Origin of the sequence: Pseudoduganella albidiflava (assembly GCF_004322755.1) — a bacterium.
Taxonomy (GTDB): Bacteria; Pseudomonadota; Gammaproteobacteria; order Burkholderiales; family Burkholderiaceae_D; genus Rugamonas; species Rugamonas albidiflava.
This window is the reverse complement of record NZ_CP036401.1, coordinates 969,141-1,084,483: the sequence shown is the minus strand read 5'-3', so window position 1 is coordinate 1,084,483 and position 115,343 is coordinate 969,141. Positions and strand designations below refer to the sequence as shown.

At 64.4% G+C, this 115,343-nt stretch carries 101 protein-coding genes, 1 tRNA gene and 1 pseudogene (2 of these 103 cut by a window edge); 66 read left to right on the top strand and 37 right to left on the bottom strand.

The window, feature by feature from the left end; translation table 11 throughout:
* The 10 genes from EYF70_RS04620 to EYF70_RS04575 form a co-directional block, all read left to right on the top strand.
* Positions 1-55: the final stretch of a flagellin N-terminal helical domain-containing protein gene (locus EYF70_RS04620; RefSeq protein ID WP_131144354.1), read on the top strand. Its footprint begins 1,385 nt before the window's first position; only the last 55 of its 1,440 coding nucleotides appear in the window; its start codon lies beyond the left edge, outside the window; the stop codon is at positions 53-55.
* A gap of 360 nt (positions 56-415) precedes the next feature.
* Positions 416-1,855 carry a flagellin N-terminal helical domain-containing protein gene (locus EYF70_RS04615; protein ID WP_131144353.1) on the top strand — a complete coding sequence of 480 codons (1,440 nt, stop codon included), beginning with the start codon at positions 416-418 and terminating at the stop codon, positions 1,853-1,855.
* Between the two features lie 383 nt (positions 1,856-2,238).
* On the top strand, positions 2,239-3,678 hold the full coding sequence (locus EYF70_RS04610) for a flagellin N-terminal helical domain-containing protein (RefSeq protein ID WP_131144352.1): 1,440 nt from the start codon (positions 2,239-2,241) through the stop codon (positions 3,676-3,678).
* Positions 3,679-3,785: 107 nt separating this feature from the next.
* On the top strand, positions 3,786-4,175 hold the full coding sequence (locus EYF70_RS04605) for a flagellar protein FlaG (protein WP_131144351.1): 390 nt from the start codon (positions 3,786-3,788) through the stop codon (positions 4,173-4,175).
* 181 nt (positions 4,176-4,356) lie between these two features.
* Positions 4,357-6,999: a flagellar filament capping protein FliD gene (gene fliD, locus EYF70_RS04600; protein WP_229420703.1), complete on the top strand. Its 2,643-nt coding sequence runs from the start codon at positions 4,357-4,359 to the stop codon at positions 6,997-6,999.
* 26 nt (positions 7,000-7,025) lie between these two features.
* The gene (gene fliS / locus EYF70_RS04595) at positions 7,026-7,466 is read left to right on the top strand and encodes a flagellar export chaperone FliS (RefSeq protein WP_131144350.1); all 441 of its coding nucleotides are present in this window, start codon (positions 7,026-7,028) and stop codon (positions 7,464-7,466) included.
* 23 nt (positions 7,467-7,489) lie between these two features.
* Positions 7,490-7,822 carry a flagellar protein FliT gene (locus EYF70_RS04590; RefSeq protein WP_229420702.1) on the top strand — a complete coding sequence of 111 codons (333 nt, stop codon included), beginning with the start codon at positions 7,490-7,492 and terminating at the stop codon, positions 7,820-7,822.
* 44 nt (positions 7,823-7,866) lie between these two features.
* A complete protein-coding gene (gene fliK / locus EYF70_RS04585) occupies positions 7,867-9,168 on the top strand; it encodes a flagellar hook-length control protein FliK (RefSeq protein ID WP_131144349.1) in 1,302 nt (433 codons plus the stop codon).
* A complete protein-coding gene (locus EYF70_RS04580; RefSeq protein WP_131144348.1) occupies positions 9,158-9,514 on the top strand; it encodes an EscU/YscU/HrcU family type III secretion system export apparatus switch protein in 357 nt (118 codons plus the stop codon). Before fliK ends, EYF70_RS04580 begins: the two co-directional genes overlap by 11 nt.
* On the top strand, positions 9,514-10,272 hold the full coding sequence (locus EYF70_RS04575; RefSeq protein ID WP_131144347.1) for a flagellar brake protein: 759 nt from the start codon (positions 9,514-9,516) through the stop codon (positions 10,270-10,272). Before EYF70_RS04580 ends, EYF70_RS04575 begins: the two co-directional genes overlap by 1 nt.
* A 164-nt stretch (positions 10,273-10,436) precedes the next feature.
* On the opposite strand, the gene fliE is transcribed toward EYF70_RS04575, so the two are convergent.
* A complete protein-coding gene (gene fliE / locus EYF70_RS04570; protein WP_131144346.1) occupies positions 10,437-10,778 on the bottom strand; it encodes a flagellar hook-basal body complex protein FliE in 342 nt (113 codons plus the stop codon).
* A gap of 257 nt (positions 10,779-11,035) precedes the next feature.
* Between fliE and fliF the strand changes: the two genes are divergently transcribed.
* From fliF to EYF70_RS04490, 15 genes are all read left to right on the top strand, one after another.
* Positions 11,036-12,751, top strand: coding sequence for a flagellar basal-body MS-ring/collar protein FliF (gene fliF / locus EYF70_RS04565; RefSeq protein WP_131144345.1), 1,716 nt, complete (start codon positions 11,036-11,038; stop codon positions 12,749-12,751).
* A complete protein-coding gene (fliG, locus tag EYF70_RS04560) occupies positions 12,744-13,742 on the top strand; it encodes a flagellar motor switch protein FliG (protein ID WP_131144344.1) in 999 nt (332 codons plus the stop codon). Before fliF ends, fliG begins: the two co-directional genes overlap by 8 nt.
* 256 nt (positions 13,743-13,998) lie before the next feature.
* The gene (locus EYF70_RS04555) at positions 13,999-14,766 is read left to right on the top strand and encodes a flagellar assembly protein FliH (RefSeq protein WP_229420701.1); all 768 of its coding nucleotides are present in this window, start codon (positions 13,999-14,001) and stop codon (positions 14,764-14,766) included.
* Positions 14,767-16,176 carry a flagellar protein export ATPase FliI gene (gene fliI, locus EYF70_RS04550; protein ID WP_131144343.1) on the top strand — a complete coding sequence of 470 codons (1,410 nt, stop codon included), beginning with the start codon at positions 14,767-14,769 and terminating at the stop codon, positions 16,174-16,176.
* Between the two features lie 34 nt (positions 16,177-16,210).
* Positions 16,211-16,651: a flagellar export protein FliJ gene (fliJ, locus tag EYF70_RS04545; RefSeq protein ID WP_131144342.1), complete on the top strand. Its 441-nt coding sequence runs from the start codon at positions 16,211-16,213 to the stop codon at positions 16,649-16,651.
* Between the two features lie 79 nt (positions 16,652-16,730).
* A complete protein-coding gene (locus EYF70_RS04535; RefSeq protein ID WP_165497573.1) occupies positions 16,731-18,053 on the top strand; it encodes a flagellar hook-length control protein FliK in 1,323 nt (440 codons plus the stop codon).
* Positions 18,054-18,223: 170 nt separating this feature from the next.
* Complete coding sequence (gene fliL, locus EYF70_RS04530) at positions 18,224-18,745, top strand: flagellar basal body-associated protein FliL (RefSeq protein ID WP_131144339.1); 522 nt, start codon at positions 18,224-18,226, stop codon at positions 18,743-18,745.
* Positions 18,746-18,800: 55 nt separating this feature from the next.
* Positions 18,801-19,784, top strand: a complete 984-nt coding sequence (gene fliM, locus EYF70_RS04525; protein WP_131144338.1) for a flagellar motor switch protein FliM — start codon at positions 18,801-18,803, stop codon at positions 19,782-19,784.
* A gap of 113 nt (positions 19,785-19,897) precedes the next feature.
* On the top strand, positions 19,898-20,314 hold the full coding sequence (gene fliN / locus EYF70_RS04520; RefSeq protein ID WP_131144337.1) for a flagellar motor switch protein FliN: 417 nt from the start codon (positions 19,898-19,900) through the stop codon (positions 20,312-20,314).
* Positions 20,311-20,949, top strand: coding sequence for a flagellar biosynthetic protein FliO (gene fliO / locus EYF70_RS04515; RefSeq protein ID WP_131144336.1), 639 nt, complete (start codon positions 20,311-20,313; stop codon positions 20,947-20,949). Before fliN ends, fliO begins: the two co-directional genes overlap by 4 nt.
* A complete protein-coding gene (gene fliP / locus EYF70_RS04510) occupies positions 20,939-21,706 on the top strand; it encodes a flagellar type III secretion system pore protein FliP (protein ID WP_131144335.1) in 768 nt (255 codons plus the stop codon). Before fliO ends, fliP begins: the two co-directional genes overlap by 11 nt.
* A 21-nt stretch (positions 21,707-21,727) precedes the next feature.
* The gene (gene fliQ, locus EYF70_RS04505) at positions 21,728-21,997 is read left to right on the top strand and encodes a flagellar biosynthesis protein FliQ (protein ID WP_131144334.1); all 270 of its coding nucleotides are present in this window, start codon (positions 21,728-21,730) and stop codon (positions 21,995-21,997) included.
* Between the two features lie 28 nt (positions 21,998-22,025).
* Positions 22,026-22,850, top strand: a complete 825-nt coding sequence (gene fliR, locus EYF70_RS04500; RefSeq protein WP_131144333.1) for a flagellar biosynthetic protein FliR — start codon at positions 22,026-22,028, stop codon at positions 22,848-22,850.
* Between the two features lie 130 nt (positions 22,851-22,980).
* Positions 22,981-24,350 (top strand): IS3 family transposase gene (locus EYF70_RS04495; protein WP_131144256.1). Its coding sequence is split into 2 segments (ribosomal slippage): positions 22,981-23,452 and positions 23,452-24,350, totalling 1,371 coding nucleotides; the frame shifts between segments, so codons are not numbered across the junction.
* A gap of 290 nt (positions 24,351-24,640) precedes the next feature.
* Positions 24,641-25,291, top strand: a complete 651-nt coding sequence (locus EYF70_RS04490; protein ID WP_229420700.1) for a transposase — start codon at positions 24,641-24,643, stop codon at positions 25,289-25,291.
* A 132-nt stretch (positions 25,292-25,423) separates the two neighbouring features.
* Here the strand turns inward: EYF70_RS04490 and flgL are convergent, their stop codons facing one another.
* The 11 genes from flgL to flgB form a co-directional block, all read right to left on the bottom strand.
* Entirely contained in the window at positions 25,424-26,662 is a 1,239-nt protein-coding gene (flgL, locus tag EYF70_RS04485; RefSeq protein WP_131144332.1) for a flagellar hook-associated protein FlgL, read from the bottom strand.
* A gap of 14 nt (positions 26,663-26,676) precedes the next feature.
* Positions 26,677-28,557, bottom strand: coding sequence for a flagellar hook-associated protein FlgK (gene flgK, locus EYF70_RS04480; protein ID WP_131144331.1), 1,881 nt, complete (start codon positions 28,555-28,557; stop codon positions 26,677-26,679).
* 151 nt (positions 28,558-28,708) lie between these two features.
* Complete coding sequence (gene flgJ, locus EYF70_RS04475) at positions 28,709-29,641, bottom strand: flagellar assembly peptidoglycan hydrolase FlgJ (RefSeq protein WP_131144330.1); 933 nt, start codon at positions 29,639-29,641, stop codon at positions 28,709-28,711.
* 11 nt (positions 29,642-29,652) lie between these two features.
* A complete protein-coding gene (locus EYF70_RS04470; RefSeq protein ID WP_131144329.1) occupies positions 29,653-30,759 on the bottom strand; it encodes a flagellar basal body P-ring protein FlgI in 1,107 nt (368 codons plus the stop codon).
* A 14-nt stretch (positions 30,760-30,773) separates the two neighbouring features.
* On the bottom strand, positions 30,774-31,436 hold the full coding sequence (locus tag EYF70_RS04465) for a flagellar basal body L-ring protein FlgH (protein WP_131144328.1): 663 nt from the start codon (positions 31,434-31,436) through the stop codon (positions 30,774-30,776).
* 118 nt (positions 31,437-31,554) lie between these two features.
* Positions 31,555-32,337 (bottom strand): flagellar basal-body rod protein FlgG, encoded by a 783-nt coding sequence (gene flgG, locus EYF70_RS04460; protein ID WP_131144327.1) that lies wholly within the window; start codon positions 32,335-32,337, stop codon positions 31,555-31,557.
* Positions 32,338-32,396: 59 nt separating this feature from the next.
* Positions 32,397-33,143 (bottom strand): flagellar basal-body rod protein FlgF, encoded by a 747-nt coding sequence (gene flgF, locus EYF70_RS04455; protein ID WP_131144326.1) that lies wholly within the window; start codon positions 33,141-33,143, stop codon positions 32,397-32,399.
* A 204-nt stretch (positions 33,144-33,347) separates the two neighbouring features.
* Positions 33,348-34,880 carry a flagellar hook protein FlgE gene (locus EYF70_RS04450; protein ID WP_131144325.1) on the bottom strand — a complete coding sequence of 511 codons (1,533 nt, stop codon included), beginning with the start codon at positions 34,878-34,880 and terminating at the stop codon, positions 33,348-33,350.
* Positions 34,881-34,954: 74 nt separating this feature from the next.
* Positions 34,955-35,638 carry a flagellar hook assembly protein FlgD gene (locus EYF70_RS04445; RefSeq protein WP_131144324.1) on the bottom strand — a complete coding sequence of 228 codons (684 nt, stop codon included), beginning with the start codon at positions 35,636-35,638 and terminating at the stop codon, positions 34,955-34,957.
* A gap of 14 nt (positions 35,639-35,652) precedes the next feature.
* Positions 35,653-36,057: a flagellar basal body rod protein FlgC gene (gene flgC / locus EYF70_RS04440; RefSeq protein ID WP_131144323.1), complete on the bottom strand. Its 405-nt coding sequence runs from the start codon at positions 36,055-36,057 to the stop codon at positions 35,653-35,655.
* Between the two features lie 24 nt (positions 36,058-36,081).
* On the bottom strand, positions 36,082-36,498 hold the full coding sequence (flgB, locus tag EYF70_RS04435; RefSeq protein ID WP_131144322.1) for a flagellar basal body rod protein FlgB: 417 nt from the start codon (positions 36,496-36,498) through the stop codon (positions 36,082-36,084).
* A gap of 149 nt (positions 36,499-36,647) precedes the next feature.
* On the opposite strand from flgB, the gene flgA reads away from it, so the two are divergent.
* The 3 genes from flgA (at position 36,648) to EYF70_RS04420 (ending at position 38,236) form a co-directional block, all read left to right on the top strand.
* Positions 36,648-37,337, top strand: a complete 690-nt coding sequence (gene flgA, locus EYF70_RS04430; RefSeq protein ID WP_131144321.1) for a flagellar basal body P-ring formation chaperone FlgA — start codon at positions 36,648-36,650, stop codon at positions 37,335-37,337.
* 106 nt (positions 37,338-37,443) lie between these two features.
* Positions 37,444-37,749, top strand: coding sequence for a flagellar biosynthesis anti-sigma factor FlgM (gene flgM / locus EYF70_RS04425; RefSeq protein WP_131144320.1), 306 nt, complete (start codon positions 37,444-37,446; stop codon positions 37,747-37,749).
* 19 nt (positions 37,750-37,768) lie between these two features.
* A complete protein-coding gene (locus tag EYF70_RS04420; RefSeq protein WP_131144319.1) occupies positions 37,769-38,236 on the top strand; it encodes a flagella synthesis protein FlgN in 468 nt (155 codons plus the stop codon).
* A gap of 284 nt (positions 38,237-38,520) precedes the next feature.
* Here the strand turns inward: EYF70_RS04420 and motD are convergent, their stop codons facing one another.
* From motD to flhB, 7 genes are all read right to left on the bottom strand, one after another.
* The gene (gene motD, locus EYF70_RS04415; RefSeq protein WP_131144318.1) at positions 38,521-39,315 is read right to left on the bottom strand and encodes a flagellar motor protein MotD; all 795 of its coding nucleotides are present in this window, start codon (positions 39,313-39,315) and stop codon (positions 38,521-38,523) included.
* A 13-nt stretch (positions 39,316-39,328) separates the two neighbouring features.
* Positions 39,329-40,075 (bottom strand): flagellar motor protein, encoded by a 747-nt coding sequence (locus EYF70_RS04410; protein WP_131144317.1) that lies wholly within the window; start codon positions 40,073-40,075, stop codon positions 39,329-39,331.
* The gene (locus EYF70_RS04405) at positions 40,057-40,788 is read right to left on the bottom strand and encodes an RNA polymerase sigma factor FliA (RefSeq protein ID WP_131144316.1); all 732 of its coding nucleotides are present in this window, start codon (positions 40,786-40,788) and stop codon (positions 40,057-40,059) included. The genes EYF70_RS04410 and EYF70_RS04405 overlap by 19 nt, the downstream gene beginning before the upstream one ends.
* Before the next feature lie 16 nt (positions 40,789-40,804).
* A complete protein-coding gene (locus EYF70_RS04400; protein ID WP_229420699.1) occupies positions 40,805-41,683 on the bottom strand; it encodes a MinD/ParA family ATP-binding protein in 879 nt (292 codons plus the stop codon).
* 77 nt (positions 41,684-41,760) lie between these two features.
* Positions 41,761-43,224 (bottom strand): flagellar biosynthesis GTPase FlhF, encoded by a 1,464-nt coding sequence (flhF, locus tag EYF70_RS04395; protein WP_131144315.1) that lies wholly within the window; start codon positions 43,222-43,224, stop codon positions 41,761-41,763.
* Positions 43,225-43,500: 276 nt separating this feature from the next.
* The gene (flhA, locus tag EYF70_RS04390) at positions 43,501-45,660 is read right to left on the bottom strand and encodes a flagellar biosynthesis protein FlhA (protein WP_131144314.1); all 2,160 of its coding nucleotides are present in this window, start codon (positions 45,658-45,660) and stop codon (positions 43,501-43,503) included.
* 33 nt (positions 45,661-45,693) lie between these two features.
* A complete protein-coding gene (flhB, locus tag EYF70_RS04385) occupies positions 45,694-46,839 on the bottom strand; it encodes a flagellar biosynthesis protein FlhB (RefSeq protein ID WP_131144313.1) in 1,146 nt (381 codons plus the stop codon).
* A 724-nt stretch (positions 46,840-47,563) separates the two neighbouring features.
* Between flhB and EYF70_RS04380 the strand changes: the two genes are divergently transcribed.
* The 7 genes from EYF70_RS04380 to EYF70_RS04350 are packed head-to-tail and all read left to right on the top strand — an operon-like array spanning position 47,564 to position 58,612.
* Entirely contained in the window at positions 47,564-49,561 is a 1,998-nt protein-coding gene (locus EYF70_RS04380) for a glycosyltransferase family 2 protein (protein ID WP_165497572.1), read from the top strand.
* A 21-nt stretch (positions 49,562-49,582) separates the two neighbouring features.
* Positions 49,583-51,946, top strand: a complete 2,364-nt coding sequence (locus EYF70_RS04375) for a glycosyltransferase family 2 protein (protein WP_131144311.1) — start codon at positions 49,583-49,585, stop codon at positions 51,944-51,946.
* Positions 51,947-51,984: 38 nt separating this feature from the next.
* The gene (locus EYF70_RS04370) at positions 51,985-53,826 is read left to right on the top strand and encodes a glycosyltransferase family 4 protein (RefSeq protein ID WP_131144310.1); all 1,842 of its coding nucleotides are present in this window, start codon (positions 51,985-51,987) and stop codon (positions 53,824-53,826) included.
* Positions 53,813-54,754, top strand: coding sequence for a hypothetical protein (locus EYF70_RS04365; protein WP_131144309.1), 942 nt, complete (start codon positions 53,813-53,815; stop codon positions 54,752-54,754). The genes EYF70_RS04370 and EYF70_RS04365 overlap by 14 nt, the downstream gene beginning before the upstream one ends.
* Complete coding sequence (locus EYF70_RS04360) at positions 54,751-56,775, top strand: glycosyltransferase (protein ID WP_131144308.1); 2,025 nt, start codon at positions 54,751-54,753, stop codon at positions 56,773-56,775. Before EYF70_RS04365 ends, EYF70_RS04360 begins: the two co-directional genes overlap by 4 nt.
* Positions 56,772-57,809 carry a polysaccharide pyruvyl transferase family protein gene (locus EYF70_RS04355; RefSeq protein WP_131144307.1) on the top strand — a complete coding sequence of 346 codons (1,038 nt, stop codon included), beginning with the start codon at positions 56,772-56,774 and terminating at the stop codon, positions 57,807-57,809. Before EYF70_RS04360 ends, EYF70_RS04355 begins: the two co-directional genes overlap by 4 nt.
* 8 nt (positions 57,810-57,817) lie before the next feature.
* The gene (locus EYF70_RS04350; protein ID WP_131144306.1) at positions 57,818-58,612 is read left to right on the top strand and encodes a class I SAM-dependent methyltransferase; all 795 of its coding nucleotides are present in this window, start codon (positions 57,818-57,820) and stop codon (positions 58,610-58,612) included.
* Positions 58,613-58,633: 21 nt separating this feature from the next.
* Here EYF70_RS04350 and EYF70_RS04345 read toward each other — a convergent pair whose 3' ends face one another.
* Entirely contained in the window at positions 58,634-59,347 is a 714-nt protein-coding gene (locus EYF70_RS04345; RefSeq protein WP_131144305.1) for a pseudouridine synthase, read from the bottom strand.
* Positions 59,348-59,530: 183 nt separating this feature from the next.
* Here EYF70_RS04345 and EYF70_RS04340 point away from each other — a divergent pair, with 183 nt between their 5' ends.
* The gene (locus EYF70_RS04340) at positions 59,531-59,776 is read left to right on the top strand and encodes a hypothetical protein (RefSeq protein WP_131144304.1); all 246 of its coding nucleotides are present in this window, start codon (positions 59,531-59,533) and stop codon (positions 59,774-59,776) included.
* Between the two features lie 351 nt (positions 59,777-60,127).
* Here EYF70_RS04340 and EYF70_RS04335 read toward each other — a convergent pair whose 3' ends face one another.
* From EYF70_RS04335 to rluC, 4 genes are read right to left on the bottom strand one after another with little or no spacing between them, the layout of a single operon-like run.
* Positions 60,128-61,132, bottom strand: a complete 1,005-nt coding sequence (locus EYF70_RS04335; protein WP_131144303.1) for a S49 family peptidase — start codon at positions 61,130-61,132, stop codon at positions 60,128-60,130.
* The gene (locus EYF70_RS04330; protein ID WP_131144302.1) at positions 61,129-61,509 is read right to left on the bottom strand and encodes a Rieske (2Fe-2S) protein; all 381 of its coding nucleotides are present in this window, start codon (positions 61,507-61,509) and stop codon (positions 61,129-61,131) included. Before EYF70_RS04330 ends, EYF70_RS04335 begins: the two co-directional genes overlap by 4 nt.
* A gap of 22 nt (positions 61,510-61,531) precedes the next feature.
* Positions 61,532-62,194 carry an HAD-IIIA family hydrolase gene (locus tag EYF70_RS04325; RefSeq protein WP_131144301.1) on the bottom strand — a complete coding sequence of 221 codons (663 nt, stop codon included), beginning with the start codon at positions 62,192-62,194 and terminating at the stop codon, positions 61,532-61,534.
* A gap of 38 nt (positions 62,195-62,232) precedes the next feature.
* The gene (gene rluC / locus EYF70_RS04320; RefSeq protein WP_131148888.1) at positions 62,233-63,255 is read right to left on the bottom strand and encodes a 23S rRNA pseudouridine(955/2504/2580) synthase RluC; all 1,023 of its coding nucleotides are present in this window, start codon (positions 63,253-63,255) and stop codon (positions 62,233-62,235) included.
* Between the two features lie 591 nt (positions 63,256-63,846).
* Between rluC and EYF70_RS04315 the strand changes: the two genes are divergently transcribed.
* From EYF70_RS04315 to moeA, 4 genes are all read left to right on the top strand, one after another.
* Positions 63,847-67,266: an Rne/Rng family ribonuclease gene (locus EYF70_RS04315; RefSeq protein ID WP_131144300.1), complete on the top strand. Its 3,420-nt coding sequence runs from the start codon at positions 63,847-63,849 to the stop codon at positions 67,264-67,266.
* 47 nt (positions 67,267-67,313) lie between these two features.
* The gene (gene chrA, locus EYF70_RS04310) at positions 67,314-68,648 is read left to right on the top strand and encodes a chromate efflux transporter (protein WP_131144299.1); all 1,335 of its coding nucleotides are present in this window, start codon (positions 67,314-67,316) and stop codon (positions 68,646-68,648) included.
* A gap of 56 nt (positions 68,649-68,704) precedes the next feature.
* Complete coding sequence (moaA, locus tag EYF70_RS04305) at positions 68,705-69,817, top strand: GTP 3',8-cyclase MoaA (RefSeq protein ID WP_131144298.1); 1,113 nt, start codon at positions 68,705-68,707, stop codon at positions 69,815-69,817.
* A gap of 91 nt (positions 69,818-69,908) precedes the next feature.
* Positions 69,909-71,783 carry a molybdopterin molybdotransferase MoeA gene (gene moeA / locus EYF70_RS04300; RefSeq protein ID WP_260117425.1) on the top strand — a complete coding sequence of 625 codons (1,875 nt, stop codon included), beginning with the start codon at positions 69,909-69,911 and terminating at the stop codon, positions 71,781-71,783.
* 24 nt (positions 71,784-71,807) lie between these two features.
* Here moeA and EYF70_RS04295 read toward each other — a convergent pair whose 3' ends face one another.
* The 3 genes from EYF70_RS04295 to EYF70_RS04285 form a co-directional block, all read right to left on the bottom strand.
* Positions 71,808-73,367 carry an acyl CoA:acetate/3-ketoacid CoA transferase gene (locus EYF70_RS04295; protein ID WP_131144297.1) on the bottom strand — a complete coding sequence of 520 codons (1,560 nt, stop codon included), beginning with the start codon at positions 73,365-73,367 and terminating at the stop codon, positions 71,808-71,810.
* A gap of 519 nt (positions 73,368-73,886) precedes the next feature.
* Positions 73,887-75,146 carry a DNA recombination protein RmuC gene (locus tag EYF70_RS04290; protein WP_131144296.1) on the bottom strand — a complete coding sequence of 420 codons (1,260 nt, stop codon included), beginning with the start codon at positions 75,144-75,146 and terminating at the stop codon, positions 73,887-73,889.
* Between the two features lie 46 nt (positions 75,147-75,192).
* Entirely contained in the window at positions 75,193-75,525 is a 333-nt protein-coding gene (locus EYF70_RS04285) for a group II truncated hemoglobin (RefSeq protein ID WP_307722148.1), read from the bottom strand.
* A 236-nt stretch (positions 75,526-75,761) separates the two neighbouring features.
* Between EYF70_RS04285 and EYF70_RS04280 the strand changes: the two genes are divergently transcribed.
* Together EYF70_RS04280 and EYF70_RS04275 are read left to right on the top strand one after the other, a co-directional pair.
* Positions 75,762-77,036 (top strand): sensor histidine kinase, encoded by a 1,275-nt coding sequence (locus tag EYF70_RS04280; protein WP_131144294.1) that lies wholly within the window; start codon positions 75,762-75,764, stop codon positions 77,034-77,036.
* The gene (locus EYF70_RS04275) at positions 77,033-78,037 is read left to right on the top strand and encodes a response regulator (RefSeq protein ID WP_131144293.1); all 1,005 of its coding nucleotides are present in this window, start codon (positions 77,033-77,035) and stop codon (positions 78,035-78,037) included. Before EYF70_RS04280 ends, EYF70_RS04275 begins: the two co-directional genes overlap by 4 nt.
* Before the next feature lie 194 nt (positions 78,038-78,231).
* Here EYF70_RS04275 and EYF70_RS04270 read toward each other — a convergent pair whose 3' ends face one another.
* Both EYF70_RS04270 and EYF70_RS04265 read right to left on the bottom strand, forming a co-directional pair.
* Positions 78,232-80,763 (bottom strand): ABC transporter permease, encoded by a 2,532-nt coding sequence (locus tag EYF70_RS04270; protein WP_131144292.1) that lies wholly within the window; start codon positions 80,761-80,763, stop codon positions 78,232-78,234.
* Between the two features lie 89 nt (positions 80,764-80,852).
* Positions 80,853-81,866 (bottom strand): adenosine deaminase, encoded by a 1,014-nt coding sequence (locus EYF70_RS04265; RefSeq protein ID WP_174800386.1) that lies wholly within the window; start codon positions 81,864-81,866, stop codon positions 80,853-80,855.
* A 583-nt stretch (positions 81,867-82,449) separates the two neighbouring features.
* Between EYF70_RS04265 and EYF70_RS04260 the strand changes: the two genes are divergently transcribed.
* From EYF70_RS04260 to EYF70_RS04170, 19 genes and pseudogenes are all read left to right on the top strand, one after another.
* Positions 82,450-84,372, top strand: a complete 1,923-nt coding sequence (locus EYF70_RS04260; protein WP_131144290.1) for a PrkA family serine protein kinase — start codon at positions 82,450-82,452, stop codon at positions 84,370-84,372.
* A gap of 201 nt (positions 84,373-84,573) precedes the next feature.
* Positions 84,574-85,842, top strand: coding sequence for a YeaH/YhbH family protein (locus EYF70_RS04255; RefSeq protein ID WP_131144289.1), 1,269 nt, complete (start codon positions 84,574-84,576; stop codon positions 85,840-85,842).
* Entirely contained in the window at positions 85,842-87,383 is a 1,542-nt protein-coding gene (locus EYF70_RS04250) for a SpoVR family protein (protein WP_371861702.1), read from the top strand. The genes EYF70_RS04255 and EYF70_RS04250 overlap by 1 nt, the downstream gene beginning before the upstream one ends.
* Before the next feature lie 793 nt (positions 87,384-88,176).
* Positions 88,177-88,836, top strand: coding sequence for an energy transducer TonB (locus tag EYF70_RS04245; protein WP_131144287.1), 660 nt, complete (start codon positions 88,177-88,179; stop codon positions 88,834-88,836).
* 78 nt (positions 88,837-88,914) lie between these two features.
* Positions 88,915-89,853: a MotA/TolQ/ExbB proton channel family protein gene (locus EYF70_RS04240; RefSeq protein ID WP_131144286.1), complete on the top strand. Its 939-nt coding sequence runs from the start codon at positions 88,915-88,917 to the stop codon at positions 89,851-89,853.
* A 4-nt stretch (positions 89,854-89,857) separates the two neighbouring features.
* Complete coding sequence (locus tag EYF70_RS04235; protein ID WP_131144285.1) at positions 89,858-90,286, top strand: ExbD/TolR family protein; 429 nt, start codon at positions 89,858-89,860, stop codon at positions 90,284-90,286.
* Between the two features lie 65 nt (positions 90,287-90,351).
* The gene (locus tag EYF70_RS04230; protein WP_179966304.1) at positions 90,352-90,783 is read left to right on the top strand and encodes an ExbD/TolR family protein; all 432 of its coding nucleotides are present in this window, start codon (positions 90,352-90,354) and stop codon (positions 90,781-90,783) included.
* Between the two features lie 172 nt (positions 90,784-90,955).
* Positions 90,956-92,185, top strand: coding sequence for a tetratricopeptide repeat protein (locus tag EYF70_RS04225; RefSeq protein WP_229420698.1), 1,230 nt, complete (start codon positions 90,956-90,958; stop codon positions 92,183-92,185).
* 155 nt (positions 92,186-92,340) lie between these two features.
* Positions 92,341-93,312, top strand: coding sequence for a bifunctional riboflavin kinase/FAD synthetase (locus EYF70_RS04220; RefSeq protein ID WP_131144284.1), 972 nt, complete (start codon positions 92,341-92,343; stop codon positions 93,310-93,312).
* A 62-nt stretch (positions 93,313-93,374) separates the two neighbouring features.
* A pseudogene (ileS, locus tag EYF70_RS04215) lies at positions 93,375-96,256 on the top strand (isoleucine--tRNA ligase).
* 176 nt (positions 96,257-96,432) lie between these two features.
* Positions 96,433-96,942 carry a signal peptidase II gene (lspA, locus tag EYF70_RS04210; protein ID WP_131144283.1) on the top strand — a complete coding sequence of 170 codons (510 nt, stop codon included), beginning with the start codon at positions 96,433-96,435 and terminating at the stop codon, positions 96,940-96,942.
* 43 nt (positions 96,943-96,985) lie between these two features.
* The gene (coaBC, locus tag EYF70_RS04205; protein WP_131144282.1) at positions 96,986-98,215 is read left to right on the top strand and encodes a bifunctional phosphopantothenoylcysteine decarboxylase/phosphopantothenate--cysteine ligase CoaBC; all 1,230 of its coding nucleotides are present in this window, start codon (positions 96,986-96,988) and stop codon (positions 98,213-98,215) included.
* 1 nt (position 98,216) lies between these two features.
* Positions 98,217-98,666 carry a dUTP diphosphatase gene (gene dut / locus EYF70_RS04200; protein WP_131144281.1) on the top strand — a complete coding sequence of 150 codons (450 nt, stop codon included), beginning with the start codon at positions 98,217-98,219 and terminating at the stop codon, positions 98,664-98,666.
* A gap of 20 nt (positions 98,667-98,686) precedes the next feature.
* Positions 98,687-99,820, top strand: a complete 1,134-nt coding sequence (locus EYF70_RS04195) for a M48 family metallopeptidase (RefSeq protein WP_131144280.1) — start codon at positions 98,687-98,689, stop codon at positions 99,818-99,820.
* Complete coding sequence (locus tag EYF70_RS04190; protein WP_174800385.1) at positions 99,820-100,302, top strand: surface-adhesin E family protein; 483 nt, start codon at positions 99,820-99,822, stop codon at positions 100,300-100,302. Before EYF70_RS04195 ends, EYF70_RS04190 begins: the two co-directional genes overlap by 1 nt.
* 13 nt (positions 100,303-100,315) lie before the next feature.
* The gene (locus EYF70_RS04185; protein WP_131144279.1) at positions 100,316-101,350 is read left to right on the top strand and encodes an XdhC family protein; all 1,035 of its coding nucleotides are present in this window, start codon (positions 100,316-100,318) and stop codon (positions 101,348-101,350) included.
* Between the two features lie 89 nt (positions 101,351-101,439).
* A complete protein-coding gene (locus EYF70_RS04180) occupies positions 101,440-102,324 on the top strand; it encodes a DMT family transporter (RefSeq protein ID WP_131144278.1) in 885 nt (294 codons plus the stop codon).
* Positions 102,321-103,220, top strand: a complete 900-nt coding sequence (locus EYF70_RS04175) for a DNA-3-methyladenine glycosylase family protein (RefSeq protein WP_131144277.1) — start codon at positions 102,321-102,323, stop codon at positions 103,218-103,220. Before EYF70_RS04180 ends, EYF70_RS04175 begins: the two co-directional genes overlap by 4 nt.
* A gap of 84 nt (positions 103,221-103,304) precedes the next feature.
* Positions 103,305-104,324 (top strand): MerR family transcriptional regulator, encoded by a 1,020-nt coding sequence (locus tag EYF70_RS04170; RefSeq protein ID WP_131144276.1) that lies wholly within the window; start codon positions 103,305-103,307, stop codon positions 104,322-104,324.
* A gap of 50 nt (positions 104,325-104,374) precedes the next feature.
* Here EYF70_RS04170 and EYF70_RS04165 read toward each other — a convergent pair whose 3' ends face one another.
* Complete coding sequence (locus tag EYF70_RS04165; protein ID WP_131144275.1) at positions 104,375-105,019, bottom strand: hypothetical protein; 645 nt, start codon at positions 105,017-105,019, stop codon at positions 104,375-104,377.
* Positions 105,020-105,337: 318 nt separating this feature from the next.
* Positions 105,338-105,414: transfer RNA gene (locus tag EYF70_RS04160), tRNA-Met, on the bottom strand.
* Positions 105,415-105,587: 173 nt separating this feature from the next.
* On the opposite strand from EYF70_RS04160, the gene EYF70_RS04155 reads away from it, so the two are divergent.
* The 5 genes from EYF70_RS04155 (at position 105,588) to EYF70_RS04135 (ending at position 109,982) form a co-directional block, all read left to right on the top strand.
* The gene (locus tag EYF70_RS04155; protein ID WP_131144274.1) at positions 105,588-106,160 is read left to right on the top strand and encodes an NUDIX hydrolase; all 573 of its coding nucleotides are present in this window, start codon (positions 105,588-105,590) and stop codon (positions 106,158-106,160) included.
* The gene (gene aat / locus EYF70_RS04150; protein ID WP_131144273.1) at positions 106,157-106,885 is read left to right on the top strand and encodes a leucyl/phenylalanyl-tRNA--protein transferase; all 729 of its coding nucleotides are present in this window, start codon (positions 106,157-106,159) and stop codon (positions 106,883-106,885) included. The genes EYF70_RS04155 and aat overlap by 4 nt, the downstream gene beginning before the upstream one ends.
* 116 nt (positions 106,886-107,001) lie before the next feature.
* Complete coding sequence (locus tag EYF70_RS04145) at positions 107,002-107,739, top strand: arginyltransferase (RefSeq protein ID WP_131144272.1); 738 nt, start codon at positions 107,002-107,004, stop codon at positions 107,737-107,739.
* 102 nt (positions 107,740-107,841) lie between these two features.
* Positions 107,842-108,888 (top strand): quinone-dependent dihydroorotate dehydrogenase, encoded by a 1,047-nt coding sequence (locus tag EYF70_RS04140; RefSeq protein ID WP_131144271.1) that lies wholly within the window; start codon positions 107,842-107,844, stop codon positions 108,886-108,888.
* Between the two features lie 47 nt (positions 108,889-108,935).
* Complete coding sequence (locus EYF70_RS04135) at positions 108,936-109,982, top strand: aldo/keto reductase (protein ID WP_131144270.1); 1,047 nt, start codon at positions 108,936-108,938, stop codon at positions 109,980-109,982.
* A gap of 178 nt (positions 109,983-110,160) precedes the next feature.
* Here EYF70_RS04135 and EYF70_RS04130 read toward each other — a convergent pair whose 3' ends face one another.
* From EYF70_RS04130 to EYF70_RS04105, 6 genes are all read right to left on the bottom strand, one after another.
* Positions 110,161-111,093: a CysB family HTH-type transcriptional regulator gene (locus tag EYF70_RS04130; protein ID WP_131144269.1), complete on the bottom strand. Its 933-nt coding sequence runs from the start codon at positions 111,091-111,093 to the stop codon at positions 110,161-110,163.
* A complete protein-coding gene (locus tag EYF70_RS04125; RefSeq protein WP_131144268.1) occupies positions 111,090-112,163 on the bottom strand; it encodes a sulfate/molybdate ABC transporter ATP-binding protein in 1,074 nt (357 codons plus the stop codon). Before EYF70_RS04125 ends, EYF70_RS04130 begins: the two co-directional genes overlap by 4 nt.
* Positions 112,164-112,225: 62 nt before the next feature.
* Positions 112,226-113,101, bottom strand: a complete 876-nt coding sequence (cysW, locus tag EYF70_RS04120; RefSeq protein ID WP_131144267.1) for a sulfate ABC transporter permease subunit CysW — start codon at positions 113,099-113,101, stop codon at positions 112,226-112,228.
* 2 nt (positions 113,102-113,103) lie between these two features.
* A complete protein-coding gene (gene cysT / locus EYF70_RS04115; RefSeq protein WP_131148884.1) occupies positions 113,104-113,910 on the bottom strand; it encodes a sulfate ABC transporter permease subunit CysT in 807 nt (268 codons plus the stop codon).
* 386 nt (positions 113,911-114,296) lie between these two features.
* A complete protein-coding gene (locus tag EYF70_RS04110) occupies positions 114,297-114,935 on the bottom strand; it encodes a peroxiredoxin (RefSeq protein WP_131144266.1) in 639 nt (212 codons plus the stop codon).
* A gap of 25 nt (positions 114,936-114,960) precedes the next feature.
* Positions 114,961-115,343 carry the 3' portion of an RBBP9/YdeN family alpha/beta hydrolase gene (locus tag EYF70_RS04105; RefSeq protein ID WP_131144265.1) on the bottom strand. Its footprint extends 175 nt past the window's final position, so the window shows 383 of its 558 coding nt (coding positions 176-558); its start codon lies off the right edge, out of view; its stop codon occupies positions 114,961-114,963.

The window sequence follows — 115,343 nt, the reverse complement described above, 5'->3', positions numbered from 1 at the left end:
CATGCTGGCCCAGGCAAACCAGCTGCCGAACGGCGTGATGAGCCTGCTGCGTTAATAGAAACAAGGATCGATCGGAACAAGCACTGCATCCAGGCACGAACGACAAAGTTATCTGACAAGATTACCTCTTCATCCCCGGTTCTCCGGGGATTTTTTTTGCCCGTCAAAACGGAGAAATGAAGGAGAAAAACCCGTTTATTCTCCCTAAAGGTTGGCGCGGCACGGTCGATTTAGCGCGCCGGCGGCACGGGACTTTAGCCCCTGGCCGCACGAATTTCCCTATGAAAACGCCCTAAAGCTTTCCGCACGGATACCGTTACCTGGAACAACAGCGGCTTGATCGTCACAAGAACAGCGTGGCGGGCCAAAGTTAGCGAGCAAAGCGCCCAACAGCATTACCGTCTGGAGAACTACCATGGCATCGGTCATCAACACCAACATCGCTTCCCTGAATTCGCAACGTAACCTGACGGGCTCGCAAGGCGCCCTGTCGACTTCCCTGCAACGCCTGTCTTCCGGCCTGCGCATCAACAGCGCAAAAGACGACGCTGCCGGCCTGGCGATTTCGGACCGCATGAACTCCCAGATCCGCGGCATGAACCAGGCGACCCGCAACGCGAATGACGGCGTGTCGATGGCACAGACCGCGGAAGGTGCCCTGTCCTCGTCGGGCGACATCCTGCAGCGTATCCGCGAACTGGCCGTGCAATCGTCGAACAGCACCAACTCGGCTTCCGACCGCCAGGCCCTGCAGACCGAAGTCGGCCAGCTGGCCTCGGAACTGAACCGTATCGCCCAGACCACCACGTTCAACGGCCAGTCGCTGCTGGACGGCACGATGGGTACCGCGAACTTCCAGGTCGGCGCCGATGCCAACCAGCTGATCTCGGCAAACGGCTCGAACTTCCTGACGAACACCTACGGCAACAACCGTATCGCTGCCGGCCAGGCCGACATCGCTGCTGAAGACGGCACCAACGTCGTCGATGCGATGGAAGTCACGATCAACGGCGCACGTGGCTCGAAGACGATCACCACCGAAACGGGTGACACGGCGAAATCGATCGCCGACAAGATCAACAAGCAGACCGGCGACACCGGCGTGAGCGCGACCGCCCGGACCGACATGAACATGGGCCTGACCGCCAGCACGGCCTACTCGTTCGCACTGAAGGGCGACAACGGCGAAGCCAAGACGATTTCGTTCACCACCGGCTCGGGCAGCTCGGCCAGCGATTTCGCCTCGGGCATCAGCGCCATCAATGCGCAATCGGCTTCCACCGGCATCACCGCGCAGTACGACCAGGAAAACGGCGGCATCAAGCTGACCCACGCCAGCGGCGCGGACATCGCCATCAGCGACAGTTCGGCCAACATGACGCTGTCGACCTATGACGCCGCCGGCGCCATGGGCAACTCGGCGGCGCCGGCGACCGGTGGCACCGCCAACGGCCGCATCACGCTGGACTCGTCGCAGAGCTTCTCGGTGACCGATGGCGGCTCGGGCCTGAACATCCAGGACACCGGTTCTTCGTCGCTGAACTCGGTTTCCGACCTGGACGTGACGTCGTTCGAAGGCGCCCAGCTGGCCATCAAGATCGCCGACGCGGCACTGTCGACGGTAAACAGCCAGCGCGCCGACTTCGGTGCACTGCAGTCGCGCTTCGCCTCGACGATCGCCAACCTGTCGACCACCGCCGAGAACCTGTCGGCATCGAAGAGCCGCATCGTCGACACCGACTTCGCAGCGGAAACCGCGAGCATGACCCGCGGCCAGATCCTGCAGCAGGCCGGTACCGCCATGCTGGCCCAGGCAAACCAGCTGCCGAACGGCGTGATGAGCCTGCTGCGTTAATTGTCATAAATGCCGGAACGAGCGTCACCGCAAGGACTGGCACGAGCATCGAAAGCAGCATCGACACTGGCATCACAGCCAGTATCACCCCAGGCGCCTCCCCTGCTGCCTGAACAGTAAAGATCCCCGGAATGCTTCGCCATTCCGGGGATTTTTGCGCGGCCTCCCCGGCCGTGGAGAGCCATCTCCAGGCTCGGCAGTGCCCACTCCCATGCAAAAACAAAAATAAATCCACAGGGCAAAAAATACTTCCGAAAATCCCTAAAGGTTACCGAGTGGAAACCGTAACCAGATACAACAGCGGCTTGATCGTCCCAGAACACGGGGACGGGCCAAAGTAAGCGAGCAAATGCCGAATCGAAGTATCTGTCTGGAGTAATACAATGGCTTCCCCAATCAACACCAACGTCGCATCCCTTAACTCGCAGCGTAACCTGAGCCAGTCGCAATCCGCACTGTCCACCTCGCTGCAACGCCTGTCTTCCGGCCTGCGCATCAACAGCGCAAAGGACGACGCTGCTGGCCTTGCAATTTCTGACCGGATGAATTCCCAGATTCGCGGCATGACGCAAGCAACCCGCAATGCCAACGATGGCGTGTCCATGACGCAAACCGCTGAAGGTGCCCTGTCCTCGTCGGGCGACATCCTGCAGCGTATCCGCGAACTGGCCGTGCAATCGTCGAACAGCACCAACTCGTCGTCGGACCGCGAGGCCCTGCAGACCGAAGTCGGCCAGCTCGCTTCGGAACTGAACCGTATCGCCCAGACCACCACGTTCAACGGCCAGAAGCTGCTGGACGGCACGATGGGTACCGCGAACTTCCAGGTCGGCGCCGATGCCAACCAGCTGATCTCGGCAAACGGCTCGAACTTCCTGACGAACACCTACGGCAACAACCGTATCGCTGCCGGCCAGGCCGACATCGCTGCTGAAGACGGCACCAACGTCGTCGATGCGATGGAAGTCACGATCAACGGCGCACGTGGCTCGAAGACGATCGAGACCGAAACCGGCGACACGGCGAAATCGATTGCCGACAAGATCAACAAGCAAACCGGCGACACCGGCGTGACCGCCACCGCCCGGACCGACATGAACATGGGCCTGACCGCCAGCACGGCTTACTCGTTCGCACTGAAGGGTGACAACGGCGAAGCCAAGACGATCTCGTTCACGACCGGCTCGGGCAGCTCGGCCAGCGATTTCGCCTCCGGCATCAGCGCCATCAATGCGCAATCGGCCGCCACCGGCATCACCGCGCAGTACGACCAGGAAAACGGCGGCATCAAGCTGAGCCACGCCAGCGGCTCGGACATCGCCATCAGCGACAGTTCGGCCAACATGACGCTGTCGACCTATGACGCCGCTGGCGCCATGGGCAACTCGGCGGCGCCGGCTACCGGTGGCACCGCCAACGGCCGCATCACGCTGGACTCGGCGGGCAGCTTCTCGGTGACCGATGCCGGCTCGGGCCTGGGCATCGAAGATACGGGTTCCTCGGCACTGAACTCGGTTGCCGACCTGGACGTGACCTCGTTCGAAGGCGCCCAGCTGGCCATCAAGATCGCCGACGCGGCACTGTCGACGGTCAACAGCCAGCGCGCCGAATACGGTGCACTGCAGTCGCGCTTCTCGTCGACCATCGCCAACCTGTCGGCCACGTCGGAAAACCTGTCGGCATCGCGCAGCCGTATCGTCGATACCGACTTCGCTTCGGAAACCGCCGCCATGACCCGCGGCCAGATCCTGCAGCAGGCTGGTACCGCCATGCTGGCCCAGGCGAACTCGCTGCCGAACGGCGTGATGAGCCTGCTGCGTTAATCCGCGCAGGCTGAAACCGGCACGCACCATGCCGGTTTTTCCGTCACTCAACGGTTCCCCGTCTGGTTCCATCCAGCCGGGGAATTTTTCGCATTCAGGAGTTCACCATGACAATCGACCCGCTCGGCCTTGCCGCCCTTCGGTCAGAACGCGCCTTCGCGGCCCAGGCGCCGGTGCCGCCAGCCAGCCGCACGCCCGTAGCGACGGCCGCAACCACCGCGGCCACCGCCACGGGCGAGGCGACGCCGCCGGCCGACGCGCTCCCGGCCACCGACGATTCGGACGACGCGCTGAACGATGCGGTCAGCAAGCTCAATGCATCGATCCACGCGCAAAAACTGGAGTTCTCGATCGACGAGGACAGCAAGCGCACCATCGTCAAGGTCATCGACAGCGAGACCAAGGAAGTCGTGCGCCAGATGCCGACCAAGGAAGCCTTGGAAATCGCCAAGTCGCTCGACAAGGCATTCGGGCTGCTGATCCGCCAGCAAGCCTGACCTCCGGCACGGCCCACGGCCGTGCCCGGTTAGCGGGGCCGAAGCCTTTCCGGGCGTCGGCCCCGCCCCCTTTGCGCTACCATCAGGCTCATCGCCTGAACTGGACGTTCTTTCCCCCTCTCAAGTCTCGTTTGATTCTGCCGATAATAAAATACATTATCGCTTTCTCAGGAGCACAGCCGTGGCAACTATCACCGCATCCGGCGGCGTACTAGACGTCAGCAGCATCGTTTCCCAGCTGATGGCTGTCGAACAGCAGCCGCTGGCCAAGTTCCAGCAAAAGCAGGCGTCCTACCAGGCGTCGCTGTCCGCCTATGGTTCGCTGTCCGGCGCCATCGGCGTGTTCCAGTCCTCGCTCGGTTCCCTGACCAAGGCTTCCGACTTCAACGCGCTGAGCGCCACGCCGAGCAATGCCGATGTGCTGACCGCCTCGGCAACGTCGAAGGCCGTGGCCGGCAACTACAAGGTCAATGTCACGCAACTGGCCCAGGCCCAGACCCTGACCACGCCGGGCATCGCCAGCAACAAGTCGGCGATCGGGCTGGGCGCCAAGACCACGCTGTCGTTCCAGTTCGGCACCGTCAGCGGCAACTATGGCCAGGCCGGCACCGCGCTGGCCGGCAGTGTCGCCATGAACGGGATCAGCAACGGCTCGCTGACGATCAACGGCACCGCGATCGCCACCGACAGCACCACCACGAGCGCCCGCGCGCTGGCCGAAGCCATCAACGCGAAGAGCACGACGACCGGCGTGACCGCCACGGCGACGCCGGCCTCGACGGACGGCACGCTGTTCGCCGGCTTCGGCGACGTGGCCACCACGACCGGCACCTATGCGCTGAAGGTCGGCGGCATCGAGCTTGCCGCACTGGGCGAGAACGAGAGCGGCCTCACGGCGGCATCGCTCGACGCGACGCTGGCCGGGCCGAGCACCGCGCTGACGGCGCTGACGAACGCCGGCATCACCTTCACCGGCAGCGCCGCGAACGGCGACCTGACCTTCACCCGCGCCGACGGCGCCAACCTCGCCATCGAGGAAGTGGTGACGGGCGACGCCACGGGCGGCATCGGCAAGACGGACGTGGATGTGAACGCCGGCTCCAGCGTGACCGCTTCCAGCAGCGTTTCGCTGAGCTCCAGCGACGCCAGCCCGATCACGGTCGGCGGCAGCAACCCCGCCGCCGCCGGGCTGACGGCCGGCACCGCCGGTACCTACCTGGGCGGCGGCTTCTCGCAGGACGCCAACGTGGCATCCGGCACGGTGACGATCGACTCGACCAACAACTCGCTGGAAGGCATCCGCGACGCCGTCAACAAGGCCGGCCTGGGCGTGACCGCCACCATCGTGTCCGATGGCAGCAGCACGCCTTACCACCTGGTGTTCACGTCGAACGCCACCGGTGCCAACTCGTCGATGAAGATCACGCTGTCCGGGACGGATACCGATCCGCCCGATGCCGCGCTGGCCAACCTGCTGAGCTACGATCCGGCGGGCGATCAGAAAATGGCGCAGACTTCGGCCGCGCAGGACGCCAAGCTGACGGTGAACGGCATCGCCGTCACCAGCAAGTCCAACAACGTCGGCGAGGCGATCCAGGGCGTCAACCTGACGGTGGCGCAGACCGGTTCCAGCACGCTGGCGGTGAGCCGCAACACCACGCAGGTGAAGACCAACGTCGAAGCCTTCGTGAAGGCCTACAACGACCTGGCGGGCACGCTGAAGAAGCTCACGGGCTACAACCCCGACACCAAGTCGGCGGGCGTGCTGCAAGGCGACTCCACCGCCCAGTCGGTCCAGTCGCAGATGCGCCGTATGCTCACGTCCAACATCACCGGCATTTCCGGCGCGTTCAGCAACCTGAGCGACGTGGGCATCGGCTTCACCAAGGATGGCACGCTGGCACTGGATTCGTCCAAGTTCCAGAAGGCGATCGACAGCAATTTCGCCGACATCGGCACGCTGTTCGGCGCGGTCGGCAAGACCACCGACAACCAGGTTTCGTTCACCAGTTCCAGCGCCGCCACCAAGCCCGGCACGTACGACCTGGAAATCACGCAGCTGGCCACCCAGGGTGCGCTGACGAGCGGCACGGCGCTGCCGCCCACCACCACCATCGCGGCCAATACCACGTGGGCGGTCACCCTGAACGACAGCACGCCCAGCAACAGCAAGAACACGGCCATGGTCACCATTCCGGCCGGCACGTATTCCCCGGCTGACCTGGCGAAAGTGGTGCAGTCGTCGATCAACGGCACGTCGGCGTTTTCCACCGCGGGCAACTCGGTCACGGCATCGGTCGACGCGGACGGCATGCTCGTCGTGTCCTCGTCGAAATACGGCTCGGTATCGAACATCGCCCTGAACTCCAGCAGCGGCACCACCACCGACAGCCTGTTCGGCGGCAGCACCGCGGTGGCCGGCCTGGACGTCGCCGGCACGCTGGGCGGCCGCCCCGTGACCGGTTCCGGGCAAACCATGACGGGCCAGGCCGGCACGGATGTCGAAGGCTTGAAGATCGAGATCACGGGCGGCAACATCGGCCCCCGCGGCACCGTGAGTTTCTCGCAAGGCTACGCCTACCAGATGAACAACCTGGCCACCTCGATGCTGAGCAAGACCGGCCAGATCACCAGCCGCACGGACGGCATCAACCAGTCGATCAAGAGCGTCCAGAAGCAGAGCGACGCCTTCACCGACAAGCTGGCCGGCATCGAAGCCCGCTATCGCAAGCAATATGCCGCGCTGGACGTCATGCTGGCGAATATGCAGACGACGTCCAACTACCTGACCCAGCAGTTGTCGGCCCTGGCCGCCAACAGCTAAGAGCAACAAGGAACAAGGAGAACATCATGTTCGGAAGCCCGCAACGCGGCGTCAATGCCTACGCCAAGGTCGGCCTGGAAACCGGCATCGCGGCAGCCTCGCCGCACAAGCTGATCACGATGCTGTACGACGGCGCCGTGGTCGCCTTGATCAATGCCACCAACCATATGAAGTCCGGCAATATCGAAGCGAAAGGCAAGGCCATCTCGCACGCGATCCAGATCATCGACAATGGCCTGCGCGCCAGCCTGGACAAGGAAGTGGGCGGCGAGATCGCGAAGAACCTGGATGCGCTGTATGAATACATGAGCGCGCGCCTGCTCACCGCCAACCTGCAGAACCAGGTCGAGATCCTGGACGAGGTGCGCGGCCTGCTGACCGACCTGCGCGAGACGTGGAAGCAGATCGGCGAGGATGGCGGCGCCGCGCAAGCCGGCGGCGCCCCCGTGGCCAACCGCAAGCAATGACCAGTTTCCGGGATAACCGAACGATGACGATGACCAATCACGACGTGCTGTGCGTGTATGCGGCGATGGGCGAACTGACCAGCCAGATGGTGGCGGCCGCCAATGCTTCCGACTGGGAACACCTGCAAGAGCTGGAACAGCGCATGAATGCGCACGTGGCCGTGCTCAAGGTCAACGAGGGCATGGTGCGGCTGGAAGGCGAAGAGCGCGCCCGCAAGGCTTCGCTGATCAAGCAGATGCTGGACGACGACCGCAAGGTGCGCGACCTGATCACGCCATGGATGGCGCAGCTGTCGCGGCTCATCAACAGCACCGGCACCGAGCGGCGCCTGGTCAACGCCTACGGCGGCGTCTAGGCCGCCGCACGCCCTGACTGACCGGTAACGGGAGAACACAAGCAGTGCAGACGCGGCTCGATTCTGCCGGGCTGCGGCCCCTGGTACCCGGTGGCGGCCCGACGGTCGCCGATCCCCGGCAGGCCGCGTTCCAGCGCACGCTGGCGCCGATGGTGGGCAAGACCCTGGCCGCCGAAGTGCTGGCGAAAATCCCCGACGGCAGCTACCTGGTGCGCGTGGCCGGTACCAACGCCCGCATGATGCTGCCCGGCGGCACGCCGGTCGGCGCCCAGATCGCGCTGAACGTGGTGGCCGCGCAGCCCCGGCCGCTGCTGCAGGTCGGCACCGCGCCGCCCCAGCCCGCCACGGTGTACACGCCGCCCGCCGCCACGCCATCCCAGCCCGCCACCGCTACTTCCCTTCCCGCCACCGCGACTTCCCTGTCCGGCGCCCAGCAACCTGCCTCCGGTGCCGCAAGCGGCACGCAAGCCCGCCCGATGAGCTCGGCCGCGGTATTGCTGAACAAGGCGCCGCTGATCGCCGCCGACCAGCTGCCGACCCTCGACCATACCACCGCCCAGGCCACGCTGAGCCCCGCCGCGCGTGCGATCGCCAGCGCGCTGACGCAGGCCTACACCCCGCCCGGCGCGCTGGTGACAATCCATGGCAAGGGCCCGCTCGCCGCGGCCGGCGCGCCCGATCCCGAGCGCGTGGAAGTGGCCCTGAAGAACGCGCTGGGCGACTCCGGCCTGTTCTATGAATCGCACGTGGCCGAATGGGCCGAGGGCAAGCGCAGCCTGCAGGACCTGGCGCGCGAACCGCAGATGCAGCGCATGACGGCGCAACAGGCGACTTCCGAAGCGGTGGCGCGCGCGATGGGCGGGCCCGACCTCTCCGCCGCGCAGATGATCAACCTGCAATTGCACGCGCAGGAACAGGGCAAGGTGCAGTGGCATGGCGAGGCATGGCCGGGCCAGCCGATGCAATGGGAAGTGGAACGCGAAAGCGGCGAAGGCCGTTCCCGCGGCGGCCGCCAGGAGGAAGACCCGGCCGACGGGCAGCCGGTATGGCGCAGCGGCGTGCGCTTTTCGTTGCCGCTGCTGGGCAAGGTGGCGGCCAGCGTCACGCTGGTCGGCGACCAGGTGCACGTGACACTGCAGTCCGGCACCGCCGACACGGCCACCGACCTGCGCGCCTGGTCCGGCATGCTGCAGGAGGCGCTTGCCGCGACCGGCGCGCCCTTGTCGTCGCTGTCGATCGCGGCGGAACGCGCTGCCGGCGCGGACACGGGCGCCGACCCGGCCGCCAGCCCGGGAAATGAAGCGGATGCCGCGCCAGCGGCGGAAGGAAACACCGATGCGCCGTGACGACGGCCCCAAGCGCCCATTCCAGAGCGCGGTCGCCCTCGCCTACCGCGACGGTTCGGGGGCGCCGAAAGTGGTGGCCAAGGGGCGCGGGCTGGTGGCCGAGCAGATCATCGCCGTGGCGGCCGAAGCGGGGGTCTACGTGCACGAGTCGAAGGAACTGGTGTCGCTGCTGATGGACATCGATCTCGACCGGCAGATTCCGCCCACGCTCTACCGTGTCATTGCGGAACTATTGGCCTGGCTTTATCATATCGAGGCAGCAAAAAAATCCGGCACGGCGCCACCGCCCGCCCCCGATACCGAAGCTGCCCTCCCCCCTTCCACATCTACCTCTGGCGAACCCTGATGCAACCCTTCATTCCGGACACGGATACCGAAAACTGGCACGATTTCGAGGTAGGATCGCGCCGTGAAATCATTGCGCTGCTGCGCGCAATCTCCGACAAGAAACAGGAAGTACGCGTGGCCGCACGCGACGGCGGCGCCGTGTACACCACATCGATCCTCGATGTCGACGGCGATGCCGGCACGGTGCTGATCGACCGGCCGCTGGACCCGGATTACGAGCGCGCCCTGCTCTCCGGCGATGTCTCCTTTGAAACATCGCTCGACAAGATCCGCATTTTTTTCGGCACCGAACAATTGCAGGCATCGCTGCATGACGGCAAGCCGGCGCTGAAGATGGCCGTTCCCGCCAGCCTGATCCGGCTGCAGCGGCGCGAGTACTACCGGATGGCGACACCGCTGACCAACCCGGTGCGCGTGACGATCCCGATGCCGCCCGAGCTGGGCGGCGGCGTGGCGGTCTTCCCGCTGGCCGACATCAGTGTCGGCGGCATCGCCATTCTCGACAACCGCTTCGTGCTGGGCGACACCATGGGGCGCGATTACGCGGAATGCCGCATCGAATTGCCGGACCTGGGCAATATCACCACCGGCCTGCAGATCCGCAACAGCCACGACATCACGCTGCTGAACAACAACCCCAACCGCCGCCTCGGCTGCCAGTTCATCGACATGGGCCGCGGCGCCGCCGCCGCCGTGCAGCGCTACATCACCAAGCTGGAACGGGAACGCAACGCGCGGATCGCCGGGCTGGGCTGATCGTCTGCAGCAACCCCAAGGACGAACGGCTGGGGTCAGACCCGCCGGGTCTGACCCCGGAATTTGCACTTGGGGTGGGATAAAAGTTGCTCGAAAAATGGGGTACGTCCCCATTTTTCAGGAAACATTTATCGCAAGTAACGGTTCGCCTCTTCTCGGCGCTATCACACCTGCATGTTCATGATGTCCGTATAAGCCTGCACCAGCTTGTTCCGCACCTGCACGGTGGCCTGGAAGTTGATGCTGGCTTTCTGCATCTGGATCATCACATCGGACAGGTTCACCGAGTCGTCCCCCAGCTGGAACCGCTTCGACATGTCCTGCGCCTTGTTCTGGCTTTCGGCCACGGAATCGAGCGCACCTTTCAGGGCGTTGGAAAAATCGACCCGGGTCGCCGGCTGTTCGGTCTGGACGGCCGGCACCGCCGCCTCCGGGCGCGTTGCCGCCGCCTTCAGCTGGGCGATCATGGACTGGATCTGGCTGCTGTCGATACCGCCTGTGCGCATGGTGGACTCCGCTCGTTGCTTTGGCTGTTGCTGTAGCGGAACAAATCCCGACGGGGCAGAGATTGTCGCGCTACAATATGCGTCGGGCACCGGCAATGCGCCAGCCCCTTTTTCTACCCTCGCAGAATATCAGCCGGCACACCAGCGGCGGCACCGAAGCAGGCCGGGAAACCGGCTTCTGTTCCGAGGATGGAAACGCGCGGGACGCCACGATAATGCGGATCAGGCCCCCACCTCAACATTCCCGGAATCCATCCATGGCCGCAGCCGCCGAACAACTCGATCTCGACGCCAACGCCGCCGGCGATGCGCGTCCGCCGTTCTACAAGACGCCGATGGGCAAGAACATCATCCGCGGCGCCGCCGTGGCCGCCGTGCTGGCGGTGATCGCGATGGTGTGGATGTGGCAAAGCCAGCCGGAATACCGTGTGCTGTTCGCCAATTACTCGGACCGCGACGGCGGCGCCATCACGGCCGCGCTGGACCAGATGCAGGTGCCTTACAAATTCAGCGAAGGCGGCAATGCGATCCTGATCCCGGAAGAGCAAGTGGCGGCCACGCGCCTGCGCCTGGCCTCCCAGGGCTTGCCGAAAGGCGGCAACGTGGGCTTCGAGCTGATGGAAAACCAGAAGCTGGGCATCTCGCAATTCCTCGAGCAGGTCAATTACCAGCGCGCGCTGGAGGGCGAGCTGGCCAAGTCGGTGGAATCGCTGGGCAGCGTCCAGGCGGCACGCGTGCACCTGGCGATGCCGAAGCCCTCCGTATTCGTGCGCGAGCAGCAGCACCCGACCGCCTCGGTGGTGCTGACGCTGCATCCGAACCGCTCGATCGATCCGGGCCAGGTCAGCGCCATCGTGCACCTGGTCGCTTCCAGCGTGCCGGACCTGGCGCCGGCCAACGTGACGGTCGTCGACCAGCAGGGCAACCTGCTGTCGAACCAGAACAAGGACAGCAACACGGCCATCAAGAGCCTGGATGCGACCCAGCTGAAATACGTGCAGGAACTGCAGAACCAGATCATCAAGCAGGTCGAGAACATCGTGAAACCGATCGTCGGCGACCAGAACGTGCGCGCCGAAGCGGTGGCCGACGTGGACTTTTCCGCCGTCGAGCAGGCGGCCGAGTCGTACAAGCCGAACTCGGCGCCGGCGCCGTCGGCGATCCGCAGCCAGCAGAGCAGCGAGACCACGGGCAACCAGAATGCCAATCCGAACGGCGTGCCCGGCGCCCTGTCGAACCAGCCGCCCGGCGTGGCGACCGCGCCGCTGGCGACCACGCCGCCCGGCGAGGCGCCGCCACCCGGCACGGTACCCGGCGGCGCGCCCGGCACCCTGCCCGGCCACAAGGAATCGACCACCAACTACGAGGTCGACAAGACCGTGCGCTACGAGCAGAAAGCCATCGCCGGCCTGAAGCGGATGACGGTGGGCGTGGTGGTCAACTACCGCCGCATCGTCGGCCCGGACGGCAAGGTGACGGTGCGTCCGCTGAGCGCCGAGGAAATGGCCAAGATCAACAGCCTGGTGCGCGAAGCGATGGGCTTCAACCAGGACCGCGGCGATTCCGTCAGCGTGGCCAACGTGCCGTTCGACGGCATCGACAAGCCGGCCGATCCGGTGCTCGACTGGTGGCGCGATCCGGCCAACCTGCCGCTGGCGGCGGAAATCGCCAAGTTCGCCATCGTCGCGCTGATCCTGCTGTACATCCTGCTGCGCGTGGTGCGCCCGATGATGCGGCCGGTCTTCAAGAAGATCGACGAAATCAATGCCCCCGAGCCGGAGCCGGAAGAAGAGATCGTCGAAGAACCCGCCGGCCCGACGGAAGAGGAAATCCGCGCGCAGGAACTGGCCGCACTGGAAGAAAACACCGCGCGGACATACCGCGACAACCTGGCGCTGGCGAAGAAACTGGCCAACGAGGATCCGCGGATCGTCGCCAACGTCATCAAGGCATGGATAGGCAACAATGACTGAAAATACCGGACTGCAAAAGGCAGCGATCCTGATGCTGGCAATGGGTGAAGCCGAAGCCGCGGAAGTGATGAAATTCCTCGGCCCGCGCGAAGTGCTCAAGCTGGGCGCGGCCATGGCGACGATGAAGAACGTGCCGCACGAGCAGGTGGTCGACGTGCTGGACGGCTTCCGCGACGAAGTGGCCGCTGCCTCCACCGTCGGCCTCGATTCGGACGAGTACATCCGCCAGGTGCTGACCAAGGCGCTGGGCGACGACAAGGCCTCGGTACTGCTGTCGCGCATCCTGGGCGGCAAGGATGCGTCCGGCATCGAAAGCCTGAAGTGGATGGATTCCCAATCCGTGGCCGAACTGATCCGTAACGAGCACCCGCAGATCATCGCCACCATCCTGGTGCACCTGGAGCGCGACCAGGCTTGCGAAATTCTGGGACACTTTACAGACCGCCTGCGCAATGACGCGGTACTGCGGATCGCCACGCTGGACGGCGTGCAGCCAGCCGCCCTGCGCGAGCTGAACGACGTGCTGACCAAGCTGCTCTCGGGTAACGAGAACATCAAGAAATCCACGCTGGGCGGCGTGCGCACCGCGGCCGAGATCCTGAACTTCATGAGCGGCGAGCAGGAAAACTCCGTCATGGAGAACATCAAGAACTACGACAACGACATGGCGCAGAAGATCATGGACGAGATGTTCGTGTTCGACAACCTGATCGACATCGACGACCGCGGCATCCAGCTGCTGCTGCGCGAGGTGCAGTCGGAAATGCTGATCATCGCGCTGAAGGGCGCCTCGCAGGAATTGCGCGAGAAGATCTTCAAGAACATGTCGGCGCGCGCCAGCGAGATGATGCGCGAAGACCTGGAATCGAAGGGGCCGGTGCGGCTGTCGGAAGTGGAAACGCAGCAGAAGGGCATCCTGCAGATCGTGCGGCGGCTGTCGGACGAAGGGCAGATCGTCCTGGGCGGCAAAGGCGAGGATTCGTTTATTTGAGTTGCATACAGTCCAGAGACGCTTGCTTTCATCCCAACGGCGGAAGCCGGGGTCAGACCGTAATGCCGTTAAGTTAAGCCGACCCCAAGGGCAAATTCCGGGGTCAGACCCGGCGGGTCTGACCCCAGCCCTTCGCCGTTGGGGTGAGTGCACGCGCTTTCAATGTGTCACGTAACGCTTACTTGACGGCATTAGCGTCAGACCGAGGTCTGGCCGGGTATGTGCCGTGAGGCTTGTTTCAAAGAAGAGGTAACGCTTGGCGAATTTTCCAAAAGATGCGCAACCCGCATTCCAGCGCTGGGAACTGAAGTCGTTCGGCGACTTGCGGCCCAGCACGCTCGCGCAGCGCGAGCGCGAAGAAGCCGAGGCGCGCGCGCGCGCCGAGCAGATGGCGGTGCAGCAGGCGGCCGAGGCCGCGGCGCGCCAGGCCGAGTACGAGCGCGAGCTGAACGCGCCGCCGCCCACGATCGGGCCGAGCGAGGAAGAACTGGAAGCGATCCGCGAGGAAGCGCGCCAGCAGGGTTACCAGGATGGCTACGCGCAGGGCCACCGCGCCGGCGAGGATGAAGCCATCCGCGAAGGCGAAGAGGCGCTGAAGGCGGCGCTGGCGCCATTGTCCGACCTGGCCGGCAATTTCGCTGAGGCGCTGCGCGGTGCCGACCAGCTGATCGCCAACGATGTGCTGGATCTCGCGCTGCACCTGGCGCGCAATATGCTCAAGCAGGCGCTGCCGGCCAAGCCGGAACTGATCATCCCCATCGTGCAGGATGCGATCGCCTACCTGCCCACCATGCAGAAGCCCGCCGTGCTGTTCCTCCACCCCGACGACGCGGCGATCATCCGCGGCGCCATCGGCGAAGAACTGGACAAGGGCGGCTGGATCATCAGCGACGATCCGACGATCGAACGGGGCGGCTGCCGCATCGATACGCCGAGCAACCAGATCGATGCCCAGGTGCAGGCGCGCTGGGCGCGGCTGGCGCACGCCGTGGGCAAGAACCTCGACTGGCTGGAGCGCGATTAAATGGACACGTCCGTCCAAGGCCCCGAGCAGCATGCCAACCGCTGGCGTTCGTACCTGAACGATTGCAGCACGCTGCTCGACTTTGTGGAGCCGATGCAAGTGTCGGGCCGCGTCACGCGGGTGGCCGGTCTCGTCATGGAGGCGGTCGGCTTGCGGCTGGCCGTCGGGGCCGCCTGCACGGTACCCCTGCCGGCCGGCGGCAAGGTCGAGGCCGAAGTGGTCGGCTTCGAGGGCGACCGGCTGTTCCTGATGCCGCAAAGCGACGTGGAAGGCATCGTGCCCGGCACGCGCGTGTTCCCGATCGAGCCGTCGATCCCCAAGCCCGGTTCCGTCACGCACCCGCGCCGCCGTACCAGCGACCGGGCCCGGCAATTGCCGGTGGGTCCGGAACTGCTGGGCCGCGTGGTCGACGCGGCCGGCCGCCCGCTCGACGGCCTGGGGCCGATCCAGACCAGCGATTCGGCGCCCATCAACGTGCGCCCCGCCAACCCGCTGGGCCGGGCACCGATCGTCGAGACGCTGAACGTGGGCGTACGCTGCATCAACGGCATGCTGACGGTCGGCCGTGGCCAGCGGATGGGGCTGTTTGCCGGCTCCGGTGTCGGCAAGTCGGTGCTGCTGGGGATGATGGCGCGCTACACGGAGGCGGACGTCATCGTCGTCGGCCTCATCGGCGAACGGGGCCGCGAGGTCAAGGAATTCATCGAGCACATCCTGGGCGAGGAAGGCCTGGCGCGCTCTGTCGTGGTGGCGGCGCCGGCCGACACGCCACCACTGATGCGCATGCAGGGCGCGGCCTATTCGACCGCCATCGCCGAGCACTTCCGCGACAAGGGGCAGGACGTGCTGCTGATCATGGATTCGCTGACACGCTATGCGATGGCGCAGCGCGAGATCGCCCTGGCGATCGGCGAACCGCCGGCCACCAAGGGTTATCCACCGTCGGTGTTCGCCAAGCTGCCGGTGCTCGTCGAGCGGGCCGGCAATGGCGAAGTGGGCGGCGGTTCGATCACCGCCTTCTACACCGTGCTGACCGAGGGCGACGACCAGCAGGATCCGATCGCCGACTCGGCGCGCGCGATCCTCGATGGCCACATCGTGCTGAACCGCCGCCTGGCCGAGGCGGGCCACTACCCCGCCATCGACATCGAACAATCGATCAGCCGGGCCATGCACTCGATCACGTCGCACGATCACCAGAACAAGGCGCGCCGCCTGAAGCAGCTGTTCTCGGTCTACGAGCGCAGCCGCGACCTGATCGCCGTGGGCGCCTACACGCCCGGCACCGACCCGAAGATCGACGAAGCCATCAAGCTGCACGACCGGATCGAGCATTTCCTGCAACAAAAAATCACCGAACGCGTGGACATGGCCGAGAGCTTGGAGCAATTGGCCACGCTGTTCGACTGATTGATGCCGCCGGCGCTCCGTATAATTTCCCATCATGGCCTCGACATCCCAACTTGAAACCCTGATCGACATGGCCCGCACCGAGACGGACGAGGCGGCCAAGCGCCTCGGCGCGGCGCTGAAGGCCGTCAACGATGCGGAAGAGAAGCTGAACATGCTGATCGGCTATCGCGACGAATACAGCCGCAAGTTCCAGGCGTCCCAGCAGGCCGGCATCACGCCGATGGCTTACCGTAACTTCCAGGCGTTCATGGAAAAGCTCGACAGCGCCATCCACGGCCAGGAAGAAGTGCTGAAGCATACGCGCCGGCGCGGCGAGCTGGAAAAGGCCACGTGGCAGGCGGCCGAACGCAAGCGGGTGTCGTACTCGACGCTGCGCGACCGCGAGGAAACCAAGCAGCAAAAGCTGGAAGCCAAGCGCGACCAGAAGGCGATGGACGAGCATGCGTCGCGCCAGGCGTTCTTCCGCCGATAGTTTTCAACCGAGCTTGCAACCAAGCTTAAAACCAGGCTTAAAACCAGGCTTAAAACCGAGCTTTCACCCGAGGCGCTTCATGCAGACCCAGTCCATCCAGAACCAGTCCACCAGCACGCTGCGGCCGCCGAAGAGCGCGCCGCTGCCGAATGGCGACTTCAAGAGCGTGCTGGCGATCGAGACCGATCGTACGCCCGTCTGCGCGGCGCCTGAACAGCCAGCCCCGGCACAGCCCCAGAAGGCGCCGGTGAGAAATGCCCAGGGGGCAAAGCCGGCGCAGCAGGCCCAGGCTGCGCAAAATACCCAGAACGCGCAGGATGCAAACCAGTCGGGCGAGGCGGACAGCGCCGCCAGTGCCGGTGAAGCACCTCCCGCCGATGCCACGCCGGCAACGGCCGCGGCACGGCCATCCGGTGAAAGCGAGCAAGCCGACACGACTCCCGTGGCGGATCCGGCTGCCGGCATGCTGGCCATGCTGGCAGCCTACAGCCAGCTGACTGCCAGGCCGGAGCCGGTTCCCGAAGGCGGCGAGGCCGATGCCGCCGCCGGCACCGGGCTCCCGGCGCTCCCGGCCGGTATCGAAATGCTCCGGCCGGACCTGGCCAGCAAGTCCATGGTGGCCGACAAATCCCTGCTGTTCGAGAAGGGTGCGCTGGCCGGCAAGGAACCGCCGGCGGGACTGGACGTGCCGTCCGACAAGCCGGCCGATACGCCGGGCAAGGATGGCGCCCCTACCCTGCACGATACGTTGATGGAACAGGCCGGCGCCGACCGGCTGCTCAAGGCGGGCGCCGGCCTGGAAGCGAAGGCCGACCAGAAGGTGCAGGAGTTCGCCGCGAAACTGGCCGCGCACGAGGCGGCAAGCAAGGCCGACGCCGCGCCCGCGGCGCAGCCGATGGCAAACCCGGCCGCGCAAGCAATGGCCGCGACCGTGCAGGCCGCCAATGCCGTGGCCGCCAACCAGTTGCAGGCACGCGTGGGCTCTTCCGCCTGGGAACAGCAACTGGGCCAGAAAGTGGTGTGGATGGTGGCGGGCGGCGACCAGAGCGCATCGCTGACCCTGAATCCGCCCGACCTCGGTCCGCTGCAGGTCGTGCTGAGCGTGTCGAACGATTCGGCCACGGCCACCTTCACGGCGCACCAGCCGGAAACCCGGCAGGCGATTGAAAACGCCTTGCCGAAACTGCGCGAAATGATGAGCGAAGCGGGCATCTCGCTGGGTGACGCATCGGTCTCCGCCGGCACGCAGGAACAGCAGCAGGCATTCGCCGAACAGGCGCGCGGCGGTTCCGGCGGCGCGGGTGGCGGCCGCCATGGCAACGGCGACGCCGCCGGATCCCAGGAAGACGCCCAGCCGGTCATCCGCCGCACCATCCTGGGCGCCGTCGACACCTTCGCCTGAACGCGGCGCACGGCGCCCGCATCCTTCCGGCCATTCCCATACGGCAGAGCTGGCGGGTCTTCGACCCGCTGTTCCGCGTATCCCGACGCGCCGCCTCGGCCGATAATGCCATAATGGCGATACGTATCGAATTGCAATAGCAAGAGCACTGTTGAAAGTAAAGCAAATACATGAAAGCTGACCCAAAGGCAGACGCCGCGCCCGCCGGTGGCGGCAGCAAGAAACTGGTCATCATCCTCATTGCCGTGCTGGTGCTCGTGCTGGGCGGCGGCGGTGCGGCGGCATTCTTCCTGATGAAGGGAGGCGACGCCGCGGAGGCCGAACACGAGGAAGAAACGACCAAGCCGAAGAAGAAAAAGAAGAAACAGGACGAAGGACCGCCCGTGTATGTGCCGGTCGAGCCGTTCACCGTCAACCTGAATCCGGAAGAAGGCGAACAGTACCTGCAACTGGCGTTCACGCTGCAGGTGCCGGACGCCGAGCAGTCCGACGTCATCAAGAACAACATGCCCAAGGTGCGCAGCCGCATCCTGTTGCTGCTGTCGTCGAAGAAGGCATCGGAAATCAATACGCCGGAAGGCAAGACCCAGCTGGCCAAGGAAATCCTGGAGCAGGTCAACGAGCCGTTCCAGGAGCGCGGCGACGAGCAGGAAGTCGCGGAAGTACTGTTTACCTCGTTCATTATTCAATAGCTATCCAGCATCGCTATCCGACAACACCAGCGTCCAACCAGCATCCAGAAGAGTCATGGCGGATAATTTTCTCTCCCAGGAAGAAGTCGATGCCCTGCTGAAGGGCGTCAACGGCGACCAGGACGACGTTGCGGCGCCGGAAGAAGTCGCGGGTGTCCGCACCTACAACCTGGCGACCCAGGAACGCATCGTGCGCGGCCGCATGCCGACGCTCGAGATCATCAACGAGCGCTTCGCGCGCCTGTTGCGCGTCGGCCTGTTCAACTTCCTGCGCCGCAGCGCGGAAGTGTCGGTGGGCTCGGTGCGGGTGTCGAAATACAGCGAGTTCATCCGCAATCTGGTGGTGCCGACCAACCTCAACCTGGTGCACATGAAGCCGCTGCGCGGCACGGCGCTGATGGTGTTCGACCCGGGCCTGGTCTTCCTGCTGGTCGATAACCTGTTCGGCGGCGACGGCCGCTTCCACACCCGCGTGGAAGGCCGCGATTTCACCGCCACCGAGCAGCGCATCATCCTGCGCATCCTCGATATCGTGTTCGAGGCCTACACCAAGTCATGGGAACCGGTGTTCCCGGTCGAGTTCGAGTACATCCGCTCGGAGATGAATACCCAGTTCGCCAACATCGCGACGCCGAACGAAGTGGTGGTGGCCTCGACCTTCACGGTCGAACTGGGTTCGGTGTCGGGCCAGATCCACTTCTGCATGCCGTATTCGATGATCGAGCCCATCCGCGATGCGCTGACCTCGTCGCTGCAGGGCGAGGCGCTGGAAGTGGACAAGCGCTGGATCCGCCTGATGACGCAGCAGATCCAGATCGCCGAAGTGGAACTGGTGGCGCGGCTCGGCACCGCCAAGGTAAGCTTCGACGAGATCCTCAACATGCGCGTGGGCGACGTGATTCCGCTGAACATTCCGGAAACGATCGAGGCCACGGTGGATGGCGTGCCGGTGCTCGATTGCACCTATGGCGTACTGAATGGACAATACGCGCTGAAGGTGGAGAGGCTGCTGGCCAACAGCGACAATTTAAGCAAGTGATTGTGCAAGGGCTTGCGCAAACAAGCGGGCAAACGAGCCAGTGGGCGCCTCCGGCATCCACGGCCGATGTGAAGTTGGCTGGTACCACCAGCCCGGAGTTTTAGGAGAACATCATGGCGGACAACCAGGACGATCAAAGCCTCGACGACGATTGGGGCGCGGCGATTGCCGAACAGGCCAAGGCGGAAGCGGAAGCGCTGCAGAAGGAAGCGGCCACCGCTGCCGTGTTCAAGGACTTTTCCAAGACGGCGACGCGCACGGAAACCCACAACGACATCGACTTCATCCTCGACATCCCCGTCCAGCTGACGGTGGAACTGGGCCGCACGAAGATCGCCATCAAGAACCTGCTGCAACTGGCGCAGGGTTCGGTGGTCGAGCTGGACGGCCTGGCGGGCGAACCGATGGATGTGCTGGTGAACGGCTGCCTGATCGCGCAAGGCGAGGTGGTGGTGGTGAACGACAAGTTCGGCATCCGCCTGACCGACATCATTACACCTTCCGAACGCATCCGAAAACTGAATAAATGAAGCGTGCCCTGCTTTCCACGCTGCTGGCCGGCGGTGTCCTGGCTGGCGGCATCGCGTCCGCCCAGGCGCCGGCCACCGCCACTGCGCCTGCGCCTGTCATCACCAATCCCACCGACCGCACCGTCGCTCCCGTGAAGGCGGGCGAGCCGGCCACCGTCGTGTCGCCCGAGCAGGCGCCGGCGCCGGGCCCGGTGGCGCCTCCCGTCGCCACGCCGGAACAGCAGGCCGCGCTGGCGGGTGCCCGCACCGCGCCGCCGGAACCCCTGCCCACGCCGCCGTCCGCGGCGGGCAGCCTGCTGCAGACGGTCGTCGCGCTGGCATTCGTGCTGGCCATCCTGGTCGGGCTGGCCTGGGCGCTGAAGCGCTTCGGGCCGCGCAATGTCACTGGCGGCAGCACGGTGAAGCTGGTCGGCGCGCTGTCGGTCGGCGCACGCGAGCGGATTCTCGTCGTCGAGGTCGGCGACCAGTGGATCGTCGTCGGTGCTTCGCCCGGGCGCATGAATGCGCTGGCCACGATGCCGCGGCAGGAAGGCGGTGCCGGCGGCCCGGCCGACCTGGCGCGCCAGCAGGCGCTGCCGGCGACCAATTTCTCGGAATGGTTCAAGCAAACGATTGAAAAGCGCAATGGCAAGTAAGCCGCTCCACCGGCGCGTTCGCGCGCTGCGCCAGGCGGCCCTGGCGCTGCCTCTCTTCCTTCCTTTGCTGGCGGTCGCCGAACCCACGATCCCCGCCTTCACCAGCACGCCGGCGGCCGGCGGCGGCACCCAGTACGGGCTGACGCTGCAGACGCTGATCCTGATGACGGCGCTGACGTTCCTGCCGGCCGTGCTGCTGATGATGACGGGCTTTACGCGGATCGTGATCGTGCTGTCGCTGCTGCGCCAGGCCATGGGCACGCAAACGGCGCCGCCGAACCAGGTGATGGTCGGGCTGGCGCTGTTCCTGACGTTCTTCGTGATGGGTCCCACGTTCGACCGCATCTATACCGAGGCTTACCAGCCCCTGCAGGCCAACCAGATCACCATGCAGCAAGCCATCGAGCGGGGCGCGGCGCCCTTGAAAACCTTCATGCTCAAGCAGACCCGCCAGGCCGACCTGGCGCTGTTCGTGAAGATCTCGCGCAGCCCGGCGCTGCAGGGGCCGGAGGACGTGCCGATGCGCATCCTCGTGCCGGCCTTTATCACCAGCGAGCTGAAGACGGCCTTCCAGATCGGCTTCGCGATCTTCATTCCCTTCCTCATCATCGACATGGTGGTGGCTTCCGTGCTGATGTCGATGGGGATGATGATGATGTCGCCGGCGGTGATCTCGCTGCCGTTCAAGCTGATGCTGTTCGTGCTGGTCGATGGCTGGCAGTTGCTGCTGGGTTCACTGTCCCAGAGTTTTTATTAGCGCTTTTACAGGATAGCCAATATGACCCCGGAAACCGTGATGACGATGGGCCGCCACGCGATGGAAATCACGCTGATGGTCGCCGCGCCGCTGCTGCTGGTCGCCCTCGGCATCGGCCTGATCGTGTCGATCTTCCAGGCCGCCACGCAGATCAACGAATCCACGCTGTCGTTCATCCCGAAACTGGTCGGCGTGTTCGTCGCGCTGGTGGTGGCCGGGCCGTGGATGATCAGCGTGATGACCGACTACATGCGCGAGATCCTGGGCGGCATTCCCGGCATGGTCAGCTGACGCCTTTTCCGCTCTAACATCCCTCCCCATGCTGGCGCTGACGCTTGCCGAGATCAACACCTGGATCGCCGGCTTCATCTGGCCGCTGACGCGGGTGCTCGGCCTGATCGCCGCGTCCCCCGTGTTCGGCAACGCGCGCGTGCCGCGCAGCACCCGGCTCGGCTTCGGTGTCGTGGTGGCGATCGCCATTGCGCCGCTGGTGCCGGCCGTGCCTGCCACCGACCCCGCGTCGTGGGAGGGTTTGCTGATCCTGGCGAAGGAATTGATCACCGGCGTCATGATGGGCTTTGCGATGCGGCTCGTGTTTGCCGCCGTGGAGATGGCCGGCGAGATCAGCAGCCTGACGATGGGCTTGGGCTTCGCCAGCTTCTTCGACCCCATGTCGCAGGGCCGCTCGTCGGCCATTTCCCAGTTCCTCACATGGATCGCCACGCTGACGCTGCTGGTCGCGAACGTGCACCTGTGGCTGCTCGAAGCGCTGGCCGAAAGCTTCTTCACCCTGCCCATCTCCGGCCGCATGTTCCACGGCGGCGGCTTCTGGGACCTGGCGCTGTGGGGCGCGAAGATCTTCTCCGCCGGCGTACAGCTGTCGCTGCCCATCGTGGCCGCGCTGCTGATCGCCAACGTCGCCCTCGGCGTGCTGACCCGCGCAGCCCCCCAGCTGAACCTGTTCGGCATCGGCTTCCCGATCACCCTGGGCGTCGGCTTCATCGTGCTGATGATCGCCCTGCCCTACCTCGCCACCCCGCTCGTCAACCTGCTGGGCCAGGGCGCCGAAAAAGCCCAGATGATCCCGCGCGCCCTGCAGGGCCAGGGCCAGTTCCCCGCCCGACCGCCGCCGCAAAACCGGTGACCGCACAAAACCGGTGACAGGCTCCGACTTAAAAACCGGTGACAGGCTCCGATTTCGATCGCTTTCGATTTCAAAACCGGTGACAGTGAACTGAACCCTAAAAGTTGGACACCAACTTTTGGGGTTTTTCATGGCGAAATACAGTGTGCAGTTCAAGCAAGAGGTGGTCGATCGATATCGGGCCGGCCCGTTAGGATGCGTTCGTCTGGGCAACGAGATGGGCGTGGATCCTAGCCTGGTCTATTTGTGGGTCAGGCTATACGACGCTCATGGCGTGGGGGGCCTGGAGAAGAAGCAACATAGGCACAGCGCTGAGGGCAAGCTGTCGATATTGCAGCACATGTGGAAACATGAGTTGTCATGTTTCGAGACGGCCGTGATTTTCAACGTGCGCCACACCGGCAGCATCGGCCAGTGGGAGCGCTGCTATCATAGCGGCGGTATAGATGCGCTCAGTCCCCGACCGCGCCAGAGACCGAAGAAAATGCCCACATCCCAGCCGCCCGCGCCGCAAACGCCTCTCGATGAAGAGGCCAAGACCCTTGAAGAGCTTCTCAAAGAAGTGAACTACTTGCGGATGGAGAACGCCTACCTAAAAAAGCTGGATGCCTTGGTTCAGGAAGAGAAGCAGCAGCGTGCGATAGCGCGCAAAAAGCGAAAGTAATCACTGAACTGAGGCAGCGTTTCCCTTTGGATGGCTTGCTGGAAGTAGCAGGCCTGGCGCGCAGCACTTACTACTATCAGCAGCAAGTGGCCAAGCTAGGCGATCGTGACGAGGCCTTAAAAAATCGTGTTCAGGGCGTCTTCGACGGCAACCACGGGCGCTATGGCTATCGCCGTGTGGCCGCTGAGATCCGCAAGGACGGGCATAAGGTTAACCACAAACGTGTACAGCGTTTGATGAGCGAGCTCGGCTTGAAATCGCTGGTGCGGCCGAAGAAGTATCGTTCTTACAAAGGCGAAGTGGGCGAAGCTGCAGATAACCTCTTGGACCGCGATTTTGAAGCTGCGGCCATGCACGAGAAGTGGGTAACTGATGTCACGGAGTTCAATGTCGCTGGCAAAAAACTGTATCTCTCGCCGGTGATGGATCTGTGCAACGGCGAGATCATCGCCTTCGAGACGAACACCCGGCCAGTGCTGAGCTTGGTTACCAACATGGTTAAAAAAGCCCTGCGAAAGCTCGGCAAAGACGACAAGCCAATCCTTCACTCAGACCAGGGATGGCACTATCGGAAGCCCGCTTACCGGAAGGCGCTGGAGGATAAAAATGTCGTGCAGAGCATGTCTCGCAAAGGAAATTGCCTCGATAACGCTGCCATGGAGAGCTTCTTCGCCGTACTCAAGACTGAGTACTTCCATCTGCAGAAATTTGCCAGTATCGAGGAGCTGAAGAAAGGCCTGGTGAAGTACATCCGCTACTACAATCACAAGCGCATCAAGCTTAGGTTGAACGGGCTGAGTCCTGTGCAGTACAGAACTCAGCTCCAAGTAGCATAGCTAACAAACCGTCCAACTTCCTGGGGTCACTTCACAGGCTCCGATTTCGATCGAAACCGCTGACAGGCTCGGGTTTCGATCCGGTTTCGATTCCAAAACCCGTGACAGGCTCCGATTTCTATTCCAAAACCCGTGACAGGCTCCGATTTCTCTGGATCCGATTCTGGAACGGTTTCGGGTGCGAATTTCGTTGCCTCTGCCCCCCCTCGAAACGGCCGCGTTTGCGATGGCACAGGGGCGCCGCCGCTCCAGGCCATCACCATTGGCGATCCCATCCATTGGAGATGACCATGCCCCGTCGCGCCCGACTCGTTTTGCCCGGAGTTCCGCTTCATATCGTTCAACGCGGCCATAACCGGCAGCCGTGCTTCCACAGCTTCTCCGACTATCTGGTGTACCTGGACAAATTGCGCGTGCACGCAACTACAGCCGGCTGTGCGATCCATGCCTATGTGTTGATGACCAATCACGTGCACATCCTGACGTCGTTCGACGACGTGTCCGGACCGTCGAGGCTGATGTGCAAGCTGAGCCAGCAGTACAGCTCGTATCTCAACAAACGCCTGGGGAAAAGCGGCTCCACATGGGAGGGCCGCTATTGGTCGTGCCTGGTGCCGACGGAACGGTATCTGTTCATATGCCAGCGGTACATCGAACTCAATCCAGTCCGTGCCGGCCTAGTGGTCCGGCAGGACCAGTATCGATGGTCGAGTTATCGGGAAAATGCCGGGCTCGGCGACACCCACTCACTCCTGAGCCCGCATGAGCTGTATGGACGACTGGGCACCAGCGAAGGGCAACGCAAGGAAAGCTATCGAAAGCTGTTCGCAACAGAGCTCACGGAAGCAGAACTCACGCAAATTCGTAGCGGCTTGCAGGAGGAACTGCCCCTTGAGCACATGGCCGGACGGCCGGGCCGCCCGAAGAAAAAAAACCAGTGACAGGCTCCGATTAAGGAAACCTTTCAAACATAATCGGAGCCTGTCACCGGTTTCGTTACCGGTTTCGGAAAACAATCGGAGCCTGTCCCCGGTTTCGAAAACAATCGGAGCCTGTCCCCGGTTTTTGGGCGGTCAGATGTAGTTGAACAACGAGAGCTGCGTGGCGGCGCGGAAGGTTTGCTGGGCGGCGGTCAGGCTGGTGGTTTGCTGCTGGAACAGCGAGACGGCTTCGATCTGGCCGCGCGCGGTCAGGCCGACCAGGTTGGTGATCTGGTCGATGTACTGGATGTCCATGGCCGAGCCGGAGTCGTCGAGCGAATCCAGTTCGTTCTGGCGCGCGCCCACCGATGCAGTCACGGACAGGGCATTGTCCTGCGCGTTCTGCAGGTTCTGGTTGGCCGTGTTCAGCGCATTCGTCAGTTGCGCACCCGCGGTCGGGCCCGTGCCGGCGTTGCGCAGGGCCGTGATCACGTCGCGCATCGTCGTGAAGACGGACTGGTTCTTGCTGGGCTCGATCGTGAAGATGTCGCCATCGGCCGGCGCGCCGGCGATATCGAAGGTGATGCCGTCGAACGTGATCGGCTCGCCCGCCTTGAAGTCGGTGGCCGGCACGGCTTCGGTGCCGTCCGTGGTGTTGGTGACGGAGTACTGCACCAGCCCGGTCGTCGCATCCTTGGTGAAATTGATCGAGTAGTTGGCGCCAGTCAGAGCGCTGGCATCGACCACGCTGCCCGGAGAAATGATGCCGGTGCCGCCACGGGCCGCGTTGCCCGGATCGGCCTGGGTCTGGAAGGTGCCATTCCCGGTGATGTTCTGTTCGAAGATCTGGCTGCCGGATGCGCTGATCGCCATCTGCCGACCGGAGCCCACCTGCAGTTCGCGCTGGCCCTGGTCGCCGAAATACGTGGCGCCGGTGGACGTCAATGCGAAGGGCTGCGTATTCGTCTTGAAGCCGGAAAACAGGTAGCCGCCGGTGCCATCCGCCGTGTTGGCCTGGCCCAGCAGGTCGTTCAACTGGCCTTCCAGTTCCACCGCGATGGCGTCGCGGTCCGACTGGCTCAGCCCGGGATTACCGGCCTGGACAACCGACGCAAGCGCCGCTTCCATGATATCGCTCACCGTTTCCATCGCCGTGCCGACCTGCGTCAGCGAAGCGTTGGCGTTCTGCCGGTTCAGTTCATATTGGTCGTTGAGCTGCTGCGCCTGGGTCACTTCCAGCGCGCGCGCCGATGCCACCGGATCGTCCGCCGGCGTCAGCACGCGGCGGTCGGTGGACAGCTGCATCTGCGTGCGCAGCATATTGCCCTGCAAGTTCGCCAATTGCGATACGTTGCGGTCATACATCGTCTGGGTACTGATACGGATAGCCATGATCAACCTCGAAATTACTGTCCGATCGACAGCAGGGTGTCGAACAACGTGCCGGCCACCTGCATGACCTTGCCGGCGGCCTGGTAAGCCTGCTGGTAGCGCAGCAGGTTGGCCGCTTCCTCGTCCAGGTTGACCCCGGATACGCTCTGCTGCGCGGCGATCGCCTGGTCGACCGTGGTGTCGGCGGCGGCGCTACCCACCTGCAGTTCACGCGTCTTGTTGCCGACGAAATTGACGGTGGCGGCATACGCCCCCTGGAACGTCGACGTGCCATTGTTCAGGATGTTCGACGTCTGCAGGCCGGCCAGCAGCACGCCGTTGCGGGCATCGCCGACACCGCTCGTGTTCGGCCCGACGATGAAGGTGTCCCCCTCGGCCGGCGTGCCGGAAATGGAAAACGAGATGCCGCCGAAGCTGAGGGTGGTGCCCTCTTCATAGGGTACCGTGCTGCCATCCGGGAAGCCGGTGATCTCGCCGCCCGTGAACGTCAGCGTCACCGGTGCCGCCAGCTGGTTGCCGATATAGTCTTCGTTGACCACGCCGGGGCTGATGGTGCCATTGCCGGAGTTGGTGGTCGGGACGGACGTGGTGACCGGTGCCGCCAGCGCGATCTTGCGGTAGTCGGTGATCGCCACGTCGAAGTCGGCGGCGGCCGTGTACGTGGGGCGCACCTGCACCCGGTCGCCCGCCTGCGGATCGCCCGTCAGCGTGTACGTCACGCCATCGATCGGAACGGACAGGTCGGTGAACACCTGGCCATCGGAGCGCGTGATCGAGTAGGCCGGCGGATCGCCGTCGAAGTTGAGCTCGTAGTCGAGGCCGGTCAGCGCCCTGGCATCGGTGATCGTCGCATCCACTTCCAGCGTGCTCAGCGGCGAGTTGCCCGCATCGTAGCCGACATAGCCCTTCAGGGGCGTGAAGAAGTCGCCGCCCAGGTCGCCGTTCAGGTCCTGGCCCAGCCGGTGCTGTTCGTTGAACGCCTGCGTCAGGCCGGCGGCCACCTGGCCGATCTGGTTCTGCACGCGGTCCAGCGACTCGCGGCGGAAGTCCATCAAGCCGCCCAGCGCCCCGCCGGCAAAGGTATCGTCGCCGATGATCGTGCTGCGGCCGGTCGACGGATAGGACACGACAAGCCGGCCGGGATCGGTCGGCGACAGCACGGCACGCATCTCCAGGTGGCTGGTACCCACCACCAGCGGCTGGCCGGAGCCGAACGTGATGTTCAGCATGTTGTTGTCCGATGGCAGCACGGTGACCTTGACCTGCTGGTTCAGTTCGCGCACCAGCTGGTCGCGCTGGTCCAGCAAGTCGTTCGGCGGGTTCAGCGGATCAGTCGTCAGCGTGGCGATCTGGTTGTTCAGGTTGGCGATCTGCGCGGCGTACGAATTGATGCCGTTGACCGTGTTCGTGATGTCGGTATTGACGCCCTCCTGCAATTCCTGCAGCCGGCCGGACACTTCATGGAAGCGCGCCGCCAGCGTTTCAGCCGAAGACAGCATCGATGTGCGCGACGATTGCAGGGAAGGATTGGAATTGGCCGTCTGGACACCGCGGAAAAAATCCTGCAACGCCGGCGACAGCCCGATCGACGCGTCGGACAGCATGTTGTCGATCTGGGTCATCTGGGTCAGGTACGCATCGACCGAACCCTGCGTCGACTGCGCGTTCATCACCTGCTTGTTCAGGAAATCGTCGTAGTAGCGCTTGATCTGCGCGACCTGGGTGCCGGTGCCCACATAGCCCACACCCTGGTTCAGCGGCGGCAGCGTCGACTGCACGATGCCCTGGCGCGTATAGCCCGGGACGCTCGAGTTCGTGATGTTGTGGCCGGTGGTGGCGATGCCGGTCTGCGCCGCCAGCAAGCCGGTCCTGCCGATGCTGAGTAGATTGCTCATGCTGTGACTCTTTCCAGTTATGCCCAGTTTACGACAAAAGCCGGCGGAACTTGAGTTGCCGCAAAGCTAACGTGCAGGATTCGTACATTAAGCCCATGCATTGAGCACATGCATTAAGCCCATGCATTACGCCCATGCATTACGCGGGCGCTCACACCAGGGTCTTGTTGATGACGGCGGCCAGTTTCGTCGCGTAATTGGGGTCGGTCGCATAACCGGCCTTTTGCAGGTTGCGGGCGAACGCGGCCGCATCGCCGGCGCTGGCCAGCACTTTTTCATAGCGCGGGTTGTCCGTGATGAGCCTTGCATAATCCTTGAAACTGTCGGCATAGCTGTCGTAGGCACGGAAACGCTCGATCTTGCGCTGCGCCCGGCCGTTGACGTACTCGGTGGTGGCCACGTCCACCGTCTTGCCCTTCCAGTCGCTGCCGGCCTTGATGCCGAACAGGTTGTGGCTGCTGGCACCGTTGGCCCCCTTGATCTCCCGCTTGCCCCAGCCGCTCTCCAGCGCGGCCTGGCCCAGCATGAACTTGGCCGGGATGCCGGTGGCGCGGCTGGCTTCCTCGGCATGGCCGGCCAGCTTGTCGGCAAAGGCGCGCACATGCGCATGGCGGGACTTGCTGGGCGCCACGGAAGTGCTCGCCGTGTCCAGTTTATTCCCGCCGGCCGCATCGATGGAGCGCTGCAGTTTCGCCGCGTCCAGCATCGATTTCGTGAAGCCCCCTTCGGGAATGGCGGAATCGCCAGCATTTTCCATGCCGCTCAAGCCGGCGGTCTTCGACAATTGCCGCATCAGCACGTCGGCCAGCCCGACACCTTTCTTGGCGATATTCTGGCTGGTCTGCTGGTCCAGCATGGTGGTGAACATCTTGGACTGCGAGTTGTCCAGCAAGCCTTCCTGCGGCGTGGCGTCGCGCATGCTCTTCAACATCATGTTGACGAACATGGCTTCGAACTGCGTGGCCGCCCCTTTCAATGCCTCGGGCGAGCCCGCTTTCGCGCCCTGGCGCAGTTCCGACAGGCCCTTGGAGTCGAGCGCCAAATTGGACGAAAGGTCGGCCGGCGTGCTGGTCTGGCGAATCATGGGGCCTCCGGTCAGATGATCTCAAGTTCGGCGCGCAACGCGCCGGATGCCTTCATGGCCTGCAGGATCGCCAGCAGGTCCTGGGGCGAAGCGCCGATCGCGTTCAACGCCTTCACCACGTCGGCCAGCTGGGCGCCGGCCTGCAGCTGCAGCACCTTGCCCGGTGCCTGCTGGATGTCGACGGCGCCCGGCTCCGTGACGGCGGTCTGTCCGCCGGACAGCGGCCCCGGCTGGCTCACCTGCGTATCGGGCGATACCGACACCTGCAAGTTGCCGTGCGAGATGGCGCAAGCCTGCAGCGTGACCGCCTGGTTCATCACCACCGAACCGGTGCGCGCATTCATGATCACCTTGGCCGCCAGCGTGGCCGGCTGCACATCCAGCTCTTCCAGCTGGCCGATGAAGGCCACGCGCTGGTCGGAGGCGGCCGGCGACGTCACGCGGATCACCCGGCCATCCAGCGCATACGCGACGCCGGCGCCGAAGCGGTTGTTGATGGCGGTGACGACGCGGCTGGTGGTGGCGAAATCGGCATTCTTCAGTTCCAGGCGGATCTGCCCGCCTTCGCCCAGCGCCGTCGGCACGGCCCGCTCGACGGTGGCGCCATTGCTGATGCGCCCCACCGACAGGTGGTTGACGACGGTCGCGGCACCGCCGCCCGGCGCCTGGGCGCCCACGCCACCCACCACCAGGTTGCCCTGCGCCATGCCGTACACCTGGCCATCGGCGCCTTTCAGCGGCGTCATCAGCAAGGTGCCGCCGCGCAGGCTGCGCGCATTGCCCAGCGACGAGACGGTCACGTCGAGCTGCTGGCCCGGCTGCGCGAAGGCCGGCAGCGAGGTCGTCACCATCACGGCGGCCACGTTGCGCAGCTGCAGCTGCGAGCCGGACGGCAGCGTCACGCCCAGTTGCTGCAGCATCGATGCCACGCTCTGCACCGTAAACGGGGTTTGCGTGGTCTGGTCGCCGCTGCCATCGAGGCCGACGACGAGGCCGTAGCCCATCAGCTGGTTTTCCCGGACGCCGGCGACGCTGGCGAGGTCTTTCAGGCGCTCGGCCTGGACGGCCGGCGCCAGCAGGGACAGGCCGAGCGCCAGCGATGTGATCAGGTTTTTCATATCAGGCGGTCATGTCAGAACGGCAGCAGGCTCAGAAAGAACCGCGACGCCATCGACGTCAGCTCGGCGCGGTCCAGGTGGGTATTGGTGCGGTACTCGACACGCGCATCGGCGATCGCCGTGGACGACACCGAATTCCCGGCGCCGATGGTGTCCGGGTTCACGGTGCCGGAAATGCGGATGAACTCGGTACCCTTGTCCATCGCGACCTGCTTCTCGCCGGCCACCACCAGGTTCCCGTTCGGCAGCACCTCGACGACCGTCACGCCCAGCGTGCCGGTAAACGCATTGCTGGCCGATTGCGCGGCCGAGTCGGCGTAGTTGTTGTCCGTCTCGGTGGCGACGCGCGCGCCGAGCCGGCCCTGCAGCGGGCCTGGAATGCCGATGCCGACGCCGCCGGTGCGGGTCGCCGAGCTGGTGCCGTTCTTGTTGGCGGTGGTGCGCTCGGTGATGATGACGTTGATGATGTCGCCCACCATGCGGCCGCGGCGGTCTTCGAACACGGGCCGGAAGGTCTGTGCCTGGTAGATCGCGCCATTGGCCGGCAGGGTCACCGGCGGGGTCGGGATCGGCCGCGCGGACGTGGGCCCGGCCACGATCGAGGTCGGTTCACTGGCGCAGCCCGCCAGCAGGGTGGCAACGGCGGCAATGACGGTGGCGGAGGCGAAGCACTTCATGATGGATCCTTCGAGCTGCACTGGAACTGGACCAGGGCTGAACTTGCGCTGAACGGCGCTGAACTAACACTGCACTAAAGGTGAACTAAAGCTGGACCGAAGCCGGCCCGGGGCCGGCTTAGAGTTGCGACAGGCGCTGCAGCATCTGGTCGGAGGTCGTGATGGCCTTCGAGTTGATCTCGTACGCGCGCTGCGTCTGGATCATGTTGACCATTTCCTCGACCACGTTGACGTTCGACACTTCCACGTAGCCCTGCAGGATCTGCCCGATGCCGTTGGTGCCCGGCGCGTTGGCTTGCGGCGCGCCGGAGGCGCCCGTTTCCAGGTACAGGTTCTCGCCGATCGATTCCAGCCCCGTAGGGTTGATGAACGATGCCAGCTGCAGGTTGCCGATCTGCTGGGCGGCGGCCTGGCCGGGCAGCTGCACGGTCACCGTGCCATCCTTGGCCACGTTGATTTCATCGGCATCGATGGGGATCGTGATCGGTGGCTGCAGCGCGTAGCCGCTGGACGTGACCATTTGCCCGTTGGAGTCGCGCTGGAACGAGCCGTCGCGTGTGTAGCCGGTGGTCCCGTCGGGCAGCAGCACGGTGAAGAAGCCGTTGCCGTTGATCATCAGGTCCTTGTCGTTGCCGGTGGCCTGGGGATTGCCCTGCGTGTGGATGCGCTCGATCGCGACGGGGCGCACACCGGTACCCTGTTGCAGGCCGGAGGGCAGCTGGGTTTGCTGCGACGAACTGGCGCCGGGCTGGCGCACGTTCTGGTACAGCAAGTCTTCAAAGACCGCGCGCGATTTCTTGAAGCCGTTGGTGCTGACGTTGGCGAGGTTGTTCGCCACCGTATCCATCTGCGTCTGTTGCGCTTCCATGCCGGTCTTGGCAATCCAGAGCGAACGTATCATGTGCTTTCTCCCTGCCCCGCGGGGCTTTCATCCACGAAAGCATTATGCGACGGCGGGGATCAGTTCAAAGCCAGGATCTGGGCGGCTTTCGCGGCGTTATTCTCGGCGTTCTTCAGGAGGCTCATTTGCGTCTCGAACGACCGGGCCAGCGTGATCATGTTGACCATCGCATCGACCGGGTTCACGTTGCTCAGCTCCAGGCAGCCATCGGCCACGCGCACCGCCGGGTCGGCGGCGGCCGGCTCGCCGGACTGCTGGCGGAACAGGCCATCGTCGCCGCGCACCAGGCCGGCCACGTCGGGATTGACCAGCTTCAGCCGGCCGATGATGTTGGTCGGTCCGGCCTGCACCTGGCTGGCGTCGATGCCGCTGACAGTGCCATCGGCGGAGATCGAGATTTCCGTGTTCGGAGGCACCGCGATCGGACCGCCGCCCTCGCTTTGCAGCGTCAGGCCGCCGGAGGTTTGCAGCAGGCCGTTTTCACTGACCTTGAAGCTGCCGTTGCGCGTGTACGCCTCGGAGCCGTCGGGCGACTGCACCGCGAACCAGCCTTCGCCGCGGATCGCCACGTCCATCGGCCGGCCGGTGGTTTCCAGCGGCCCCGGACGGAAGTCCGCGCCCACCGTGTTGTCGACCACGAAGGTCCGGGTCGGCATGCCTTCGGACACCACGGGCACGGCGCGGAAGGCGTCGATCTGGGCGCGAAAGCCCACGGTGGTGGCGTTGGCCAGGTTGTTCGACGTGGTGGCCTGCTGGTCCAGGATGTGCCTGGCGCCGGTCATTGCGGTGTAGATCAGGCGGTCCATGATGGTTCCTCTTGCTTGAACTGCGAAAAATGAGGGACGGGCGCTGATGCCGTGAAGTTAAGGACTAGCCGACACATTGAAAGCGCATGCATTCACCCCAACAGCGAAGGGCTGGGGTCAGACCCGGCGGGTCTGACCCCGGAATTTGCATTTGGGGTTTGCTAATCTAGACGGCATTAGTGACGGCCCAGCCCTGTCTCCCTATCAGCGCAGATTGATCAGCGTCTGCAACACCGAATCCTCGGTCTTGATGGTCTGCGCATTGGCCTGGTACACGCGCTGGGCGGTGATCATGTCCACCAGCTGCTCGGTCAGGTCCACGTTCGACGATTCCACCGACGAGGCGCGCAGCTGCCCCATGCCGCCGGCATTCGGCACGCCGAGCTGCGGCACGCCGGAGCCGGCGCTTTCGGACCAGGCGTTGTTACCCAGCGGGACGAGATTGTCGACGCTGGCGAAATCGGCCAGCACCACCTGCCCCAGCGCGCGCGACTTGCCGTTGCTGTACTGGCCCATGATGATGCCGTTCTCGTCGGCCGCAAAGCGCTGCAGGCTGCCCGACGAATAGCCATCCTGGGTGGAATTCTTCTCGCTGGTCGCGGTGCCGTACTGCGTGCTGCCGTCGAACGTGACGGCGATCGGGATTTCCAGGAACGAGCCGTTGTCCGGGAACACCGGCAGCACGATGTTGAACGGCAGCGTGGTGCCGGCGGCCTGCATCGCGGCCGCGTCGATCAGGCCGTTCTTCGTGAAGATCAGCGTGCCCGCCCGCGTGGCGGGCACGTTGACGGCGGCGCCGAACGCGGCATCGATGGTGTCCGGCGTGTTGCTGGCCACGTTGCCGACACTGGTGGCCGGCGCGTACAACGCGGCGATCTGGGCCAGCACGGCCTCGTTCGCGCCCGCCGCGGTGGCGAGGGCCGTGACGGTGGTGCCGACCGCGGTGGCGTACGCCTGGCGCGCGGCGGTGATCCCCGCGGGGTCGCCAGCGGTCACTGCCGTAGCATAGGCGGCCCGGGCATCGACGACGGCCTGGGTGGTTACGGCGGCGCGCATCACTTCCTGCGAATTGATCTGCACGCCATCGTTGGCAACGTAGACATCCCAGGTGCTGCCGCCGGTGCGCACGTAGTACATGCCCATCGTGTGCTCGTTGCCCAGCGAATCGTAGACCGGGATCACGGTCTGCTTGTTGTAGGTGCGCGGATCGCTGGCGTCGAACGGCTGCACGGTCGGCGTGGTGGAGTTCGACGACAGGTTGATCTGGAAGTTCGCCTCGGTGGTCTGCACCGGGGCCAGGTCGGCCGCGTCGATCTGCAGCGGCACCGGCGCGCCCTGCAGGATGAGGCCATCCACGTTGGCCAGGTAGCCGGTCAGCGCGGCGCCCTGCGCATTGACGATGGTGCCCGTGTTATCGAGCAGGAACTGGCCGTTGCGGGTGTACTGGATCGCGCCATCCTGCACGGTGCGGAAGAAGCCGGCACCGTTGATCGACATGTCCATCGGGTTGTTGGTGGTCTCGATATTACCTTGCGAGAATTGCTGCGCGAGGCGGGCAACCGTCACGCCGATGCCGGGATTGCGGCCGGAAATGCCGTTCAGCGAATTCGCGTACATGTCCGCGAACTGCGCTTCGGTGCTTTTGAAGCCGACCGTGCTGGCATTGGCGACGTTGTTGCCGATGACGTCGAGCTGCGTGGAGGCGGCGTTCAGGCCGCTGAGACCTTGCTGGAACATGGTGTCCTCTGAATGGAAATCTGTGTATCGGTGTTATCGGTACTGCGCTCTGGTATTGCCAGTTTCGGGTGTTGCTAGAGCACCTGCTTGATGTCGTCCATGGTCAGCTGCCCCATGCCCGGAACGTTCAGCTTGGCGCCGCCCGGTCCCGTCGACACGCTGGCGACGGTGCCGAACGCGAGCGCCTGCGCATCGGTCAGCGCCTTGCCGCTGGTGGTCGCGGTCAGCGCCAGCGTGTAGGTGCCGTCGGGTGCCGTCTTGCCGTCTTCCAGCTTGCCGTCCCATGCCAGCGGCAGCACGCCGGCCTCGACGTTGTTCATCGTCAGCGAATGCACCACCTTGCCGCTGCTGTTCTTGATGTCGAGCTGCACGGTGTCGGCATACGAGCCCAGCTCGATACCGAAGATGCCCTTGCCTTCCGCCACCTGCATGGACTTGCCGGGGGCAAGCACGCCGTGGTTGATCATGTTGACCGCCTGGGCCGACTGCGAGGCGGCCAGGTCGGTCTTCAGCGTTTCCAGCGTGTCGTTCAGCTTGTTGATGCCGGTGACCGTGTTCAACTGGGCCAGCTGGCTGGTGACCTGGGCGTTGTCGAGCGGGTTGAGCGGGTCCTGGTTCTTCAGCTGCGTGATCAGCAGCGTCATGAACTTGTCCTGCTCGGCCGAGATCTCGTTGCCGGTGCTGTTCTTCGTGTTCATCGAGTCCATCAGGGACTGCGACACGGCACTGGTGGAAGTGGGGGTGGCAATGACGGCCATGGTGATCTTTCCGGTTATTGACCGATGGTCAGGGTTTTCAGCAGCATGCTTTTCGCCGCGTTCATCGTTTCGACGTTGTTCTGGTACGAGCGCGATGCCGACAGCATGTTGACCATCTCGTCGACCACGTTCACGTTCGGCATCGTCACATAGCCGTTCTCGTCGGCCAGCGGGCTTTTCGGGTCGTACACCTGCTTCATCGGCGACGGGTCTTCGATCACCTGCTGTACCTTGACGCCGGTGGAAGCGTTGTTGGCCGACGGGGTGGCTTCGAACACCACCTGCTTGGCGCGGTAGGCCTCGCCGGTCGCGCTGGTGGCGCTGTCGGCGTTGGCCAGGTTGCTGGCGACCACGTTCAGGCGCTGCGACTGCGCGCTCATGGCCGAACCGGAAACATTGAATATGCTGAACAGTGACATGGCGTTTCTCCTCGTTGGCCGGCTTTACTGGCCCTGGATGGCCGTCATCAGGCCCTTGATCTGGCTGTTGATGAAGGTGACCCCCGCTTCATAGCGCAGCGCGTTGTCGGCGAACTGGTTGCGTTCCACGTCCATGTCGACCGTATTGCCGTCGACGGCGCCCTGCACCACGCCCCGGTACAGCAGCGGCGTGCCGTCGGCCAGCGTGCTGCCGTCCGGCGCCGGGGTGGGGAAATGGCGCGGTTTGGTGGTGTTCAGCGTGCCCGTCTGCGCGGTATTGGCCAGCGCGTTCTGCAGCGCGCTGGTGAAGTCGATGTCGCGCGCCTTGTAGTTCGGCGTGTCGGCATTGGCGATGTTCGATGCCAGCACGCTCTGGCGCGTCGAGCGCAGGCCCAGGGCCAGTTCGTTGAAGCGCAGGTGATTGTCGAGTTTTCCCAGCATGACGGCATCCTTCCATCGGTGACAGGTGCCATCTTACGGATGCTCCACGGCAAATGATCGGGCGAGAAGCACGGACTTTGCCGCGCTGTTCGCCGCTTTCGCTGCGGCGCGCGCGCGTAAGATGGCGGCATTCACAGTACACGCCCATCATGAAACCGCCCATCTACGCTTTTGCTGCACTTCTCCTGGCCGCCGCCTCCGCGCAGGCGGCCACGGCGATGGACCCGGCCGCGCTGCGCCGCACCGTCGACGCCTTCCTGCAGGTGCAGAGCGCCGGCCTGCCGGGCAAGGTCACGGTCACGGTCGGCAATATCGATACGCGCATGACCCTGGCCGACTGCCCCGCTCCGGAAGCCTTCCTGATGCCCGGCAGTAAGGCATGGGGCAAGACCACGGTGGGCGTCCGCTGTGCGGCTCCGTCCCGGTGGACGGTGTATATTCAGGCGAACGTGTCGGTGCTGGGCAACTACATCGCCGCGGCCACGCCGCTGCCGCAGGGCCAGGCCATCACGGAAACGCAGCTGGTGACGATGCAGGGCGACCTGACAACGCTGCCGGCCAGCATCGCGACCGACAAGGCGCAGGTGGTGGGCCGCAGCAGTAATGTTTCCATTTCGGCAGGCACGCCGCTGCGCCTGGATACCCTGCGCAGCCAGCCGGTCGTACTGAATGGACAGATGGTCAAGCTGGTCACGGCGGGCAGCGGCTTCCGCATCACGGCCGAGGGCAAGGCCATCGCCAATGCGGCGGAAGGCCAGGTGGTACAGGTGCGCACGCAGGGCGGCCGCAGCGTCAGCGGCATCGCCCGGGCGGGCGGCCAGGTCGAGGTTGCGTTCTGAAAGATATTCGGTTCATGCCGCTAAAGTTTGCAGTGGCGTGGCCGTTAAGGAACTCGTACATGGAGTAAAAATCGCGAAGTAAGCTCCCAACAACGAGGAAGATGCTGTGAAAATCAACGATTCAGTGAAAAATGCGGGTTTGCCGGCGACCACCGCGTCGACTACGAGCAATGCCCGCAACGCCGAGAAAACGGCAGCCGCCACTTCCACGCAAACGAATTCGGAAAACGTCAAGCTGTCGGCCCAGGGCCAGGCCATGGCGACCAGCAGCAACAGCGCCGTGTTCGACACGAAGAAAGTGGAACGTATCAAGCTGGCCATCGCCGATGGCCAGTTCCAGGTCAATTCTGAAAAAGTGGCGGACGGGCTGCTGGACACGGTCAAGGACCTCCTGCATTCCCGCCAACGCTGACACTTATTGAGGTCATCCCATGCATGACGGCGCCCCGATATCGATGCTGCGCGAAGAGCAGCAGCTGATCACCGAACTGCTGCAGATCCTGAAGGACGAGCAGCAATCGCTGGTGGCCGCCGATATCGACAGGCTTGCCGCGCTGACGCCCCGCAAGTCCGAGGTGTTGATGCGCATGGGTGCCCTCGCCGCCACGCGCCATGCCGCGCTGGGCGAAGCCGGCTTCGAAGCGCGCGAGGCGGGAATGGAAATGTGGCTATGCACCCACGGTACGCCGGACGACAAGGCGCTGTGGAACGACGTGCTGGCGCATACCCGCGAAGCCAAGGAATTGAACCGCCTGAACGGCATGCTGATCAACAAGCAACTGTCGCACACCCAGGGCGCCCTGCAAGCCCTGCGCCCGCAGAACCCTGCCGGCAACGTCTACGGCCCGACCGGGCTCACCGCCACCACCACCACTTCGCGCGGCTTCCTGGCCGGCTGAAGTTGCGTCAAAAATGGGGAGGTACCCCATTTTCCGGGCAATATTTCTTCAAAAATAGGGTCCGTCCCTATTTCCTGCAAGTCACCCCAAGTGCAAATTCTGGGGTCAGACCCGCCGGGGTGAAGCAGGGGTTTCGCGAAGCATGCTTCGCGCCTGCGCAACGGTGCTGGCATGCATGCCAGCACTCCTCCCGACCCCAGCCCTTCGCGTTGGGGTGAATGCATGCGCTTTCAAAGTGTCGGGTAACGCTCAACTTAACGACTATAAGGCCTGACACCAGTTTGCTATTGCGCTGCCGGCACGTCCTGCGCCGCCGGCTCCGTTGGAATCTCCGTCTCCGGGTCCGGCACGGCCGACAGGATCGTCACCGCCACGCGCCGGTTGCGGGCGCGGCCGACCGGGTCGTCGTTCGCGGCCACCGGGTGGTTCGATGCGTGCCCGACCGCCGTCAGCCGCTCGGGAGCGACGCCCGATTCGATGAACAGCCGCACCACGGTGGCGGCGCGCATCGACGACAATTCCCAGTTCGACGGATAGATGTTGCGCACCGGCTGGTCGTCGGTGTGGCCTTCGACCTGGATCGCGTGGCGATCGGTGACCAGCAGCGCGGCCACGGCGGTCAGCGCCTCGCGCGATTCGGCCGTGAGGTTCACGTCGGCCGGGTCGAACAGCACGCTGGCGTTGATTTCCACCGATACGCCGCGGCTGTTCTGCGTGACCCGCACCTTGCCTTCCTTGACCAGCGGCGCCATCGTCGATTGCAGGTCCTGCGCCAGCTTGGTCATCGATGCGCGCTCCTGCCGCATCATTTCCTGGCGCTTCTTCAGGTTCGGATTCGGGATCGGCTGGTTCAGTACCTCGGTATTGGGCTTGACGTTGGCGCCCTGCCCGCCCAGCGCGTCGCCGAGCGCATCGGAAAACATCCGGTACTTGCCGATGTTGACCGACGAGATCGCATACATCACCACGAAGAACGCGAACAGCAGCGTGATGAAGTCGGAGTACGAGATCAGCCAGCGCTCGTGGTTTTCCGGTTCCTCGTCGAATGGCCGGCGCGCGCGGCGGTACTGGAAGCTCATCGTGGTTTCCTGGCTAGTAGTCCTGCATCAGCGTGGCGATGCGCTCGTCCATGATGCGCGAGAAGTCGCCGCTGGCGATGTCGTGGAACACGGCCGCGGCGATTTCCTGCTGGTGCACCTGGGCGATGACGATGTTCTTGAGCTTGTTGGCGATCGGGTAGAAGAACAGGTTCGCCATCCCCACGCCGTAGATGGTGGACACGAACGCCACCGCGATGCCGGGCCCCAGGCGGGAAGGATCGGTGAGGTTTTCCATCACGTGGATCAGGCCCAGCACGGCGCCCAGGATGCCGATGGTGGGCGCATAGCCGGCGGCCGATTCCCAGATGCGTACCGCCTGCCGCTCCGCCGTCTCGAACGCGGTGATCTCGGTATCGAGCAGCTGGCGCAGTTTATCGGGCTGGATGCCGTCGATCACCATGCGCAAGCCTTTGGCGAGGAACACGTTGCGCGCGCCATTCATGTGGCGCTCCAGCGCCAGCGGGCCTTCCCGGCGGATGGTCTGGTTCCAGGCCTGGATATCGCGCGCCAGCAGGATGCGGCTGTCGGCCGGCGGCCGGAACACCCACTGCAGCATGAGGATGCCGCGCCGCAGCGTGGCGGGCCGGGTCTGCAGCAGCACCGCGCCGAAGGTGCCGACCACCACGATGGCGAACGCGGCGGGCTGCACCAGCGACGACGGATCGCCGCCTTCCAGTGCCATGCCCACGATCAGGCCGGCCAGCGCCAGCAGCAGCCCCGCTACGCTGGACCAGTCCATGCCTGCTCCCGCAACGTGGCGCGCAGCCGCGACACCGCCTGGGTATGCAGCTGCGACACGCGTGATTCGGAGACGCCCATCACGGCGCCGATTTCCTTCAGGTTCAACTCTTCTTCGTAGTACAGGCCCATCAGCAGTTTTTCACGCGGCGGCAAGGCGTCGATCGCATCGATCACGGCCTGGCGGAAACCGGTGTCCATCAGCGAACGCAGCGGATCGGCTTCGTCGTCCTGGGCATAGCGGTCGAGGAAGCTGTCGCTGCCGTCCTCGTTCTTGAAGTCTTCGTAATACAGCAGCTGGTGGCCGCCGCCTTCGCCCAGCATTTCCTGGTAGGCCTCGAGCGACAGCTTCAGCGACGCGGCCACTTCGGATTCGGCCGGCGGGCGGCCCAGCTTTTGCTGCAGCACCGACATGGCGTTCTCGATCTTGCGCATGTCTTGCCGCAAGGTGCGCGGCATCCAGTCGCTGCTGCGCAATTCATCGAGCATGGCGCCGCGGATGCGCATCACCGCATAGGTTTCAAACTGGGCACCGTGCGTTTCTTCGTAGCGGTTGATCGCGTCGAGCAGGCCGATCATGCCCGCCTGTACCAGGTCATCCACTTCCACGCTGGGCGGCAATTTTGCCTTCATATGGTGGGCAAGGCGCTTCACCAGGGGCATGTGCTCCGTCAGCAGCGAATCCTTGTTCACCTTCCCTTTGACCGTGTACATAAATCTCTATTCTTGTTCAGTGCTGCATATGGTGGCCGCTCCCTGCATGATGCGACGCCAGCGTCGATAACGCCGATGGCGCTGCCAGCGACAATGACGACGATGGCGACGGCGCGGCCAGCGCAAACCGCCCCGCCAGCTGACGAAACGCGACCGAGGCACCGGCCAGCGGGAACGCATCCACCACGGCACGGCCCAGGCGCGCCGCGCGGTGCAGGTATTCATCGGCCGGCACCGAACCCATCGAGATCAGATTCACTGCCAGGTAACGGCTTGCCGCCTGTGCCATATTATCGTAAACGACCCTGGCCTCCCGCTCGGACGCACCGGTGACGACGATGCCGAACGGCCGCCGGCCCAGCTCGTGGTTGAGCCGCTTGATCATCATGTAGGCATTCGTGATCGAGGTGGCGCTGTTCGAGACCTGCACCACGATTTCCGAGCTGGCCATCACCGGCACGGGAAACGCTTCGCCATCGAACTCGCCATCGACGAGCACGATGCCGGCCTGCGCGGCCAGCACGTCGAACGCCTTGGCCAGCCGGCGCGCTTCCTGCGGGCCGTTGCGCGCTTCGCCGCGCGTCATCGACACTACGTTGAAGCCTTGCGGCACTTCATGGATGACCTGGTTCAGCGCGCATTCCTGGCGCGCCACGCTGAGCAGGCTGGCGCCATTGTCGACGCCCAGCCGAGAGGCAACCCCATGCGCGCTGGCGCAGGCGTCGACCAGCACCACGTCGTTGCCGGCACGGGCCAGCGAGGCGCCCAGGTTGACCAGCATGGCACCCTTGTCATCCTGCGGCGTGGCCGACAGGAACGTGACGATGCGGGGCCGCGGCGGCCCGGCCAGCATGCGCCGCAGTCCTTCCGCCTGATCAAAGTTGAAGTTAGCCAAGGTGCACCTCGCGCATGTCGATGTGGTTCGATGCTGCATGTCCGGCGCAGTCATTCCTGGACAATTCGATATTGAAGTCAGCCAAGGTGCACCTCGCGCATCCCATCGTTGCCGGCGGCCGCCATCAGCATCGGCAGTTCGCCATCCGTAAATTCGGAAACATCCTTCTTCAGGCGGAACGCGCGCTCGACGAGCTCGGCCGGCTGGGCCAGGTGCAGGTCTTCCGGCACGCGCTGGCCATTCGATACGTAGAACAGTTGCAGCTTCTGGCGGATCACCACGTCGAGCACATTGCCCAGCGAAGCGGCCTCGTCCAGCTTGGTGACGATGCAGCCGGCCAGGCCGCTGCCCTGGTAGGCGCGCACGACCTCGGTCAGCGTTTCCTGGGTGGACGTGGCGTTCAGGCACAGCAGCCGCTTCACATCGACATCGGTACCCTGCAGCATGGCCACCTGCTCGGTGACCATCTGGTCGCGCTGGCTGACGCCGACCGTATCGATCAGCACCGTGTGCTTGTTGCGCAGCTCTTTCAGGGCGATCCGCAAGTCGGCCTCATCCTTCACGGAATGTACCATCACGCCGAGGATCTTGCCGTAAATGCGCAGTTGTTCGTGCGCGCCGATACGATAGGCATCGGTGGTGATCAGCGCCAGCTTTTCAGGGCCATGGCGCATCACGCAGCGGGCCGCCAGCTTGGCCGTGCTGGTGGTCTTGCCGACACCGGTCGGCCCCACCAGCGCGAACACGCCGCCGCGCTCGATCAGCGCATCCTCGTTGGCGATCGCGGCGATGTTCCGCGCCAGCACGGTGCGGATCCAGCGCAGCGCTTCATCGGCGCCGCGGCCGGCCGGCAGCTTCTCGAGCAGGCGGCGGGCCAGCGTGGTGGAAAAGCCGGCGGCCAGCAATTCGCGCAGCACGGCCGCCTTGTGCGGCTCGCGCTGCTGCGCGGTGCCCCACGACAGTTCTGCCAGTTGCGTCTCCATCATGCCGCGCATGGCGCGCAGCTCGCTCATCATGCCGTGCATCTCGGCGGCCGCGTTGGCCTTGGCCGAGTTGACCGCCTCGGCCACCAGCGCGGTGATGCCGGCCATGTCCAGCGCGGGCTGCTGCATCGCTTGCTGCATCGGCTGGTGCATCGGCTGCTGCATGGGTTGGTGCGCCGGTGGCGGCATCGACGGCGCGAACGGCGCGCGCGGCATCGGTGCCGGCGCCGCCGCCATGGCGGGGCGCGCGGCCATCATGGACTCCGGCGCGGCCGGGCGGCTCATCGGCTGCATTGGCTGCATCGACGGGCGCTGGGCCTGCGGGCGTGGCGCCGGCGCGGCGGCATAGCCGTCGTCCAGGTCCAGGTGCGGCGCGCCGGGTGGCGCGTCGTCGACCGGGCTGGCCAGCGAAGCGGCATCGTCGTTGGCCAGCGCCAGGATCTCGACCACGCCATCCATCGGGCGATTCGACAGGATCACCGCATCCGGCCCCAGCGCCTCGCGCACCTTCCGCAGCGCCTCACGCGACGTGGGCGCGGTAAATTTCTTGACGTTCATTGCTGCTCCTGTTCGCCATGCACAGAGTTTTTCTCGATGGTGAAATTATTGACGATGCCGTGGAGTAAGCATCGGGCGAACAGGTGGGGAAAAGGGGGGTATTTCGGTGCGCGGGGCGGTGGGGGGCGTAGCGGGTGGGTGTCGAACACTAATGCCGTTACGTCAAGTCCACCCCAAGAGCAAACCCCGGGGTCAGACCCGGCGGGTCTGACCCCAGCCTCTGCCGTTGGGGTATGCATGCGATAACAGACCAGTCCTTCTAAGCCATCAGCGGCTTCAGGTATTCCCCACCAGCGCCGTCACCCGGATCGTCTTCGATTCCGGGATTTCGGCATGCGACAGCACCTTCAGCTGGGGCAGCGCGCGCCGCAGGAAGCGCGACAGCAGCGGCCGCAGCGGGCCAGGCACGAGCAGCACGGGATTGACGCCCAAGGCTTCCTGCTGCGCGGCGGCCTGCGCGGCCTGGTGGGCGATCGTGTCAGCCAGGCCGGGCTCGATGCCGGCGCCATCGGCGCCGCCCTGGGCCAGCGCCTGCATCAGCAGGCGTTCCAGGCGGTTATCGAGCGTCATCACGGACAGTTCGCCATTGCCTGGGAACAGTTGCTGCACGATGGCGCGGCCCAGCGCGATCCGCACCAGGGCGGTCAATTCGTTCGGGTCCTGCGTATGAGCGGTGTGTTCGGCCAGCGCTTCGATGATGGAACGCATGTCGCGGATGTGCACGCCCTCGGACAGCAGGTTCTGCAGCACCTTTTGCAGTGCCGACAGCGAAATCGTCTTCGGCACCAGGTCTTCGGTCAGCTTCGGCGCTTCCTTGCCCAGGTGGTCGAGCAGGGCCTGCACTTCGCCGCGGCCCAGCAGTTCGGAAGCATGCGACGTGATCAGGTGGTTCAGGTGCGTGGCGACCACGGTGCCGGCATCCACCACCGTGTAGCCCATGCCCTGGGCCTGGTCGCGCAGGCTGGCGTCGATCCACACGGCGGGCAGGCCGAAGGCGGGATCGGTGGTCGCCAGGCCCGGCAGCGCGCCGCTCGCCATGCCCGGGTTGATCGCCAGGTACTGGCCGTTGAACGCTTCGCCGGTGCCCACTTCCACGCCCTTGAGCGTGATGCGGTAGGCGGACGGCTTCAGTTCCAGGTTGTCGCGGATGTGCACCGGCGGCGCCAGGAAACCCACTTCCTGGGCGAACTTCTTGCGGATGCCCTTGATGCGCTTGAGCAGTTCGCCGCTCTGCGCCTTGTCCACCAGCGGAATCAGGCGGTAGCCCACTTCCAGCCCGAGGGTATCGACAGCCATCACGTCGCTCCAGGTGGCCTCCTCGTTCTCGGCCGCCGCGCCGCCCTGCCCGCCCGCGGCCGCGCCTCCGGCCGCCGCACCGGTACCGGCCGCCGCGCCACCGCCACCGCCGGCCGGACCGGCCGCGGCGCCGCCCGCGCCGGCTTCCTTGTCCCGCTTGGCCAGCAGGTAGCCGCCACCGGCCAGCGCCGCGCCCAGCAGCAGGAACACCAGGTTCGGCATGCCGGGAATCAGGCCCAGGCCGCCGATGATGGCGGCGGTGATGTACATGACCTGGGGCTTGGCGAACAGCTGGCCGACCAGCTGCGAGCCGATGTCCTTTTCCGATGCCACGCGCGACACGACGGCACCGGCCGCCAGCGAGATGATCAGCGACGGGATCTGCGCCACCAGGCCATCGCCGATGGCCAGCAGCGTGTAGGTGCGCACCGCGTCGCCGAAGGCCATGTCGTGCATGATCAGGCCCACCAGCAGCCCGCCGACGATGTTGATGACGGTGACCAGGATGCCGGCGACGGCATCGCCCCGCACATACTTCGACGCACCGTCCATCGCGCCATAGAATTCCGCTTCCATCGACACTTCGGCGCGGCGCTGCTTGGCATCCGCCTCGCCGATCAGGCCGGCGTTCAGGTCGGCGTCGATCGCCATCTGCTTGCCGGGCATGGCATCGAGAGCGAAGCGGGCACCCACCTCGGCGATCCGGCCGGCACCCTTGGTAACCACGACAAAGTTGATGATGGTCAGGATGATGAACACCACGATACCGACCGTGTAGTTCCCGCCGATCAGGAAGTGGCCGAACGCCTCGACCACCTTGCCGGCCGCGTCCGGCCCGGTATGGCCTTCGGTCAGCACGATACGGGTCGACGCCACGTTCAGCGCCAGGCGCAGCATGGTGGTCAGCAGCAGCACGATCGGGAAGGCCATGAAGTCGAGCGGCTTGACCGTGTACAGCGCGGTCAGCAGCACGATCACGGAAATGGCGATGTTGAAGCTGAAGAACAGGTCGAGGATGAACGCCGGCAGCGGCAGGATCATCATGGCCAGCAGCATGATGATCAGGACCGGCGCGGCCAGCGTCTGCGGCTTGCCACCAGTGATGGTGTTGGTCCAGGCGGGCATCTTGAGCGCTTGCATCGGGTTCTTCCTCGATTGTTGCAGTTTGGATAATTACGGTTTCGGTGGCGCGGTATTCGGATCCATGTCCGCCGGCACGTCGAGCCTGGTGGGGCGGTCCGGATAGCGGCCGCCCGGCCGGTAGGCGCGCAGCTGGTACACGTAAGCCAGCACCTCGGCCACGGCGGCATACAGCCGCTGGGGAATCTCGTCGCCGATCTCGGTGTGCTTGTGCAGCGCACGGGCCAGCGCCGGCGCTTCCAGGATCGCCACCTTGTGTTCCTTGGCCAGTTCGCGGATCTTCGCGGCCACCGCGTCGGCGCCCTTCGCCACCACCTTCGGCGCGCCCTTCGAGCCGTCGGCGTATTTCAGCGCCACCGCATAGTGGGTCGGGTTGGTGACTACCACGTCCGCGGTCGGCACATCCTGCATCATGCGGCGCCGCGCCATCTCGCGCTGCATCTGGCGGATCTTGCCCTTGATCTGCGGGTTGCCGTCCGATTCCTTCGATTCCTGGATCATTTCCTGCCGCGTCATCTTCATCTTGTTCGAGTAATGCCACATCTGGTACGGCGCGTCGATCATGGCGATGAAGCCCAGCGAGCCGACCAGGATCAGGAAGCTCATCGCCAGCATGTCGAGCATGTGGGCATAGCCCTCGTTGGCCGGCTCGGCCGGCAGGCCGAAGATGGCATCCTTGTAGCGCATCACGACCATGTAGGCCACGGCGCCGACGATGATGGTCTTGATAATGGCCTTGACCAGTTCCACCAGCGCGTTCTTCGACACCATGTTGGTGATGCCGTTGATGGGATTGAGCTTGCTGAACTTGGGCATGAAGCCCTTGGCGGTAAACAGCCAGCCGCCCACCAGCACCGGCGAGGCGATCGCCACCAGCATCACTGCCAGGCCCAGCGGCAGGAACGTGATCAGCACCTGCACCACGTCGGCCAGGATGCGGTGGCCCAGCACGTCCATGTCGAACGCCTGTTCGCGCGTCAGCCGCAGGCCCGAGGCCAGCGTGGCCGACAGCTGGCGCGCCATCGTCGAACCGAAGATGTACAGGCCGGCACCGCCCGCCATCAGCACGGTAAACGTCGCCACTTCGCGCGAGCGGGGAACATCGCCTTCTTCACGCGCCTTCTGGAGGCGCCTCTCTGACGCGGGTTCTGTCTTTTCGGCGTCGCTGTCTTCTGCCATGTCTTCTGCCTAATCTTTGCCTGAGCTTGCCTGGTCCTGCTGCCTGATCGTGTGCCGCGGCCCCTGCTCGACCGTGCCGGGTTTCCGAGCTTGCATTGTCGGGCATGGCGCCGCCGGTCGAAGGGGCGAACAGCGGGGGTTTTGAAGGGCAATTCGCCGCCGCCGGCCAGCTGGTTGACGGCTCGACAATGGCCAGCGGGGGGCTGGTTCGGCTTGAGTCTGGGCAATTAGTAGCGAATTTGCAACATCCTGCTCATCAGGCAAGGCAATCGTCCCTACCCGACAGTTGAAACTATGGCACGCTGGAGGTTCGCGGCCGGTGGCGAGACCGGGCGCGAGCGCAGTTGGACTCCGGTGTGCGAACACCGAATCGACCCGCATCGTGCCGGCTGCGCGAGCGGGTCGTTCCTGCCGCTGATTTTCAAGAAATCAGTGGCCACATCAGCCGCATAATGTCATCGCGACGTCAGCCAGGGAAATGAGCCTTGATGGTGCAGTGTTCGGATTTATACTCGAATGACGATTTTCGGATGATCGTTCCCGTGAATGCCTGCACCACGAGGCCGACAAAGGGCTGCGCGCCAGCCCTGGCCAGCCTGAATACTGCTCAGCCATGCCGCCCATGACGAGTGGCGTCGACGACCCGGCCCTGGCCCCTTCAGCTTTGGCCCCTTCAGCTTTGGCCCCATCAGCTTTGGCCCCATCAGCTTTGGCCCCATCAGCTTTGGCCCATTCAGCATTAACCCCTTCGGCTCTGGCCCATTGCCTGCCCCGCCTGCGGTCCGATGCCCTGCTGGGCCGCGCCCTGGAGGCGTTCGCCAAGGGCAACCATGCCGATGCCCTGGTGGCCGCGGAGTATGTCTGCCGGCGCATGCCGGGCAAGAGCATTCCCGCCATCCTGCGCGCGAAAGTCCTGCAGACCGCCTATCCCTTCATGGCCGCGCGCGCCTGGCACGCGGCCTGGAAGGCGGACGCCTGCAATCCCATGCTCCAGGATGCGATGCTGCAGAGCTGGCTGCAGGATGGCGGCCAGGCCGACATCGCCAGCCTGGGGCCGGCCTTCCTGCCCGCGCGCTGCCGCACTGGCCGGCATGCCAGCCTGCTGGCGCTGCTGCGCAAGGCCGGCGTCGCCCACACCGGGGCCTGCTGGCGCGAGGGCGATGCGATCGAAGGCATGGTGTTCTGCAGCGTGCCGGCGGGCGCGCCCACGCCGCGTGCCACTCTGCTGCTGTCGGATGAAACCCGGCAGTTCCAGTTCGACGTGCCCGCCGATGGCAGCCGCTTCCGGCTGGCCTGCCCCGCTCCGGGCGCTGTCTGGTCCGTGACGCTCGTGCAGCCCGACGGCAAACGGCAACTGCTGCCGGGCTCGCCGCTGGCGTTCTACGCGGCGCCGGCCATCCAGTCTCGCGCGCTGGCCGACGCTACCGAACAGCCCCGCTCCGTATCGATCGTGATTCCCGTGTACCGCGAACTGGCCCTGGTGCAGGCCTGCCTGAACAGCGTGCTGGCCAGCCTGAAGGAAAACGCCACGCCTGCCCGCGTGGTGGTGGTGGACGACGCCAGCCCCGAGCCGGCCGTGTCGGCGTGGCTCGACAAGCAGGCCGCCGCCGGCCGCATCACGCTGCTGCGCAATGCCTGCAACCTGGGATTCATCGAAACGACCAACCGGGGCATGCGCGAATTCCCCGATCACGACGTGCTGCTGCTGAATGCGGACACACAGGTGCATGGCGACTGGATCGACCGCCTGTCGCGCGCCCTGTACGCGCAGCCCGGCATCGCCGCGGTGACGCCCTGGACCAACAATGGCGAGATCAGCAGCTTCCCCGCGATGAGCCAGGCCGCACCGGCGCCGGACCAGCGCGAACTGGCGGCGCTGGACGATGCCGCCGCCGCCACCGCCGCGGCCGATGTCGAACTGCCATCCTGCTGCGGCTTCACGATGCTGATCCGGCGCACCGTGCTGGACACCGTCGGCATGCTCGATGGCACGGCGCTGGTGCGCGGCTATGGCGAAGAAGTGGACTGGTGCATGCGCGCCCGTGCGGCCGGCTGGCGCCACCTTCACGTGCCCCGCGTGTTCGTAGCGCATGCCGGGACGGTATCGTTCCGTGCCGAGAAAACCTTGCGGGTGGCGCAGAACCGCAGCGTGGTGGAAGCGCGCTACCCCACCTACTATGCGGAACACACGGCGTTCCGGCGCGACGATCCGCTGGCCACGGCACGCGCGGCGCTGCGCGCTGCACTGGCCACATCGCGCGCGGCCGGATGGCTGCGCAAGGCGGAAGGGGCGGAACCCGGTGCCGCCCTGCCGGACATCGTTGCCAGGCGGCCCTTGCCGGCGGTGCTGCCGGCGCTGCGCGCCTCCTGCCGCCGGGTCGCGGTGTGGCGGCACGACATGACCGGCAAGGGCGCGCATCGCGTGCTGGCGCTGGCCCGCGCCATCGCCAGCCGGCCCGCGCTGGGATTGCGCCTGCTCGTCATCGGCGATGGCAGCGAGGCGCTCTGGCGCACCGGGGTAGTGGATCACGTGCCCTCGGGCGAAGGCGATGCGCTGCGGCTGCTCGACGACCTGCGCGTGATCCAGATCGCCGGTTGCCGCGCCGTGCTGACCGACGACCCGGCCGGGTTGCCGCCGAAGATGCGTGCCGTGCTGCTCGATGAGCATTTCGATCCCATTGCCTGGCTGGCGGCGCTGGACGCCGCACCGCAAGCCGCCTGACTGAGCAGATACGGAACATTGATGAACGCCGACTTCCTTTCCCCCGAGCAGATTCCCGCCGTCTCCTGCAATGAGCGCTGGCATGGCGCGATCGAAGGCCTGCATGAACGCTTGCTGTTCGGCTGGGCGTTCGACCGGGAGCGCCCGGATTCCCGGGTGGTCGTCGAGATATGCCTGGATGGCATGCCTTGCGCGTTCGCCGCTGCCGATGCCGCCCGCCCCGACCTGGCGGACATGCTGGGCGTCCCCGACGGGCACGTCCCCGACGGGGGCGCCGACGTCTGCCATGGCTTCGTCGCCGACCTGGGCGAACTACCATCCGGCGCGCGTGGCGTACTCACTGCGCGAATCGCGAATACCGATGCCGTGCTGGCCGGTGCCCTGGCACTGGATAACACGCGGTCGGCGCCGGTCACCGCGCTGAGTTCCGTTGTCTATGATGGCGGACTGCGCCTGTCTGGCTGGGCAATCGATCCCGCCGATCCGCGCCGCGCCGTCACCGTGCGTGCCCTGGACGGCCACAACGTGGTCGCGCAAGCCGTCGCCGACATCGTGCTCCCATCGATGCGTGGACATGTCGAGGGGCCGCACGGCTTCGAGCTCGCACTGCCCCTGTCGCTGGCCGACGGCAAGACGCGTGAAATCCGTGTGGTCAATGACAGCGGGCAAGCGCTGAACGGCAGCCCGGCATTCGTCTGCTGCGTGCCCGGCGGCATGGCGGCCCTGCTGCCGGCCGGCAGTGACAAGCTGATGCTGGAAGTGGCCACCATGTATGAACGGCTGGTGCCACGCAGCGTGCCGCTGCGGGCGTGGCCGGAATGGTCGACCCGCTTCGATGGTGCAACTGCCGGGCTCGAACCACGCCCTCCTGTCTCGCTCAAGGCCGCCATCCTGATCACTGGAACGGCGGATGAAGGTGTCATCGCCCGCACCGCGGCCAGCCTGCAAGGCCAGGGCGTGATCGTCCAGGCCTTCTCCTCCCGGCCTTTTCCCGCCTTGCTGGCCAGCGCCATGGCTGCCGGCTGCGACGTCATCGGCTGCGTGCGCGCCGGCGATACGCTGCCTGCCCAGGCACTCGTCCATGCGCTGGAAGGCTTCGCGCTCGGGGATGCGCAACTGGTCTACACGGACAGCGAACAGGACAGCCGCCCATGGTTCAAGCCGGCGTGGAATGCCGACTATGCGCTGGCGACCGATTACCCGCTGGAGCTGCTGCTGGTCCGCGGCGCGCTCCTGTCACACCTGGAACCACCGGATGATCAAGCCGAATTCGCCTGGTCGGCGCTGGCCGCCGCCGGGGCCCTGGGTGAACAGGCAATCGTGCATGTGCCACGCGTGCTGTACCGCATGAACAGCCCGTTGACGGACGAGGAGCGTGGCCAGCGGGCGCGGGCCGCCGATCGGGCGGCGCGGATGCTCGAACCCGGCTTGCAGCTGAAGGCGCTCGAGCGCGTGCCGGCGGGCCTGGCCCATGCCGCCCGCCGCGTACAGGCAAGCTTGCCGGCCGGATGGCAAGACCTGACGGTCAGCCTGGTGATCCCAACGCGCGACCGCGCGGATTTGCTGAAGCGCTGCATCGACAGTATCCGGCGCTTCACCGCATGGCCGAAACTGGACATCGTCGTCATCGACAATGGCTCCGCGGAAGCCGCGACGCTTGCCCTGTTTGCCGAGCTGGCAGCGGAAGGGGTACGGATCCTGCCGATGCCGGGACCGTTCAATTACGCGGACTTGAACAACCGGGCGGTCGCGCTGGCGCGTGGCGATATCGTCGGCCTGATCAACAACGATATCGAGGCGCTGCATGATGGATGGCTGGACGAGATCGTTGCGCAATTGTGCCGCCCGGGCATCGGCGCGGTGGGCGCCAAGCTGCTGTGGCCCAACGGCATGGTCCAGCACGGCGGCGTGCTGCTGGGCATCGGCAACGTGGCGGGGCACTTCGGCAACCTGCTGGCCGATGGCGACTGGGGCGACCACGGCCGCAACCAGTTGCCGCTGCGGGTGAGCGCGTGCACCGCCGCCTGCCTGTTCCTGCGCCGGCAGGACTACCTCGACGTGGGCGGCATGGATGCGCAGGCTTTCCCGGTAGCGTTCAACGATGTGGACCTGTGCCTCAAGCTGCGGGCGAAAGGCAAGGCCATCGTCTGGACACCGTTCGCGAGGTTGCTGCATGCCGAATCGGCCAGCCGCGGCCATGAGGACACGCCGCAGAAGAAGGCGCGCGCGCAGCGCGAAGTCAACGAGTTCCGGCGCAGGTGGGGCCATGTCATCGTGCGGGATCCGGCCTACCACCCTGCCCTCAACCTCGACGCCAACAGCCATGCTTTCGGGGGACTGGCAATCCCGCCGAGACAGCGGCTGCCACGCACCGGATCCCTCTGACCGGATCCCTCTGACCTGGATTCCACCGACCGACATCCATGACAGCCAACAGCAGGCTTGCGCGCGAGCGGGAAATCATCCGGCACCTGAACAGGGTGGTCCTGGAACGCGTTGCGGGAAACGCGGGGCGGTCGTCACTGGCCGCGTATTTCCAGCCGATCGATGCCTTGTCCCAGGGGTTGCCGGTGCCGATCTATGGCGCGATGCTGCTGGTCTGGCAAATCCGCGATCGCGACCTGCAGGCACTGTATCCGCTCGATACACTGGCGAACCGGATCGATTTCCTGTCCTGGTGCGCCTGCCATGGCCTGAAGGAGTACGCGCTGCTGAAGGAATGCACCCCGTTCCGCGATGCGCTCGACAAGCCGGCCTTCCCTCCCGGGAAATTACCCGAACTCGATGCCGGCAACGCGCTCTCCTGGCTGATGGTGCTCACGGCATTGCGCCGTACCGACCTCAAGGTCGACATCGCCCGGCCGGCGGACCGGGCAAGACTGCTGGTCTGGTACCTGGAGCACGGATTCGCGTCCGCGGCGATCGAACCGCGCGTGGCCGCCTGGCAAACAGAGTTCCTGCTGCGCGTGCTTCCCTCCGGCATGACGGCGCACCAGGCCATCCTGCATCAGGCGCGGCAGGACCTGCAGCAGGAGTTTCCCCTTCCATCGAAGGCGGCCGACTACCAGGAATGGTATGCCCGCTCGGCGGAGTATCGCCGCCTGGCTCCGGCAAGCGCCGCGCCGCCGGAAGAAAACCCCAAGGCAGGTGAACCGTTCGGCGTGAATGTCATCGGCCACCTGTCGGGGGTTTCCGGCATTGCCGAGGATTCGCGCATGGCGCTGGCGTCCCTGGCCAGGACAACCATTCCCGCCGCGCCTGTCGATTATGTCGATGGCGCTCCGGCGGCGGGCGGCCCGGAGCACCGTTACGCCGTCAACCTCTTCTGCTTCCCGGCGCTGGAGCATGCGCGCTACGTTGCCGAGCGCGGTGGCAACGGTATCGCGGGCCGCTACAACATCGCCTGCTGGCCATGGGAGATCTCCCATTGGCCGGAACAATGGCACCACCTGTTCGCGCTGGCCGATGAAATCTGGGCACCGAGCCGTTACATCCAGGAGGCCATCAAACCGGCTTCGCCGGTTCCGGTGCTGCATATGCCGATGGCTGTCGAGACGCCGCCGGCCAGCCGGCTGGGCCGGCGCGACTTTGCCTTGCCGGAAAACGCCTTCCTGTTCTACTTTTCGTACGACCTCAGGTCGGCATCGCTGCGCAAGAATCCGGAAGCGTGTATCGAAGCCTTCCTGGCCGCCTTCCCTGGCGGCACGGAGGTTGGCCTGGTGATCAAGGCCTTGCGGCCGGAAAGCGACGGCGCCGCTTGGCAGCGCCTCCAGGACACCGCCCGCCGTGACGGGAGAATCCACCTGATCGACAGGACACTCGACCGGGGCGACCTGGCCGCCTTGTATTCGGCCTGCGACTGCTTCATTTCGCTGCACCGTGCCGAAGGCTTCGGCAGGAATATCGCGGAGGCCATGAGCCTGGGAAAACCGGTCATCACCACCGGCTATTCGGGGAATCGGGATTTCACCGATGCGGCCAACAGCGTATTGGTCGCCTGCACACCCAGGGAAATTCAGGAAGGAGATTATCCCTACGTCACGGGCGGAACCTGGGTCGATCCGGATATCCAGGACGCCGCAGCAGCCATGCGGCGCGTGGCTGGCGACGCCGCACTTGCGACCGGCCTGCAAGCCGCCGGCCGCAGGACGATGCTGCGCCACTCCACGTTCCAGGTCGCGCGCACGTACATGGACCGCTTGAAGCACATCAGAAAAAACCTGCCGAAACCAGACCGAAGAGACGACGACAATGAACTGGTATAAGAAAGACACACGGCCCAGCCTGCTCATAGCGCATGCCGATGAAGAGGGCCTGGCGTTTGCCCAACTGCTGCATCATGCACTGCCGAGCAATGACTATGCGATCAGCCTGATGCCCGCGAGCGGTGCCGCCGCTTTTCGGCCGGCACATGAGCAGCGGGTCATTTGCAGCGACGTCAGGTCGACGATCGATTTCGCGCACATCCGTGGCAATGTGCATGTTTTCGCGCAGTCGCCCTACGCCGCCATCGAGCAGGGCGGCATGTCCCAGGTCGAGAAGCAACAGCTTTACCTGGCGGTGCACAACAGCTTGAGCAAGGGCCGGCGCGTACTGGCGCTGAGCGAACATTGCCGGATGGATGTACAACAATTCCATTCGATGCATGTCTTCCTGGCCCACCTGCCCTCCACCTACAGCGATGTAGTGTCGTCGCTGGACATGGATGGCGTCGCGATCATCGTCAACGACGACGAGCTGGCCATGTGGACCGGCGTGCTGGAAAAGCTCGACCAGTTTTCGCCGACCGTGTACCTCAACAGCCGCTCCGAACAGACTCCGGTCAGCGCCATCGGGATGAGGATGCCGCATTCCGGCTTCATTCCAACCCGCCCCGCCGTCCAGATTTACCTGGGCAAGGACAGGTCCTATTGCACGCCACTGCGCATCATCGACGCGTCGGCCACGGGCTCGGCCGTGGTGCAGGTCACCTACGACGGACTCCTGCGAGGGAATGGCAGGCTGATGCCGGCCGACTGTATCGGCTATTTCAGCCTGGACCGGCAAGTAGCGGACCCGTCCGAGCTCATGGCGTTCGTTGCGCATCTGCTGAGCAACCGGATGTTCCATGATTCCATCCTCACGGCACAGCGGCGCTACCTGCCGAATTTCCAGTCCAACCGCGCCGACTTTTTCGAATTGCTGACCAAATGAAAAGAATAGCCTGGTGCACGCCATTCTCCGCGGCCTCGTCGATCAGCGAGTTTTCCCACACGCTCATCGAGAGCTACAACAGCGATCCGGAACTCAAGGCTCGCGCGCAAATCGATGTGCTGGTCAATGAAAACGGCCGCCGCTACCGATCGACCAGCAAGTGCCTGAGCATCCGGCAGATCCTGGGTTCGCAGGACTCCATCAGCCTGTTCACTGAACATTACGACGATATCTTCTACAACCTGGGCAACAACAAGGAAAACCACCAGGACATCTTCGATCTGGCGGCCAAGGCGCCCGGCATCGCGATCCTGCATGATTATGTCTACCAGCATTATCTTGCTGCGCGCATCTTCACCGACAGCAATGCGCCGAAGGTCTATGCCTACCTGATGGGCCGACATTATGGTGCATCCGGCCTGGCCAGCGTCCATGCGTCGCAGATCCTCAGGCCGCGCGAATCGCGGATCGGACTCTGGGATACCGACCTCACCAGCAGGTACCCGCTGATCGAAGCAATCGTGGCCAACCCGCGCTACAAAGGCATCGTGGTGCATTCGGACATGGTGCGGCGGGCCGTGGCGGAAACCTTCAGTGGACCGATTCTCCAGTTGCGCCTGCCGGGCGATGAAAAGGAATCGCCATCGGCGGAGACGATCGCGCGCTGGCGCGAGGATACGGGAAAGCGCAGCAGGGTCACCGTGGCTGTTATCGGCCACATCCAGCGCGGCAAGCAGATCCACCGGCTGCTCGACGCGATATTCTCCGCGCCGGGTATCGCCGATCTCCTGCAAACGGTGATCATCGCCGGCAAGCCAGCCGACAGCGAATATGTCGAGCACCTCAAAAAAATGATACTCGACCATCCGCTTGGCGCACTGGTGCGCCTCGAACTCAATGTCAGCCATGAACGGCTGCAGGAGATCAAGGAGGCAGCGGACTTCTTCGTGAATGTGCGCCATCCCAACACCGAGGGGGGATCCGGCTCGCTGATCGAGCAGCTGGCGTGCAACAAGGCCGTCATTGTATTGAACAGCGGAATTTTCGCCGAGGTGAAGGGCGGCGTCATCAAGATCGAAAACCTCCACGACCCTGCGGAAATGCAGCGCGCCATCCACAAGCTGGCTTCGTCGGCGGAATACCGCGTGCAACTGGGCGACGAGGCGAGACAATACGCGATGTCATTCCTGTCCAGGGATTACATGCGCGAAGCACTGGATTTCAGCGAATCCCTGAAGAAGGAAAACCGGCTGCCTACCCAGCTCGATTTCAACGAAATCCTGCTCCACGACTCGGAAACGCGGGGGCCGGAACCCTTGTTCCAGTGGGGTGATGCGGCATTCGCCGAGTTCGCGAAAATCATTTTCCAGCCATATTTTTCGCAGGAATTCCTCGATTATCTGGCCAGGACCGCGCAGCAGGACAAAATCAATGCCTACAAGCGATACTCCTTTGCCAGGGTATTGCTGTCATTTTTCGATCATGCGGCAAAGGGCGAGGAATGCAAATACTGGCTGTTGCCGGCCCACCTGAATTTCGCCGACTGCTATGTGCTGGCCTGCCTGAAGGAGCAGCATTACCACACCTTCGCCAGCCTTCTGTCGGGAGTAGGAGTTGTGCAGATCAAGCAGTGGTCGATTGTCGCACAACGTTTTTCAACAGCCACTATCGTTGAGAGATTTGCACTCTTGCTGGCCCTTTGGAAAGACCAGAATGCCCCCGTATCCCAGGCAGAGTTCGGGGATTTCTGTGATATCATAAAAGCCACTGTTTCTGCAAAATTCATCGAAGTCATCCGATTGGTAGCGACATTGCCGGAGGAAGATTTCAGCCGTCTCATGCTGGGTGAATGGCGCAATTTCATCGACACCAGGCAATACCGCAGTTCCTATCTCGATTTGCATGAAGGAATCCATGGGGACCATGAGACGCTCGTCAAGCATTACGAAGCACATGGCAAAAACGAAGGCCGAGTCGCTAGGGTGTCGCTGCAACGATTGCTTTCAGCCACAAAAAAATGACTAATGCCAATTTCAATACGGCGGTGTTGGGATATTTTGGATACCAGAATGCCGGCGATGACGCGTTCCACGATTTCTGGTCGCGCACCATGGGTGTTCCGGATGCCTCGCTGCTGAAGAATTTGCGGGGCCTGAATGTCAAGTCGCCAGTCCTGGGCGGCGGCGCGATCGTCAACGAATATTTCATTTCACGGCTGCCGGAAAGCTTCGATCGGCTCAGCCTGTACGGTTGCTCGTTTCCCTATGGCCCGGATGATATCCAGCTGCTCGCACCATTCGCTGGCCGCATCGGCGACATTCATTTGCGGAGCAAGCGCGATGCCGAGGCGGCAAGGGAACTGTTTCCATCGACCCGGTATGTACCCGATCTGGTCTTTGGCCATGACTTCGCCGAGCGGCACATTACCATCGAAGAGATCGTTGGCCAGTGCGAAGTCCCGCCGATCGAGTTCGATTTCCAGCGCAAGAACCTGTTCCTCCTGCTGTCCGACCATTATCGCCCGGGCGAGCTGAGCAGGCATTTTCTCGTTGAATCGTTCAAGTACAGGATCGCCGAAACGCTCGATTATCTTTCGGAGTTCTACAACATCATCTGCCTGCCCATGAGCATGTGGCATGACAGCCGGGATAATGTTTTCGCGGCCGACGTCGTCAGCAGGATGAGAATGCGCGAGAAGGTCGCGGCGATCGACAGGTATCTCGGACCGGACTATATATTCCAGGCCATCAAATCCCAGGCGTCGCTGGTCGTTTCGATGAAATACCACGGCATTGTTTTTGCAATGTGCGCGGGAGTGCCATTCATCAATGTCGGCGACACGCGGAAGAACCAGGACCTGCTCGTGGATTCCGGACTGGGCGCGCTCGAAAGCAGCATGGGCGATTTTGACAGGGACCGCTTTCTCGCGGCGGTGAAAGTCGCCGAATCCGCCGATACGCGCGAGCTCATTCTCGACACGGCAGCGAGGAACCGCGAGGAAGTTCAGGCGGCAATGAAAGCCATCGGCAAGAATCTAGATTTTTCACCAGTATAGGGCCAGTCATGCGCGATATCGACCCCGACGACATGCATCCGGATTTCCTGAAGGCGATTGAGAAATTATGCGGTAACAGCGATTATGTGCGCGGGCATTTGCCGCGATATATGCATACGCTGAGGCATATGCCGACGCCCAGCCAGTTCAAGGATGAGCAGACACGCGTGCTGGAGATCGGCACGTCTTTCATATTTCCGCCGATTCTGCTGGACTTGTTCAAATACAGCAAGGTCGACGTAACGCATTTCCTGCCTGGAGATAAACGGGTGGAATTGCAGATCCCCGTGCCGAACGATGGAAGGCTGCTGACCGCCTACAATATCAATCTCGAGGAAGAGGCCCTGCCTGTCCCGGACGCGCAATATGACATGGTACTGTTCATGGAAGTGATCGAACACATGGAACGCGATCCCATGCATATCATGTGCGAAATCAACCGGGTCTTGAAGGACGACGGATTCATCTACATCACCACTCCCAACAGCACGTCGGGAAGAAATGTCGTGAAAATCCTCAATGGCTTCGCCCCGCATTTCTTCATGCAGTATTCCAAGACCAAGAGCTTGTACCGCCACAATATCGAATACGATCCCCGGCAGGTCAAGGCCATGCTGGAAGCGGCGGGATTCCGCATGCTCAGGTTCTGGACTGCCGATAATTTCGAGCCCAAGGTGCCTGAAATCCTGGAAAAACTGGAGAGCTGGGGGTATTCAACGGCGAACCGTGGCGACAATATCCTGGGGATTGCCCAGAAAGTAGGTCCGCCCAAGGAGCGCTTCCCGCGCGAGATCTACTTCTGACGGCATTGGGGAGCTGGCCGCTCAGCCCGCCAGCAACCCCAGCTGCTCCGCCTCCAGGTAACACCACTCCCCCTCTTTCAAGCCCAGGTCGGCCAGCTGCAAGCCGCCGATGGCCGACCGGTGCAGCGCGCTGCAATGGTTGCCCGCGGCGGCCAGCATGCGTTTGACCTGGTGGTACTTACCCTGCTCCAGCACGATTTCCAGCTGGTTCTCGCCTTTCGGTTCGCACACCTGGGCGGCCAGCGGCGCCGGTTCGTCATGCAGCTGCACGCCGGACAGCATCTGCGCGACCAGCGCATCCGTCACCGGCTCGGCGGTCGTGGCCTGGTACACCTTCGGCACATGGCGTTTTGGCGACGATTGGGCGTGGATGAACGGGCCGTCGTCGGAGATCAGCAGCAGCCCCGTGGTGTCATGGTCGAGGCGGCCCACCGGCTGCACTTCGCGCCAGGTGAATTGTTCGGGCAGCAAGGTCAGCACGCCGGGATGGTGGCTGGGCTTGCGCGAGCATTCGTAGCCGGCCGGCTTGTACAGCGCGATATACACATGCTCGCGGTAACGCCATTCTTCCTCGAAGACGGTCAGCACGAGCCCATCCGTTTCAATGGCGGTCTTGTAGTTGTCGACGATGGCGCCGTTGACGGCCACTTCGCCGTCTTCGATCAGCGCGCGGCAGTATTTACGGGTGCCGAAACCCTGGGATTGGAGGATGCGATCCAGCGATAATTTGCTCATGGGAAGCATTCTACCGGATTGCAAGGGACAATCGCTTTGCCGTTGAGGAATGTCAAGTTGTACACCGTCGCCGTTGATACACTGAAACGCATGTAGGAATTTGCTGAACAGCAGCCTTTCTTCCTACCCTATTGTTAAGAAAGTATCCGAGATCCCGATACGATCGATTTCCAGGAGGCCGTAATGATCACTGTTGAATGCCGCTCCGACCTCGCCCGCGACGCCGCCGGACGGTTCGCCACCGAACTGTTGATCACGCGTTGCCGCACGGGCGCCGAACAGGCATTGATGCCGCAGCATCGCTGGTTCGCGGCCACCACGCAAGGCTTGCACGACTGGCTGCGCGAAGGCGGCTTCCAGAGCGAGATCGCGGCGGTGCGGCGGCCGGCGGCCGCCGGCGGCCAAGGGAACGATCACAGCCGGCGATGAACAGATGGCGCGGGCATTCATGCCGGGATTGCCCGGCACGGGCGATGAGGCTGGCGATGAGGCCTGCGACGATGTTCGCAACGATGTTCTGATCTAAGCGAAAACAGCGGCACAAGGCCGCTGTTTTCCAGCCCCCGGAAAGGGACCAGTGAGGAATTTAATTCTCTCAATTCGCTGATGCGATCGATAGTTCACTACGCGACGCGATACGGATGACAACCGCGCGATCGAATGTTGAGTGCTTTTAAGATTGCGCCCTCCGTTCAATAACTACAGGACTACTATAACCTATCTGCAGTCGTTTTCAAGCCCGCGATCGCCATCATGTGAAAACTGGTTTCATTAACGAGCTTACTTGATGACCGGCACGCCGGCGGCGACCGCGGCCTTCACCGCGCCACTGCCCACCGCCGCACCGAATTTCTTCAGCACGCGCTCCGGCAAGCCTTCATGTTGCGTGTAGTCGATGATGTCTTCAGCCTTGACGACGTCGCGCGCCACGCTGTCCACGCTGCCCAGCTCGTCCACCAGGCCCATGTCGATGGCGCGCGCGCCGGTCCAGAACGAACCGGAGAAGGTCTCGGGCGTTTCCTGCAGGCGCTTGCCGCGGCCGGCGCGCACGGTTTCGATGAATTGCTGGTGGATTTCGTTCAGCATCGCCTGGGCGTGCTGTTTCTGCTTGTCCGACTGCGGGCTGAACGGATCCATGAACCCCTTGTTGGCGCCGGCCGTGAGCAGGCGCCGCTCGATGCCCAGCTTTTCCATGGTACCGGTGAAGCCGAAGCCATCCATCAACACGCCGATCGAGCCGATGATGCTGGCCTTGTTCACGTAGATCCTGTCGGCGGCGGACGCGATGTAGTAGCCGCCCGAGGCGCAGATTTCATCGACCACCACGTACAGCGGCTTCTCCGGATAGCCCTCGCGCAGGCGGCGGATTTCGTCGACGATCATGCCGGCCTGCACGGGGCTGCCGCCGGGGCTGTTGATGTGCAGGACCACGGCAACCGAGCCGTCGTCCGAAAACGCCTTGTTGAGCGCGGGGATCACGACCGCTGCCGCGCCGCTGCCCTGCGCTTCGATATCGCCCTCGATCTCGATCAGCGCCGTGTGCCGGCCGACGTCGCCTTCGCCGCCGAATACATTGACCTCGAAGTAGCTGGCGATCGCAAAGAAGACGAGCAGCAGCAGCGCCACCTTGTAGAAGATGCTCCAGCGGCGATTGGCGCGCTGTTCCTTGATGGTGGCGAACACGAGCTTTTCCAGCACCTCGCGTTCCCACTTGATGGGCGGTGTGTCCGAACGGGCAGGATCTGGCGGCAGGGCGCCAGGCGTATCTGGAGTGTCGTTGCTCATGTCGGGGTCGTCGGGGGACGGATGTAATCGTCCGGTTGCCAATACAGGTTGCCATCGCGCTCGGCCAGCGCCACCGGCCGCAGGCGGCCGCCGCGGCACGGACCTCCGGCGCACTGGCCGCTGCTGGGAATATACACGGCGCCGTGCGTGGAGCACATCAGGTACAAGCCGCTGGATTCAAAGAAATCGCCTTCGTTCCAGTCCAGCTCGATCGGCACGTGGGCGCACCGGTTCAGGTAGGCATAAGCCTTGCCGCCATGCCGGATCACGAAGCCCGTGGCCGGCTGGCCGCCGGCCAGTACGGGAAAGCGCACGCCCTTACCGTTGTCGAGCACGGCGTCGGCGGCGCAGATCAGGATGTCGGTGTTCACGGCCAGGCTGCGTTCCGGTGGATGCCCATCAGGCGTTGGCGTTCAGCCACTGGTGCAATTCCGGCACGTTCTTCGCCGAAAAGACCGGGCGGCAGGCGGTCAGCTGATCGACCGGGTGGGCGCCATACTCGACGGCGATGCCGGCCGCCCCGGCGTTCTGCGCCATCATCAGGTCGTGCGAGGTGTCGCCGATCATCACGGTGCGGCGCATGTCCTGGCCCAGTTCACGGGTCAATTCCTGCAGCATGGCCGGGTGCGGCTTGGAAAACGTTTCATCGGCGCAGCGCGTGGCGTGGAACGTGGTCAGCAGCTTTGCCGCGTTCAGCGCGCGGTTCAGGCCCACGCGGCTCTTGCCGGTGGCCACGGCCAGGAAATAGCCCTGCTGCGACAGTTCGGTGAGCAATTCCGGCACGCCGTCGAACAGCGTCAGTTCATGGTCCTTGGTCAGGTAGTGGTAACGGTAGCGTTCGACCATGCGCGGGTAGTACTTCGAGTCTACCTCCGGACCCAGCACTTTCTGCATGGCTTCCGACAGGCCCAGGCCGATCACGTGGGATGCCGCCTCCCGCGAAGGAATCGGCAGGCCCAGGTCCCTGGCCGCGGACTGGATGCTTTTCACGATGGTGGCCGTGCTGTCCATCAGCGTGCCATCCCAGTCGAAGACGATCAGGTCAAATTGCTTTCTTGCCATGTGCTCCGGCGAGGCCGGCTCCATTCTTGTTGCCCGCTTTATTGCAGAGCAGAGTTATCAGGTTGGCCCAAGCTTACCAAGAATTTTTCGCATTCGGGGGCGAGCGGCGCGTTCAAGGTCATGATTTTCCCGCTCTCGGGATGGCGGAACGTGATCTGGTGCGCGTGCAGGAACATGCGCTTGAGCGGCACCGCGCGTTTTTGCAGCGCCTTGTTCAAGGCGAAGTCGCCGTATTTGTCGTCGCCGGCGATCGGGAAACCCGTCGATTGCAGGTGCACGCGGATCTGGTGCGTGCGCCCGGTTTTCAGTTCCGCCTCGAGCAGCGCGAATTCGCGGTATTTCCTCAGCAGCGAAAACACCGTGTGCGACGGCATGCCCGTTTCCATCACGGCCACGCGGCGCTCGCCATCGCCGGTGGTGTATTTGTGCAGCGGCGCCTTGACGTGCTGGCGCTTGTTTTTCCAGTCGCCGGTGGCCAGCGCCAGGTAACGCTTGTCCGTTTCGCCGTCGCGCATCTGCTCGTGCAGGCTGGTCAGCGCCGAACGCTTTTTCGCCAGCAGCAGCAGGCCGGACGTTTCACGGTCCAGCCGGTGCACCAGTTCCAGGAATTTCGCATCCGGCCGGGAGGCGCGCAGCTGCTCGATCACGCCGAACGAGACGCCGGAGCCGCCATGCACCGCCACGCCGGCCGGCTTGTCGATGACGAGCAGGTGCGCATCTTCGTAAATGACGGGAAATTCCGCGGCGGGCGCGGCATTGTCCGGCTTCTCCGCGATACGCACGGGTGGAATGCGCACCACGTCGCCCGCCACCAGGCGGTACAACTGGTCGATCCTGCCCTTGTTCACACGCACTTCACCGGAGCGCAGGATGCGGTAGACGTGGCTCTTCGGTACGCCTTTGCAAATACGCAACAAGTAGTTATCGATACGCTGTCCGGCCTCTTCTTCGCCGATCGTCACGAATTGTGCTTGTGGCAGGACTGTCTGGGGGGAAGACTGGGCCTCGCTTTGGCGGGGCTTTTGGGTTGTCTTCCCAGAAAATCTCTCTAAGTCCTTCATTTTGAATATATAATCAATTCGCCGTGGCAATGCAGCACTTAACTAAGTGTTTGCCCTGCTGTTGCTGTGTGTAAGAAGAAAACCACGATTTTACACAGGGGCGCATCCGCTGGCCTCGCTTAATTGCGCATTCAGCGGAAATAAACGTATACGCACATACGGGCACGGATCAGGGTGGCAACCAATGTTGTCATCGGGTTGGGTGAACGGATGTTGGAATTAGATTGGCTGGATCGTTTGGATAACTCCGGCAAGCAAGCCCAGAGTCGTTGCTTGCCGGTTGATGAAGCTGATAACGCTTGCCGTTTTCGCCCGGCACCACACAAGATGCCAGGCTCGACCAATTGCGCACGCCCGCATTCTCCGCGGCCCACCTCATGGGGCTGGACAGGATGAGTTGCAGGTGGTGCGAACTCGGCATGACGATCAGCTTCATGCGCCCACTGTGGCAGCTGCGCCTGCGCGCTGCCGCACGACGAGGCATTTCCCCGCAGCCTCCTTAATTCCGCGTATATCCTCGTACGATTGCCGCTCGCGTTCCTGGAACCTGGGCGGCGCATTTGGCCGAAGGGTCGCGGAGTCAAATAAAAAATGAAACGCATGTTGTTCAACGCTACGCAGCAGGAAGAGCTGCGCGTAGCCATTGTCGATGGTCAGAAACTGATCGACATCGACATCGAAACCGCCGGACGCGAGCAACGCAAGTCCAATATCTACAAAGGCGTGATCACCCGCATCGAGCCGTCGCTGGAAGCCTGCTTCGTCAGCTATGGTGAAGACCGCCACGGTTTCCTCCCGTTCAAGGAAGTGGCACGCAGCTATTTCCGCGAAGGTATCGACGTGCGCAACGCCACCATCAAGGATGCGCTGCGCGAAGGCCAGGAAATCGTTGTCCAGGTGGAGAAGGAAGAGCGCGGCAACAAGGGCGCCGCCCTGACGTCGTTCATCTCGCTGGCCGGCCGCTACCTGGTGCTGATGCCGAACAACCCGCGCGGCGGCGGCGTGTCGCGCCGCGTCGAGGGCGAGGAGCGCCAGGAACTGCGCGAAACGATGGACAAGCTGGACTTGCCACAAGGCATGTCCGTGATCGCCCGCACCGCCGGCATCGGCCGAAACGTCGATGAACTGCAGTGGGACCTGAATTACCTGATGCAGCTGTGGCGCGCGATCGAAGGCGCGTCGAAATCGGCTTCCGGCGCCTTCCTGATCTACCAGGAATCGTCGCTCGTGATTCGCGCCATCCGCGATTACTACCAGCCCGACATCGGCGAGATCCTGATCGATACGGACGAGATCTACGAACAGGCCCACCAGTTCATGAGCCACGTGATGCCCGACATGGTGCATCGCGTCAAGCGCTACAGCGACGACGTGCCGCTGTTCTCGCGCTTCCAGATCGAACACCAGATCGAAACGGCCTACAGCCGCACAGTACCGCTGCCATCCGGCGGCGCCATCGTGATCGACCACACCGAAGCCCTGGTGTCCGTGGACGTCAACTCGGCCCGCGCCACGCGCGGTTCCGACATCGAGACCACGGCCTTCCATACCAACTGCGAAGCGGCCGAGGAAGTGGCCCGCCAGTTGCGCCTGCGCGACCTGGGCGGCCTGATCGTGATCGACTTCATCGACATGGAAGTGGCGAAGAACCAGCGTGAAGTGGAACAGCGCCTGAAGGATGCGCTGCACCACGACCGTGCGCGCGTTCAGATGGGCAAGATTTCCCGCTTTGGCCTGATGGAACTGTCGCGCCAGCGCCTGCGCCCTTCGCTGTCCGAAGGCTCGCACGTGACGTGCCCGCGCTGCTCCGGCACCGGTCACATCCGCGATACCGAATCCTCCGCCCTGCAGGTGCTGCGCATCATCCAGGAAGAGGCGATGAAGGAAAACAGCGCCGCCATCCACGTGCAGGTGCCGGTCGACGTGGCCGCCTTCCTGCTCAATGAAAAGCGCGGCGAAGTGCTGAAGATCGAGAACCGCCACCGCATCACCGTGATCCTGGTGCCGAACAAGCACCTCGATACGCCGCACTACAAGCTCGAGCGCATCAAGCACGACGATCCGCGCCTGGAAGAATCGGCCGCCAGCTACACCATGGCCGAGCAGGCGGAGACCGACATGGGCTTCGCCAAGCGCCAGAAGGAAGAGCAGAAGCCGCGCCAGGAAGCCGTGGTGAAGACCATCACGCCAAGCCAGCCGGCCCCGATCGTCGACCGTACGCCTGCCCCGGTACCGGTGCAGCCGGTCGCTCCGCCGCCGGTGGCAGTACCGGCCCCGGCCGAAAAAGGCTTCTTTGCCAAGCTGGTTTCCTTCTTCACCGGCAAGACCGAGGAACCGGCACCGCCGGCTGCCCCGGCCATCGTGACGAAGCCCGCCGCCGTGCCGGCCGAGCGTGCCGACAAGAACGGCCGCGGCCAGCGTGCCCGTGGCCCGCGTGGTCCGAAAGACCGCGAACCGGGTGCCCGCGACGAGGCCGGCAAGCCGGCGACGGAAGCGCGCCCGGCCCGTCCGCCGCGCCCGCCACGCGAACCGCGTGAAAAGCTGGACAAGTTTGCCGACAAGGGTGTCGACAAGGTGGAAGCCGAAGGTGTCGTGGCAGCTGCCGTGACGCCACGCGCCGAGCGTGGCGAACGCCCGGACCGTGCCGAACGCCCGCAGCGCGAGCCGCGTGAACCGCGCGAAGCCCGTCCGCCGCGTGAACCGCGCGAATTGCGTGAAGCGCGCGAAACGAAAGCCCAGCCAGCCGAAGCCAAGGCCGATGAACTGGCGCTGGCCGCAACGGGCGTGGGTCCGGTCGGTACCGGCACGGGCGCCAGTGTCGGCGTGCCGGCCATCGCGCCTGCCGCTGCGCCGTCCGCCGACGCGCCGAGCCTGGTGAAATCCACCGGCAACGCGGGACCGGAAGGCGAGGAACTGGACGGCGAAGGCGGCGACGAGCCGCGCCGCCGCCGCCGCCGTGGCGGTCGCAACCGTAACCGCCGCGAACGTGAAGGCGCCGAAGGCGAAGGCATCGAGTCCGCCGACGAGTTTGCCGGCGCCGCCGCGGAAGGCGACACCATCAAGGCTGCCACCGAATCCGTGGTGACCGAGCAGGTGCAGGTCGCTACCCGCGAAGCAGCCTTGGCGCCGGCCGAAACGCCGGCGGCAGTTGCCCAGGTCGAGCCGGTGGCCGCCGCCGTCGCCGCGATCGAGGCGGTCGAGCACACGCCAGCCGCCGTGGAACCGGTGCAGCAGGTGGCTCCGGCTGCCGAGGCGCCCGTCAGCGCGGAAGTGACGGAAACGAAGCCGGCCGACACCACGCCGGTGGCCATCGAGCCGGCCGAAGCGGAAATCGTGCAGGCACCGGTTGCCGAGCCGCTGCCCGTGGCTGCTGTGCAAGCGCCTGCCGCGCCGGTGGCCATCGAGCCGGCCGAAGCGGAAGTCGTGCAGGCACCCGCCGCCGAACCGCTGCCCGTGGCAGCGCAAGCCGCCGCAGTACCAGCAGAAGCAGCGGAACCTGCGGCCGCCCCGGTAGCAGCCGAGCCGGCCGAAGCGGAAGTTGTCGACGCCCCGGCGGCCGAGCCGCTGCCGCCAGCCACGACCGCGCCTGCCGCCGTCGACGTGACGCCGGTGGTGGAAGCCGCCGTGGTGATCCCGGCTGCCGCCGAGATCGGCACTGCCGAGGCGGTCGCCGCCGAGGACGTGGCAACGCAACCGGTGCCGGTCACCACGGCAGCCGAGCTGCTGGCCGCGCAAGCGCCTGCTCCGGCTCCGGCTCCGGCCCCTGCTCCTGCTCCGGCTCCGGCTCCTGCCCCGGCTCCCGCTCCTGCCGCGGTTGCAGCGGCGCCGGCGGACCTGCAAACGATCCTGGCAGCCGCCGGCCTGCAAATGGCCGCGACGGACCCGGCCAAGCTGCGTGCCGCCCAGGAAGCGGCGGCACACGAAGCAGCGCCGGTGCGGGTGGGCCGCACGCGCAAGCCGGCGCCGGTGGTGGTGGAAGAGCCGCTGGTGCAGGTGGATACCCGACGCTGATCGCCAACGACTGAAAAGGGAAGCTCCGGCTTCCCTTTTTTTTGCCCATGACGCCACCATCGCCCTCCCTGTCCACCGCGCTGCGCTACTGGCTGAAGCTGGGCTTCATCAGCTTTGGCGGACCGGCCGGGCAGATCGCCCTGATGCATGCCGAGCTTGTCGAGCGGCGCCGCTGGATTTCCGAGCAGCGCTTCCTGCATGCGCTGAATTACTGCATGCTGCTGCCGGGGCCGGAAGCAACCCAGCTGGCCGTCTACATCGGCTGGCTGCTGCACCGGGCGCGCGGCGGCATCCTGGCCGGCACGCTGTTCGTGCTGCCATCGCTGCTGATCCTGATCGGACTTTCCTGGATCTACCTGGCCTTCGGCGACGTGCCGGCGATTGCCGCGGTGCTGTACGGTATCAAGCCGGCCGTCGTGGCGCTGGTGCTGGCCGCCACCTGGCGCATCGGCCGGCGCACGCTGAAGAACGGCCTGCTGGCCGCCCTCGCCTGCGCGGCCTTCGCCGCCATCATGCTGGGCGTGCCCTTCCCCGCCGTGGTGCTGGTCGCCGCCATGCTTGGCTGGCTGGGCGGGCGGCTGCGGCCGGCGGCGTTCGCCCCCGGCATGCCCGGCCATGGCAAGGCGGCGGCCAGCCATGGCCCCGCCGTGATCGACGACGACACGCCGACACCGCCCCATGCCCGCTTCGGCTGGCGCAAGTTGCTGGCCACGTCCGCAGCCGGCGTCGCCCTCATGGGCGGCAGCTGGCTCGCGGTGGCGTCCGCCACCGGCCTGTACAATCCGCTCGCGCAGATGGGCTGGTTCTTCACCAAGGCGGCGCTGCTGACCTTCGGCGGCGCCTATGCGGTGCTGCCCTATGTCTACCAGGGCGGCGTGGAAACACATGGCTGGCTGACGCCGGCCCAGATGATCGACGGCCTGGCGCTGGGCGAAACCACGCCCGGCCCGCTGATCATGGTGAATGCCTTCGTGGGCTTCGTGGGCGGCTGGACCCACCAGGTGCTGGGCGGTCCGACAGCCTCCGGCGTGGCCGGGGCGGTGGTGGCCGCATGGTTCACGTTCGTGCCGTCGTTCATCTTCATCCTGGCCGGCGGCCCGCTGGTGGAGGCCACGCGCGGCAATATCCGCATGACGGCGCCGCTGACGGCGATCTCGGCGGCCGTGGTCGGCGTGATCGCCAGCCTGGCCGTGTTCTTCGGCGAACAAGTCTTCCTGGCCGGCGCCCGCCCGGACTGGGCGGCGATCGCGATCGCCACGGTGGCCGCGTGGGCGTTGCTGCGCTGGCAAACCGGCCCCGTAAAGCTGCTCGCGGCCTGTGCGATGGCTGGCCTCGTGCTACATTACGCCAATGGAATCAATGGTTTATTGAATCCTGGTTAATGTTGCCCAACCTGGTTGCTCAATAAAGTTACCCGATTGCTCACTGTAGTTTGTCAATGACCGAAAAAATCATCATCCTCGCCGACGGCCGCAGCCGGCCGCCGGCGATTCCCTCCGCCATCGAAGCGCCCACCGGTGAAGTGCGCGACCGCCTGGCGCGGCCGCTGCGCGACCTGCGCATCTCGATCACGGACCGCTGCAACTTCCGCTGCGTGTACTGCATGCCGAAGGAAGTCTTCGACAAGGATTACCAGTACCTGCCGCATTCCTCGCTGCTGACCTTCGAGGAAATCACGCGCGTGGCGCGCCAGTTCGTGGCCCATGGCGTGGAAAAGATCCGGCTGACGGGCGGCGAGCCGCTGCTGCGCAAGAACATCGAGCGCCTGATCGAGATGCTGGCCGCGCTGCGCACCGTCGACGGCAAGCCGCTCGACCTGACGCTGACCACCAACGGCTCGCTGCTGGCCCGCAAGGCGAAAGCCTTGAAGGAAGCGGGCCTGCAGCGTGTCACCGTGTCGCTGGATGCGATGGACGATGCCACGTTCCGCGCGATGAACGACGTGGATTTCGCCGTCTCCGACGTGCTGGAAGGCATCGAGGCGGCCCATGAGGCGGGGCTCGGCCCGATCAAGGTCAACATGGTGGTCAAGGCCGGGACCAACGAGCAGGAAATCCTGCCGATGGCGCGGCATTTCCATGGCACGCCGCACATCCTGCGGTTCATCGAATTCATGGACGTGGGCGCCTCCAACGGCTGGAACATGAACGATGTGATTCCCTCCGCCGAGATCGTGCGCCGCGTCGGCGCCGAATTGCCGCTGGTGCAGGTCGACCCGAACTACACCGGCGAAACGGCGGCGCGCTGGCGCTATGCCGATGGCGGCGGCGAGATCGGCGTGATTTCCAGCGTCACGCAGGCATTTTGCCGCGACTGCACGCGGGCGCGCCTGTCCACCGAGGGCAAGCTGTACACCTGCCTGTTCGCCACCCAGGGCCACGACTTGCGCGCGCTGCTGCGCGGCGGCCACAGCGACGAAGAACTGGCGGCCGCCGTCGGCGCGCTGTGGCAGGCGCGCGGCGACCGCTATTCGGAGCTGCGCACCATCAATACGGACGGGCTGTCGGGCAGCGGCGCGCGCAAGGTCGAGATGTCCTACATCGGCGGATAAACTTGGGGTGAAGGCATGCACGGCGGCCGAACGCCGCGGCGATCGGACGCGCCGTGCATGAGTGTGCGTTGACTATTCACAGGGGAAACAATTGAGCGACAACGACGTCAGCGGCCTGATCTTCGCGGGTGGCCGCGGCAGCCGCATGGGCAACGTGGACAAGGGCCTGCAGCCGTTCCGGGGAGCCACGCTGGTGGCGCACGTGCTGCAGCGCTTCGCACCGCAAGTGACGGCGCTGACGATCAGCGCCAACCGCAGCCACGAGGCGTATGCATCGCTGGGCGCGCCGGTGCTGGCCGACGAACTGGGCGGCTTCGCGGGCCCGCTGGCCGGCCTGCAGGCGGGCCTGCGCCGCTGCGCCACGCCACTGCTGGCCACGGTGCCCTGCGATTCGCCGTTCTTGCCGGACAACCTGGTGCAACGGCTGCGGGATGCCTTGCTGGCCCAGGATGCCGACCTGGCGCTCGCCGTGACCATGGAAGCGGACGACAGCGGCGCGGCCCGCAAGCAGCCGCACCCGGTATTTTCCCTGATGAAGACGGACGTGCTGCCCCGGCTCGACGCCTACCTGGCACGCGGCGGCCGCAAGATGGATGGCTGGCATGACGGCCTGAAGGTGGCCGAAGTGCTGTTTACGGACGCCGCAGCGTTCCGCAACATCAACACGCGCGAGGAACTGCTGGCCGAAGACCGCGTGCATCGGCTGGCCGACCTCACCGGCGATCTCGATCCCGGCGCGATGCCGGTCCGGCAGGCGCGGCACGTCATCGAACGGTTCGTGCGCCCCGTGCGCGGGGTGGAAAAGGTGGCGCTGCGCGCCGCGCTGGGCCGTGTGCTGGCCGAGGACGTGATTTCGCCGATCAGCGTGCCCGCGCACGACAATTCCGCGATGGACGGCTTTGCCTTCGACGGTGCCCAGCTGTCGGCGGACCATCCGACCCGGCTGAAGGTGATCGGTACGGACTTCGCCGGCCGCCCTTCCGGGCTGCAGCCGGGCCCCGGCCAGTGCCTGCGCATCATGACGGGCGCGGTGATGCCGGCCGGATGCGACACGGTATTGCCGCAGGAGCATGCCGCGGGCGTCGAGGACGACTGCCTGACGATCGCGCCGCGCAGCGTGCGCCCCGGCGACAACCGCCGCCTGCGCGGCGAGGACCTGATGGCGGGCCGCCCGGCGCTGGCGGCCGGCAAGATCGTGCGCCCGGCGGAGCTCGGCCTGATCGCCTCGCTCGGCATTGCCGAGGTGCCGGTGCGGCGCCGGCTGCGCGTGGCATTCTTCTCCACCGGCGACGAACTGCGCTCGGTGGGCGAACCGCTGGCGCAGGGCTGCGTGTACGACAGCAACCGCTATACGCTGTTCGGCATGCTCACGCGCCTGGGCTGCGAGCTGGTCGACATGGGCATCGTGAAGGACGATCCGGCCGCGCTGGAGGCGGCGCTGCGCGATGCCTGCCAGAGCGCGGATGCGGTCGTCACCTCCGGCGGCGTCTCGGCCGGTGCCGCCGACTACACGCGCGACATCATGGCGCGCCTGGGCGAAGTGGCGTTCTGGACCATCGGCATGCGCCCCGGCCGGCCGATGGCGTTCGGCCGCATCGGCGCCGAGGGCCACGAAGCGTTCCTGTTCGGCCTGCCCGGCAATCCGGTGGCCGTGATGGTGTCGTTCTACTTCTTCGCCCGCCCCGCCCTGCTGCGGATGATGGGCGCCGACGCGCCGGCCGACCTGCTGGTGCAGGCGCGCTGCGCCGAACCGATCCGCAAGCGCCAGGGGCGCACCGAATTCCAGCGCGGCGTGCTGTCGATCGCTCCCGACGGTAGCCGCGAAGTGCGGATCACCGGCGCCCAGGGCTCCGGCATCCTGCGCTCGATGACGGTAGCCAACTGCATTGTCGTGCTGCCGGATGAATGCGGCAACGTGGCGGCCGGTGACCTGGTGGAAGTGCTGATGTTCGAGGGGCTGGTGTAACGGCGGCGCCAGCCACGGAACGGTTCAGGGAGCGCTCCCGCTCCCCATCGGCCCTTCTCCAAACAGCCGCGCATCCATCGGCTTCACGTTCGCCGCGATGCGCGGCACGAAGTCCATCCGCGCCAGGATATCGCGCTCGATATCGATGCCGGACGCGACCTCGATGAGTTCCAGCCCCTGCGGCGTGAGCCGGAACACGCACCGCTCGGTGACGAACAGCGCTTCCTGCCCCCGCTCCAGGGCCACCGCGCCGCTGTAGGTGCGGTGCTCGACCTCGTGCACGAACTTGCGGGAGGCGCCTTCGCGCACGATGCGCAGGCCGCCGTCGCCGATCGCCACTTCATGCGCACCGGCGGTGAACGTGCCGACGAAGACCACCTTGCGGGCACTCTGGCTGATGTTGATGAAGCCGCCGGCGCCGGCCAGCTTGCGGCCGAACTTGCTGACGTTCAGGTTGCCCTGCCGGTCGGCCTGGGCCAGGCCGAGGACCGCCACGTCGAGGCCGCCGCCATCGTAGAAGTCGAACTGGTAGGGCTGGTCGATGACGGCGTCTGCATTGACGGTGGCGCCGAAGTCGAGGCCGCCGGCGGGCATGCCGCCGATCACGCCCGGTTCGGCGGTCAGCGTAAAGCGCTCCAGCATGCCTTCCTCGGCCGCCACCGCCGCCACGCCTTCCGGCATGCCGATGCCCAGGTTGACGATGTCGCCGTCGGCCAGCTCCAGCAGCGCGCGCCGGGCGATCACCTTGCGCGCCGTCAGCGGCATCGGCGCGTAGCTGTCGAGCGGCACCCGCAATTCGCCGGCAAAGGCGGCATCGTACGGCGTGCCGAACGTCTGCATGTGGTACTCCGGTTTTTCGGCAACGACCACGCAATCGACGAGGATGCCGGGAATGCGCACCTGCCGCGGTGGCAGCGTGCCGGTGGCGGCCAGCCGCTCCACCTGCACGATGACGATGCCGCCGCTGTTGTGCGCGGCCATGGCGATCGCCAGCGCTTCCAGCGTGAGCGCTTCACGTTCCATCGTCACGTTGCCCGCGGCATCGGCCGTGGTCCCGCGGATGATCGCCACGTCCACGGGGATCGCCTTGTAGAACAGCCACTCGCGGCCGCCGATGGTGGTCAGCTCGACCAAGTCGTCGACCGTGCGGCTGTTGATCTTGCCGCCACCGTGGCGCGGATCGACGAAGGTACCCAGCCCCACGTGTGTCAGCAGCCCCGGCTTGCCGGCCGCCGTGTCGCGGAACAGCTGGCTGATCACGCCCTGCGGCAGGTTGTACGCTTCGATGCGGTTGTCGATGGCGAGGTGCTGCAGCTTCGGCACCAGGGCCCAGTGGCCGCCGATCACGCGCCTGACCAGGCCTTCGTGGCCGAAGTGGTTCAGGCCGCGCTCGCCGCCATCGCCCTGGCCCGCCGCATACAGCAGCGTCAGGTCGCGGGGACTGCCCTGGGAAGTGAAGCGCCGTTCCAGGGCGACGGCGACATTTTCCGCGAAGCCCACGCCGACGAAACCGCCGGTGGCCACGGTGGCGCCATCGCGGATCCTGCCAACCGCTTCCTGGGCACTGACGATCTTGCTGCGCATGCGCTGCTCCCTCCTGCTTGAGTTGTCGAAACAGTGTCGCGAAACAGTTGCCGGAATCACGTCGGCCTGTAATGCTGCTTGGTTAAGCGTTACCCGAGGCATTGAAAGTGCATGCATTCACCCCAGCGGCGAAGGGCTGGGGTCAGGAAGGAATGCTGGCATGCATGCCAGCATCGTTCCGCAGGCGCGAAGCATGCTTCGCGAAACCCCTGCTTCACCCCGGCGGGTCTGACCCCGGCATTTGCACTTGGGGTTGGGCTTATCCAAGCGGCATCGAGGTCGCGCCGGTCATTACAAGCCTTGAATGCAGCCGTTCGAACCAGTCGCGCGGGCAATCCCCGTCATGCCGTGCCCGCCGGACTTATACGAAGTATGCAATGAAACGCCACAGATGCAGCAGGGTTTTCCCGGCATGCCTGTTAGCCGGCATCAATATGACCGGTGCCGCGATCGGTTATAACGTCGCTCGCCTGGCTGGGGATCAGGCGGCATCCACACGCGCAGCCTGGCGGCGCGTGGTCAGTCGGGCAGTTCGCCGCCCGCGGCCAGGTCCTGTTGCCCGCCCAGCAGCAGTTCCGCCGCCTCGGCCGGCAGGGCTTCGACGGATTTCAGCTTCCTGGCCATCTGCCGGCTGCGCACTTCGGCCGATTCGATGTTCTTCGCGGCCCGTTCCAGCGTGGTTTTGGTCGCGGCCAGCACGTCGCCGAACTTGCCGAATTCCGTCTTCACCGCGCCCAGCACCTGCCACACTTCGGAGGAGCGTTTTTCCAGGGCCAGGGTGCGGAAGCCCATCTGCAGGCTGTTCAGCAGCGCGGTCAGCGTGGACGGTCCGGCGATGCTGACGCGGTTCACGCGCTGCAGCTCGTCCGCCAGGCCGGGGCGCCGCATCACTTCCGCGTACAGGCCCTCGGTGGGCAGGAACAGGATGGCGAAATCGGTGGTCTGCGGCGGGCACACGTACTTGTCGGCGATGGTTTTCGCTTCGGTGCGCACCGCCCGTTCCAGTTCGCGGCCGGCCAGCGCCACGCCATCCGCATCGGCCCGCTCGGCCGCTTCCAGCAGGCGTTCGTACTGCTCCTTCGGGAACTTGGCGTCGATCGGCATCCACACGGGCGCGCCGCCGTCCTTCTGGCCCGGCAGCTTCAGCGCGAATTCCACGCGCGCATTGGTACCGGCCACGGTTTCGACATTCTTGGCATACTGGTCCAGCGTCAGCACCTGTTCGAGCAGCATTTCCAGCTGCACCTCGCCCCACGTGCCGCGTGTCTTCACATTGGTGAGCACGCGTTTCAGGTCGCCCACGCCCAGCGCCAGCTGCTGCATTTCGCCCAGGCCCTGGTGTACCCGCTCGAGCCGGTCGGAGACTTGCCTGAACGATTCGGTGAGCCGCGATTCCAGCGTGGCGTGCAGCTTTTCATCGACGGTCTGGCGCATTTCCTCCAGCCGCGCGCCGTTGTCGGCCTGCAGGTCGCGAATGCGCGTTTCCAGCGTTGCGCGCACTTCCGCCATGCGGCGCGCATTCGATTCGGTCAATACCTCGATCTGGCGGCGCATGCCGTCCAGCTGCTGGACGGTGGCCGCATGGGCCTGGGCCAGCGTGTGGCTCATTTCCTGCCGCTGCGCCTGGGCGGTGGCCTGCAGCTGCATGCGCACCTCGCGCTCGACCCGTTCCAGCCGTTCGCCGAGGTCGCCGCCCTGGTGGCGATTGCCTCGCAGCAGGAGCACGACCTGCAACGCGAGGATGGCGATGGCGAGCGCCAGCAATGCGTAGATTTCCATGGATTCCGTTCGCGGAAGTGATGTGGCCGAAGCCAGCCTGGCTGCTTCAGTCGGCCTTGTTGCGCATCCAGTCGGCCGTCTGGTAGAACGATTGCATCAGCCGCAGGCGCAGGTCCTCGGCAATGCCCACGTCTTCCATCGCCCACGCCATGGCGCGCAGCCACTGGTCGCGCTCGCTGCTGCCGACCGCGAACGGCAGGTGCCGGGCGCGCAGCCGCGGGTGGCCGAACTGTTCCTGGTACAGGTCCGGGCCGCCCATCCACCCGGTGAGGAACCAGTACAGCTTGTCCCGCGAGCCATCGGTGGCGGGCGGATGCATGGCCCGGATACCGGCGAATTCCGGTTCCAGCTCCATCAGGTCGTAGAAGCGGTCGACCATCTCGCGGAGCTTTTCGGCGCCGCCGATGACCTCGTACAAGGTACGCGACTCGGCAGGCGAGTCGGTCGGCAAGCCAGTAGATGCGTCGGTAAATTCGTTGCGTGATTCAGTCATGGTGGTAATGATAGCGCACTGCGCGTGAGCTGATTGATCCAAATCAATTCGGCATGCGATACCGCTCAACATGGCTGGGTTTGGTAGGAAGATGGTTGCTTGTCCTGAGCCATCACACAGCCATGCATCACGATGCAATCGAACGCGCGGCCGGCGGTTTCATCGGCCGGCTGGCGCGGCGCCACCGCGGCGGCGAACGCGCGGCCATCCAGGCGTTTGTGCTGGGCTGGCTCAGCGTCATCCTCCACCCCCTCTACTTCGTGGTGTTCACGTGGGTTTTCCCGCAGCCGTACGAAAGCCCCGCGCTCCGGCTGCTGGGCACCCTGGTGGGCGCCGCCGGCATCGCGGCCGCGCGCTACCGTACCCGCTGGTGCGAACTGTATGTGCCGGTAGCGCTCACCTTCGTGCTGCCGTTCTTCGGTTCCTACATGTTCATGATGAACAGCGCTTCCAGCGCCTGGACGCAGTGCCTGACGGTGATGATCGTCGGACTGTTCCACTTTCCCACCGCACTGGCGCTGCGCTGCTACGCCGGCGGCATCGCATTGGCATGCCTGGGCGTGGCATGGCAGGGCAAGGGCGAGGTGCTGCTGTCGCACGGCGTGCTGGAACAGTTGCCGGTGCACGCCATGATCGTTCTGCTGCTGAGCCTGGCCCGCTTTTCGCGGGTGGCGCTGGAGCAGGAAAAAATGGCCGGCCTGGGCGAGGGGCTGGGTGCCGTGGCGCACGAGATGCGCACCCCGCTGGCCGCCATGGAAGCCAATGTGCGGGGGCTGACGCGCATGCTGCAGGCGCTGCCGGCCGGCCAGCCGGACGACCTGCGCCATGCGCTGGGCCGCGTGCAGTACGAAGTGCGCCACATGAACCACCTGATCGACCTGTTCCTGCTGTCGGCCAACGCGGTGCGGCGCCGCCACGAACCGTTCGAAACGGTGTCGATGGCCGATGCGGTGCAGGCCGTGCTGCGCCGCTATCCGTTTACCAGCCCGGAACAGAGCGAGGCGGTCACGGTGGAAGTGCGCGGCAATTTCCGCTTTGCCGGCCAGCACGAGCTGACGGTGGTCATCCTTCTCAACCTGCTGCGCAACGCCCTCAAGGCAATCCACCGGGCCGGCAAGGGCCGCGTGCGCATCGTCGTCGACGGCAACCGCAGATCGCCCAGGCTGCTGTTCATCGATACCGCCTGCGGCATCGCGGCGCGCCGCCTGCCGCTGATCTTCCAGCGTTTCTATGCCTACCCCGCGCACAACGGCACCGGCATCGGCCTGGCCCTGTGCCGGCAGATCATGCGCGCGTGGAATGCCGAAATCCGCTGCGTATCGCGCGAACATGCCTACTCGATCTTTGTGCTGGAGTTTCCGGTTCAGCGCAGCACCCCGCCATCAGGTGACTCATGAGACTTCCGATCCTTTCCCATCCGACCACGGTGGTGCTGGTGGACGACAGCGATTCGTTCCTGAAAAGCCTGTCGTTCCAGCTCGACCCGCTATTGCCCAGCAAGACCTTCCACGATACGGCGGTGGCGCTGGACTGGTTCGCGCGGAGCACGCGCCGCGAAGACTTGCCGCTGCACGTGGATTTCGACAGCCTGAACCAGTCGCCCGACCAGCCCAACGTGGCGGTCGACATGCGCCGCATCCACCGCGTGTGCGAACAGCCGCTGCGCTTCACGATTCCTTCCGTGCTGGTGGTCGATTACTCGATGCCGCAAATGAACGGCGTGGAATTCTGCGACGCGCTGCGGCACCTGCCGACCAAGAAAATCCTGTTTACCGGCGCGGCGGACGAGAAGATCGCGGTGGATGCGTTCAACCGCGGCCTGATCGACCGCTACATCAAGAAAAGCGACGACGACGCGCTCGACCGGCTGGAAGCGGAAATCGGCGCCATGCAGCGCGCCTTCTTCATCGACTACGCGCAAACGCTGGCGGACATGCTGGCCCTGCACGACTACAGCTTCCTGCGCTGCCAGGCGATGGCCGCGGTGGTGCAGGAACAATACCGCCGCAATGGCTTCGTCGAACACTACCTGTATCCGGGCCCGGCCGGCATCCTGTTCTTCGACCGCTACGGCCGCGCCAAGCTGATGGTGATCGAAACGGAACAGGGCATGTGCGCGCAGTACGAAGTGGCGCGCGACAACGATGCGCCCCATTCGCTGCTGCTGGCGCTGTCCGAACGGCGCGTGCTGCCGTTCTTTCCGCCGGGCGACGGCATGTATTCCACCGAGGCGGGCGACGAATGGCACCGCCACTGCCGCACGCCGCAAGTGTGCATGGGCCGTGAAAAGTACTACTGGGCGCTGTTCGACTTTCCCGAGCATTACCTGGCCGCGCCGCCGGCGCCGTTCGAGCAGTTCCTGAATGCGCGGCAGGCGGATGCGTATCTGGCGGCGTAACGGATCAAGGCATCGGTGACTGGTGTCGCACACCATTTTTCCGGCCTTTCGGAAAATGGTGTGCGACACCGGTTTTCCCCTGAGCTAGCCAGCGGCAGGCAAACACCGGTGTCCGACACCTTTTCCGGTAAACCCATCCGGAAAAAGAGTCCGACACCAGTCCCGGGTTATCCGGCACCCGGCCTCCTGCCCGTTCAGGCTTCCCGCAGGGTCTGCAACGGCGGCTGCCGCAGCACGTTGCGCAGCCCCAGCCAGCCGCCCACCGCGGCGCACACGGCCCCCACGGCCACCCCGGCCATCCACGCGGCGGGGCTGAAGACCCAGTCGAACTTGAACTGGTAGGTCGCCAGTCCCCAGCCCATCGCCGCGGCGCCGGTCGCGGCCAGCAGCCCGGCCAGCGAGCCCACCAGCAGGAATTCGATCATCTGCGCGCGCGAAAGCTGGCGCCGGGTGGCGCCCAGCGCGCGCAGCAGGCCCGATTCGCGGGTGCGTTCATCCTGCGACCCCATCAGCGCCGCATACAGCACCAGCAAGCCGGAAGCCAGCGTGAAGGCGAACAGGAATTCCACCGCCTGGATCACCTGGTCCAGCACGGACTGGATCTGGCGCAGCACGCCGCCCACGTCCACCACGGTCAGGTTCGGATAGTCGCGCGACAGTTGCGTGCCCAGCGCGGCCGCTTTCTTGGGCAGGTGGAACGACGTGATCCATGTCTGCGGCGTCTCGGCCATCGCGCGCGGGTTGATGATGACGAAGAAGTTCACCCGCATCGAGCCCCATTCCAGCTTGCGCAGGCTGGTGATGCGTGCTTCCACGGGCGAACCGGCGATATCGAAGCGCATCGTGTCGCCCAGTTTCAGGCCCAGCGTTTTCGCCAGCCCTTCCTCCACCGATGCCTCGGCACTGCCGGGCGCATCGTCGAACCAGGTGCCGGCGGTGAGCTTGTTCTGCGACGGCAGTTCGCTCATCGTCGACAGGTTGAACTCGCGCTCCGCCAGGTTGCGCGCCCGGCCTTCCGGATAGGTGGCCGGCGTGACCAGCTTGCCGTTGACGGCCGTCAGGCGCCCGCGGATCATCGGGTACAGCGGCGCTTCCAGCGCCCCGCCGGCGCGCAGCCGGGCGGCGATTTCATCCTTCTGGTCCGGCTGGATGTTGATGACGAAATGGTTCGGCGCATCCGGCGGCGTGGCGTTGCGCCAGGAGGTCATCAGGTCGTCGCGCACGATCGTCAGCACCAGCAGCGCCATCAGGCCCAGTGCCAGCGACACCACCTGCACCACCGTGGCGCCGGGGCGCCGCTGCAGCGACGTGACGGCGAAGCGCCATGCCGGGTGCTTCAACGACGTGCGCAGCGACTTCAATGCCGCCAGGCCGCCGTAGCCGGCCAGCGCGAACAGGCCGAACGCGCCCACGAAGCCGAGCGCCGTGTACAGCGCCAGCCTCAGGTCGCCGGCCTGCCACAGCAGCAGCACGACGAACGCGGCCAGCCCGAGCCCGTAGGTGGCCAGCGCCATCGGCTGGGGCGGCGCCTGCTCGCGGCGGATCACGCGGTTGTGCGGCACGTTGCGCAGCTGCAGGATCGGCGGCAGCGCGAAACCGGCCAGCAGCAGCATGCCGGTGGCCAGCCCCTGCAGGGCGGGCATGACCGATACCGGCGGCAGGTCGGCCTGCACCAGGCGGCCCAGCAGTTCGAGCAGCACGAAGTGGCTGCCGAAGCCGACCAGCACGCCGATCACGCTGCCGGCCAGGCCCACCAGCAGGAATTCGATCAGGTAGATCGCCGTGACCTGGTTCTGGGTCAGGCCCAGGCAGCGCAGCATCGCGCAGGCGTCGAGGTGGCGCAGCATGAAGCGGCGTGCCGCCATGGCCACCGCCACGGCTGCCAGCATCGCCGACAGCAGCCCGACCAGCGACAGGAAGCGGTCGGCCCGTTCCAGTGTCTCGCGCATTTCCGGACGGCCCTCTTCCAGCGTGTCGATGCGGATATTGCGTGCCTTCCCCGCATTGATCTCGCCGCGCAGCCATTCGGCGTAGGCGTTGACGGCGGCGCGGCCGTCCGCCCCCTGCCCCGCCGCCAGCAGGCGGTAGGTGATGCGCGAACCGGTTTGCACCAGGTTGGTCCTGGGCAGTTCGTCGAGCCGCAGCATCACGCGCGGGGCGAAATTGGCGAAACCGGTGCCCCGGTCGGGCTCGGTCGCGACCAGCTGGGCGACGCGGAACGTGGCATCGCCCACCCGGATGCTGTCGCCGATGCGCGCGTTCAGGGCGCGCAGCACGGCCACGTCGACCCACACGGTGCCGGGCGCGGGAATGTCCGGCGCCGGCGTGCCGATGTTTTCGTTGGCCTGCTCCGGATCGGTCGTCACCTTGACGCGGCCGCGCAGCGGATAGCCGGGGCTGACGGCTTTCAGCGAGGCCAGCACCGACTGCACGGCCTCGCCTTCGCCGGCCTGGGCCATGCTGGGGAACACGGCTGTGTCAGCCAGCACGAGGCCGCGGCGCGCCGCTTCCTCGCGCCAGGCGGTGGACAGCTGCTGGTCGCCGGCGATCACGAGATCCGCGCCGAGCAGCTGGTGGGCATCGCGATTCAGGCCGGCGCGCAGCCGGTCGATGAAAAAGCCGGCCGACGACAGCGCGGCCACGGCAACGATCAGTGCGACCAGCAGGAAGCGCAGCTGGCCGGCGCGCCAGTCGCGCGCGGTCATGCGGAAGGCTTGGAGGAACATGGTCAGGTAGGTGAACCGGGGTCGTGGTTAACCCAGGAACGCAACCCTGGGTGGAATGCCGCTGCTAGTCCTTACATCGGATCTTTACATCAAACGACGTCGAAGGCCGAGAAATACGCGTCGACCTCGTCGAGGAACTTCTGCTTCTGCTCGGCCGGCAGGAACGATGCGGCAAAGCCGTTCCTGGCCAGTTCGTGCGCATGCTGCAGCCCCAGCGGCAGCGAGTCGAACGCGGCCAGGAAGTTCTCGTTCAGGTAGCCGCCGAAGTAGGCCGGGTCGTCCGAATTGATCGTGACCACCAGACCGGCGTCGAGCAGGGTCAGCAGGTTGTGTTCCTGCATCGTGTCGAACACGCGCAGCTTGATGTTCGACAGCGGGCACACGGTCAGCGCCATCTTCTCGGCGGCCAGGCGGCGCGTCAGCGCGGCGTCTTCCAGGCAGCGCACGCCGTGGTCGATGCGTTCGACGTGCAGCACGTCCAGCGCCGACCAGATGTATTCCGGCGGACCTTCCTCGCCGGCGTGCGCCACCAGGTGCAGGCCCAGCTCGCGGGCGCGGGCGAACACGCGCGTGAATTTTTCCGGTGGATGGCCGACCTCGGAAGAGTCGAGGCCCACGCCGATGAACTTGTCGCGGTACGGCAGCGCGGCCTCCAGCGTGGCGAGCGCGTCGTCTTCGGACAGGTGGCGCAGGAAGCACAGGATCAGCGTGGCGGACACCTCGCTGTCGGCGCAGGCGCGGTGGATGCCGTTGATCACGTCGCCGATCGGCACGCCGCGCGAAGTATGCGTCTGCGGATCGAAGAAGATCTCCGTATGGCGCACATGGTCGGCTTTGGCGCGCTCCAGGTAGGCGGCGGTCATGTCGTAGAAATCCTGCTCCTTGAGCAGCACGCTGGCGCCGGCATAGTAAATGTCCAGGAACGATTGCAGGTCCTGGAAAGCGTAGGCCGCGCGCAGGGCGTCGACGGAGGGATAGGCGAGCTGCACGCCGTTGCGCTGGGCGAGCGCGAAGATCAGTTCCGGTTCCAGCGAACCTTCGATGTGGATGTGCAGTTCGGCTTTCGGCATGTTCTGCACGATGTGGCGGATTTGGGTATTCATTACGTTCCTTTGTTCGCTGATAAAGCGCATCTTAGCGCAAGACCGAATGTTTTTTCAGCCGCTGCCCTGCCGCACGTTTTACGTGGTGTTCAGCACAGCTTGATCAACCATGCTACTGTGATGTCAAGCGTGAAGGAAATGGCAACAACGCCCCGGATTGGCCCAAGCGTGCGCGTGTTTTCCCTTGTTTTTTCCTTGTGAATCAGGGCTTTACAGATGAGATTGACGATGTTGGATAATATTTTGACTTCCGGCACCAATAGCGCAATAATCGATTCCACAAGCGAATTTCACAATCGTAAGATGCGTTTCGGCGCAAACACACGCAAGCCGGCACTCCTCCACAGCGCCGCGAATAAAAAACTCAGCTCACGGCACGCGCAACGCGTGCCACTGCCAGAAGCTGACGGTATTCATGACAATCAAGGAGCATCACCCAGGATCAGGCCGACAGCCTTGCACGACAGCTGCCGGCCACAGTAAGGGAAGCCCTGCATGAACGCCGCGCGCATCCACAGGATGGCGGCGCGGCAGCGATGGCGGACTTTCCGTGACGAGTAGGTTTACATCAGAGGACACGCACATGACGATCTTTGACACTTACGCAGCACGGTACGAGCGCACCAAGGAAGAGGAAATGTCCCTCTCCGAGTATCTCCAGTTATGCAAGAAGGATCACCTGACCTATGCGACGGCGGCGGAGCGGATGCTGGCCGCGATCGGTGAGCCGACGCTGGTCGACACGCGCAACGACACCCGGCTGTCCCGCATCTTTGCCAACAAGGTCATCAAGATCTACCCCGCCTTCCGCGAGTTCTATGGCATGGAGGAAGTGATCGAACAGGTGGTGTCCTACTTCCGCCATGCGGCCCAGGGCCTGGAAGAGCGCAAGCAGATCCTTTACCTGCTCGGTCCGGTTGGGGGCGGCAAGTCGTCGATTGCCGAGAAGCTGAAATCGCTGATGGAACAGGTACCGTTCTACTGCCTGAAGGGTTCTCCCGTGAACGAGTCGCCGCTCGGCCTGTTCAACGAGGCCGAAGACGGCGTGATCCTGGAAGAGGATTACGGCATCCCGCGCCGCTACCTGCGCAGTATTCCCAGCCCGTGGGCGGTCAAGCGGCTGCACGAGTACAACGGCGACATCAACCAGTTCCGCGTGGTCAAGCGCTACCCGTCGATCCTGAAGCAGGTCGCCATCTCGAAGACCGAGCCGGGCGATGAAAACAACCAGGATATCTCTTCGCTGGTGGGCAAGGTCGACATCCGCAAGCTGGAGGATTACGCGCAGGACGATCCCGATGCCTACAGCTATTCCGGCGGCCTGTGCCTGGCGAACCAGGGGCTGATGGAATTCGTGGAGATGTTCAAGGCGCCGATCAAGGTGCTGCACCCGCTGCTGACGGCCACGCAGGAAGGCAACTACAAGGGTACCGAGGGCTTCGGCGCGATTCCCTTCGATGGCGTGGTACTGGCCCACTCGAATGAATCGGAGTGGAAGAGCTTCCGCAACAACCGCAACAACGAGGCGTTCCTGGACCGGATCTATATCGTCAAGGTGCCGTATTGCCTGCGCGTGTCGGACGAGGTAAAGATCTACGACAAGCTGCTGCGCAATTCCTCGCTGGCCGAGGCGCCGTGCGCGCCGGGCACGCTGCGCATGATGTCGCAGTTCGCCATCCTGTCGCGCCTGAAGGAACCGGAGAACTCGTCGATCTTCTCCAAGATGCTGGTCTACGATGGCGAGAACCTGAAGGATACCGATCCGAAGGCCAAGTCGATCCACGAGTATGTCGACTATGCCGGGGTGGACGAAGGCATGAACGGCCTGTCGACCCGCTTCGCCTTCAAGATCCTGTCGAAGGTGTTCAACTTCGACTCGACCGAGGTAGCGGCCAATCCGGTGCACCTGCTGTACGTGCTCGAGCAGCAGGTCGAGCGCGAGCAGTTCCCGCCGGAGACCGAACAAAAATACTTCTCCTATATCAAGGAGCACCTGGCGCAGCGCTACGTGGACTTCATCGGCAAGGAAATCCAGACCGCCTACCTGGAAAGCTATTCCGAATATGGCCAGAACATCTTCGACCGTTACGTGACATTCGCCGACTTCTGGATCCAGGACCAGGAATACCGCGATCCGGACACCGGCGAAAGCTTCGACCGCGAATCGCTGAACGCCGAGCTGGAAAAGATCGAAAAGCCGGCCGGCATCAGCAATCCGAAGGATTTCCGCAACGAGATCGTTAATTTCGGCCTGCGCGCCCGTGCCAACAATGGCGGCAAGAACCCGGCCTGGACGTCGTACGAGAAATTCCGCACCGTGATCGAGAAGAAGATGTTCTCGAATACGGAAGAACTGTTGCCGGTGATCTCGTTCAACGCCAAGGCGAGCGCCGAAGATGCCAACAAGCACGCCGACTTCGTGGCACGGATGGTGGAAAAAGGCTACACCGCCAAGCAGGTGCGGCTGCTGTGCGAATGGTATCTGCGTGTGCGGAAGTCGTCGTAAGGCTGTCAGTGCCATAATAAGCCGTAGATTGCACCTTCCCAGTTGAGTTCACGGCTTACAGCGTAAAGGGGCCGCGAGAAACCGTAGCGAGCGGCGGCAGTTCGGGTCGAAGCGCGGAATCGTACTTTAGTACGATGAGCACTGCAGGACCCGAAATGCAACGCGCAGTAGGTTTATCGCGGCCCTACTAGGGGGATTGATTTGAGTTACCTAATTGACAGACGGCTGCAGGGCAAGAACAAGTCCGCGGTCAACCGCGAACGGTTCTTGCGCCGCTACAAGGCCCAGATCAAGGACGCGGTCGGGCGCGCCATCAAGGGCCGTTCGATCACCGACATTGAAAATGGCGAGAAGGTCTCGATTCCCGTCAAGGACGTGAACGAGCCTTCCTTCGGGCATGCCCATGGCGGCGTATGGGAAGTCGTCAATCCCGGCAACCAGGAATACCAGAAGGGCGACCAGATCGCCCGGCCGAAGGGCGGCGGCGGCTCCGGCCGCGGCAAGGCAGGCAACAGCGACCAGACCTCCGAGGATGACTTCATCTTCGAACTGTCGCGCGAAGAATTCATGAATTACTTCTTTGAAGACCTCGAGCTGCCGAACCTGGTCAAAACGCAACTCACCGCCACCACCGATTTCAAGAGCCAGCGCGCCGGCTATACCGTGTCCGGCACGCCCAGCAACATCCACGTGCTGCGCTCCCTGCGCGGTGCACTGGGGCGGCGCATCGCCGTCGGCGGCCCGTCGCGCAAGGCGCTCGCCGAAGCCGAACAGGAACTGGAAACCTTGCTGCTGGCCGACGTGCCGCTGGACGATTTCCGCGTCGTCGAGCTGAAAAAGCGCATCCATCACCTGCACACCAAGCTGCTGGCGATTCCCTACATCGATCCGTTCGACCTGCGCTACAGCAACCGCATTAAGATTCCCAAGCCGATGACACAGGCCGTGATGTTCTGCATTATGGACGTCTCCGGTTCGATGGACGAGCAGCGCAAGGATACCGCGAAGCGCTTCTTCATCCTGCTGTACCTGTTCCTGAAGCGGGTGTACGACAAGATCGAGGTGGTTTTCATCCGCCACCACACGGCGGCGGCCGAAGTGGACGAGCACGAGTTCTTCCATTCGCGCGAGTCGGGCGGCACGGTGGTGTCGTCGGCGCTGAACCTGCTCAACAAGATCATCGACGAGCGCTACGGCGCCGGCCAGTGGAACAGCTACGTGGCCCAGGCATCGGACGGCGACAACTGGGATAACGACTCGGTGCTGTGCCGCCAGCTGCTGACCAACACGATCATGCCGAAGGTGCAGTACTACACTTATGTGGAAATCACCGATGGCCCGCCGCAGAACCTGTGGGAACAGTATGCGCAGGTGCCGGAGATCCACCACCACTTCGCGATGCAGAAAATTGTCACACCGGCCGACATCTATCCGGTGTTCCGTGAACTGTTCAAGAAACAGCCAAAATAATGAACCAGATGATGAAGCGACCGCCCCACCCGCGCGCGCTGCCGGAACAGTCGGAATGGACATTCGAGCTGATCGAGCAGGCCCACGAGGAAATCAAGCGCGTGGCCGAGAGTTTCGGCCTCGATACCTACCCGAACCAGCTCGAGATCATCACGGCCGAGCAGATGATGGATGCCTACACGTCCGTCGGCATGCCCGTCTCGTACAGCCACTGGTCGTTCGGCAAGCACTTCCTGTCCACGGAAAAAGGCTACAAGCGCGGCCAGATGGGCCTGGCCTACGAGATCGTCATCAACAGCAATCCCTGCATCGCCTACCTGATGGAGGAAAACAGCCTGACGATGCAGGCGCTGGTGATCGCGCACGCGGCCTACGGCCACAATTCCTTCTTCAAGGGGAATTACCTGTTCCGCACCTGGACCGATGCGGAAGCGATCATCGACTACATGGTGTTCGCCAAGAACTACATCGCCGAGTGCGAGCAGCGGCACGGCATCGATGCCGTCGAGCTGCTGCTCGATTCCTGCCACGCCATCCAGAACTATGGCGTGGACCGCTACAAGCGGCCGGCCAAGCTGTCGCTGGCGCAGGAGCAGCGCCGCCAGAAGGAACGCGAAGCCTACCTGCAATCGCAGATCAACGAACTGTGGCGCACGCTGCCGCGCAAGGCCGAAGAGGAAACGGTGGCGCAGTCGCCCACGCGCTTCCCGCCCGAGCCCGAGGAAAACCTGCTGTACTTCATCGAGAAGTACGCGCCCCTGCTGGAACCGTGGCAGCGCGAACTGGTGCGCATCGTGCGCAAGATCTCGCAATACTTCTACCCGCAGCGGCAAACCCAGGTGATGAACGAGGGCTGGGCCACGTTCTGGCACTACACCATCCTGAACCAGCTGTATGACGAAGGCGTGATCGGCGACGGCTTCATGATGGAATTCCTGAAGAGCCATACCAACGTGGTCTACCAGCCGCCGGTGCACAGCCCCTATTACAATGGCATCAATCCGTATGCGCTGGGTTTCGCGATGATGACGGACATCCGCCGCATCTGTGAAAACCCGACGGCCGAGGACCGCGAATGGTTCCCGGACATCGCGGGCAGCGACTGGAAGCAAACGCTGCATTTCGCGATGCGCAACTTCAAGGATGAAAGCTTCATCGCCCAATACCTGTCGCCACGGCTGATCCGGGAATTCCACTTCTTCGCCGTCCTGGACGACGACCGCAACGAAAAGCTGTCCGTGTCGGCCATCCACGATGAAATGGGTTACCGGTACGTGCGCCAGCAGCTGGCCGACCAGTACAACCTGGGCAACCGGGAGCCGAACATCCAGGTCTGGTCCGTCAATACGCGGGATGACCGGGCACTGACCTTGCGGCACACCCAGTTCAACCGCCGGCCACTGAACCAGCAGGCCCACGAGGTGCTCAAGCATGTCGCGCGGCTGTGGGGCTTCGATGTGCACCTCGATACCGTATCCCCGGAAGGCAAGTTGATCAGTACGCTCGAATGCAAGCGTGAAAAGCGCGGCCGCCTGATCTGAACTCACTCACGGGCAGTCCACCGCTCCCGCCGGCGCCGGCCAGCCAGATGGTTGCCCGGCGCCGGCGTTTTCATCGTGTACGAGGCGGGCAAACCAGGCCGTTCAACGCCCTCCTACCCGGCCTTTCCTTCCTGCTGACTTTCTGCTGACCTTCCTGCTGACTTTCTGCTGACCTTCCTGCTGACCTCCTGCTTGTCTTCCTGCCCGCCTTTCCGCTGGCCTTCTGTATACCCAGGCGGCGCCTCCTTGTGACGGATAACCGCGCGTCATCCTGAAACTGTCATCCGCTCTCCCGTTTGCCGCAGACTGGTCTGACCGCCTTGACAGATCGGCTGGACCGCACTTACATTTCGCCGCGATCTCGGCAGATTTTCTGTAGTGAACTTTCAAGCTTGTTTTTTTGTAATCGGGTGCTCCACCCGGCCCGTAAACTGCATATACTGGAGAGGCCAAGGTACCGCTCCCATTATGTAGAAAAAGCAAAATTCGGTACCAAATTTTACATTGCTCGAAGGGAGGAAAGCGCGCAGAAAATTCTGTTTTTTTCGCATTCGGAAAACTTCATGGCATTGCCTGACAGGCTTGCACAGCGTTGGTCAGCGGTGCCCTGGAACGGACGCCAGATTGGTGCAGGTGTGCAGCTAAGGGCATGAAATTTAACCAGTTTTTTGAGCCCAAAATTCTATGTACAATGAAGAATTCGTATGTATAATTCGCCGACGTCCCGGATGCGGCTGTAGCTTTGTGTCGCTATTTTGGGGTTCGAGTAGAGTAGGTATTGGAGAAAGCAGGCATGAATTTTAGTGATAACGGGAAGGTCAAAAAGAACTATACCGGCGTCGTGGTAGTGGTGGCCTTGCATATCATCGCTGGCTACGGGATCGTGACAGGCTTGGGTAAGAAGATGATCAGCAAAATGATCGAGCCAGTCGAAACCAAGATCATCGAAGAGGTTGCTCCTCCACCACCGAAGGAGCTGCCACCGCCGCCACCGCCGCCGGAGATGAAAGCACCGCCACCGCCGTTCATTCCGCCAGTCGAAGTGAACGTGCAGCAGCCGCCACCGCCGCAGAATGTGATCGCCAACGCGACCAACGTCAAGCCGGCAACGAACGAACTGGCGAAACCGGCACCACCGGCACCTCCTGCACCGCCGGCGCCACCGGCCCAGTCCGTGCGTATTCCTGCAGTGGCTGACTTCAGCACCTGCGCGAAGCCGGAATGGCCGAAGTCGTCGCTGCGTAACGAAGAAACGGGCACGGTAACCTTATCGTTCCTGATTGGGGTCGACGGCCGCGTTGCCGACTCCAAGATCGTGAAATCCAGTGGCTTCCGGGACTTGGACAAGGCAGCTGTGAATGGTATCGGCAAGTGCAAGTTCAAGCCGACCATGGTTGACGGCAAGCCGGAACAAGCGTGGATGCAAATGCAATACGTCTGGACGCTGGAATAACCCGAGACAAAGTCTCATTTAGCAAGATTCGTTGTCGTTACGTTCAGCGAACTGATCTTTTATCAATTTGGAGGAAGCATGTTTAAGAATACCCGTTTGTCCGCTGTACTGGCCGCTGTGCTGTTCTCGGTGACCGCAGCATCCGCCCTGGTGAGTGCACCGGCGATGGCCGATGCACCTGCCGCGGCCGCTGCAGACGCACCTGCAGCTCCGGCAGCGGAAGCGGCAGCAGCACCGGCAGCCGATGCAGCAGCCGCACCGGCTGCCGATGCAGCAGCCCCGGCAGCCGATGCCGGCGGCCACGGCGGCGCTGGCGCGGAAGAGGTCGAAAACCCGTTCGGCCCTAAAGCCGTGTGGAATTCGGGGCCGGTTGCCAAAGGTTCCATCATCATCATGTCGATCATGTCGATCGGTACCTGGTACATCATCATCACCAAGTTCCTGGATCAGATGAAGATCATGCGTCAAGCCAAGGAAACCTCCGCCAAGTTCTGGAAGGCATCGTCGATCGCTGCCGGCACCACGACCCTGGCCGAAGGTTCGCCGTTCCGCTTCATCGCTGAATCCGGCACCAAGGCTTCCGCCCACCACGATGGCGCCCTGCTGGAGCAGATCGACCTGTCGACCTGGGTGACGATGTCGATCCAGCGCGCCGTGGACAAAGTCCAGTCGCGCCTGCAAGATGGCCTGTCGTTCCTGGCAACCGTTGGTTCGACCGCACCGTTCATCGGTCTGTTCGGTACGGTGTGGGGTATTTACGGTGCACTGACCAACATCGGTATGACCGGTAACGCGTCGATCGACAAGGTTGCAGGTCCCGTGGGTGAAGCACTGATCATGACGGCAGCTGGTCTGGCAGTGGCAGTTCCTGCCGTTCTGGGCTACAACTGGCTGGTGCGTCGTAACAAGTCCGCAATGGAAGAAGTGCGTACCTTCGCTGCAGACGTGCACTCCGTGCTGATCTCTGGCGCGATGTCCACTGCCGAATCCGTTGGTCGTGCGAAAAAAGTAGGCTAATACCATGTCGATGTCCGTAGGCTCCGATAGCGGCGGTGAAGACCAGGTAATGTCGGAGATCAACACGACGCCCCTCGTGGACATCATGTTGGTTCTCCTGATCATCTTCCTGATTACCAGCCCGGTCGTTCTCAAACTGCAGAAGATTACTCTGCCGGAAGAGGTCAACCAGGTTATTCAAACCAAACCGGAAAATGTCAATATCGTCGTCAACAAGGACGGTGACATCTACTGGAATCAGAAGAAAATGGCGGACACTAATGAGTTGTTCGATTTTCTGAAGGTCGAGGCTGTGAAGGTGCCGCAACCCGAAGTACACGTACGTGGCGATAAAGAAGTCAAGTATGAGTCCATCGGTCGGGTGATCTTCACGACCCAGCGCGCTGGCATCCAGAAGGTTGGTTTCATCACCGAACCGCCTGACAAGATGTAAGGCCCCTGCCCGGACGGCGAGATTGTTTGCGAGCCGCCGGGCAGTCTTCTATAAGGAACACACCCATGAGTATGAATGTCGGTTCGGGCAGCGCTTCAGGCGCGGATCCGGAACCAATGATGGAAATGAACATGACACCGCTCATCGACGTGATGCTGGTGCTGATCATTATGCTGATTATTACGATTCCAAAGGCGAACCACTCGGTGAACCTGAACATGCCGGTCGGTACGCCGCCGCCATCGACGGTGGAACCGGTGGTCGTGACGATCGACGTCGACTTCGACGGCACGATCCTGTGGGATGGCCAGACCGTTCCGGATCGCGCTTCGCTGGAGCAGAAGCTGATGAACGTGGCGGCACAGGCTGACCAGCCGGAAGTGCACCTGCGTCCCAACAAGCTGGTCGAGTACAACGCCGTTGCAGGCGTGATGGCCGCGGCTCAGCGCCTGGGCGTCACGAAGATCGGCCTCGTCGGTAACGAGCAGTTCCAGTAAAAGTATTTTCCTGGACAGTTTCGATTCCTGGCATACAAAAATCGCGGTACTTCGGTACCGCGATTTTTGTAAGTGCGAGTAACTTTTGAAACTCAGGAGTACGGCTCTTTATTTTCCACGATAGGCGGGTTATCCTGCCTATTCTTGTTTTTTGATGAAAGATACCTCGCTTATGTCCAAGTTCCGTCTCGCCCATCTCGGCCTGGTAATGGCCGCCATCGGCTTTACCGCTGCAGCTCCCATGGCTGGCCTGGTGTCCGCTGCCCATGCTGCCGATACGGTCCGTGCCGATGTGGGCAAACCATTGCAGGAAGCGCAGCGCCTGCTGAGCAGCGGCAAGGCCCGCGAAGCGGTGGCCAAGCTGAAGGACGCCGATGCCGTCGGCAACAAGACTGAATTCGAGAAATACCAGATCGAGCGCGTGCGCGCCGCCGCCGCCTCGACCGCGGGCGACACGCCGACCGCCATCCGCGCGTTCGAGACGCTGATCGCCTCCGGCCGCCTGTCGGCCGCTGAAAAAGGCAAGTTCCAGGAAGGCCTGGCCGGCATGTATTACCGCGCCAAGGATTACCCGAAAGCCATCACCGCGATCCAGGGCGTGCTGAAGGACAACCCGAACAACTCGACGATGCAGCAGCTGCTGACGCAGACCTACTTCATCAGCGGCCGCTTCAACGAAGCCGCCGCCGCGCTGAAGACGGGCAAGCAGTCGGAAGAAAACCTGCAGATGCTGGCCAATATCCAGCTGAAGCAGAACGACAAGACCGGCTACGTGCAGACCATCGAGAAACTGGCCGGCAGCTACCCGAAAGCCAGCTACTGGGCCGACCTGCTGAACCGCGTGCAGGGCAAGCCGGGCTTCTCGCGCACCCTGGGCCTGGATGTGCTGCGCCTGCGCCTGGCGCTGGGCCAGCTGAGCAAGCCTTCGGAATACATGGAAATGGCCCAGCTGGCACTGCAAGCCGGCAATGCGCCTGAAGCGATCAAGATCATCGACCAGGGCTACAAGAAAGGCGCGCTGGGCACCGGTACCGACGCGGCCCGTCACCAGCGCCTGAAAGACCTGGCGAACAAGACCCTGGCCGACAGTACCGCGGCGCAGGCGACCCAGCAGACCACGCTGATCGCCAACAAGGATGCCGACGGCCTGTTCAACATGGGCTACGCCATGGTGTCGGCAGGCAAGGCCGACCAAGGCATCGCCCTGATGGACCAGGCCCTGAAGTTCGGCACCGCGCGCCGTCCGGAAGAAATGAAGCTGCACTACGGCGTTGCACTGCTGAGCGCCGGCAAGAAGTCGCAGGCCATCTCCGCGCTGAAGAACGTCAAGGGCACGGCCGGCGAAGCCGACCTGGCCCGCTACTGGACCCTGTACGCCAACAACCCGAACGTCGCGGCCTGATCCCCGCCACGCTCGCCGGAAAGCGCCGCCCTGCTCTGCAGGCGGCGCTTTTTTACATGGGCACCAGCGGCCTGCTCTGGTGCGCTGCGGCATTTCCCATGTGAATTTGTAAAACCGCCGTATAATCCCTGGTTCAGGCAAAAGATTTCATATCCATGAAGGTATTTCGCGGACTTCCCAACGCAGCGTCCCGTGCGCCCTGCGCCCTCACGATCGGCAATTTCGACGGCGTCCACCGTGGACACCAGGCATTGCTGGCCCACGTCCGCACCGCCGCCTCGCGCCTCGGCCTGGAAGCGGCCGTGATGACCTTCGAGCCGCATCCGCGCGAATTCTTTGCCCACAAGCTGAAAGACCTGTCGAAAGCGCCGCCCCGCATCGCCAACCTGCGCGACAAGCTGGCCTCGCTGGAAGCGAACGGCATCGACCGCGTCATCGTCGAGCACTTCTCCGACAGCTTCGCCGCCCTCACCCCGCAGGACTTCACCGAACGCGTGCTGGTCGACGGCCTGCACGTCAAGTGGCTGATGGTCGGCGACGACTTCTGCTATGGTGCACGCCGCGCCGGCAATGTGCAGCTGCTGCAGGAAGCGGGCGAGCGTTACGGTTTCCATGTCGAAACCCTGCCCACCGTGATGAACGGCAGCACGCGCATCTCCAGTTCCGCGGTGCGCACGGCGCTGGCCGATGGCGACTTCGCCCAGGCCGAACAGTTGCTGGGCCACCCTTACTCGATTTCCGGGCACGTTATCCACGGCCAGAAACTGGGCCGTACACTGGGTTATCCCACGCTGAACCTGCGCGTGCCGCACCGGCCGGCCCTGTCCGGCATCTTCATCGTCCAGGTGCACGGCATCGCCGGCGCACCGCTGCCGGCCGTGGCCAGCCTGGGTGTGCGCCCCACCGTGGAAGACGCCGGCCGCGTGCTGCTGGAAGTGCATATCTTCGATTTCGCCGCCAATCTGTACGGCCAGCGCGTCAAGGTGGAATTCCTGCACAAGATCCGCGACGAGGAAAAGTTCATCGACCTGCCGACGCTGACCGAAGCGATCGAGCGCGACGCGGCGCAGGCGCGCAGCTACTTCCGCGAACGCAGCGGCGCCATTACCGCCACCGACCGAATTTGAGTGCCGGCCTGCCCCGACATTCACCGCGCAGTTCACCAAGATTCACTTCATAAAGAATTACCATGTCCGACAACGCAAAAAAGGCCGACAAGGCCCCCGGCAAGAGTACCAGCAAATACGCGGTCAACATGACCGAAACCCCGTTCCCGATGCGCGGCGACCTGGCCAAGCGCGAGCCGAACTGGGTCAGGCAATGGCAGGACAAGAAGGTCTACGAGCGCATTCGCAAGGCTGCCAAGGGCCGCCCGAAATTCGTGCTGCACGACGGCCCGCCGTATGCGAACGGCGATATCCACCTGGGCCACGCCGTCAACAAGATCCTGAAGGATATCGTGGTGAAGTCGCGCACCATGGCCGGCTTCGACGCGCCCTATGTGCCGGGCTGGGATTGCCACGGCATGCCGATCGAAATCCAGATCGAAAAACTGTACGGCAAGAACCTGCCGACCGCCGAAGTGCTGACCAAGGCGCGCGCCTACGCGCTCGAGCAGATCGACCGCCAGCGCGCCGGCTTCATCCGCCTGGGCGTGCTGGGCGAGTGGGACAACCCGTACCTGACGATGGCCTACGGTAATGAGGCCGACGAATTGCGCGCGCTGGGCAAGCTGCTGGAAAAAGGCTACGTCTACCGCGGCCTGAAGCCGGTGAACTGGTGCTTCGACTGCGGTTCGGCACTGGCCGAGGCGGAAGTGGAATACCAGGACAAGCGCGACCCGGCGATCGACGTCGGCTTCCCGTTCGCCGAGCACGACAAGATCGCCGCCGCCTTCGGCCTGGCGGCGCTGCCCACCCAGACCGGCTTCGTCAACATCTGGACCACCACGCCCTGGACCATCCCGTCCAACCAGGCGCTGAACGTGCACCCGGAAGTGACCTACGCGCTGGTGGAAACCACGCGCGACGGTGCTCCGGTGCTGCTGATCCTGGCGCAAGACCTGGTCGAAGCGGCGCTGCAGCGCTACAAGCTGGAAGGCAAGGTGATCGCCACCAGCACCGGCGAGAAACTGGAGAACATCCGCTTCAAGCACCCGCTGCATGCGCGCGATGCGTTCTACGACCGCTATTCGCCGGTCTACCTGGCCGACTACGTGACGACCGATTCCGGCACCGGCATCGTGCACTCCGCGCCGGCCTACGGCCTGGAAGACTTCGTGTCGTGCCGCCAGCACGGCATGAAGGATGACGAGATCCTGACCCCGGTGATGGGCGACGGCAAATACGTGTCGACCCTGCCGCTGTTCGGCGGCCTGACGATCTGGGAAGCCTCCAAGCCGATCTGCGAGGCGCTGCGCGAAGCGGGCGCCCTGTTCGAGCTGAAGATGTTCGACCACAGCTACATGCACTGCTGGCGCCACAAGACGCCGATCGTCTACCGCGCCACCTCGCAGTGGTTCGCCGGCATGGACGTGCAGCCGATCGACGGCGGCTCGACCCTGCGCGAAACGGCGCTGGAAGGCATCGCCGACACGCAGTTCTTCCCCGACTGGGGCAAGGCGCGCCTGCACGGCATGATCGCCAACCGTCCGGACTGGACCCTGTCGCGCCAGCGCCAGTGGGGCGTGCCGATGGCCTTCTTCGTGCACAAGGAAACCGGCGAACTGCACCCGCGCACGCCGGAATTGCTGGAACAAGTGGCGCAGCGCATCGAAAAGGGCGGCATCGACGCCTGGCTGGCGCTCGACCCGCAAGAGCTGCTCGGCGATGAAGCGGCCCACTATGTGAAGAACAAGGACACGCTGGACGTGTGGTTCGATTCCGGCATCACGCACCAGACCGTGCTGCGCGGTTCGCATGCCGAACAGTCGCACTTCCCGGCCGACCTGTACCTGGAAGGGTCCGACCAGCACCGCGGCTGGTTCCACTCCTCGCTGCTGACCTCGTCGATGCTGAACGGCCGCCCCCCTACAAGGCGCTGCTGACGCACGGCTTCACGGTGGATGGCGAAGGCAAGAAGATGTCGAAGTCGCTGGGCAATACGCTGGCGCCGCAGAAAATCTCCGATACGCTGGGTGCCGACATCCTGCGCCTGTGGGTCGCCTCGACCGACTACACCGGCGAGCTGTCGATCTCGGACGAGATCCTGAAGCGCGTGACCGAATCGTACCGCCGGCTGCGCAACACGCTGCGCTTCCTGCTGGCCAACACGTCGGACTTCGATCCGAAGGCCAACGCGGTAGCGATCGGCGACCTGCTGGAAACGGACCGCTACGCGCTGGCCAACCTGGCCGTGCTGCAGGCGTCGGTGGAGAAGCACTACGAGCAGTACGAGTTCCACCCGGTCGTGTCGAAGCTGCAGAATTACTGCTCGGAAGACCTGGGCGGCTTCTACCTCGACATCCTGAAGGACCGCCTGTACACCACGGCCGTCGATTCGGCGGCACGCCGCTCGGCGCAGACCGCGCTGTGGCACATCACGCAAAGCCTGCTGCGCATGCTGGCGCCGGTGCTGCCGTTCACCGTCGAGGAAGCGTGGGCCGTGTTCGCCGCCGGCGAAGCCTTCGCCGAATCCGACGAGACGATCTACACGCAAACGTTCTGGCAGCTGCCCGCCGTGGCCGATGCGGAAGCCCTGCTGGCCAAGTACGCCACGATCCTGTCGGTACGCGCCGAGGTGACGAAGCAGCTGGAAGACCTGCGCACCTCCGGCGCGATCGGTTCCTCGCTGCAGGCCGAGCTGGAAATCAAGGCTGCCGGCGACAAGTTCCGCGAACTGGCCAGCCTCGGTGACGACCTGAAGTTCGTCTTCATCACATCGCTGGCGCGCGCCGTCGAGGTGGCGAACGATGCCGACGAGGCGGTCAACGTGGCGGCATCGGCGGCGGCCAAGTGCGAACGCTGCTGGCATTACCGCGCCGACGTGGGCGCGCATGCCGAGCACCCCACGCTGTGCGGCCGCTGCTACAGCAACCTGTTCGGCGCCGGCGAAGCACGCCGCTTCGCGTAACGCGAGACTGGTGACAGGGAGGAGATGGCTTCAGGCCATCTCCGCTACGCAGCAAGGAGCATGCTCCTTGAAACCCTGCTGCGCCACTGATTAATTTGAAACATTTCTTAAGAACCGGTGCCTGTCACCGGTTTTTCTGCAATATTTCCGGCGGACTCACGGACCCGACAAGAACAATGGCAAAATCCAAAAAAACCTTTTCCAGCAAGCCTTCCGGCGGCGGCATGGCGCCGTGGCTCGGCATCGCCGCCATCATCATCCTGGTCGACCAGCTCACCAAGATCACGGTCGAGAAGATGTTCGCCTATGGCGAAGAACGCTACGTCACCAGTTTCTTCAACCTGGTGCTGGCCTATAACAAGGGCGCGGCGTTCAGCTTCCTGTCCGACCAGGGCGGCTGGCAGCGCTACTTCTTCACCGCGATCGGCATCGGCGCGGCGCTCTTCATCGTCTACCTGCTGAAGAAGCATGCGGCCCAGAAGCTGTTCTGCTGGTCGATGGCGCTGATCCTGGGCGGCGCGGTGGGCAACGTGATCGACCGCCTGGTGCACGGCCACGTGATCGACTTCCTCGATTTCCACTGGCGCGGCATCGGCCACTTCCCGGCCTTCAACGTGGCCGACACGGCCATCTGCATCGGTGCAGCGCTGCTCGTCCTCGACGAACTGCGGCGCGTGAACAAGTAACACGCATCCAAATTATGCCCATCCAACCTGGCGAGGAAACAGCATGGAACTGACCGGCAAGAAGATCGTCCTCGGCCTGTCCGGTGGCGTGGCGTGCTACAAGGCGGCCGAACTGTGCCGCGCGCTCACCAAGGAAGGCGCCTCGGTGCAGGTGGTGATGACCGATGCCGCCACCCACTTCATCACCCCGGTGACGATGCAGGCGCTGTCTGGCAAGCCCGTCTACACCGACCAGTGGGATCCCCGGGTCGGCAACAACATGGCCCATATCGATGTCACGCGCGATGCCGATGCGATCGTCATCGCGCCCTGCTCGGCGGACTTCATCCGCAAGCTGGCGCACGGTGCCTGCGACGACCTGCTGTCGACCATGTGCCTGGCCCGCCCGCGCCACCTGCCGTTGCTGGTCGCGCCGGCGATGAACGTGGAAATGTGGACCAATCCGGCCACCGTGCGCAACACCGCGCAGCTGCGCGAGGATGGCATCCGCATCCTGGGCCCGGCGGCCGGCGAACAGGCTTGCGGCGAGGTGGGCATGGGCCGCATGCTGGAAGCCGAGCAGCTGCTCGACGAGATCGTGGCGGCGTTCCAGCCGAAGGTCATGGCCGGCAAGCGCATCCTGATCACGGCCGGTCCCACCTTCGAGGCGATCGACCCGGTGCGCGGCATCACCAACCTGTCGTCCGGGAAGATGGGCTATGCGGTGGCACGCGCCGCGCGCGAAGCGGGCGCCGACGTCACGCTGGTCTCGGGCCCGACCGCGCTGCCGACGCCCCATGGCGTCACCCGCATCGACGTGCAGAGCGCCCAGCAGATGATGGATGCGGTGAACCGCACGATCGATGGCCAGCACGTATTCATCGCGGTGGCCGCGGTGGCGGACTGGCGGGTGGCCAACCCCAGCACCCAGAAGGTCAAGAAGACCGCCGACGGCGCCGGTGCGCAAGGCCCGCAACTGCAGTTCGAACAGAATCCCGACATCCTCGCCACCATCGCGGCACGCACCACGCTGGCCGGCCACCCGTACTGCGTGGGCTTCGCGGCCGAATCGGAAAACCTGCTCGAATACGGCTCGGCCAAGCGCGAGCGCAAGGGCATTCCCCTCCTGGTCGGCAACATCGGCCACCACACGTTCGGCCAGGACGACAACACCATCGTGCTGTTCGACGAGCATGGCCACACGATCCTGCCGCAGGCACCGAAACTGACGCTGGCCCGCCAGCTGATCTCCGAAATCTCGAAACGCACCAGCAAGCACTCGCTGTTCCAATGACATGAAAACCATCGACGTAAAAATCCTCGACCCGCGCATGCAGGACCTGATGCCGGCCTACGCCACGCCCGGCAGTGCCGGCCTCGACCTGCGCGCCTGCATCGACGCGCCCCTGACCATCGAGCCTGGCCAGACCGTGCTGGTCCCCACCGGCCTGGCGATCCACATCGGCGATCCGGGCTATGCGGCGATGATCCTGCCGCGCAGCGGCATGGGCCACAAGAACGGCATTGTTCTGGGGAATCTGGTAGGCTTGATCGATTCCGACTACCAGGGCCAGCTGATGGTATCGACGTGGAACAGGGGCCAGCAGGCTTTCACGCTGCAAGCGATGGAGCGCCTGGCCCAGCTGATCATCGTGCCCGTGCTGCAGGTGGGCTTCAACGTGGTGGAAGAATTCGGTGCCAGCGAACGGGGCGAAGGAGGCTTCGGCAGCACCGGCAAGCATTGAGCATCAACCAGGAAGGAACCATGGCAGGAACCGTCGTAACCCGCGTCAGCGCAACGTCGCACCCCACTTCATCCTCATCCGCGCGGCGCGGCACGCTGCTGGCGTCGATTGCCACAGCCCTGCTGCTGTCGGCCTGCGCGACGCCGCCGGCGCCCTCGTCCCGCACCACCGCCCCCGTCCAGCCCACGCCTGCCGAACAGGCCGTGCCCATCACGCCGCGCATGCAGGCGGCACGGGCCGCGCTGGACACCATGGTCACCCAGCAGGATCGCCTGTACCGCGTGGCCGCGCCGCTGCTGATCAATAACGTCGACCTGTGCCGCACCGCGGCGCGCGGCCTGCTCGGCTTCACGGCGAAGAACAAGTGGTCGTATCCGGGCGAATACGCCGATGCCGCCGCGGCCGTGCTGGGCTACGACGATGCGCTGCGCGTGTCCGGCGTGCTGGCCGGCAGCGGTGCCGCGCGCGCCGGCCTGCGCAAGGGCGACACGCTGGTGGCCGCCGACGGCAAGGCGCTGCCCACCGGCCCCGGGGCCGAAACGGCCGCCGCCGGGGTGTTCGCGCCGCTGGTTTCCGGCCGCACGCAACTGTCGATGACGATCGGGCGCGATGGCCAGACCCAGGTGCTGAAGGTGCCCGTCACGCGCGCCTGCGCGATGCGCGTGGACCTGGGCAATGCCGACAACGTCAATTCCTATGCCGATGGCGGCCGCATCGCGGTCACGCGCGGCATGATCAATTTCGCCGGCGGCGATGAAGCGATCGCCTACGTGCTGGCCAAGGACATCGCCCACAACGTGCTGGGCCACGCCGCGGTGGCGCGCAATACCGCCGCCGTGGCGGCCATCATCGACAACGTCACCCGCGTGCAGCCCGACCAGGCGCAACTGGGCGGCACGGGCAACGTGAAGCCGCTGGCGGCCAACCTGGAAGTGGCGGCCGACACGCTGGCGCTGTACATGCTGGCCCGCGCCGGCTATGGCGTGGAGCGCTACAAGGCGTTCTGGCAGAAGCTGGCGGCGCAATATCCGGCGTCCGTGCCGAACGGCTACATGGCGGTGCATCCGAACCTGGCGCCGCGGCTGGCCGCGATCGACAAGACCGTGGCCGACATCAAGGCCAGGCAGGCCGCCAAGAAGCCGCTGGTGCCGTGATGCCGCGTGCCGCCGCGCCCGCGATGGGCATGCTCTGCCTGCTGTGCCTGATGCATGCGGCGCCGTCGCCGGCGCACGCCGCCACGTGGAGCAAGGCTGGCAGCACGAAGGACAGCCGGGTGTACCTCGACAAGGCCTCGATCAGGAAGAGCGAGGCAGGCAGCGGCGACGGGCGCCGCGCGTGGACGCTCGAATCCTTTGACAAGCCGCAGACCGCGCCGGACGGCAAGCAGTACCTGTCCGTCAAGGCGCTGCACCTGTACGACTGCGCCGAGCGCAGCGTGACGCTGCAATCGCAGACCTTCTACCCCGAAGCGATGGCCAGGGGCGAGGCCGTGGGCACCTACAAGTTCGAAGCCTTCGATGCCGAACAGGTGAGCGAGGGCAGCCGCTATACCGCGGCGATGAAGGCGGTGTGCGGCAAGGACAAGGCAAGGAAGACGCCCGCCGCCAGGCCGCCGGCGGCGAACACGGCGCCGTAGTATAGTCCGGGCCATGGACAGCATCGATCTCGAAGTACTCAAGACCAGCGCCGCGTGGATCGCGGCCGGACACCGCTGCGAACTGGTCACGGTGATCCGCACCTGGGGCTCGAGCCCTCGCCCGGTGGGCGCCACGCTCGCCATCTGCGACGACGGCCGCGTGGTCGGCTCGGTGTCCGGCGGCTGCATCGAGGATGACCTCATCGAACGCGTGCGGCGCGAAGGCATCACGCGCGAACTCCCTGAAATCGTCAGCTACGGCATCACCGCCGACGAGGCGCATCGCTTCGGGCTGCCCTGCGGCGGCACCATCGAGTTGGCGCTCGAACCCTTGTCCGCGGCCAGCCGCATCGCCGAACTGCTCGACCGGCTGGAACAGCACCAGCTGGTGGAACGCCGGCTCGACCTGCGCACCGGCGCCGTGCGGCTCGACCGCGCCATCGCCGGCAACGTGCTGACCCGCACGGAGGATGCGCTGATCACCCAGCACGGGCCGCGCTGGCGGCTGCTGATCATCGGCGCCGGGCAACTGTCGCGCTTCGTCGCGCAAATCGCCACCGCGATGGATTACCACGTCACCGTGTGCGACCCGCGCGAGGAATACCGCGCCGGCTGGACACTGCCCGAAGTGCGCCTGGTGCACGCCATGCCCGACGACCTGGTCATCGACATGCAGCTGGACCGGCGCAGCGCCGTGATCGCACTGACCCACGACCCGAAGCTGGACGACCTGGCCTTGATGGAAGCGCTGAAGTCGGAAGCGTTCTATGTGGGCGCGATCGGTTCGCGTGCCAACAATGCCAGGCGGCGCGAACGGCTGCTGCAGTTCGACCTGACCGAAGCGCAGCTGCAGCGGCTGCATGGGCCGATCGGCCTGTACATCGGCAGCAAGACGCCCTCCGAGATCGCCATTTCGATCCTGGCTGAAATGACGGCGGTGAAGAACGGCGTGCCGTCGGCGCTGCAGGTCAACCACGCGGCGGCCCTCGAAGCGCCGGGCAGCAGTGCCTGCGCCGCCGAATTCGACAGCAAGATCCGGGTGGCGTAGATCCGCCGCGGCGCCGACAATGGCGGCCACGGCGGATGAGCGTTGCCTGGCATGGGCGCACCGTCAGCCGAACAATAACGATAACGACCATGTCCACCGCCAACCTGTTCCGCCTGATCCTGCTTGCCGCCATCTGGGGCGGCTCGTTCCTGTTCATGCGCATCGCCGCGCCCGTGCTGGGCCCGGCGGTGCTGATCGAGTACCGGGTGGTGTTCGCCGCGCTGTTCCTCGCGGCGATCGCGCTGCTGATGAAGAAGCCCCTGGACTGGAAACGGCACTGGAAGCATTACGTCATCCTGGGCTTCTTCAACTCCGCGTTGCCATTCCTGCTATTCGCCTGGTCCGCGCGCACCTTGCCGGCCGCGGTGCTGGCCGTGCTGAATGCCACGGCGCCCATGTGGGGCGCGCTGATCGGCGCGGTATGGCAGCGGCAGATGGTGAGTGTCCGGGTGCTGCTGGGCATCGTGCTCGGCACCGCCGGCGTGGCGCTGCTGGTCGGCTTCGATCACGCCAGTTCGCGCGAGGGCGCCGGGCTGGCGATCGCCGCGGCCCTGTTCGCATCGTTCAATTACGGCATCGCCAGCACGTATGCCAGGGCGGCGCCGGCCGTCGAACCGTTCGCCAACGCGCACGGCAGCATGTGGACGGCGGCGCTGATGGTCTTGCCGGCGCTGCTGTTCTTCCCCGCTCCCGGCGAACCGACCGTGGGCATCATGGCCGCCGCCGTGGCGCTGGGCGTGCTGTGCAGCGGTGTCGCCTACCTGCTGTACTACGGGCTGATCCGGGATGTCGGCGCCACGTCCGCGCTGACGGTCACCTTCATCAGTCCCCTGTTCGGCATCCTGTGGGGCGCGCTGTTCCTGCATGAAGTCGTGGGCTGGTACACGTTGGCCGGCGCCGCCATCGTCATCGCCGGCACCGCGCTGGTCACCGGCTACCGGCCGGGTTTCGGCGGCAAGGCCAAACTGGCATGACGCTGGCGCGCACGCTCCCGCTGCCGCCGGGCTACCGCCTGCGCGACGTACTGGCCTTCCACGGCCGCGACGCCGAAGGCACCGCCGAAACCGTCGGGCCGGACTCGCTGCGCAAGGGCGTGATCCTGGCTGGCGTGCCGGTCGTGCTGGCGGCCAGTTTCGCCCCATCCGCCGCCACCTGCACCGCGCAGGCCGACGGCGCCATTTCTCCCGCGCTGGAACGCCGGATCGACGAAGCCTTCCGCAGCATCCTCGGCCTGCGCATCGATCCGGCGCCGTTCTGCGCGTTCGCCGCCGGCGATCCTCTGCTCGGCGCGCTCGTGCAGCGCCAGCCGGGCTTGCGGATCGTGCAATCGGCCAGCGTGTTCGAAGCCCTCACCTGGGCCATCATCGGCCAGCAGATCAACCTGCCCTTCGCCATCGCGCTGCGCCGCACGTTCATCCTGCTGGCCGGGCGGCAGCATTCCAGCGGCCTGTGGTGCTATCCGGAGGCGCCCGACGCGGCCCGTATCGCCGTCGACGAGCTGACGGCGAGGAAATTTTCGCGCGCCAAGGCGGAAACGCTGCACCGCTTCGCCAGCCTGGTCGCAGGCGGCGAACTCGATCTCGACCCCGGCCCGGACAATCCGCTGGAGCGGATCAGCCAGCGCCTGCTGGCCATCAAGGGCATTGGCCCGTGGACCGTCAACTACGGCTTGCTGCGCGGGTATGGGTACGCCGACTGTTCGCTGCATGGCGACGTGGCGATCCGCGCCGCCCTGCAGCGCCTGCTCGGCGAAGACAGCAAGCCGGACATCCTCCGCACCGAGCAGATCTTGCAACAATATCAACCGCACCGTACGATGGCCGCGGCTCACCTGTGGGCCAGCCTGGCCCCGCCCGACGACAGCGCCTGACCACGTCATTGCAGCTCCGAAAAGGGCTTGACCCTCACGCCACGTCAGGCTTGAGGATAGCCTTACCGAAGAGAGGAGCTGACGATGCTGAAGATTGGACAACTGGCGAAACACGCGGGCCTGACGGTTCGCGCCCTGCACCACTACGACGACATCGGGCTGCTCCGCCCTTCGGTCCGTACCGATGCCGGCTACCGGCTGTATCACCGCGACGACGTGGCACGCCTGCAGCAGATCCAGGCGCTGCGCCAGCTCGGCATGCCGCTGGCCGACATCGGACATTTCCTGGCCCATTCCGGCACTTCCCCGCTGGCCATCGTCGAGCGCCAATTGGCCGCGCTGCAAAACCAGATTGACGAGGCGGCTCGCATGCATGCGCATTTAACGGCACTGCATGCACGGCTGGCGCGGGGCGAACAACCGGAATTGGCCGATTGGCTGACCACATTGGAGCAGATGAAAATGTACGAGAAATATTTTTCAAAGGAAGAACTGGCGAACCTGCGCATGGTGCACGATGAAGATTGCCGGGCCGAATGGGCGGCATTGGTGGCGGAGGTCGGCAAGATCATGGCCGAGAAAACATTGCCGGGCAGCCTGGAAGCCAAGCAATTGGGACTGCGCTGGATCGGCATGCTTGAACGCGATACCGGCGGCGATGCGGCGCTGATGGCCCGGCTAGACTCAATGCATATCAATGAGCCGGCGATCCGGGAAAGCACGGGGATCAGCGCGGCAATGCGCGATTATATTGCCGAGATAATGGGGGAAATAAAGCTCGACACCTGGGCAAAATACCTGCTGCCGGCGGAAGTGGAGCGTATGCGCCGCCACCAGCGTTCCCGCGGCAAGGAATGGCATCCCTTGTTCGAAGCGATCCGCATTCAATTCGAAGCCGATCCGGCCGGGATCATGCCGGAATCGAGAGCAGTGGCGCTGCAAAAGTATGCGTTATTCCACGACATGGTTGGTGATAACCCGGAAACGATCGGCAGGTTCAAGACCGCCTTGGAGAAAGAACCCCTCCTTCGCGTCGGGCGTGGCATGACGGACGAGATGATTGCATGGCTCTACAAGGTCGAATCAAGCCAGAAAGCAGCATGAGCAAACCAGATTCGAGCGTGAAAACGGCTCGATAACGTCCAAAGCAGGGCTCAGCGCCCCAGGCTGCGCGGGCAGTCGGCCATTTTCGGCTGCCCGGTACCTTCCGTCAGCTTGTCCGGGTAATACAGGCAATAGGTGCCGAATGCCGTCTTGACCTGGTAAATCGGCTTGCGCGCACCCGGCGGGGTCACTTCCGAAATACGGGCCGCTTCATACCATTTCAGCGGTACAGCCAATTTGGCTTCGTTGAATGCCCGCGTCATTACCGCTTCCATCGAGCCCGGTGCTGGCCCGTATGTCCGCATATCGTTGGCCGGGCGGATTTCCCGATCGGCCTTGCCAGCCTGTTTTACGAGGCTGTCGATATCGACACGGCTATTTTCGTTGAATGGATCTGCTGGAGGAATTCCGGCCGGGGTTTCGACCGGTAGTGGGGATTGGACTTCGGCGGGGATTGGCGCGTCGATGGATTTTTCCCGTACCGGCTTCGCGGCGGGAATTCGCGGTGCTTCCGGTATTTTCACCGCCGGCTTCGGCGGCGGCAGGACGATCAATAGAAGCTGTGAATAATGTGCTGCCGAGGCTTTCCCGGAATCGGACCGCTCGATCAACAGGAAATACAGGAAAAACGCATGCAGGCCCAGTACCGCTGCAACTCCTGCCAGGGAATGAACGCGGCGTGTCACTAGCATCATGCCAGCCACCTCGATTTATGAAATGGCAATTGTACAGATGGGATGCGGGGAATCATCCACCGGAAATGGAAAATTACAATGCGGCGTTCGAACGTGAATCGTCGAGGCCCCGATGGAAATAAGCGATCGACCGGGCAGTTCGGCCCAGGCAGCGTGGGAGCCGGGCAGGATTGCGAGCCAACAGGGGCAGCAGGCCGCGTAGCCAAGCGCTTTGGAGCCTGGAGCTTAAGCCCCGGGACCAGCACGCTGCCGACGACGGCCCAATGAAAAAAGCCGCCATCGCATCTGTTCGATAGCGATGACGGCTTTCCGGAATTCTGGTTGCGGGGACAGGATTTGAACCTGTGACCTTCGGGTTATGAGCCCGACGAGCTGCCAGACTGCTCCACCCCGCGTCTGATGAAATGAATTATAGGCCCTTTCGCGGGTTTAGGCAATATTTATGCTCGTTTTCCGTATGATAGATCGGCTATATACGTCAGCGGCCATGCCCGGCCTGGTGCGCCGCGGGTACAAGGGGGCGGGCAAACAGTGTAAAGTAGGCAAACGACAACCGACACCGAACTGTATGAAATTCTGTTCCGAATGCGCCCACCCGGTCGAGCTGATGGTCCCGGCCGGCGACAACCGCCCCCGCTACGTTTGCCCTCAGTGCGCGACGATCCATTACCAGAATCCAAAGATGGTGATCGGTACGATCCCCGTGTGGGAACGTGACGGCGAGTTGCGGGTGCTGCTGTGCCGGCGCGCCATCGAGCCCCGCTATGGCTACTGGACGCTACCGGCCGGCTTCATGGAAAACAACGAGACCACGGCCGATGCCGCCCAGCGCGAAACGGAAGAGGAAGCGGGCGCCAACATCGAGCTGGGCAAACTGTTCACGCTGCTCAATGTCAAGCACGTGCACCAGGTGCACCTGTTCTACCTGGCCACGCTGCGCGATCTCGACTTCGCGCCCGGCGAGGAAAGCCTCGATGTGCAAATGTTCACGGAAAGTGAAATCCCGTGGGACGACCTGGCCTTCCCCACGATCCACACGACGCTGGAATATTTCTTTGCCGACCGCGCCAAAGTGCTGGAGGGCGGCAGCTATGGTTTCCATACGCAGGACATCACGCGTCCGATGCGCGGCGACTCATGATTCCCTGGCTCGGCGCCCACACTCCGTTCCCCGATGTCTCCGAAGCGCTGACCACCGAAGCGCCCGGTTTGCTGGCCGCCGGCGGCGACCTGTCGCCCGAGCGCCTGCTGGCGGCTTACCAGCGCGGCATCTTCCCGTGGTTTTCCGAGGGCCAGCCGATCCTGTGGTGGAGCACCGACCCGCGCATGGTGCTGCATACGGCCGAATTCAGGATATCGGACAGCCTGGCGAAGACGCTGAAGAAGGTGGAAAAAAGCGGCCGCACGGACGGGCGCTGGCAGGTGCGCTTCGACAGCGCGTTCGAGCAGGTGATGCGCGCCTGCGCGGCGCCGCGGCGCGACGGCCCCGGCACGTGGATCTCGGACGACATCATCCGCGGCTATACCGGCTTGCACGGCCTCGGCTTTGCCCATTCTTCCGAAGTGTGGCTCGATGGCGAACTGGTGGGCGGCGCGTACGGCGTGTCGATCGGCCGGATGTTCTACGGCGAATCGATGTTCGCGCGTGTCTCGGATGGCTCGAAGGTGGCATTGGCCTACCTCGTGCATTTCCTGGCGCGGCATGGCGTGCAGATGATCGACTGCCAGCAGGAGACCGGACACCTGGCGTCGCTGGGTGCCCGCCCCATCCCGCGGGCGGCCTTCCTGGAACACCTGAAAGGGGCCATCGCGAAGCCCCGGATCCGCGGCTGGCGGCCGATACCGCCACTGGTTGCCGGCAGTTGATGCGGCAACCCGGGCAGGCGTTCGGCAAGGCGGCCGGGTTGGTGTGACGGCGAACACAGTGTCTTTCCTGAACGCGCTATGATACGAACAACCGCCAATCCCACGACAGGTTCTGCATGACGCAGCTGAACGACCTCCCCTTTGCCGCGCTCCAGTTCTACACCACCGCGCCCTACCCCTGCAGCTACCTGGAAACGCGCCAGGCCCGCTCCCAGGTAGCCACGCCGTCGCACCTGATCAATGCGGACGTGTATTCCGAACTGGTGCGCAACGGCTTCCGGCGCAGCGGCATCTTCACCTACCGGCCGTACTGCGACGGTTGCCAGGCTTGCATCCCCGTGCGCGTGGTGGCCGATGAATTCACCTCCACGCGCGGCCAGCGCCGCGCATGGGCCCGGCACAACGACTTGCGCACCGGCGTGGCCACGCTGTCGTTCTCGGACGAGCACTATGCGCTGTACCTGCGCTACCAGAGCACGCGCCACGCCGGCGGCGGCATGGACCAGGACAGCCGCGACCAGTATGCGCAATTCCTGCTGCAAAGCCGCGTCAACACGCGGCTGGTCGAATTCCGCGAACCCGATGGCACGCTGCGCATGGTCTCGATCATCGACGTGCTGTCCGACGGCCTGTCCTCCGTGTACACCTTCTTCGATCCCGACGTGCCGGGCGCCTCGTTCGGCACCTACAACGTGCTGTGGCAGATCCAGCAGGCACGCGAGCTGGGCCTGCCCTACGTCTACCTGGGCTACTGGATCGAGGAAAGCCCGAAGATGAGCTACAAGATCAAGTTCCAGCCGCTGGAAGCGCGCCGCAAGGGCGTGTGGGCCGTGATGCCGCGCACCGCCGAGTAAGCCCCTGCCGGGTGGCCCGCCTTCGGCCCGCCCGCGGCCGCATGTAAAATGGCGGGCAATGTGCAACCCACTCCCCGGTTGCAGCTCACCCATAGTGTCCTCATGTCCGACAAATTCCTGTATTCCCTCGCGCGTCCGGCGCTGTTTTCGATGGACGCCGAATCCGCGCACCATTTCACTCTCGACAACCTGAAGCGCCTGTCCAGGCTCGGCCTGATGCGCGCCATCGTGCAACAGCCGAAAGCCGACCCGCGCACGGTGATGGGCCTGCTGTTCAAGAACCCGGTGGGCCTGGCCGCCGGCCTGGACAAGGATGGCGCCTACATCGACGCGCTGGCCGACCTGGGCTTCGGCTCGATCGAGGTGGGCACGGTGACACCGCGCGCCCAGCCCGGCAACCCCAAGCCGCGCATGTTCCGCCTGCCCGCCGCGCACGGCATCATCAACCGCATGGGATTCAATAACGGCGGCGTGGATGCCTTCGTGGCGAACGTGCAATCGTCGCGTTTCTACCGGAACAAGGAAGGCGTGCTGGGCCTGAACATCGGCAAGAACGCCGATACGCCGATCGAACGGGCCGCCGACGATTACCTGCACTGCCTGCAGAAGGTCTACCCGTATGCCAGCTATGTCACGGTCAACATCTCGTCGCCGAACACGAAGAACCTGCGCCAGCTGCAGGGCGGTTCCGAACTCGACGGCCTGCTGGCGCAGCTGAAGGATGCGCAGGGGCGCCTGGCAGACCAGCACAAGCGCTATGTGCCGCTGGCCCTGAAGATCGCACCGGACATGGACGAGGAACAGGTGAAGAACATCGCCGACGCGCTGGTGCGCCACAACATCGATGGCGTGATCGCCACCAATACCACGCTGTCGCGCAGCGCCGTGGAAGGCATGCAGCACGGCGCCGAAGCGGGCGGCCTGTCCGGCGCGCCCGTGTTCGAGCTGTCGAACCGCGTGATCCGCCTGCTGAAGGCGGAGCTGGGCGGCGCGCTGCCGATCATCGGCGTGGGCGGCATCATGCGCGGCGCGGATGCGAAGGCGAAGATCGACGCCGGCGCGCAACTGGTGCAGTTGTACAGCGGCCTGATATACGCGGGCCCGGCGCTGGTGCGCGATTGCGCGGACGCCATCCGCAAACAAGGATAAGTACAAGGGTAAGAACAAGGGTAAATAAGGTCGAATAAAGGAGAGCAATGGAGAAGATCACACTGGGCCGTACCGACGTCGGCGTCACGAAAATCTGCCTCGGCACGATGACGTGGGGCCGGCAGAACACCGAAGCCGACGCGCACGCGCAGCTCGACTACGCGATCGAACGGGGCATCAATTTCATCGACACGGCCGAGATGTACCCGGTGCAGCCGAGCGCGGAAACGCAGGGTCTCACCGAACGCTATATCGGCACCTGGCTGAAGAAAAGCGGCAAGCGCTCGGATCTCGTGCTGGCCACCAAGGCGGCCGGTCCGAACCCGGGCATCCACTGGGTGCGCGGCGGCCAGCAGAACTTCGACGAAGCGAACCTGCGTTCCGCCGTGGAGACCAGCCTGCAGCGCCTGCAGACCGACTACATCGACCTGTACCAGCTGCACTGGCCAAGCCGCAACGTGCCCATCTTCGGCGCCAACGCGTTCAATCCGGATAACGAGCGCCCCTGCGTGGCGATCGAGGACACCCTGGCCGCGCTGGGCAAGCTGGTCGACGAGGGCAAGATCCGCCACATTGGCGTGTCGAACGAATCGAGCTGGGGGATTTCCGAGTTCATCAAGCAGGCCGAAATGAAGGGCTTGCCGCGCATCGCAACGATCCAGAACCTGTACAACCTGACCGCGCGCCATTACGAAACGAGCTTCCTGGACGAGACCTGCTTCCGCGAAGACGTGACGCTGCTGGCCTATAGCCCGCTGGCATTCGGCCAGCTGACGGCGAAGTACCACGACGATCCGAAGGCACATGGCCGCCTGACGATCTTCCCGCCCACCTGGAGCCCGCGCTACCTGCGCCCCGCCGTGCTGGAGGCCGTGGCGCGGTACACGAAACTCGCGCGCGACAACGGCCTGACGCCCACGCAGATGGCGCTGGCCTGGTGCTATTCGCGCTGGTTCGTCGGCTCCACCATCATCGGCGCCACCACGCTGGCGCAACTGGAGGAAAACATCGACGCGTATGCGGTGAAACTGCCGCAGCACGTGCTGGAGGGGATCGATGCGATCCACGCCAGCATCACGAATCCGGGGCAGTAAGTTTCGATGCCGGTAGCGGCGCGCCGGTGTCGGACATTTTTCCCGGGTGCTTTTGCCAGGAAACATCGCCCGGAAAATCATGTCCGATACCAGGCTCACGCGCTACGGGTCGCATCGAGCAAAAAAAATCCCGGCCTGCGCCGGGATCAACTATGGAAATTTTCAACGAAGCCAGTCATCACGCGGCCTCCCCACCCAGCAGCGCCTGCTCGATATCTCCCCGCTTCAGCTCCGGCGCGAATTGCGCGATGAACTCGTACGCATACTGCCGCAGGTAGGCACCGCGCCGTACGGCGAGCCGCGTGGTGTTGGGCGCGAACAGGTGCGACGCCTCGATCGCGCGCAGGCCCTTGTCGCGGCCATGGTCGAACGCCATCGATGCGACCAGGCCGACACCGAGGCCCAGCGCCACGTACTGCTTGATGACGTCCGAATCCATCGCGGTCAGCACGATGTCGGGCCGCACGCCGGCCTTGTCGAACGCATCGTCGATGTGGCCGCGGCCCGTGAAACCCACGTCGTAGGTGATCAGCTGGAACTCGGCCAGGTCTTCCAGCCGCACCGGCGTGCGGCTCAGCAGCGGGTGGTCGTCCGGCACCACGATCAGGTGGCTCCAGCGGTAGCAGGGGAACGACACCAGGTCGGGGAACTGCGACAGGCCCTCGGTAGCGATACCGATATCGGCCTTGCCGGACAATACCCATTCGGCGATGTGTTCCGGTGAACTCTGCTGCAGCGCGATCCGCACGTCCGGGAAGGTCTTGCGGAAATGCGACACGGCGCGCGGCAGCGCATAGCGCGCCTGCGTGTGCGTGGCGGCCACCGTCAGCGTGCCGGTGCTCTGGCCCTTGTATTCCATGCTGGCGTGCTGCAGGTTCTCCGCTTCGATCAGCAGGCGGTCGATGATCTTCAGGATACCCTTGCCCGGCTCGGTCAGGCCCGTCAGCCGCTTGCCGTTGCGCTCGAAAATGACGACGCCCAATTCATCTTCGAGTTCGCGGATCTGGCGGCTCACGCCCGGCTGCGACGTGAACAGCGCGTTCGCCACTTCGGTCAGGTTGTAGTTGCGGCGGGCCGCTTCGCGGATGGAACGCAGCTGCTGGAAGTTCATATGGACGCTCCTTCATCGACAAACACGCGCAGGCGCTTCGGCCGCACGACCAGGGTCTCGCCCTCTTTCAGTCCCAGGTTCTGGAACCGCTCATTGGAAATCGTCGCCTCGATCAGCTGCGCATTGTCGGCGCGCTCGAGGTCCAGCTGGGCCAGCGGACCGATCGCGTGCGCACGGCGCAGCTTGACGACGATGCCTTCCGCACCGGCGGAGTAGCGGTCGACGTCCATCTCGTGCGGTCGCACATAGGCGGTGCCCTTCGCGTCGCGCACGTGGGTATGGTCCGGCACGTCGAGCTGCGCGCCTTCGCTGGCCAGCACCCCTTCGTGCACGCGGCCGTGGAACACGTTGACATTGCCCAGGAAGCCGTACACGAACGGCGATGCGGGATGGTTATAGACCTGGTCCGGCGTGCCGATCTGCTCGACGGTGCCTTTGTTCATCAACACCACCTGGTCGGCCACTTCCAGCGCTTCTTCCTGGTCGTGCGTGACGAAGATCGACGACACGTGCAGGTCGTCGTGCAGGCGGCGCAACCAGCGGCGCAGTTCCTTGCGCACCTTGGCGTCCAGCGCGCCGAACGGTTCGTCCAGCAGAAGCACGCGCGGTTCGACCGCCAGGGCACGCGCCAGGGCGATACGCTGGCGCTGGCCGCCGGAGAGCTGCGGCGGATAGCGGTCGGCCAGCCAGTCCAGCTGCACCAGTTCCAGCAGGTCCTTCACCTTGCGGCGGATCTGGTCTTCGGATGGACGCTCGGCACGCGGTTTCACGCGCAGGCCGAAGGCCACGTTCTCGAACACGGTCATGTGCTTGAACAGCGCATAGTGCTGGAACACGAAGCCCACCTGGCGTTCGCGCACGTGGCGGTCGGAAGCATCGGCGCCATCGAGCAGCACCTGGCCCGAGTCCGGGTGTTCCAGGCCGGCGATGCAGCGCAGCAGCGTGGTCTTGCCGCAGCCCGAAGGGCCCAGCAGCGCCGTCAGCTCGCCGGCCGGGAAATCCAGCGACACGTTGTTGAGCGCCACGAAATCGCCGAAGCGCTTGTTGATGTTCTTGACTGCGATGGTCATGTCTTGCTCCAGCTTGTATTAGCCATTAATGGGCCGTTGGTTGGCCATGCATTGGCCATTCATTAATTGTCGTTGTCGTCGGCATGGCGCGATTCGTGCAGGCGCCATTCGATGAAGGATTTCAGCGCCAGCGTCACCAGGGCAAGCAGCGCCAGCAGCGAGGCGACGGCAAAGGCCGCGACGAAGTTGTATTCGTTGTAGAGGATCTCGACCTGCAGCGGCATCGTGTTGGTCTCGCCGCGGATATGGCCCGAGACCACGGACACCGCGCCGAACTCGCCCATGGCGCGGGCATTACACAGGATCACGCCGTACAGCAGGCCCCACTTGATGTTGGGGAGCGTCACGCGGAAGAAGGTCTGCCAGCCCGAGGCGCCCAGTACCACGGCCGCTTCCTCTTCCTCGCTGCCCTGGGCCTGCATCAGCGGGATCAGCTCGCGCGCCACGAACGGGAACGTGATGAAGATGGTCGCGATGACGATGCCCGGCACGGCGAACAGGATCTTGATGTCATGCTCGGCCAGCCATGGACCGAACCAGCCCTGGGCGCCGAACAGCAGCACGTAGATCAGGCCGGAGATCACGGGCGACACGGAGAACGGCAGGTCGATCAGCGTCAGCAGCAGGCTCTTGCCGCGGAACTCGAACTTGGCGATCGCCCACGAGGCGGCCACGCCGAACACCAGGTTCAGCGGCACCGCGATGGCGGCCGTGATCAGCGTGAGCTTGATGGCGGCGATCGCATCGTCTTCGCGGATCGATTCGAGGTAGACCTCGGTGCCCTTCTTCAGCGCCTCGACGAACACGGCGATCAGCGGCACGAACAGGAACAGCGTGAGGAAGGCCAGCGCCACGGTGATCAGCGCATAGCGCACCCAGCGCGGTTCCAGCACTTCGGATACGGAGGGCAGTTCGCCCCGTTGGGAAGTTCCACTCATTGTTATTTCCCCGACTTGCCGCGTGCCCAGGCCTGCAGCAGGTTAATGCCCAACAGCATGACGAACGACACCAGCAGCATCACCACGGCAATGGCCGTCGCACCCGTGTAGTCGTACTGCTCCAGTTTGGTGATGATGAACAGCGGCGTGATCTCCGACACCATCGGCATGTTCCCGGCAATGAAGATCACAGAACCGTATTCGCCGGTGGCACGCGCGAACGCCAGCGCGAAACCGGTCAGCAACGAGGGGAAGACGGTCGGAAAGATCACGCGGCGGAAGGTGGTCCAGGACGACGCGCCCAGCGACGCCGCCGCTTCTTCGAGCTCGCGTTCGGCATCTTCCAGCACCGGCTGCACCGTGCGCACCACGAACGGCAGGCCGATGAAGGTCAGCGCCAGCACCACGCCCAGCGGCGTGAAGGCAACCTTGATGCCCAGCGTGCCCTCGACGAACTGGCCGATCCAGCCATTCGACGAGTACAGTGCCGTCAGCGTGATGCCGGCCACCGCGGTGGGCAGCGCGAACGGCAGGTCGACCAGTGCATCGACGATGCGCTTGCCGGGGAAGCGGTAGCGCACCAGCACCCACGCCACGATGCCGCCGAATACGGCATTGATGGTGGCGCCGATCAGCGAGGCGCCGAACGTGAGCCGGTACGACGCCATCACGCGCTCGGACGTGACGGCGCTCCAGAAGGCTTCCCACGTCATCGTGAACGTCTTCAGGAACAGCGCCGACAGGGGAATCAGGACGATCAGCGTCAGGTAAAAGATCGTGAAGCCCAGCGAAAGCTTAAAGCCCGGCATCACCCGGTACGGCGCCCGCTTCCTTGCTTCGAACGGCACCGGTTGCGTAACCGGCAGTACTGCAGACATGGTGGCCCCTCTTATTACATTTTCGGATATTGAGGGCGAAGTCTCGCATCTGGACGTTATAAACCAAACTAACCTTTTGTCATTTGCTTAGATGCAGGAACTGATATGGCGCAACCATGCGGCCTGCAGCGGCATGCACATCAGAAACATTTCCTAAAACCGGGGACAGACCCCGGTTTCAGGAAATGTTTCCTGGATTTGCATGCCATCAACGGCTTGGCAAGCGCCGAGCATGCTGTGCGAATCCTCACCACGCCCCCGATTTTCGGCAACAAAAAACCCGGGCGGGCCCGGGTTGGTCGTGGTGCAGGTGCCGCTTACTTGTTCGGCTGCGGCGTCAGGCGCAGGTACGGTTTCGGGGCCGTGAAGCCTTTCGGGTACTTTTGCTTGAGCACTTCCGGGTCCTGCACGGTCAGCGGGATGATGACGTCGTCGCCGTCTTTCCAGTTGCCCGGCGTGGCCACGGTGTGCTTGTCGGTCAGCTGCAGTGCGTCGATGACGCGCAGGATCTCGTCGAAGTTGCGGCCGGTGCTCATCGGGTACGTCAGCTGCAGGCGGATCTTCTTGGCCGGGTCGATCAGGAACACCGAACGCACGGTGGCGGTAGCCGATTGCTCCGGGTGGATCATGTCGTACAGCGTGGCCACTTTCTTGTCGGCGTCGGCGATGATCGGGAAGCCCACCACGGTCTTCTGGGTTTCCTCGATATCCTTGATCCATTCCTTGTGCGACTCGGCCGGGTCGACGGACAGGGCGATCGCCTTCACGTTGCGCTGGTCGAACTCGGGCTTCAGCTTGGCGGTCAGGCCCAGTTCCGTGGTGCAGACCGGCGTGAAGTCAGCCGGGTGCGAGAACAGCACCACCCACGAATCGCCTGCCCAGTCATGGAACTTGATGCGGCCGATGGAAGAATCCTGCTCGAAGTCAGGTGCGGTATCGCCGAGGCGTAACGTCATGGAAATCTCCAGTGATAGACAAAGATCAATATTGTAATGGTTTCATATTCTGCGCCCGATCGACCAGGAATTGCAACTGCTGCTGGCCGAACAGCCAGTCGCGTAAACCCGACTCGGCATTGATATGGCCGAGCGCACCCGCGTCGATGAAACTGCTGCCCCAATGCTGCGCCCACTGGCGCGCCCGCTCGAGCGGCATCCAGGGGTCGTTCGTGCTGGCGATCAGGATGGAAGGGACGGGCAACGGTTCGCGCGGCAGCAGTGCCGCCACGCCGAACTTGTCGGGGTCGGCCGGCGCCACCAGCAGCAGTCCGGCCACGTTTGCCGGGTCGGCCGCCACGCTGTGCACCGACGCCAGGCAGCCGAAGCTGTGCGCGACGATCAGCGTGGGCCGGTCATCGCGCCGGC

Bases quoted from the DNA above. Each gene is read 5' to 3' on its own strand.
- lspA (WP_131144283.1), top strand. From the start codon at position 96,433: ATGGCAAAATCCAAAAAAACCTTTTCCAGCAAGCCTTCCGGCGGCGGC.
- fliR (WP_131144333.1), top strand. From the start codon at position 22,026: ATGCTGGCGCTGACGCTTGCCGAGATCAACACCTGGATCGCCGGCTTC.
- EYF70_RS04155 (WP_131144274.1), top strand. From the start codon at position 105,588: ATGAAATTCTGTTCCGAATGCGCCCACCCGGTCGAGCTGATGGTCCCG.
- fliS (WP_131144350.1), top strand. From the start codon at position 7,026: ATGTTCGGAAGCCCGCAACGCGGCGTCAATGCCTACGCCAAGGTCGGC.
- EYF70_RS04370 (WP_131144310.1), top strand. From the start codon at position 51,985: ATGACAGCCAACAGCAGGCTTGCGCGCGAGCGGGAAATCATCCGGCAC.
- EYF70_RS04350 (WP_131144306.1), top strand. From the start codon at position 57,818: ATGCGCGATATCGACCCCGACGACATGCATCCGGATTTCCTGAAGGCG.
- EYF70_RS04420 (WP_131144319.1), top strand. From the start codon at position 37,769: ATGCATGACGGCGCCCCGATATCGATGCTGCGCGAAGAGCAGCAGCTG.
- EYF70_RS04325 (WP_131144301.1), bottom strand. From the start codon at position 62,194: ATGGCAAGAAAGCAATTTGACCTGATCGTCTTCGACTGGGATGGCACG.
- rluC (WP_131148888.1), bottom strand. From the start codon at position 63,255: ATGAAGGACTTAGAGAGATTTTCTGGGAAGACAACCCAAAAGCCCCGC.
- fliO (WP_131144336.1), top strand. From the start codon at position 20,311: ATGAAGCGTGCCCTGCTTTCCACGCTGCTGGCCGGCGGTGTCCTGGCT.
- EYF70_RS04590 (WP_229420702.1), top strand. From the start codon at position 7,490: ATGACGATGACCAATCACGACGTGCTGTGCGTGTATGCGGCGATGGGC.
- EYF70_RS04360 (WP_131144308.1), top strand. From the start codon at position 54,751: ATGAAAAGAATAGCCTGGTGCACGCCATTCTCCGCGGCCTCGTCGATC.
- EYF70_RS04220 (WP_131144284.1), top strand. From the start codon at position 92,341: ATGAAGGTATTTCGCGGACTTCCCAACGCAGCGTCCCGTGCGCCCTGC.
- EYF70_RS04145 (WP_131144272.1), top strand. From the start codon at position 107,002: ATGACGCAGCTGAACGACCTCCCCTTTGCCGCGCTCCAGTTCTACACC.
- EYF70_RS04265 (WP_174800386.1), bottom strand. From the start codon at position 81,866: ATGAATACCCAAATCCGCCACATCGTGCAGAACATGCCGAAAGCCGAA.
- EYF70_RS04175 (WP_131144277.1), top strand. From the start codon at position 102,321: ATGACGCTGGCGCGCACGCTCCCGCTGCCGCCGGGCTACCGCCTGCGC.
- fliF (WP_131144345.1), top strand. From the start codon at position 11,036: ATGGCCGCAGCCGCCGAACAACTCGATCTCGACGCCAACGCCGCCGGC.
- EYF70_RS04290 (WP_131144296.1), bottom strand. From the start codon at position 75,146: ATGGAAATCTACGCATTGCTGGCGCTCGCCATCGCCATCCTCGCGTTG.
- fliI (WP_131144343.1), top strand. From the start codon at position 14,767: ATGGACACGTCCGTCCAAGGCCCCGAGCAGCATGCCAACCGCTGGCGT.
- EYF70_RS04355 (WP_131144307.1), top strand. From the start codon at position 56,772: ATGACTAATGCCAATTTCAATACGGCGGTGTTGGGATATTTTGGATAC.
- flgG (WP_131144327.1), bottom strand. From the start codon at position 32,337: ATGATACGTTCGCTCTGGATTGCCAAGACCGGCATGGAAGCGCAACAG.
- cysW (WP_131144267.1), bottom strand. From the start codon at position 113,101: ATGAGTGGAACTTCCCAACGGGGCGAACTGCCCTCCGTATCCGAAGTG.
- flgJ (WP_131144330.1), bottom strand. From the start codon at position 29,641: ATGATTCGCCAGACCAGCACGCCGGCCGACCTTTCGTCCAATTTGGCG.
- EYF70_RS04195 (WP_131144280.1), top strand. From the start codon at position 98,687: ATGGCAGGAACCGTCGTAACCCGCGTCAGCGCAACGTCGCACCCCACT.
- EYF70_RS04405 (WP_131144316.1), bottom strand. From the start codon at position 40,788: ATGTACACGGTCAAAGGGAAGGTGAACAAGGATTCGCTGCTGACGGAG.
- EYF70_RS04490 (WP_229420700.1), top strand. From the start codon at position 24,641: ATGCCCCGTCGCGCCCGACTCGTTTTGCCCGGAGTTCCGCTTCATATC.
- EYF70_RS04140 (WP_131144271.1), top strand. From the start codon at position 107,842: ATGTCCGACAAATTCCTGTATTCCCTCGCGCGTCCGGCGCTGTTTTCG.
- EYF70_RS04575 (WP_131144347.1), top strand. From the start codon at position 9,514: ATGCAACCCTTCATTCCGGACACGGATACCGAAAACTGGCACGATTTC.
- fliQ (WP_131144334.1), top strand. From the start codon at position 21,728: ATGACCCCGGAAACCGTGATGACGATGGGCCGCCACGCGATGGAAATC.
- EYF70_RS04275 (WP_131144293.1), top strand. From the start codon at position 77,033: ATGAGACTTCCGATCCTTTCCCATCCGACCACGGTGGTGCTGGTGGAC.
- EYF70_RS04295 (WP_131144297.1), bottom strand. From the start codon at position 73,367: ATGCGCAGCAAGATCGTCAGTGCCCAGGAAGCGGTTGGCAGGATCCGC.
- EYF70_RS04235 (WP_131144285.1), top strand. From the start codon at position 89,858: ATGTCGATGTCCGTAGGCTCCGATAGCGGCGGTGAAGACCAGGTAATG.
- EYF70_RS04365 (WP_131144309.1), top strand. From the start codon at position 53,813: ATGAACTGGTATAAGAAAGACACACGGCCCAGCCTGCTCATAGCGCAT.
- EYF70_RS04610 (WP_131144352.1), top strand. From the start codon at position 2,239: ATGGCTTCCCCAATCAACACCAACGTCGCATCCCTTAACTCGCAGCGT.
- EYF70_RS04535 (WP_165497573.1), top strand. From the start codon at position 16,731: ATGCAGACCCAGTCCATCCAGAACCAGTCCACCAGCACGCTGCGGCCG.
- EYF70_RS04410 (WP_131144317.1), bottom strand. From the start codon at position 40,075: ATGGACTGGTCCAGCGTAGCGGGGCTGCTGCTGGCGCTGGCCGGCCTG.
- dut (WP_131144281.1), top strand. From the start codon at position 98,217: ATGAAAACCATCGACGTAAAAATCCTCGACCCGCGCATGCAGGACCTG.
- EYF70_RS04345 (WP_131144305.1), bottom strand. From the start codon at position 59,347: ATGAGCAAATTATCGCTGGATCGCATCCTCCAATCCCAGGGTTTCGGC.
- EYF70_RS04315 (WP_131144300.1), top strand. From the start codon at position 63,847: ATGAAACGCATGTTGTTCAACGCTACGCAGCAGGAAGAGCTGCGCGTA.
- EYF70_RS04470 (WP_131144329.1), bottom strand. From the start codon at position 30,759: ATGAAAAACCTGATCACATCGCTGGCGCTCGGCCTGTCCCTGCTGGCG.
- EYF70_RS04245 (WP_131144287.1), top strand. From the start codon at position 88,177: ATGAATTTTAGTGATAACGGGAAGGTCAAAAAGAACTATACCGGCGTC.
- fliP (WP_131144335.1), top strand. From the start codon at position 20,939: ATGGCAAGTAAGCCGCTCCACCGGCGCGTTCGCGCGCTGCGCCAGGCG.
- flgA (WP_131144321.1), top strand. From the start codon at position 36,648: ATGAAACCGCCCATCTACGCTTTTGCTGCACTTCTCCTGGCCGCCGCC.
- fliL (WP_131144339.1), top strand. From the start codon at position 18,224: ATGAAAGCTGACCCAAAGGCAGACGCCGCGCCCGCCGGTGGCGGCAGC.
- EYF70_RS04580 (WP_131144348.1), top strand. From the start codon at position 9,158: ATGCGCCGTGACGACGGCCCCAAGCGCCCATTCCAGAGCGCGGTCGCC.
- chrA (WP_131144299.1), top strand. From the start codon at position 67,314: ATGACGCCACCATCGCCCTCCCTGTCCACCGCGCTGCGCTACTGGCTG.
- EYF70_RS04135 (WP_131144270.1), top strand. From the start codon at position 108,936: ATGGAGAAGATCACACTGGGCCGTACCGACGTCGGCGTCACGAAAATC.
- EYF70_RS04125 (WP_131144268.1), bottom strand. From the start codon at position 112,163: ATGACCATCGCAGTCAAGAACATCAACAAGCGCTTCGGCGATTTCGTG.
- flhB (WP_131144313.1), bottom strand. From the start codon at position 46,839: ATGGCAGAAGACAGCGACGCCGAAAAGACAGAACCCGCGTCAGAGAGG.
- EYF70_RS04165 (WP_131144275.1), bottom strand. From the start codon at position 105,019: ATGATGCTAGTGACACGCCGCGTTCATTCCCTGGCAGGAGTTGCAGCG.
- aat (WP_131144273.1), top strand. From the start codon at position 106,157: ATGATTCCCTGGCTCGGCGCCCACACTCCGTTCCCCGATGTCTCCGAA.
- EYF70_RS04170 (WP_131144276.1), top strand. From the start codon at position 103,305: ATGCTGAAGATTGGACAACTGGCGAAACACGCGGGCCTGACGGTTCGC.
- fliG (WP_131144344.1), top strand. From the start codon at position 12,744: ATGACTGAAAATACCGGACTGCAAAAGGCAGCGATCCTGATGCTGGCA.
- EYF70_RS04450 (WP_131144325.1), bottom strand. From the start codon at position 34,880: ATGTTCCAGCAAGGTCTCAGCGGCCTGAACGCCGCCTCCACGCAGCTC.
- fliN (WP_131144337.1), top strand. From the start codon at position 19,898: ATGGCGGACAACCAGGACGATCAAAGCCTCGACGACGATTGGGGCGCG.
- EYF70_RS04465 (WP_131144328.1), bottom strand. From the start codon at position 31,436: ATGAAGTGCTTCGCCTCCGCCACCGTCATTGCCGCCGTTGCCACCCTG.
- EYF70_RS04270 (WP_131144292.1), bottom strand. From the start codon at position 80,763: ATGTTCCTCCAAGCCTTCCGCATGACCGCGCGCGACTGGCGCGCCGGC.
- EYF70_RS04340 (WP_131144304.1), top strand. From the start codon at position 59,531: ATGATCACTGTTGAATGCCGCTCCGACCTCGCCCGCGACGCCGCCGGA.
- EYF70_RS04260 (WP_131144290.1), top strand. From the start codon at position 82,450: ATGACGATCTTTGACACTTACGCAGCACGGTACGAGCGCACCAAGGAA.
- motD (WP_131144318.1), bottom strand. From the start codon at position 39,315: ATGAGCTTCCAGTACCGCCGCGCGCGCCGGCCATTCGACGAGGAACCG.
- EYF70_RS04190 (WP_174800385.1), top strand. From the start codon at position 99,820: ATGCCGCGTGCCGCCGCGCCCGCGATGGGCATGCTCTGCCTGCTGTGC.
- fliM (WP_131144338.1), top strand. From the start codon at position 18,801: ATGGCGGATAATTTTCTCTCCCAGGAAGAAGTCGATGCCCTGCTGAAG.
- EYF70_RS04445 (WP_131144324.1), bottom strand. From the start codon at position 35,638: ATGGCCGTCATTGCCACCCCCACTTCCACCAGTGCCGTGTCGCAGTCC.
- EYF70_RS04335 (WP_131144303.1), bottom strand. From the start codon at position 61,132: ATGAGCAACGACACTCCAGATACGCCTGGCGCCCTGCCGCCAGATCCT.
- flgB (WP_131144322.1), bottom strand. From the start codon at position 36,498: ATGCTGGGAAAACTCGACAATCACCTGCGCTTCAACGAACTGGCCCTG.
- EYF70_RS04605 (WP_131144351.1), top strand. From the start codon at position 3,786: ATGACAATCGACCCGCTCGGCCTTGCCGCCCTTCGGTCAGAACGCGCC.
- EYF70_RS04250 (WP_371861702.1), top strand. From the start codon at position 85,842: ATGAACCAGATGATGAAGCGACCGCCCCACCCGCGCGCGCTGCCGGAA.
- flhA (WP_131144314.1), bottom strand. From the start codon at position 45,660: ATGCAAGCGCTCAAGATGCCCGCCTGGACCAACACCATCACTGGTGGC.
- EYF70_RS04285 (WP_307722148.1), bottom strand. From the start codon at position 75,525: ATGGTCGACCGCTTCTACGACCTGATGGAGCTGGAACCGGAATTCGCC.
- coaBC (WP_131144282.1), top strand. From the start codon at position 96,986: ATGGAACTGACCGGCAAGAAGATCGTCCTCGGCCTGTCCGGTGGCGTG.
- EYF70_RS04230 (WP_179966304.1), top strand. From the start codon at position 90,352: ATGAGTATGAATGTCGGTTCGGGCAGCGCTTCAGGCGCGGATCCGGAA.
- flgK (WP_131144331.1), bottom strand. From the start codon at position 28,557: ATGAGCAATCTACTCAGCATCGGCAGGACCGGCTTGCTGGCGGCGCAG.
- EYF70_RS04225 (WP_229420698.1), top strand. From the start codon at position 90,956: ATGTCCAAGTTCCGTCTCGCCCATCTCGGCCTGGTAATGGCCGCCATC.
- fliE (WP_131144346.1), bottom strand. From the start codon at position 10,778: ATGCGCACAGGCGGTATCGACAGCAGCCAGATCCAGTCCATGATCGCC.
- flgL (WP_131144332.1), bottom strand. From the start codon at position 26,662: ATGGCTATCCGTATCAGTACCCAGACGATGTATGACCGCAACGTATCG.
- flhF (WP_131144315.1), bottom strand. From the start codon at position 43,224: ATGAACGTCAAGAAATTTACCGCGCCCACGTCGCGTGAGGCGCTGCGG.
- fliJ (WP_131144342.1), top strand. From the start codon at position 16,211: ATGGCCTCGACATCCCAACTTGAAACCCTGATCGACATGGCCCGCACC.
- cysT (WP_131148884.1), bottom strand. From the start codon at position 113,910: ATGCCGGGCTTTAAGCTTTCGCTGGGCTTCACGATCTTTTACCTGACG.
- EYF70_RS04280 (WP_131144294.1), top strand. From the start codon at position 75,762: ATGCATCACGATGCAATCGAACGCGCGGCCGGCGGTTTCATCGGCCGG.
- EYF70_RS04375 (WP_131144311.1), top strand. From the start codon at position 49,583: ATGAACGCCGACTTCCTTTCCCCCGAGCAGATTCCCGCCGTCTCCTGC.
- EYF70_RS04110 (WP_131144266.1), bottom strand. From the start codon at position 114,935: ATGACGTTACGCCTCGGCGATACCGCACCTGACTTCGAGCAGGATTCT.
- EYF70_RS04180 (WP_131144278.1), top strand. From the start codon at position 101,440: ATGTCCACCGCCAACCTGTTCCGCCTGATCCTGCTTGCCGCCATCTGG.
- EYF70_RS04185 (WP_131144279.1), top strand. From the start codon at position 100,316: ATGGACAGCATCGATCTCGAAGTACTCAAGACCAGCGCCGCGTGGATC.
- EYF70_RS04130 (WP_131144269.1), bottom strand. From the start codon at position 111,093: ATGAACTTCCAGCAGCTGCGTTCCATCCGCGAAGCGGCCCGCCGCAAC.
- flgC (WP_131144323.1), bottom strand. From the start codon at position 36,057: ATGTCACTGTTCAGCATATTCAATGTTTCCGGTTCGGCCATGAGCGCG.
- EYF70_RS04615 (WP_131144353.1), top strand. From the start codon at position 416: ATGGCATCGGTCATCAACACCAACATCGCTTCCCTGAATTCGCAACGT.
- EYF70_RS04240 (WP_131144286.1), top strand. From the start codon at position 88,915: ATGTTTAAGAATACCCGTTTGTCCGCTGTACTGGCCGCTGTGCTGTTC.
- moaA (WP_131144298.1), top strand. From the start codon at position 68,705: ATGACCGAAAAAATCATCATCCTCGCCGACGGCCGCAGCCGGCCGCCG.
- flgF (WP_131144326.1), bottom strand. From the start codon at position 33,143: ATGGACCGCCTGATCTACACCGCAATGACCGGCGCCAGGCACATCCTG.